This is a genomic window from Algoriphagus litoralis (genome assembly GCF_003259255.1).
GTDB classification, from domain to species: domain Bacteria; phylum Bacteroidota; class Bacteroidia; order Cytophagales; family Cyclobacteriaceae; genus Algoriphagus; species Algoriphagus litoralis.
Map to the genome: position 1 here is coordinate 346,029 of NZ_QGOL01000006.1, position 95,781 is coordinate 441,809.

The 95,781-nt window shown below is 44.5% G+C and carries 68 protein-coding genes (1 of these 68 cut by a window edge); 26 read left to right on the top strand and 42 right to left on the bottom strand.

What is annotated here, in order from left to right; genetic code table 11:
- The 7 genes from DK188_RS07235 to DK188_RS07265 all read left to right on the top strand — a co-directional run.
- Positions 1 to 379: the 3' portion of a nuclear transport factor 2 family protein gene (locus DK188_RS07235; protein WP_232825679.1), read on the top strand. Its footprint begins 143 nt before the window's first position; only the last 379 of its 522 coding nucleotides appear in the window; its start codon lies off the left edge, out of view; the stop codon is at positions 377 to 379.
- A gap of 126 nt (positions 380 to 505) precedes the next feature.
- A complete protein-coding gene (locus DK188_RS07240; protein ID WP_111670132.1) occupies positions 506 to 964 on the top strand; it encodes a (2Fe-2S)-binding protein in 459 nt (152 codons plus the stop codon).
- An 11-nt stretch (positions 965 to 975) separates the two neighbouring features.
- A complete protein-coding gene (locus tag DK188_RS07245) occupies positions 976 to 3,240 on the top strand; it encodes a xanthine dehydrogenase family protein molybdopterin-binding subunit (protein WP_111670133.1) in 2,265 nt (754 codons plus the stop codon).
- A 165-nt stretch (positions 3,241 to 3,405) separates the two neighbouring features.
- Positions 3,406 to 4,287 (top strand): M23 family metallopeptidase, encoded by an 882-nt coding sequence (locus tag DK188_RS07250; protein WP_111670134.1) that lies wholly within the window; start codon positions 3,406 to 3,408, stop codon positions 4,285 to 4,287.
- 259 nt (positions 4,288 to 4,546) lie between these two features.
- A complete protein-coding gene (locus DK188_RS07255; RefSeq protein ID WP_111670135.1) occupies positions 4,547 to 10,096 on the top strand; it encodes an alpha-2-macroglobulin family protein in 5,550 nt (1,849 codons plus the stop codon).
- Positions 10,097 to 12,466 (top strand): penicillin-binding protein 1C, encoded by a 2,370-nt coding sequence (gene pbpC, locus DK188_RS07260; RefSeq protein ID WP_111670136.1) that lies wholly within the window; start codon positions 10,097 to 10,099, stop codon positions 12,464 to 12,466. It begins immediately after the preceding gene.
- A gap of 294 nt (positions 12,467 to 12,760) precedes the next feature.
- Complete coding sequence (locus DK188_RS07265) at positions 12,761 to 15,754, top strand: AsmA family protein (protein WP_111670137.1); 2,994 nt, start codon at positions 12,761 to 12,763, stop codon at positions 15,752 to 15,754.
- A gap of 265 nt (positions 15,755 to 16,019) precedes the next feature.
- Here DK188_RS07265 and DK188_RS07270 read toward each other — a convergent pair whose 3' ends face one another.
- Positions 16,020 to 17,477, bottom strand: coding sequence for a pyruvate kinase (locus tag DK188_RS07270; RefSeq protein ID WP_111670223.1), 1,458 nt, complete (start codon positions 17,475 to 17,477; stop codon positions 16,020 to 16,022).
- Between the two features lie 242 nt (positions 17,478 to 17,719).
- Between DK188_RS07270 and DK188_RS07275 the strand changes: the two genes are divergently transcribed.
- The 4 genes from DK188_RS07275 to DK188_RS07290 all read left to right on the top strand — a co-directional run bounded on the left by DK188_RS07275 (position 17,720) and on the right by DK188_RS07290 (position 20,997).
- A complete protein-coding gene (locus DK188_RS07275; protein ID WP_111670138.1) occupies positions 17,720 to 18,130 on the top strand; it encodes a hypothetical protein in 411 nt (136 codons plus the stop codon).
- Positions 18,131 to 18,146: 16 nt separating this feature from the next.
- Positions 18,147 to 18,749: a hypothetical protein gene (locus DK188_RS07280; protein ID WP_111670139.1), complete on the top strand. Its 603-nt coding sequence runs from the start codon at positions 18,147 to 18,149 to the stop codon at positions 18,747 to 18,749.
- A 266-nt stretch (positions 18,750 to 19,015) separates the two neighbouring features.
- Positions 19,016 to 19,744: a DUF4397 domain-containing protein gene (locus DK188_RS07285; RefSeq protein ID WP_111670140.1), complete on the top strand. Its 729-nt coding sequence runs from the start codon at positions 19,016 to 19,018 to the stop codon at positions 19,742 to 19,744.
- 152 nt (positions 19,745 to 19,896) lie between these two features.
- Entirely contained in the window at positions 19,897 to 20,997 is a 1,101-nt protein-coding gene (locus tag DK188_RS07290; RefSeq protein WP_111670141.1) for a TIR domain-containing protein, read from the top strand.
- 53 nt (positions 20,998 to 21,050) lie between these two features.
- Here the strand turns inward: DK188_RS07290 and DK188_RS07295 are convergent, their stop codons facing one another.
- The 5 genes from DK188_RS07295 to DK188_RS07320 form a co-directional block, all read right to left on the bottom strand.
- Positions 21,051 to 22,430 carry a porin family protein gene (locus tag DK188_RS07295; protein ID WP_111670142.1) on the bottom strand — a complete coding sequence of 460 codons (1,380 nt, stop codon included), beginning with the start codon at positions 22,428 to 22,430 and terminating at the stop codon, positions 21,051 to 21,053.
- Entirely contained in the window at positions 22,417 to 22,965 is a 549-nt protein-coding gene (locus DK188_RS07300; RefSeq protein ID WP_394335839.1) for an RNA polymerase sigma factor, read from the bottom strand. Before DK188_RS07300 ends, DK188_RS07295 begins: the two co-directional genes overlap by 14 nt.
- Before the next feature lie 22 nt (positions 22,966 to 22,987).
- Complete coding sequence (locus DK188_RS07305) at positions 22,988 to 23,509, bottom strand: hypothetical protein (RefSeq protein ID WP_111670143.1); 522 nt, start codon at positions 23,507 to 23,509, stop codon at positions 22,988 to 22,990.
- A 238-nt stretch (positions 23,510 to 23,747) separates the two neighbouring features.
- On the bottom strand, positions 23,748 to 24,932 hold the full coding sequence (locus tag DK188_RS07310; RefSeq protein ID WP_111670144.1) for an ATP-binding protein: 1,185 nt from the start codon (positions 24,930 to 24,932) through the stop codon (positions 23,748 to 23,750).
- A 991-nt stretch (positions 24,933 to 25,923) separates the two neighbouring features.
- Positions 25,924 to 27,744 carry an alkaline phosphatase gene (locus DK188_RS07320; RefSeq protein WP_198672977.1) on the bottom strand — a complete coding sequence of 607 codons (1,821 nt, stop codon included), beginning with the start codon at positions 27,742 to 27,744 and terminating at the stop codon, positions 25,924 to 25,926.
- 172 nt (positions 27,745 to 27,916) lie between these two features.
- Between DK188_RS07320 and DK188_RS07325 the strand changes: the two genes are divergently transcribed.
- Both DK188_RS07325 and DK188_RS07330 read left to right on the top strand, forming a co-directional pair.
- The gene (locus tag DK188_RS07325; RefSeq protein ID WP_111670146.1) at positions 27,917 to 28,978 is read left to right on the top strand and encodes a phosphatidylinositol-specific phospholipase C1-like protein; all 1,062 of its coding nucleotides are present in this window, start codon (positions 27,917 to 27,919) and stop codon (positions 28,976 to 28,978) included.
- Positions 28,975 to 30,801 (top strand): metallophosphoesterase, encoded by a 1,827-nt coding sequence (locus DK188_RS07330; RefSeq protein WP_111670147.1) that lies wholly within the window; start codon positions 28,975 to 28,977, stop codon positions 30,799 to 30,801. The genes DK188_RS07325 and DK188_RS07330 overlap by 4 nt, the downstream gene beginning before the upstream one ends.
- A gap of 837 nt (positions 30,802 to 31,638) precedes the next feature.
- On the opposite strand, the gene DK188_RS07335 is transcribed toward DK188_RS07330, so the two are convergent.
- Positions 31,639 to 33,384 (bottom strand): RagB/SusD family nutrient uptake outer membrane protein, encoded by a 1,746-nt coding sequence (locus DK188_RS07335; RefSeq protein WP_111670148.1) that lies wholly within the window; start codon positions 33,382 to 33,384, stop codon positions 31,639 to 31,641.
- 45 nt (positions 33,385 to 33,429) lie between these two features.
- Positions 33,430 to 36,489 carry a SusC/RagA family TonB-linked outer membrane protein gene (locus tag DK188_RS07340; RefSeq protein WP_232825680.1) on the bottom strand — a complete coding sequence of 1,020 codons (3,060 nt, stop codon included), beginning with the start codon at positions 36,487 to 36,489 and terminating at the stop codon, positions 33,430 to 33,432.
- 529 nt (positions 36,490 to 37,018) lie between these two features.
- Here DK188_RS07340 and DK188_RS07345 point away from each other — a divergent pair.
- Together DK188_RS07345 and DK188_RS21685 are read left to right on the top strand one after the other, a co-directional pair.
- Positions 37,019 to 38,008, top strand: a complete 990-nt coding sequence (locus tag DK188_RS07345) for a polysaccharide deacetylase family protein (RefSeq protein WP_111670149.1) — start codon at positions 37,019 to 37,021, stop codon at positions 38,006 to 38,008.
- A gap of 62 nt (positions 38,009 to 38,070) precedes the next feature.
- A complete protein-coding gene (locus DK188_RS21685) occupies positions 38,071 to 39,489 on the top strand; it encodes a glycosyltransferase (RefSeq protein WP_232825681.1) in 1,419 nt (472 codons plus the stop codon).
- 579 nt (positions 39,490 to 40,068) lie between these two features.
- Here DK188_RS21685 and DK188_RS07355 read toward each other — a convergent pair.
- Complete coding sequence (locus DK188_RS07355) at positions 40,069 to 40,494, bottom strand: hypothetical protein (protein WP_111670150.1); 426 nt, start codon at positions 40,492 to 40,494, stop codon at positions 40,069 to 40,071.
- Between the two features lie 129 nt (positions 40,495 to 40,623).
- The gene (locus DK188_RS07360; RefSeq protein WP_111670151.1) at positions 40,624 to 42,039 is read right to left on the bottom strand and encodes a S41 family peptidase; all 1,416 of its coding nucleotides are present in this window, start codon (positions 42,037 to 42,039) and stop codon (positions 40,624 to 40,626) included.
- Positions 42,040 to 42,401: 362 nt separating this feature from the next.
- On the opposite strand from DK188_RS07360, the gene DK188_RS07365 reads away from it, so the two are divergent.
- From DK188_RS07365 to DK188_RS07405, 6 genes are all read left to right on the top strand, one after another.
- Entirely contained in the window at positions 42,402 to 44,897 is a 2,496-nt protein-coding gene (locus DK188_RS07365) for a hypothetical protein (RefSeq protein ID WP_111670152.1), read from the top strand.
- Positions 44,898 to 44,961: 64 nt separating this feature from the next.
- Positions 44,962 to 45,516 carry an RNA polymerase sigma factor gene (locus DK188_RS07370; protein ID WP_111670153.1) on the top strand — a complete coding sequence of 185 codons (555 nt, stop codon included), beginning with the start codon at positions 44,962 to 44,964 and terminating at the stop codon, positions 45,514 to 45,516.
- Positions 45,503 to 46,237, top strand: coding sequence for a tetratricopeptide repeat protein (locus DK188_RS07375; protein ID WP_111670154.1), 735 nt, complete (start codon positions 45,503 to 45,505; stop codon positions 46,235 to 46,237). Before DK188_RS07370 ends, DK188_RS07375 begins: the two co-directional genes overlap by 14 nt.
- Positions 46,234 to 49,449, top strand: coding sequence for a CHAT domain-containing protein (locus DK188_RS07380; protein ID WP_198672978.1), 3,216 nt, complete (start codon positions 46,234 to 46,236; stop codon positions 49,447 to 49,449). Before DK188_RS07375 ends, DK188_RS07380 begins: the two co-directional genes overlap by 4 nt.
- A gap of 612 nt (positions 49,450 to 50,061) precedes the next feature.
- Positions 50,062 to 51,147, top strand: coding sequence for a CehA/McbA family metallohydrolase (locus tag DK188_RS07390; RefSeq protein ID WP_198672979.1), 1,086 nt, complete (start codon positions 50,062 to 50,064; stop codon positions 51,145 to 51,147).
- A 693-nt stretch (positions 51,148 to 51,840) separates the two neighbouring features.
- Positions 51,841 to 53,037: a GAF domain-containing sensor histidine kinase gene (locus DK188_RS07405; RefSeq protein WP_111670160.1), complete on the top strand. Its 1,197-nt coding sequence runs from the start codon at positions 51,841 to 51,843 to the stop codon at positions 53,035 to 53,037.
- Positions 53,038 to 53,390: 353 nt separating this feature from the next.
- On the opposite strand, the gene DK188_RS07415 is transcribed toward DK188_RS07405, so the two are convergent.
- From DK188_RS07415 to DK188_RS07440, 6 genes are all read right to left on the bottom strand, one after another.
- Complete coding sequence (locus tag DK188_RS07415; protein WP_111670162.1) at positions 53,391 to 54,191, bottom strand: TapB family protein; 801 nt, start codon at positions 54,189 to 54,191, stop codon at positions 53,391 to 53,393.
- A gap of 13 nt (positions 54,192 to 54,204) precedes the next feature.
- On the bottom strand, positions 54,205 to 55,506 hold the full coding sequence (locus DK188_RS07420; RefSeq protein ID WP_111670163.1) for a hypothetical protein: 1,302 nt from the start codon (positions 55,504 to 55,506) through the stop codon (positions 54,205 to 54,207).
- A gap of 4 nt (positions 55,507 to 55,510) precedes the next feature.
- The gene (locus tag DK188_RS07425) at positions 55,511 to 56,554 is read right to left on the bottom strand and encodes a hypothetical protein (protein ID WP_111670164.1); all 1,044 of its coding nucleotides are present in this window, start codon (positions 56,552 to 56,554) and stop codon (positions 55,511 to 55,513) included.
- Between the two features lie 3 nt (positions 56,555 to 56,557).
- Complete coding sequence (locus DK188_RS07430; RefSeq protein ID WP_111670165.1) at positions 56,558 to 57,829, bottom strand: OmpA family protein; 1,272 nt, start codon at positions 57,827 to 57,829, stop codon at positions 56,558 to 56,560.
- Positions 57,830 to 57,925: 96 nt separating this feature from the next.
- Positions 57,926 to 58,564, bottom strand: a complete 639-nt coding sequence (locus DK188_RS07435; protein WP_111670166.1) for a response regulator — start codon at positions 58,562 to 58,564, stop codon at positions 57,926 to 57,928.
- 43 nt (positions 58,565 to 58,607) lie between these two features.
- Positions 58,608 to 60,830 carry a tetratricopeptide repeat-containing sensor histidine kinase gene (locus DK188_RS07440; RefSeq protein ID WP_111670167.1) on the bottom strand — a complete coding sequence of 741 codons (2,223 nt, stop codon included), beginning with the start codon at positions 60,828 to 60,830 and terminating at the stop codon, positions 58,608 to 58,610.
- Positions 60,831 to 61,715: 885 nt separating this feature from the next.
- On the opposite strand from DK188_RS07440, the gene DK188_RS07445 reads away from it, so the two are divergent.
- The 3 genes from DK188_RS07445 to DK188_RS07455 are packed head-to-tail and all read left to right on the top strand — an operon-like array spanning position 61,716 to position 64,315.
- Positions 61,716 to 62,462: a hypothetical protein gene (locus tag DK188_RS07445; protein WP_111670168.1), complete on the top strand. Its 747-nt coding sequence runs from the start codon at positions 61,716 to 61,718 to the stop codon at positions 62,460 to 62,462.
- 39 nt (positions 62,463 to 62,501) lie between these two features.
- On the top strand, positions 62,502 to 63,536 hold the full coding sequence (locus DK188_RS07450) for a sensor histidine kinase (RefSeq protein ID WP_111670169.1): 1,035 nt from the start codon (positions 62,502 to 62,504) through the stop codon (positions 63,534 to 63,536).
- A complete protein-coding gene (locus DK188_RS07455; RefSeq protein ID WP_111670170.1) occupies positions 63,533 to 64,315 on the top strand; it encodes a LytR/AlgR family response regulator transcription factor in 783 nt (260 codons plus the stop codon). The genes DK188_RS07450 and DK188_RS07455 overlap by 4 nt, the downstream gene beginning before the upstream one ends.
- Before the next feature lie 200 nt (positions 64,316 to 64,515).
- Here DK188_RS07455 and DK188_RS07460 read toward each other — a convergent pair whose 3' ends face one another.
- From DK188_RS07460 to DK188_RS07495, 7 genes are all read right to left on the bottom strand, one after another.
- Positions 64,516 to 65,100: a hypothetical protein gene (locus DK188_RS07460; RefSeq protein ID WP_111670171.1), complete on the bottom strand. Its 585-nt coding sequence runs from the start codon at positions 65,098 to 65,100 to the stop codon at positions 64,516 to 64,518.
- 731 nt (positions 65,101 to 65,831) lie between these two features.
- Positions 65,832 to 66,968: a BamA/TamA family outer membrane protein gene (locus tag DK188_RS07465; protein ID WP_111670172.1), complete on the bottom strand. Its 1,137-nt coding sequence runs from the start codon at positions 66,966 to 66,968 to the stop codon at positions 65,832 to 65,834.
- Positions 66,969 to 67,075: 107 nt separating this feature from the next.
- A complete protein-coding gene (locus DK188_RS07470) occupies positions 67,076 to 67,330 on the bottom strand; it encodes an acyl carrier protein (RefSeq protein WP_198672980.1) in 255 nt (84 codons plus the stop codon).
- Positions 67,331 to 67,663: 333 nt separating this feature from the next.
- Positions 67,664 to 68,527 carry a DUF2306 domain-containing protein gene (locus DK188_RS07480; protein ID WP_111670173.1) on the bottom strand — a complete coding sequence of 288 codons (864 nt, stop codon included), beginning with the start codon at positions 68,525 to 68,527 and terminating at the stop codon, positions 67,664 to 67,666.
- Positions 68,528 to 68,576: 49 nt separating this feature from the next.
- Positions 68,577 to 69,485 (bottom strand): helix-turn-helix domain-containing protein, encoded by a 909-nt coding sequence (locus DK188_RS07485; RefSeq protein WP_111670174.1) that lies wholly within the window; start codon positions 69,483 to 69,485, stop codon positions 68,577 to 68,579.
- 2 nt (positions 69,486 to 69,487) lie between these two features.
- The gene (locus DK188_RS07490) at positions 69,488 to 69,832 is read right to left on the bottom strand and encodes a hypothetical protein (RefSeq protein WP_111670175.1); all 345 of its coding nucleotides are present in this window, start codon (positions 69,830 to 69,832) and stop codon (positions 69,488 to 69,490) included.
- 226 nt (positions 69,833 to 70,058) lie between these two features.
- Positions 70,059 to 72,494, bottom strand: coding sequence for a TonB-dependent receptor (locus tag DK188_RS07495; protein ID WP_198672981.1), 2,436 nt, complete (start codon positions 72,492 to 72,494; stop codon positions 70,059 to 70,061).
- Positions 72,495 to 73,059: 565 nt separating this feature from the next.
- On the opposite strand from DK188_RS07495, the gene DK188_RS07500 reads away from it, so the two are divergent.
- Complete coding sequence (locus DK188_RS07500) at positions 73,060 to 74,085, top strand: sensor histidine kinase (protein WP_111670177.1); 1,026 nt, start codon at positions 73,060 to 73,062, stop codon at positions 74,083 to 74,085.
- Positions 74,082 to 74,810: a LytR/AlgR family response regulator transcription factor gene (locus tag DK188_RS07505; protein WP_111670178.1), complete on the top strand. Its 729-nt coding sequence runs from the start codon at positions 74,082 to 74,084 to the stop codon at positions 74,808 to 74,810. The genes DK188_RS07500 and DK188_RS07505 overlap by 4 nt, the downstream gene beginning before the upstream one ends.
- A gap of 121 nt (positions 74,811 to 74,931) precedes the next feature.
- Here DK188_RS07505 and DK188_RS07510 read toward each other — a convergent pair whose 3' ends face one another.
- From DK188_RS07510 to DK188_RS07605, 19 genes are all read right to left on the bottom strand, one after another.
- Complete coding sequence (locus tag DK188_RS07510; RefSeq protein ID WP_111670179.1) at positions 74,932 to 75,843, bottom strand: helix-turn-helix domain-containing protein; 912 nt, start codon at positions 75,841 to 75,843, stop codon at positions 74,932 to 74,934.
- Positions 75,843 to 76,685, bottom strand: coding sequence for an SDR family NAD(P)-dependent oxidoreductase (locus DK188_RS07515; protein ID WP_111670180.1), 843 nt, complete (start codon positions 76,683 to 76,685; stop codon positions 75,843 to 75,845). The genes DK188_RS07510 and DK188_RS07515 overlap by 1 nt, the downstream gene beginning before the upstream one ends.
- A 233-nt stretch (positions 76,686 to 76,918) precedes the next feature.
- Positions 76,919 to 79,543 carry an ABC transporter permease gene (locus DK188_RS07520; RefSeq protein WP_111670181.1) on the bottom strand — a complete coding sequence of 875 codons (2,625 nt, stop codon included), beginning with the start codon at positions 79,541 to 79,543 and terminating at the stop codon, positions 76,919 to 76,921.
- A gap of 2 nt (positions 79,544 to 79,545) precedes the next feature.
- Positions 79,546 to 79,890, bottom strand: coding sequence for a PadR family transcriptional regulator (locus tag DK188_RS07525; RefSeq protein WP_111670182.1), 345 nt, complete (start codon positions 79,888 to 79,890; stop codon positions 79,546 to 79,548).
- A 254-nt stretch (positions 79,891 to 80,144) separates the two neighbouring features.
- The gene (locus DK188_RS07530; RefSeq protein ID WP_111670183.1) at positions 80,145 to 81,059 is read right to left on the bottom strand and encodes a helix-turn-helix domain-containing protein; all 915 of its coding nucleotides are present in this window, start codon (positions 81,057 to 81,059) and stop codon (positions 80,145 to 80,147) included.
- 167 nt (positions 81,060 to 81,226) lie between these two features.
- Positions 81,227 to 82,066, bottom strand: a complete 840-nt coding sequence (locus DK188_RS07535; protein WP_111670184.1) for an SDR family NAD(P)-dependent oxidoreductase — start codon at positions 82,064 to 82,066, stop codon at positions 81,227 to 81,229.
- A 218-nt stretch (positions 82,067 to 82,284) separates the two neighbouring features.
- Positions 82,285 to 83,205 (bottom strand): helix-turn-helix domain-containing protein, encoded by a 921-nt coding sequence (locus DK188_RS07540; RefSeq protein WP_111670185.1) that lies wholly within the window; start codon positions 83,203 to 83,205, stop codon positions 82,285 to 82,287.
- Positions 83,206 to 83,275: 70 nt separating this feature from the next.
- The gene (locus tag DK188_RS07545) at positions 83,276 to 84,187 is read right to left on the bottom strand and encodes a helix-turn-helix domain-containing protein (RefSeq protein WP_111670186.1); all 912 of its coding nucleotides are present in this window, start codon (positions 84,185 to 84,187) and stop codon (positions 83,276 to 83,278) included.
- Between the two features lie 20 nt (positions 84,188 to 84,207).
- Positions 84,208 to 85,002: an SDR family NAD(P)-dependent oxidoreductase gene (locus tag DK188_RS07550; protein WP_157963189.1), complete on the bottom strand. Its 795-nt coding sequence runs from the start codon at positions 85,000 to 85,002 to the stop codon at positions 84,208 to 84,210.
- 297 nt (positions 85,003 to 85,299) lie between these two features.
- Positions 85,300 to 86,049, bottom strand: coding sequence for an SDR family NAD(P)-dependent oxidoreductase (locus DK188_RS07555; protein ID WP_111670188.1), 750 nt, complete (start codon positions 86,047 to 86,049; stop codon positions 85,300 to 85,302).
- Between the two features lie 216 nt (positions 86,050 to 86,265).
- Positions 86,266 to 87,171: an SDR family oxidoreductase gene (locus tag DK188_RS07560; protein ID WP_111670189.1), complete on the bottom strand. Its 906-nt coding sequence runs from the start codon at positions 87,169 to 87,171 to the stop codon at positions 86,266 to 86,268.
- Between the two features lie 296 nt (positions 87,172 to 87,467).
- Positions 87,468 to 89,066, bottom strand: a complete 1,599-nt coding sequence (locus tag DK188_RS07565) for a WG repeat-containing protein (protein ID WP_111670190.1) — start codon at positions 89,064 to 89,066, stop codon at positions 87,468 to 87,470.
- Between the two features lie 80 nt (positions 89,067 to 89,146).
- On the bottom strand, positions 89,147 to 89,917 hold the full coding sequence (locus tag DK188_RS07570; protein ID WP_111670191.1) for a hypothetical protein: 771 nt from the start codon (positions 89,915 to 89,917) through the stop codon (positions 89,147 to 89,149).
- Positions 89,918 to 89,999: 82 nt separating this feature from the next.
- Entirely contained in the window at positions 90,000 to 90,500 is a 501-nt protein-coding gene (locus DK188_RS07575) for a hypothetical protein (RefSeq protein ID WP_111670192.1), read from the bottom strand.
- A 227-nt stretch (positions 90,501 to 90,727) separates the two neighbouring features.
- Positions 90,728 to 90,919 carry a hypothetical protein gene (locus DK188_RS07580; protein ID WP_111670193.1) on the bottom strand — a complete coding sequence of 64 codons (192 nt, stop codon included), beginning with the start codon at positions 90,917 to 90,919 and terminating at the stop codon, positions 90,728 to 90,730.
- Positions 90,920 to 91,200: 281 nt separating this feature from the next.
- The gene (locus tag DK188_RS07585; protein ID WP_232825682.1) at positions 91,201 to 92,127 is read right to left on the bottom strand and encodes an SDR family oxidoreductase; all 927 of its coding nucleotides are present in this window, start codon (positions 92,125 to 92,127) and stop codon (positions 91,201 to 91,203) included.
- 323 nt (positions 92,128 to 92,450) lie between these two features.
- On the bottom strand, positions 92,451 to 92,894 hold the full coding sequence (locus DK188_RS07590; RefSeq protein WP_111670194.1) for a DUF6266 family protein: 444 nt from the start codon (positions 92,892 to 92,894) through the stop codon (positions 92,451 to 92,453).
- A gap of 879 nt (positions 92,895 to 93,773) precedes the next feature.
- Entirely contained in the window at positions 93,774 to 94,436 is a 663-nt protein-coding gene (locus tag DK188_RS07600) for a CPBP family intramembrane glutamic endopeptidase (RefSeq protein ID WP_111670196.1), read from the bottom strand.
- Positions 94,437 to 94,587: 151 nt separating this feature from the next.
- Positions 94,588 to 95,328 (bottom strand): LytTR family DNA-binding domain-containing protein, encoded by a 741-nt coding sequence (locus DK188_RS07605; RefSeq protein ID WP_111670197.1) that lies wholly within the window; start codon positions 95,326 to 95,328, stop codon positions 94,588 to 94,590.
- Positions 95,329 to 95,781 lie beyond the last annotated feature (453 nt).

Consider the following 95,781-nt stretch of genomic DNA (forward strand, 5'->3'; position numbering starts at 1 on the left):
CCTGGCAGACATCAAAGATATTGAGCAGCAAGTGTTACTCTTTACCGAAGACGGGATAGTCGAATCTATTTTCAAAGGTACGCCACCGATAAAACTGGTAGGTCGTCAGCAATTGAAAGATACGTTTTCGCAGTTTTTGTCTGGTTTTCACACGGTTTATCATCAAAACGGACAGCAAACCATTGAAGAGTTGACAGAAAATACTGCAAAGGCTACTTCCTATTGTCACGTGATTTTGGTGGGTGAGCAAAATGGAAAAACAATCAAGACCACACTTTACACCATCTACAAGGATGAATTTGTCAAGCAAAACGGTCAATGGCTTATTAAACATCGAACTTCTAATTTCATCTGGAGAGAGGTTCAAGAGGTTAACTAGGTCCATCAAATCACTTTTCGATCTGAATCCTTATGGCTACAGATTGATTCATAAAGCTTTCCGTTTGATTTCCGTAAGGTCGACCCTTCGGAAATCCCTAACTTCAAACATTTAATTTCAACAACTATGGCCATTTTCAATCTCAACATCAACGGAACTTCCAAGCAAGTCGATGTCGATCCGAGTACCCCCATGCTTTGGGTCCTCCGTGATCACCTGGATTTAGTAGGAACCAAATTTGGTTGCGGAGTCGCGCAATGTGGGGCCTGCACCATTCACCTCGACGGAAATGCAGTTCGCTCTTGTCAGCTACCTGTTTCGGCAGCAGAAGGGGCTTCGATTACCACCATCGAAGGATTGTCCGAAAGCGGGGATCATCCGGTTCAAAAAGCCTGGATGGAACACGATGTGCCACAATGCGGGTATTGCCAAGCCGGTCAAATCATGACTGCGGCAGCTTTGCTTCAGCAAAATCCAAATCCCAGTGATGAAGAAATCGAAAATGCCATGAACGGCAACATCTGTCGCTGTGGCACTTACCTCAGAATCAAAGCTGCTGTCAAAACCGCCGCTCAAAACCTTTAATCCGAAAACCTATGGCAACTTTAGATAAAAAATTGGACCGCAGGTCATTTTTGAAGGTCTCTGCCTTGGCAGGCGGAGGCATGATGCTCAGCTTCAGCTGGCTGGCAGGATGTAAGCCGACTCCAGAGCAGGTTTTGGAACTGCCCAAGGAGTGGTTTGAACTCAACAGTTATATCAAAATCGGGGAAAATGGCGCTGTAACCCTCTTCTCCCCTAATCCTGAGTTTGGCTCCAATATCAAAACCTCCATGCCGATGATCTTGGCGGAGGAACTGGATACGGATTGGAAAATGGTGATGGTAGAGCAAGCAGATTATTTCCCTACCCGATTTGAACGGCAATTTACCGGAGGCAGTCAGAGCATCCGTCAGGGCTGGACTCCCCTCCGAACCGCTGGTGCTACGGCCCGGGCCATGTTGATCGCTGCTGCAGCACAAACCTGGAAAGTACCCGCTTCCGAAATCACCACTTCCGCCGGTAATTTGGAACACAAAGGCAGCGGAAAGAAAGCCCACTATGGTGAGATGGCCTCCATCGCAGCTACTATTCCTGTACCTGAGGAAGTGACTTTGAAAGAAATTAAGGATTTCAAAATCGTCGGTAGCTCCAAAAAAAATGTGGATGCTCAGAAGATCGTCACAGGCAACCCGCTTTTCGGCATAGACCACAAAGTAGAAGGAATGAAGTACGCGGCCATCGTACATCCTCCTGCTTTTGGGATGAAGCTGAAGTCATTTGACAAAAGCTCAGTCAGTGGAATTTCCGGAATCTTGGATGTCTTTTCCATTTCCCTTTTCAAAGAGGGTTTCGAAAGAAACTTCTTTGATACGGCAACTTTCCCGGAGATCGTAGCCATCGTCGGAAACTCCACTTGGGAAGTCATGCAGGCAAAGAAAACGCTGACTGTGGAATGGGAAACCGCCCCAGAATCCAAGTTTAAAGTGGCGGGATTTGGTGGCCGCCCCAGCACGGAAATCACTGTGCCAAGGGGATTGGAAAACACCAACCGACACAAAGAGCGCATGGCTGAGTACATCCAAAAAACCGGTACTGTAGTCCGAAAAGACGGAGATCCGGAAGCAGCCTTCAAAAAGGCAGCAAAAATCCTCGAAAAAACGTATTCTGCACCTTTTTTGGCCCACAACACCATGGAGCCGATGAACTGCTTTGCAGACGTAAAAGGCGACAAGGCGGTGATCTATGGGCCTACTCAAGCTCCTGAATTCATCATTACCACCCTATCCAACAGTCTCGGAATCCCTAAAGAGAATATTCAGATCAATCTTGCCCGTATGGGAGGAGGCTTTGGACGTCGGGCTTACAGCCACCACATGACGGAGGCAGCCTTGATTTCTCAAAAAATCCAAGCACCCGTCAAAATGGTCTACACCCGTGAAGATGATATGAGCGCCGGGGTGTACCGACCAGCTTATTCAGCGACCTATCGTGCAGCTTTGGACGAAAACAATAACCTCCTTGCACTGCACGTAAAGGCAGGTGGAATTCCTGAAACTCCCCTTCATGCCAACCGATTCCCTGCCGGAGCGATTGACAACTACCTTGCAGAAAGTTGGCAGATCGAATCCAACATCACCATCGGGGCTTTCCGTGCTCCCCGATCCAACTTCATGGCAGCAGCCGAACAAAGCTTTCTGGATGAATTGGCTGAGGTGATGGGAAAAGATCCGATCGAATTCCGTTTGGAACTACTCAAGCGTGCCGAAACCAATCCTGTGGGGGAAAACAACGATTACGATGCCAAGCGCTATGCGGGAGTACTCGAACTCGTACGAGACAAGTCCAACTGGAAAACCCCGGCTCCTGGAGTAAGTCGTGGCGTTTCGGCGTACTTCTGTCACAACTCTTATGTAGCTGAGGTGGTGGATACCAAGATTGTAGATTCAAAACCGGTGGTCGAAAAAGTATATGCAGCTGTGGACTGCGGCATAGTGGTCAATCCAGACTCAGCGATCAACATGGGTGAAGGGGCCATTATTGATGGTATTGGAAACGCTTTCTTTGGTGAATTGGCCTTCGAAAATGGGGTTCCTGCCAAAACCAATTTTGACAAGTACCGCATGATCCGTCAAAAAGAAGCACCAAGAGCGATCGAAGTTCACTTTGTGGACAGCAAAGAAGACCCAACCGGATTGGGTGAACCCTTCTTCCCTCCTGTTTTCGCAGCCTTGGCCAACTCACTCTACAAAGCCACCGGCAAGCGCTACTACGAGCAGCCTTTTGCACCGCAGTTGGAGATGGAGAATCTGAAGATGTGATTATTAAATACTTAGGCTTGTGACTTTTCAGACTAGGGAAATAAAAACCAAACCGCCTTGGAGAAATCTCAGGCGGTTTTTTTGTTAAAAATAAGGCAGAGATCCCTTCGGGTATTTATATGATTTTAGTTTGAAAGTTCTATTTTTGGACCAAATTCATATTCTATGAAATTCTACGCTGCATTCCTTTTCCTCCTATTTAGCCAATCACTTTTTGCTCAGGTAGAAATTCTCGCAGAACAGGATCAAGACCGCAACTTGTCGCTGATGGCTTTCAACAAAGATGCAATCCCCTATACCATCCGAATAGAGTTTTCAAAACTCGAAAATCTAGAATCTAAAGAGGGGAATATTCTCTTTAAAGTCGCCAAACCTGGAAAAAGCAACCTACTCAAGCTGCAATCTATTTATGTAAACGAACCCACTGGATTCAATTACAAAACCCAACTTTTCAAAGGGGATTTTCAAAGCGTACCCGGGAGTTCGGCACCGTACCTTATCCCAGTTTCAGCCGGCACTCAGGTCGGAATGCGCCCGCTTACCGTTGAGAATTCATCCACTCAAAGTGGTAAAACTTACTCGGGAGTTGGGTTTTTCTTTGAAACTCCTTCCCCTATCTGCGCACCTAGGAAAGGAATCGTATCTTCAATAAAAATGGACGTAGAAGAAAGCGCCTCTGGACCGGCAAATTTCGAAACCGAAAACTACATCGAAATCTATCATACCGATGGCACCTTCAGTCGACTGAGTGGACTAAAGGCAAATTCTGCAAAAGTGAGTTTGGGTGAAACAGTGATTCCAGGACAGGAAATAGCCGCTTCCTCTCACCTTACAGGCCAGGAAACTTACCATGTCAAAATGATCCAAAGCAAATGGGAAATGACAGAAATGGGTATCCTCTGGATAAATTTTCCAGTAGAAATAGTTTCTAATCAAGGAAATTCACTTTCCAACCAATCCGTTTCTTCAAGTGAATCTATCCATCCAAAAGAGCTTATCGAGAAGGAATTGGACAAAAAAGAACTCAAAAAGATCCAAAGCAATTGAGCTTTTGGGAATCCCTAGAAGAAAATTTTTTTTCATTAGAAGACATCCGCTAATTCGCTCAACTAATTTTTAGAATAAATTAATCCGATCGTTTGAATTCCTTCTTTTGAACCCAAGCTACTGATCCGAGAAGTATTTTTTCTTCCACTAGCCCTATAAATCTTCACCTATTTTAACCTCAGAAAATCTTATTGGGGAACAAACCTGCTTGGCGATTTCCTATCTTTAACTGTCTTTGACTTTATCCATTTCCCTACCTATGAACGGCGCTAGAAAACTCCTGATTTACTTCTTTCTTCTTGCTTTATTTTCTGGTTGCCAGAATGACGCTACTCGGGAAGCCAGCAGTCTGTACCGATTCAAAGACTACATCCAGCATCATACTTCGGGATTGCAATCAGTGGCCGAGCCAATAATAGTGGAGCTGGTCATTCCGCTGGAGCAGTTTGACTTGACACAGGAATTGCCTACCGAATACCTGACGATAAATCCTTCTATTTCGGGTAAACTTTACATTGAGAACGGGAAAAAGCTTTCCTTTATTCCCGAAGAAAAACTGGATCCGGATACTGAATACACCGTTTCCCTGAAGCTGGACAAGCTTTACGACGACCTTAAGGAGGAATTCCACACTTTTACTTTTGGCTTCAAAACCCTGGCGCCCAATTTCAAAATACAGACCGGAGACCTGCAGTCTTACTCTCGGGACTGGCAATACCTGACGGCTTCCTTACAGTCCAATGACCTGATCAATGTGAAAGAAGCCAAAGCCTTGATTTCAGCCACTCAAAAAGACCAGTCACTCAAAGTTAAATTCATTGAGCCACTTCCCAGTTCGAGAAGCTATGAGTTTATCGTGGATAGCATCAGCCGAATGGAGGAGGACTCCCAACTCCAACTCGCTTGGGATGGAAAGCCAATCAAGTCCAAAAACAAGGGAGAAACGCTCTTCTCCATCCCGGGCAAAAACAACTTTTCTATCCTTTCTGTAAAGGCTTCCATGGTTCAGGGTGCCTCGCTACGAATCAATTTTTCTGATCCACTGGTAGAAGAGCAAGATTTCACTGGGCTCGTCAAGATTCAGGACAAGGACAACCTTCGCTTTGAAGTGGATGGCAGTGTCCTGATAGTCTATCCCGAAGATCGGATCTTCGGCGATGCCAGAGTGGAAATTTTCGAAGGGATAGCCAGTGAGTATGGATCGACTTTGAAAAAGTCTTTCTCAGAATTGATTGCTTTTGAGCAAATCAAGCCCGGCCTTCGGGCGGTGTCAACAGGAGTGATTTTACCTAGCGCTGAATCGACACCCTACTATTTTGAAGCAGTAAATCTGAATGCTGTCGAAGTTCGAATCATCAAAATCTTCCAGAACAACATCCTACAATACCTGCAATACAGCAATCTGGGCGATAATTCTACTTACAACCTAAACCAAGTGGGCAGGAGAATTGCCAAAAAAACCATCCAATTGGAAAATCCGGGATTGGAAAATGATGGAGTCTGGAAAGCCTATGGCCTGAACCTATCCGAATTTTTCAAAGCTGATCCCGGCGCTATCTATCGAGTCGAGTTGAGTTTTAAGAAAGAACACATCCGCTATGACTGTAGTCAAACGATAGATCCAGCCGAATCAGAAGAGGAGTCCGACTACTATTACGACGAATACGAATCCCAGCTGTCCGACCTAGAGGAAGAGGACCGGGAAGAACAGTATTGGAACAACCGCATCTACCGATGGAGGAACTACTCTTACAATTGGTCTCAGCGAGACAATCCCTGCCATGATGCCTATTACAACGAAGAGCGGGTTCTTTCCAGCAATGTGTTGGGCTCGGATCTGGGATTCATTGCCAAAAATGGAGGCAACGGAAGCTACCATTTCATCACAACAAATCTCCTGACAACCAATCCCGAAGGAGGGGTCACCATCTCACTGTATAATTACCAGAAGCAACTCATCGCGGAGCTTCGTACGGAGGCTTCAGGAATGGTGGCCTATGAATCCAAGCAGATGCCTGCATTCGCTATAGCCCACAAGGACAATAATTATGCTTACCTCAAACTGGAAGATGGCAACATGCTCTCCTTGAGTAATTTTGATATTTCCGGTAAAGAACTTCAAAAAGGCCTCAAAGGGTACATGTACAAAGATCGTGGAGTACATCGTCCAGGTGATACCATACACCTGACTTTCGCGCTGAATGATCAAGCAAACCCACTCCCAAGTGAGCATCCTGTCACTTTGGAAGTCACCGATGCCCAAGGCAAACTGGTTCAAAAAACAGTTGCGCAGGGCAATGAGGCCAATCTGTATTACTTCCCTATAGCCACCGATGCAGGAGCCCCTACTGGAAACTGGAGAGCAACAGTCCTAGTCGGTGGAGCCAAGTTTACCGAAACCCTTCGAGTAGCGACTGTCAAACCCAACCGGCTGAAAATCCAACTGGATTTCACTGACGAAGTGATACCTGCGGGCAAACCGATCAGAGGTACAGCCACGGTCAATTGGCTCCATGGAGCTGTGGCCAAAAATCTGAATATAGAAATGGATGCGACGATCCGAAGCACCTCCACCGCGTTCAAAAGTTACCCTAATTATGAGTTTACTGATCCTGTGCGGACATTTTCAGAGACAGAAGTCTCTTTGCTCAAAGGGAAAGTAAACGAAGCTGGAAAGATTGCTATCCTGAAAGACCTCGAAATCAACAAGACCGCACCCGGTATGCTTCGGGCTAGCATTGTGACCAAGGTTTTCGAGGGAGGTGGAGATATTTCCTTGGATGTGTTTTCCAAAGACATCGCTCCGTTCAGCTATTTTGCCGGGCTAAAATCCCCCAAAGCACAAGGCTATGGCTCCTACTTCACGGACGAAAACAATCGCTTTGAGGTGGTTTCAGTCAATGAAAAAGGAGAACCTGCAGCCCAGCGAGAACTTATAGTCAAAGTGTACCAAATCGAATGGCGCTGGTGGTGGAGCCGGGGCGGTGACAATCTTTCCAGCTATGAAAATGCGAGTTTGCACCGTCCTTTTAAAGAAATCGAACTTACCACGGATGCCTCGGGAAAAAGCAAGTTTGACCTGAACATACCCGAAGAGGAAAGTGGCAGGTACCTCATCCGTGTGATCGATCCCAACAGTGGACATGCCACCGGGAAGGTCACCTATTTCTACCGCAACTGGTGGGATAATGCAGGAAGCGGAGATTCGGAAAGTGCAAAAATGCTGATCTTCTCCGCAGACAAAGACAAGTACCAAGTTGGGGATCAGGCCGTAATCACCTTCCCTTCAGGTGCTGAGGGCCGTGCACTTTTAAGTATTGAAAACGGTACGTGTGTGCTGGAAACCAAATGGATAGAAACTCAAAAGGGAGAAACCAAAGCCACTGTTGATATCACTAGCGAGATGGCACCAAACGTCTATGTCAATATCTCGCTTCTTCAGCCTCATGAGCAAACTGGCAATGATTTGCCTATCCGGCTCTATGGAGTTATCCCTATTCTGGTGGAGGACCCGACGACTATCCTTACTCCTCAGCTTGAGCTACCGACAGTCCTGAAACCTGAGGAAAATTACGTGATCAAAGTCTCGGAGAAAAACAGCAAGGCTATGAGCTACACACTGGCCATAGTCGATGAAGGTTTGCTGGATCTGACCCGATTCCGTACGCCAGAGATACACGCTGCTTTCTATTCCAGAGAAGCATTGGGTGTGAAGACTTTTGACATGTACGATTACGTCATTGGAGCCTATTCCGGTAGCGTAGAAAACATTTATGCGATCGGAGGAAGTGACAATGCTGCCGCGGCTAAAAACCGAAAAGCAGACCGATTCAAGCCTGTGGTCACATTTTTGGGTCCCTTTTCACTCAAAGCTGGAGAGAAAGTGACCCACACAGTGAAAATGCCAAATTATGTAGGTTCCGTGCGAGCCATGATCGTGGCCGCTGACAATGACCGCGGAGCTTATGGTTCCGCTGACAAAACTGTTCCGGTCAGGAAACCACTGATGGTTTTGGCATCTTTGCCGAGAAAGCTTTCGCCAGGCGAAAAAATGACCCTTCCAGTGACGGTTTTCGCCATGGACAATAAAGTGAAGTCTGCAAAAGTGGAAGTCCGAACCTCGAAGGGTCTACAGGCAATCAACGGAACCAGCAAATCGCTGAGCTTTTCCAGTCCCGGTGAACAAATCGTGAACTTTGAATATACCGTAAAGGAAACAGGAATTCAGACCATAGAAGTCTTGGCATCAGGTGCAGGAGAAACTGCTTCCTACCAAGTAGAGATTCAGGTAGAAAATCCAAATCCGATCTCCCAGACAATAAAGGAGCTTTCTTTGGAGGCAAAAGCAGAACAAACACTTTCCTTCAGTACGTTTGGAGAGATAGGGAGTAATGCAGCATTTTTGGAATTTTCCACTTTGCCTGCCATGAATTTCACCGGCAGGGCAAATTACCTCATCCAATACCCGCATGGCTGTGTGGAGCAGACTACTTCAGCTGCTTTTCCTCAGCTATTCCTAGCAGACATCATGGATGTGACGCTGGACCGCAAACAGCAAATCCAAAAGAATGTAGAAGCTGCGATCCGCAAGTTGAACAGTTTCCAGAATACCGATGGTGGCTTAAGCTATTGGCCGGGAGATCGGGAAGCCGACGAGTGGAGTACCAACTATGTGGGTCACTTCATGCTGGAAGCCAAGCGAAAAGGGTATTCCCTACCGCTCACCTTCTTGAGCAACTGGCTACGATTCCAGCAAGGCGCAGCTCGACAGTGGAGAGCTACCATCAAGCCTTACAATACGGAGCTGATTCAAGCCTATAGACTGTATACCCTTGCCTTGGCCGGACAGCCCGAGTTACCGTCTATGAACAGACTTCGGGAAATGTCAAATTTGGGCAATGACACCAAATTGCGACTGGCTGCAGCCTATGCACTAGCAGGTCAAGATCGAGCAGCAAGGGAACTCGTGTCGGCGGCAGTACTTGAATTCAAACCAAAGGACTACGATCAATACAGCTATGGGTCTGAGTTTAGAAATCAAGCCCTCGCACTGGAGACTATGGTCCTACTCGGAGATCCCAAACAGCGGGAATTGGCAAATTCCTTGGCAAAAGAACTCTCATCTTCCCGCTGGCTCAGCACGCAGGAGACTGCCTATGCACTGATTGCCATGGCTAAGATGGTTGAGAAAAACGGTGGGAAAGCTCTGGAAGTTAGCTTTGTCCAAAATGGAAAAACCACCACAATCAAAACCCAGCAGGCAATTGCACAGCGGGAACTTTCCACAGGATCTGGAGAGCAAAAGATCAGCATCAAAAACCTTCAGGACAATCTAGTCTATGTCCGGCTGATCCAATCTGGAAAACTTCCGGTAGGGCAAGAACTGGCTGAGCGAAGGAACCTCAGTGTGGTGACAGCCTTCTTGGATGGTGAAGGAAATAAACTTAACCCGACGTCCATTCGTCAGGGCTCCGATATCACGGCCATGATCAAAGTTGAAAATACCTCGAACGATAAGGTGGACAACATTGCCCTGTCACAGCTTTTTCCTAGCGGTTGGGAGATCATCAATACTAGCTTTACCGAGATGGGAACGGCAGGAATGGGTGCTTCCGATTACACCGATATTCGAGATGATCGGGTGAATTTCTACTTTGATCTCCAAGGCAAGCAGAGCAAAGTCTTCACAGTGAAACTCAATGCATCCTATCTGGGCAGGTATTACCTCCCAGGTACTCAGGCTGAGGGAATGTATGATGCAGACTTCTTCGCCCGCACCAAGGGGCAATGGGTAGAGGTGATCAAGTAAATGAAGCAAAGAATAGAAAAAATCAAAGCAGCATTACTGAGACATAAGATTACTGTCTCTGCGGTGCTTTTGGTTTTCTTGGTCTGGCTGTTTTGCTTACCTTATCAGATTTTTGAAGAACCGAATTCTACCGTAGTTGAAAGCCGGGAAGGGGTCCTTTTAGGAGCGAGGATTGCCCAAGACGGTCAATGGAGATTTCCTGCTAAGGATGATGTCCCAATTCGCTTTGAAGAAGCAATCCTTCATTTTGAGGATGAGTATTTCTACCGGCATCCCGGATTCAATCCGATCTCCATGGCAAAAGCGGCTTGGGACAATCTCAGGGGCCGAAAACGAAGAGGTGCTAGTACCCTGACGCAGCAGGTGATTCGGCTTTCCCGAAAGAACCAACATAGAACCTATTTTGAAAAGCTGATCGAGCTGTTTTTGGCTACCCGACTGGAAGCAGGATACAGCAAAAAGGAGATTCTAAACCTGTACGTCAGCCATGCTCCATTTGGAGGAAATGTGGTAGGCTTAGAGACGGCATCCTGGCGATATTTTGGTGTACCAGTCGAGGAACTAAGTTGGGGCCAAAGTGCAGCCCTAGCCGTCCTGCCCAATGCCCCAGCTTTGATTTATCCTGGGAAAAATGAGGAAATCCTCCGACAAAAACGGGATCGCTTGCTCTTGAAGCTTTTGGAAAAAAAGGTAATCGATCAACTGACCTATGACCTGGCGATTTTGGAGTCCCTGCCAGGAAAACCGCTACCGCTACCAGATGCTGCGCTGCATTTCACCGAGCGGATGAGAAAAGAACGAGAAGGCGACCGCGTAAAATCCACCTTAAATGCTTCACTGCAAAGTCGGCTGAATCAGATTACGCAGGATCATTATTTCCGTCTGAAGCAAAACCAGATTCACAACCTTTCCATTTTGGTACTAGATGTGCATACCCGGGAGATCTTGGGCTATGTAGGCAACACGCCAACCGAAATCGAACATAGCAAATACGTGGATGTAGTAGATCGGTCCAGAAGTACTGGAAGCATCCTCAAGCCTCTCCTTTTTGCTTCGGCTATGCATGCTGGGGAATTGCTGCCCCATACCCTAGTAGCAGACATCCCCACCACGGTAAACGGCTACAGCCCGCAGAATTTTGAAAAGAAATTTAATGGAGCGGTCACTGCAGGAGCTGCTTTGAGCAGGTCTTTGAATGTGCCTGCAGTCAGACTTTTGAAGGAGTACGGATTGCAGCGCTTCTACAATCAAGTCCAAAAGATGGACATGAAACACATCGACCAACCTGCAGATCACTATGGCTTGACCCTGATTCTGGGAGGAGCAGAAAGCAGCCTGATGGAAGTGACCCAAGTCTATGCAGGCCTTGCGGCTACCTTAAACACCTTCACATCCAACTCCAGTCAGTACCGAAAGGACGAATTTCATGTCCCTGTGTACGAACTAGGCAAAACGCTGGATTTTGGAGAATTCCAGTTTGACCCACCAATCCTAGGTGCAGGGGCCATTTATAAAACCTTTGAAAGTCTCCGCGAGACCAACCGACCCAATGCCGATGAGTCTTGGAGTTTTTATCAGGATGCAAGACCTATTGCTTGGAAGACTGGAACAAGCTATGGGTTCAAGGATGCTTGGGCAGTAGGTGTGACACCTGACTATGCCATTGGAGTTTGGGTGGGCAATGCAGATGGGGAAGGCCGCCCAGGCTTGACCGGAATTTTGGCTGCTGCACCGATCCTCTTTGATGTATTCAAAGAGCTTCCAGTGAAGAAAGATTGGTTTGACATGCCCTATGATGACCTGATCGAGGCACAAGTCTGCACGCGAAGTGGACATCGAGCAGGACTTTACTGCGAAGAAAGTAGGGGGGAATGGATTCCTGCCCTAGGAAACCGTACCTCGGTCTGCCCCTTTCACCAGCCTGTTTTCTTGAATGCCTCAGGCACCTATAGGGTGAACTCCTCCTGTTACCCTTTGGAAGAAATGCGGTCACAAAACTGGTTTAGCCTCCCTACTGTGATGGCTTATTATTTTGCCCCATTGAATCCGGACTACCAGATGCTGCCACCCTTAGCTCCGGATTGTGTGGGTGAAGATGATCCCTTGATGGCCTTTATCTATCCCAGAAAAAACGAAAAGGTGATCCTTCCAAAGAATTTTGAAGAAAAGGTAAATGAGGTAGTCTTCCGACTGGCGCATCGAGATCCAGAGACGACCGTCTATTGGTATCTCGATGAAACCTATATCGGAGAAACCCAAACCTTTCATGAATTGGCGCTGGTCATCGCCCCGGGAAGCTATTGGCTATCTGCAACCGATCAGGATGGCAATTCTGTTCGGGAAAAGATTACTGTGGTCGAGCCGAAATAGAAATCAAACGCTGATCCAAATCAAACGCTTCAGCAATTTTTAGAGGGATTGGAATCCTTTTGGAAGAGTTAAAGCATATTAAATTCATCACTTTTTGTAACACGGAACAATTTGTAGACAGAATATTCAGAATGTACACCAGCTTGTATGAAAGCTTGTTTTTCCATGATATTTACTTGGTATGCCCCACAAGATCATTTCTAGTTAAGTTGGAAAATGGCGCCCAGAATTAAGTCTAGTTGAATCAATTCCAGCTTTGGTCCGTTGTCAAGTGTGTCATTTATAAAAAAACCAATGAAAAAGTTCATTCTTATATTTTTGGGAATCTTGGTATTTCTTATTTCCGCTGCGGTGGCAATACCCTTTTTGTTTAAAGACAAAATCATTGCCCGCGTCAATCAGGAATTGGATCAAGCCTTGAATGCGAAGATTTACTACGATCCGGATCAGGTTTCTTTGAGCCTATTTCGAAGTTTTCCTTCTGTGAGCGCCGGGCTTGGAGATTTTGGTATTGTTGGTTTGGAGCCATTTGAGAATGACACCTTGGTTCATGCCGAGGAACTAGCTCTGGACTTCAATCTGAAATCTGTGCTTTTTGACGATTATCCTACGCTTACTGGCCTCCACCTAAACGGAGGAGATCTCTATATCAAGGTTCTGGAAGACGGACGGGCAAACTATGACATCGTAAAGGAATCCACCGAACCCGAATCTGAGTCCGAAAGCAACTTTAAACTGGGCATCGACCTGATCGAAATCAATCAGGTCAACCTCATCTATGACGACCGATCTCTCCAATTTGTCATGGCTTTGGCAGAAATTGAGGCCAAAGGAAGCGGTGAATTCACGCTGGATGTGTACGATTTACCGCTTAAGGCTACTGCAACTATCGCCGATGTCAACTTCGAAGGTGTCCATTACCTAACAGACAAGAAGTTTACTGGAGAGACTTTGCTTCAAGTGGATATGGAGCAAATGAAGTTCACCATCGCTGATGGCCGATTTGGCTTGAATGATTTTCTCTTCGACCTAAGTGGTTCCATTGGACTTCCAGAAGATGGGATTGCACTTGATCTTACGTTTGGAAGTAAGGAAACTGATTTCAAAAATATCCTATCCCTCGTGCCGGGGATTTATACCGAGAGTTTTTCTACGATAAAAACTACGGGTACCCTCGCTTTTGGCGGTTTTGTAAAAGGACTCTACTCGGAGACTTCCTACCCTGATTTCGACATCAAGTTGGCCGTACAGGACGGAATGTTTCAATATCCTGATCTTCCACTTCCTGTGAAGGACATCAATATTGACTTTCAGGCAAAAAATGAAACCTCGCTAATCGAAAATACCAGCGTTTCCATCCCTGTTTTCTCTATGAATGTGGGTTCCAACCCGATTTCAGGCAATTTCCAACTGGCAAATCTTCGGGACTACGACATGGAAGGAAAACTAAATGGACGGCTCAACTTAAAGGAATTGACCTCAGTTTTCCCGATTGACAAAACTCAATTGGCCGGTATGCTGGACTTCAGCGCAAGCGCAAAAGGCCGCTATGATTCGACCATGAAAGTGCTTCCTAGCATGGACATTCGATTGAATCTGGAAAATGGTTTTGTGCAAAACACCGACTATCCGGTGCCCTTGGAGCAACTTCATGCCAAGGCAAGCATCGTAAATCAGGCAGGAACCATGCAGGACTTCTTGGTCGATGTTAGTTCGTTTGGATTTGATCTCGAGGGTGAAAAAATTGAAGGAAATCTGAAAATCAGTGATTTTGAAGCGCTAAACTGGAATGGCGCTGTAACCGGTGGCGTAGATTTGAAAAAGTTGACCGCCATCTTCCCGATTGAAGATACCAAGTTGGAAGGATTGATACAGGCCGATCTAAAAACTTCCGGTTCGTATGCTGATGTAGAAAGAGAAAGCTATGATCGACTTCAGGCCTCAGGCACTATTGACGTGAAGTATCTATACTATCAGTCAAGGGACTATCCACAAGGAGTTCGCGTCATTGAATCTCATGCAGACTTCAATCCTCAGCGGGCCACACTGACTAAATTTGATTCTCAGCTGGGCAAAAGCCCACTCCAAGCCAGCGGGTTCCTGTCCAATTACATGGATTACTTGCTTTCTGACAAGGGTGTCTTGAAAGGACAACTCAGCTTGAATAGCAGCAGATTTGATGTCAATGAATGGATGACAAACAGCACCGCTGACACGAGTAGCGCTGCTCTGGAAGTGATTCCTTTGCCAGAAAACATCGATTTCACGATGAATATGACAGCAAATGAAGTCATTTACGAAAATTTGAATCTGCAGGAAGTCAGTGGGAATATGACCTTAAGAAATGGGGTTTTGACTTTTTCCGAAACGGGCATGAAAGCCTTGGACGGTCGAATCAAACTAAACGGAAACTATGATCCTCGTGATCTTGCCGCTCCGGTTTTTGACTTTAATCTCGACATTTCTGAATTGAGCATCGCCAAGGCCTTCCAGAGTTTTGCGACGGTAAAAGCCTTTGCGCCTATCGCCAGCGATATCACCGGTCGAGTCAACACCAACATCAACTTCTCCGGATTGCTCGATCAAAATATGATGCCAGTCTTGTCATCGATCGATGTTCAGGGGATTTTGAAAATCGCAGAAGCAGCTTTGAAAGACAGTAAAATCCTGGAAACAGTGACTAGTTTGACACGACTGAAAGATGTAAATACTGTTGCGCTGAAAAACCTGAATATCCCGATCGTTATCCAAGATGGACGAATGGAAGTCAAACCCTTTGATCTGAGGCTTTGGGATTACGAAACCAACATTCAGGGAAGCGCAGGCTTTGACGGTTCGATCAATTATTTGCTCAATATGCAGGTGCCGGCAGGGCAATTTGGGGCCCAGGCGAATTCTATTTTGGCCACGATTTCAGGTACTGAAAGCAGTGAATCGACAATGATCCCTATTGCTATCAACCTCGGAGGTACTTACAATCAGCCAAAAATCAGTCTAGCAGGTGGAAACAGCATCGAGTCCTTATTGAGCAATGCGCTGAAGTCACGATTTGATTCCGAAAAGGAAAACTTGCAGGAAAAAGCCACTGCAGAATTTCAGGCCGCTCAAGACAGTATCAAACTAGGGCTGAAAATGAAAGCAGAAGTTTTCCAAGACAGTCTCAAAAAAGAGTTGGAGAAAAAAACCAATGAGACTGCAGGAAAGGCGGTCGATGAAGCCAAGAATTTGCTCAAAGGTCTCTTGACTAAACCAAAAGCAAAGGTGGATACGACAAAGGTGAATAATTAGAAAAAATGGAAGGCGCAGCGAAATAGGATTAAAAAATGCTTCGCGAAATACAATTGAGATAGGCTTCGCTAAATATGATGGGGATAGCCACCACTGCAACTAGAAAAGATAGTACTACAAATAAGAGTCTATCGCACAAATCGTCAACCTCTCGGAGCGTATTTCACGACTGCAGGGAGTAAAATTTCGAGAGGCGTATTTCGTGCAGCATAACTTGCATAGCCACCTCAGGACCATGGGGAGCGTATTTCGCGAAGCCTTTTTCCTATTTCTCAAAGAACTCCTTAGCAATAGTCAATGGGCGGAAAAGCAAGCGGTTTTTGATCCGAAGTGCGGAACTTCTGCGGGAGATATCCCGAAGGGTTTTCAGAACTTCGAGGGTATGCTCACCTTTATTGATCATGATGCATTCGGCCCGGGCGGCATGCCCTGCATCTGTCACTTCCGCTCGGGTGGCTACTCCTGATTTATGGAGATTTTCCAAGACCTGCGTTGCCCAAATCACAGGCACGTGAGCTGCTTCGCAAAGCCAGAGGATTTCATCCTGCACCTCCACCAATCGTTCAAAACCGATCTCAACTGCCAAATCACCACGTGCTATCATTACTCCAAAAACCTCATCCTTTTTTGCTTCCAGAATCAATTCCGGAAGATTTTTTACCGCTTCGTGGGTTTCTATTTTGAGTATGATAAAAGGAATGTCTTCAGCATATTCCAAAAGTGCTGCCCGAAGATCAGCAATATCCTGTGCTGATCGCACAAATGAAAAACCAACTGTATCTGCATTGGCACATACAAAGGAAAGGCACTCTCGGTCAAATTCAGTAAGAGTGGGTATCTGCAATGAACAGTCTGGAAAATTGATTCCTTTTTCGGATTTAATCACAGGCTTTTTGGAGGAGATGCGCACGATTTTCAGAGCGGCACTTTGCTTCTCAATCTTTTCGACCAAACCCAAAATCAAGCCATCATCGATGTAAACTCGATCTCCCTCCTTCAAGGCATCCAATACACCGGGTTCATTTGGGCTGATCACGATATCCTCATCTTTAAACCCTTTGGCTGATTCACTGAGCCAGATTTTTTGCCCGAGTTCGATTTTTACCTTTCCCTTTTTCTTGCCTTTGGCGAGGAGTTTGGTGCGGATTTTAGGGCCTGCCAAGTCCACATGGATCTTACAGGGAATCCCGGTTTCTTTGCTGGCGAGGCGGATTTTGTCTACCATCTCTTGCCAGACAGTCTCGTCATCATGTGCACAGTTGATGCGAGCAGTACCCATGCCTTTCTTCAGGAGCTTTGGTATGAGGTCTTTTTCCTTTAGAAACGAAGAATCAAAGGTCACCATGACCGATGAAGACCAATCTTCAGCTTTAGGTCCGAAAAGTCTTTTGCTGTTTTCTTCAATCTTTTTGCCTCCAAACTCAATCGTGCAGGTATCCAGCTGGTCAAAGTGCATCCCCAGATGCTCCAATGTTACCTGGATCTGACGTCGGGTGTGGCTTTCACAACTCGCCAGAGAAGATAGTCCATGATTGTGCAGCTGATACTGCAGTGCTTGGATGTCAGTCTTTCTCAGAATCAGGTAATTCAAAAAGTTGATTGCCGATTCCCGGTTTTCGGGATGGACGGATTGGATTTTTTCTGCGAATGCGTGTGGGGTCTGATCCATTTGTTCAAGTAATTGAAGCAATTGGACTTTGATCTCTTGAAGGGATTGGTTCATAGCTGAACTGTTCAGGGCTTGGAGTTTCACCTCTTATCGGGGAAAACGGAATAAGGTTGGCAATTTCCAGTGAAAATTCAGAATATTTTTTTGATGGGTAACATTAAGTTTGTTTCATTACTTTTTTGGCTTAATTCAGTATTTAATTTTGGTTTTACATAAATATTTTTAATATAATTTTTTTAAAGGAGACCAAACCTCCAAAAATTTTTACCGTGGAAGTGGCTTAAATCTCATAGCTTATGTTTCGCGCATTGCCTCTTCTTGTATTTCTTCCACTTGTCCTTGCCTGTTCAGAAACAGAGGCCCCACAAATTCCGCTTAGCCCCGAAACGCTTCAGGATGCTCGCTGGAAGATTGAATATTTTGAAGATGATGGAGTCGATGCTACCGACGATTTTGAAAACTGGCATCTGGAATTTTCCCCGGCTGGAAGTATCAATGCCTTTTTCAATGAAACCTTGGTGGCCACAGGCATCTGGAGAAGTGTCAGGGATGACGGAAAGGACGAGCTCTGGATCTCGCTGCCAAAAATAGGCGAATTGGAGGAGCTTAATGAGGACTGGTACCTGATCGAGCAAACCGAAACTCTGTTGAAATTGGAAGACAGAGGAGATGACTACCTCACCAAACTTCACTTAAAGAGAATTTAAACCAACACTACATACAATGAAAAAACTAGTGCTTTCGATTACTTCTTTATTTGTATTGACCTGCACATGGGCTCAAAGCACCGAAACCAAGGAGACGCTCTTGAATGGGGTCAATCTCTCCCAAACTGGATTTATGCTTGCTTCTACAGTCGGCGCAGCCAATTGGGATGGTGCAAATGTAGGTCTTTGGACCAATCGGGCGGGAGTCGTCTTTGCTGACAAATTTAGTCTGGGAGGCTTCTATTCGTTCTCAGTCAATGACTTTGTGCCGGATTCCGAAACTACCAGCAGCACCTACATGGACTTCAGATGGGTAGGAGGATTTTTGGAGTACACGCTCAAGGCTGGGAAAAAAGCACACCTTACTTTTCCGGTTTTGGTCGGTGGGGCCGAATTGGAACTTGATCAGGAAAGCGGATCTAGGAATCAATTTGGAGAGGCAAACTTTCTGATGGTAGAACCTGCCGTCCTGCTCGAACTCAACTTACTCAGCAATCTCAGGTTCCATATCGGCGGTGGTTATCGGATCGTGGGCGACTTCAGCTACCGAAACTTAGGTCCCACTGACCTTTCAGGCTTTACCGCTCAGGCGGGGATTAAGCTTGGAATATTCAACTAATGGACACTCCCAATTTTACCCCTAAGGCTAGGTTTTGGGTTTTACCGCGCAGATCTTCATGATGAACTCGCTTCAGGTAGATTGAGGAGCAGCCCATGTTTGGATTATCGGTTCAGACATGGGCATTGGTTTTATTCATTTTTCGAAAAGATACCGCTTGGAACCAAGCAATTGCACAAAAGTTAATGAAATCCTGCGGCTGAGTTGAAGCGAATCAGGCTACCATTGCGTTTTGGGAGAGTATTTGAAAACTTAACCCAACATTTATGCGCTTTTCATCACTAAGCAAAATGATTACCCATCGTGGCCTCTTGACAGCCACTTTCCTATTGGCAGGATCACTACTCCTAAGCAGCTGCCTCGATGATCTCGATTCTCCCGAATTGCCACCAGCTGCCTATGTGACCATCTTTCAGGGCGCACCTTCTGCACCTGCAATGGATATCTTTGCCAATCAAAACCGAGTCAATCAAAATCCTATCGAGTACTCCCAGATATTGCCTTACATTGCTTTTTTTCCGGGTGTTCGGGATTTTAGATTTTCCGCATTCAATTCTGCGACTTCCCTTTTGGAGAAGGACTTTGAACTGAAAGCTGATTCGGTTTACTCAGTGTTTGTCGCAGATAATGCAGCCGGAATTGATGCAATTTTGGTCAAAGACATCTGGGAGGAACCTACAGCAGACAAGGCCCAATTGCGATTTGTGCACCTTTCGCCTGATACCGAAGAAGTCTATCTGGAAATATCCGGCAGTACTAGCCCACTGGCAGAAGAATCAGTATTTAAGTCTGTATCTGGCTTCGAAGAATTGGCAAAAGGAAACTTCACCCTTACCGTGAAATCCGCTGAAACGAATGAAACGCTCATCCAAACCGGCACATTGGAGCTGAAAGGAAACCGGGTCTATACCCTTATCCTAAGAGGACTTCACGGAGAAGAAAGTGGAACAAAAAAACTTGACCTTCAGCTGATCACCAACTTTATCAACTACTAACCAGTAGAAAGACGCCTTATTTTTTTTTGGTTATTCCCGGAGCACAGGTGGGCTTCGGGAATTTTTTTTCTAACTTATTGACATCTAAGCTTTAATGACTTTTGAGTTTAGTTTAATCAATCATTTTTCCAACCATTTAAACTCACTATTCTATGTCAGAGGAAATCCCATCCGACCCTACATCCCTTCCGGTGGACTATCTCAGTCCGATGCTTGACCTGATCAATTCCTCACTCTTAACTTTAAACACACAGGATCTTCAGGAGATTACCATCATCCTGCAGAAAGGAAAGTCACTTTACAACAAAGCCTCAAAGGTCTACGAACCCAATGAATTTGAGCTGAGGATCATGGAAATGTGTCTTCTGAGCATCCAATCGACTTATTATTTTATCAAAGCGGCATATTCCAAACTGGAGGAGAAATATTCTCAGGCTCTGACTGAGTTTCAAAAAACCGTAGAAATCTGTACGGCTGGAAAAATTCTCATTGCGGGACTACTTCAGGAAGACGAGAAAGAATTTGAATATGCCTTATTTTTCTATCACTTTCTTTTCAGTTTCATTCAGTTCTCAGCGGAAGGTGAAGGCCTAGAGATAGCGCATGAAATTAAGATTGAAGCAGGTGAGTTTTCGGATTACTCGGCGGTATTGTTGGCTTCCGCTGCGAAATATCGTCAAATCAACGACCTAGATCTGGTCTTTGATGATACCAACCCCACTGTCCCTGCCCTGATTAAGTTACTCAATCGCCTGGCTGACATCAAGGAAGATAAAGCAGACAAAATCCACCTTAAAAAACATACGTTAAAGCATGTCCCCATCAGGTCTAAAAAGATCTTTCTTATCCATGGACATGCTGAAGGACTGCTTTTGGAACTTCAGGAAATCCTAGAGAAAAGGCTCGGAATGGAGTGTGTCATTCTCAAAAAGGAAAGCAACCAAGGGGATTCAGTTATAGAGAAGTTTGAGCGGAATGCCGGAGAATGCGGGTATGCATTTGCCATACTTTCTACAGATGATATCATTCAAAAGGATGGAGGAACATATTTTCAGGCCAGACCGAATGTGCTTTTTGAAATGGGCTGGTTTTACGGAAGATATGGGAGAAAAAATGTCTGTCTTTTAAAACAAAAGGATGTCGTGATGCCATCTGATTTGGGCGGCATAATCTGTTTGGAATTTTCTCAAAAAATCTCCGAAGTCTATCTCGAGATCGAAAAAGAACTAGACAACTTGTCCTTTTTAAAATAAAAAAACCACCCCAGATTGCTCCAGAGTGGATTTAGTTGGTTTAGCACTTCAATTTATTTCTGTTTGATATTTCTAAAGTTCACTTTGAAAGATGCTCCAACCATGCCGAGTTTTTCTCCATATCCGGAGAATTCCTGCAGCGGATAGTTGTAAAACGGCATAATCTCATAACTGGTTTTCTTGGATTCAAACAAGCGGAAATTGACCCCAAAATTAGCTGTCGCCAAAGGGAAAAAACGCTGGTTTGGTACGTTCAAAACCTGGGATTGATTTACTGATTCTGATCTCAGGGTAAAAGCACTCGAATTGGCCGAGAGCGCATCCAACACTGCAATCTGCCGGGTATAGGATGATTCCTGCTCTGCAGATTGGTTGAAAGTCAAAAGGTTAGAAAATCCCGCCTGGACTGAGATCGACTGATTGCGTGTGATCGGATATTTGAAGAAAACCGGAATATCCACTTGCACCTGCGCAATCTCCTGTGTCTGTGTGACTGGAGAAGAGAATCCAGCAACTTGCGCATAGCTTTGACTCTCACTTGCCTGATTGAGGTAGTTCACGGCCAAGCCAGAACCCATCACCAGCTTACCTGCGATATCCATGTCCACCATGACGCCAAGACCTAAGCTTGAGCCACTGGTGATCTGGGAGGAATTCTGAGAAGCACCAAAACCCGGATAAAGCCCAAGTGCAAGTCTGGCAAATGAAGGCGTATCCAAGATCTCCTCGATCTCCTCAGAAGTCAATTGGGGCTCTTTGGGCAATTCCTCTTTCAGCACCACTGTTTCTTCAAGTGCTTCTGAAGTCAGTTTTCCCTTATCTGGATCCATAGTTTCTTTGGTGGCTGCCAAAGATTGCATCAGATCTGGATTGCTGAGCTTTTCTGTTTTAGTTGCTTCTGGAGCCAGATTTTTTTGCTCCTTGGAAGGCTGGCTTTTGCTTGGAATGACCTCCTTGGGCTCTGCTTTGGGATCAATGAATGCGGTCTGCGATCGATTTACTTTTGGTTGTTCACTTTTGGTACTTTGCGACGGGGTAACCGACTGATTTTCAGTCTTAATTTCTGATTTGACTTCGGCTAGCTGGGCGGATTCGTCAGTGTCCTGAGTATTTTTTTCTTCCTTATTTTCAGGCATGATTGACTTACTGCCTTCTATCGTGGGCTTGCTTGTGCTCTCTTCCAAGGCAATTGGACCTGAGGGGTTAGCTGGTATGGTTTCCAGATTTTTGCTCAGCCAAAGCCCTCCTGCTACCAATAGCAAAGCCAAGGCAGCGGCAATTCCCGAGATCCAATAGGCGGTCTTCTTTCCGGTGCCGGCGGCACGTTTTTTGGAAAAGGCCTCCCAAGCCCCCAATTCATACGGAAGAGGGTTTTCTTCCTGCTGCTTACGCAGCATAGAGCCCAACCTCTTGGGTGTTTTATCTTCCTGCATATTCTTTCATGTGATGTTGAATTAACTGACGCAACTTATTTTTGGCCCGCGTCAGATAAACCCGGGAGGAGCTTTCGGTGATTTCCAGCCGATCAGCTACTTCCCTATGACTATATCCTTCTACCTCATAGAGGTTGAATACCAATTGCTGATCCTCGGGCAGCTGATGGAGCAGTTTGAGAATATCCTCAAATGCCAACTGATCCGGGGCATATATTTCATCAAATACCGGTGTTTCTCCATCCGCTTCGAGGTGATTTTGGAAGCGTTTGTCTTTCCGGTAATAATCTATCGCAGTGTTGACGGTGATTCTTCTGAGCCAGGACTTCAGCGAGGGGGCTTGATCCATTTTTTTGAATGAATCAAAACACTTCATAAAAGAGTCATTGGTAATCTCCTGTGCCAAATCCTTGCTTTTGGAATAGGACAGACTGATTCCCATGACGTAGCCATAGTATTTTTTAAAAAAGTACTCCTCATGTTTTTTTGACCGACGTTTGCAACCGTCAATCAACTCTTGGTCAGACCAGTTCAAATCAAAATACGCTACGTTAATTCTAAATACTCAGGTTGCAATTTCCCACACAATTGAAATCCCTAAAACTGCAATGCTCCCTTAGATAAATGGTAAACAGGTCCGTGGGTGGTTCCCGCAGAGCCTTTGCCAAGTCTATTTTGATCTCATCGATCTCCCGCTCGGAAGTAGGGGTACAGGAATTGAAATAACCCGTCAGGTAAACCTGCATCCTTCTGGGCGATGACTCTTGCCATTTACCGTCCCATACCAGTTCATAGCTTCCGTTACATCCTTTTGGACGCTCAATACGGATCGTAAGTTCATTTTGATTTCTGTTGATTCCCTTAATTTCAAAATTTACCTGGCAAAGGGATGGATCCTTCCTGTTGAAGTCCAGCTGTTGGTATTTGGCCAGATCAACGGCAAAGCGGTATCCCTGACCTATATTGAAATATGCCTCATCAAATGGATCTGAAGGATCTTCATCTGCCACAGAACAACTGAAGAGGAACACCAATAGAAGAAATCGGAAAACCGAGACCATGAATGATTTTTTACCCATGACGTAAGGGATTGAGGGATTCGCTACAAGGTTCGGAAAAAAAGTTTGCCTGGAAATATTCGGAATCGATAATTTATCGAATTGGGGGATTAGGATTTTTTTATTGTATCATTAGTTATTGGGTTATTTTATGAGCTAGGAACTCAAAATTCCTTGAATTGCATATCCTTTGATAGTACCTCGACAGTACAAATTTCGAAGAAGGGCGAGAGTAGTGGTAGGACTGTGGAGCAAAAGTTCAATAGAGGAATCCGAAAATCCAGAGTGGAATTTTGGAATTTAATCCAGTTTCGATCCCATCTGAAGCTACAAGGTGGTTTTCAGCCTTAGGCAGCTCTTTTCCTATGCCACCTACCTCTATATTCCATTTATGATCGATTAGGAAATCCCCGTTTTTAGGCAAAGTCAATTGATGCAAATATCCAACCTGATTTAGAAAAAAAGTTTCTCGGAGATTTCCTATATCCACATTTCTTCCCAAGGCAAACGCCAAGTTGGTGTTTTCAAGATATAACTTCTCCGGCTTTTGCAATAAAGAAATACCTTCATTTGACTGGTAAAGGTTTGTAGTCAACTTACTCTCATGGAGATAATGAAAGTACGTGAGCAGAGTCGTTCTATTGATTCCGATTTTGTGACTCAGCTTGGTGACATTGGGAATGAAAGGAACAGCATCGGCAATAATGGAAAGCAGCTGTTTAATTTTAGGCACATAGGCAAAATCAAATTTCCTTAATTGAGGCAGTTCTACCTCCAAAACCAAATTAACGATTGCCCGCAACTGCTGATTATAAAGCTCCCCGAACTCTCTTGAAAAAGGATAGTATCCCTGCTTGAGGTAAGCACCAAAGTATTGGTAGGGTTTGAATTGGCCAATCAAATCATGAGTCAACGCTTCGTGATTTGTGATTACCTCATCAAGGGTAAAGCTTTGGAGGTTTTTTCCCGTTTCCAGATTCACATATTCTCGAAAAGACATGCCATTGAGATGATACATCAGTGCTCTCCTACTCAAATCTGCGCTGGAATTTAAAATTTCCAAGAGGGACGAACCTGCAAAAACCACTTTCAATTCAGGATAGAAATCATAGATATTCTTCAGTTCTCTGGACCATCCAGGATATTTATGGACTTCGTCCAAAACCAAAACCTTCCCTCCCATTTTAGCAAACTGATCAGCAAGGTCAAGGACGCTATGGCTAGCAAACCAAATATGATCCAGCGAGGCAAACAGAGCACTTGTACCTGTTTCACTAAATTCTTTCTTGAGATACTGTAGCACGAGGGTGGTTTTGCCCACTCCTCGAGCACCGGTTATTCCTATCAGTCGGTTATTCCACTGTATTTTATGAATAAGACTTCGCTGAAATTGTAGGGAAGTTCCTTTCAACAGTTTTCTGTATAGTTCAAATAGATGCTCCATTTTGTTTATCTTAATGAACAAATTTAGTTTTTTTTGTTTATTTTGCTATACGTTCTTAATACAAAGTGAAGTTCTAAAGAATCAGAGACTAGACTGATGGGGAGTTTTCAAAGCCCAGCTTTTCAAAGCTGGGTCAAAAGAATAAGATGAACGTCTAAAGCGCCGGATCACCAAAATCATTTGGAAAAGAATGTCAATTCCAGCGCTATGGGCAGGATTCTTTGGGATTCCAAATCTTATGATAGGACCTAGACATTGAATCCCGATAAAAATCATGAGTCGAGGACCGGATCTATCGGGTGTGAATCGGTACAGAAATGACCTCAAAAGCAGTCTGAAGACTGTAAGTAAAAAGTCACTAGCTTCCCCAAACCAATATCCTTTGAAGGGTTATGAAACTACCCAAAGCTAAAATATCCAAGGGGGAGCTAGGGCGGAATGATTGGAAAAATGGAATTCCAAATGAATACAATTGGCATTTCATATCCAGCTTCCAGAGAAGCAAGATAACAGTACTAGGTTTTCTATCTTTTCCTCAAAGTTTTGTCCCTTTGATTACTAGTGCTGACTTTATGGACTGCTCTTTCAAATGGAGGAATTTTTTGCGCTCTTCATCTTTTAAAAAATCCTGGAAATCTTGGTCGCTGTCAAACTCTCCAAAGTGAATTTCAAACGGTTTTTCGATTTGGTGCTCAATAAAACTTTCCCCAGAGGGCCTTAACCGAAGCAGAAGCCGTCCATTATACTTTACTATTAGTGGAATAGCGACATCTTCAAATTCAAAAAAGACACTTTCTTGCCCCTCCTTGATATAGATTAACTGAGTAAAGTAAACCATTAGAATTCGATTAAGCCGATGATTGAAACCTGACCGAATTTATGAAATATGGTAATTCGGGATATGTCTCTTTTCAATAAAGTTTGAATTTAAATATTCCAATCCCTCATCTGGACAAGGTATTAGTCCCCAGAGCAGAAGAATAGCACAAGATCATTTTGAATGATATTTCCTCACCAATTCCATCACCTTATCAAATACTGCTGCATTTTCATAAATCCCTCTGAAATCCCCGGAATGCGGGCCATACGCAAAAATCGGAACCAAAATCCCCGTATGGTCATCGCTATGATACGCTAGCTCAACCTCACCCGTTTCTACATTTCCCTGCGGTAAAGATACTCCTCCGGTCTCATGATCCGCAGTAATGATCAGCAGCGTTCCTGGGTTTTCATCAGCAAAGCGGATCATTTCTCCGATCACTTGGTCAAAGTCAATCATCTCCTCTACGATGGTCGAGGTACTGTTTGAATGCCCCCCCGAGTCAATCATAGCGGATTCGATCATCAGGAAGAAAGGCTGATTCTTGGCTTTGAGAAAAGCTGTGCCTGCCAAAGCACTTTTGCTCAGAAAGTCTCCCCTACCCTTTTCCATAGTGGGATTTGAGCCTTCAGATGAGAAAAAACCAACTCTTTCTGCTTTTGAGTCCGCAATTTGGTCCAGCTCAGTCAGCAGTTCCACCCCAGTGGACTCCAGCTTGGACACCTGACTTCCGAAGGCTTTTTTTCCTCCTCCGATAAATAAGTCCAACTTACTCACAGGCAAATAGGATGCGATCTGCTCAGAATCGTCCCGCTCGGAATGATGCGCGTAGAAGGATGCCGGAGTTGCGCCTGTCAGCTGATCGGTAGTAATGATCCCGGAAGAAAACCCATACGAAGCCAAAATCTTCGGGAGATTGGGAAGACTGGTTCCATCCGGAGCCACACCCAGAGCGCGGTTATTGGTCTTTTTGCCAGTGGCATAGGCGGTAGCTCCAGCCGCAGAATCTGTGGTAAAATCATCTGCTGCCTGGGTTTTGACCAAGCCCATATTCTTCAACTGGGACAGATTCAACTCCCCTCCATTCGCAAAAAGTCCCGCAGAAATCTGTGCCAGCCCATTGCCATCACCAATGAGTAAGATGATATTTTTCACAGGAAGGGAGGTTCCATCTGAGGCGAAAGTAGGTTGGTAAATGTGCGATCTCGAAGCAGTAGCATAAACATTGCGGCTCAGCGTACTCAGGTAAATTTGCGCCACAGCCGGCTGATCAGTATTGATGTAGTCCACACCCATGTCGTAGAAGGCCTTCCAGGCAGACTTACTATCAGGAGCAGCCCAAAACCTCACCGGCTTTTCAAAGGAATGAACCAAGCCAATAAACTCGTCCAAACTCTTCTTTTGCTCTTCCACGATCCTTCCCTTCCCATTCCAGATGGAAAACTGGCGAAAGCTCAGGCTCACCATGCCGATCTTTTCCCAAGGTAGCGCATCGGTCAGTATTTTACTTTGGTAGTCAAAAAACACCCATTCCGGATACTTGGTATAATCTTCAGGCTTGGGACGGTTCCCGGAGATGATCAGCTTCAGTCCTGAGGGATTCTGGGCAGAATACAGCATTTCCTCAAAATCAGCGGCATCATTCACAATAGCTTCCAGAGTCGCATAGCCTTCCGTTTTGCAATCCACAAGCAGATGAAACCCAAACTCCTCGATCATGCCCAAGTCCACAGCTTTGCGAATCGGCTCAAGGTACAGGGAGCGCAGAGTCCGCTCAGGCTGGATACTTTCCTTCTCGTGAGCTACCATCAGGCTGCCATCCTGTAGGATCACATCCACCTCTATGCTTGCCGCACCAGCTCCGAATGCTTCCCAAAAAGGGACGTTCCGAAGGTAATCGTTGTGTGAATGGAGCTTGAAATCCTGCTGCGCAAAAAGCAGACTAGGAAGTAAAAAAAAGAGTACAAAAAGGCTTTTGCTGAGATTTTCCATAGCCAAAAATACAGGTAGAAAACCTAAAAAAAGTCCGGTTTTTATGATTTTGAAGGGAATTAACAAAAGGGTAAACCGGAGGAAACATCTCAAAAACGTTAACACAAACTTGACTTTGAATTAAATATTCCTGAAGCTGAAAGCTCCATCTTTCGGATTGAATCACCACAAAATGAATTGCATCAAACCTATTGTTTGTTCACTTGCCCTGAGCCTAGCTCTGGGACAAGCTTTCGCTCAGCGACTAAATGAAACCCAGGTCATTGGCAGTCACAACAGCTACAAAAGCTCCATGCCTGCACCGATTTTGGATTACCTGAAAAAAATCAACCCTGCCGCAGCGCAAAGTCTGGAATACGAACATCTGCTGCTGTCCGAGCAGTTGGATCTGGGACTTCGCAATCTTGAGCTCGATGTATTTCATGATCCAGTGGGAGGAAAATACAGCAATCCCAAGTCACTCAGCATGCTCCCAGCGGGAACTGTTTTTGATCCAAAAAAGGAACTGAATGAGCCGGGACTCAAACTTTTTCACGTGCAGGATCTGGATGTCCAATCCCATCACCTGCTGTTCAAAAATGCCCTCCTCGAACTGAAATCCTGGAGTGATCAGCATCCGGATCATCATCCGATTTTCATCCTGATCAATGCCAAAGATGGGCAGGTTCCCATGACTGTCAGCCCGCTGCCTTTCTCTGGTACTGCGCTGGATAGCATAGATCTGGAAGTGCGAACCTACCTGGGAATGGATAAATTGATTACCCCTGATCTGGTCCGAGGGAATTATGAATCACTGGAAAAAGCCGTTTTAGCTGGCAATTGGCCGGAATTGAGCGCTGCCAGGGGCAAATTTCTGTTTGTATTGGACGAAAGTGAAGCTAAAATCAGGCGCTACCTGAGCGAAAAACCCGAATTGAAAAACGCGGTCTTATTCGTAAACCTCAAAGAAGGAAATCCAGAAGCTGGATTCCGCATCATCAATGATCCAATCTCCAACGAAACCTACATTCAGGATCTGGTGAGAAAAGGCTACATCATCCGAACGCGTGCTGATTCTGATACCAAAGAAGCGCGGTCAGGAGATTACACAAAATTTGATAAAGCCAAAGCCTCCGGAGCACAGGTGATTTCGACAGATTATTACCTTCCGTCACGGCTCTTTCCATCCGAATATTCGGTGAGTTTTGGAAATAATACCTTTGAAAGATCCAACCCAATTCTAAACCAAAAGTGAAATTCACCAAACTGATCCCTGCCGTAGTCAGTGCAGGGATGCTTTATAGTTGGCCACAGGCACCGCTTTTCGCTCAGCATGGACTGGATGCAAAAGTGGCTTTTCTCTCCGACATCCACTTGCAGGATGTCTACGGTGACTTCCACTCTGAGGGATTCGACGGAGTCCTCAATCCCCGAAACGGCAAATCAGCGACGATCCGCACCATGGAAAGTCAGCTCAATTCCACTCGCTTATTCAATGAGAATTACTTCGCCCTGCTGGCAGCTTTGGACGAACTCAAGGAAAAGGGCATCAAACTCGTCGCTCTGCCCGGAGACTATACCGATGATGGTCAGCCGATGAATATTCTGGGTTTGAAAAAGATCCTTCAGCAGTATTCCGAGCAATATGGCATGCGGTTTTTCATCACTACCGGCAATCATGATCCAGTATCGCCTTTTGGTTCACCTGGAGGAAAATCAGACTTTATGGGTGAAAATGGGCGAAAACAGGCCGTTTTCAGTCTTCCGAGAGTTGATGACCCATCTGCAGCCATCAGTCAGGAAGTCAGCCACTGGGGTTATTTTGAGATCTGCGAGGCATTGAAAGACTTTGGCTTTTCCCCCGGCCCGCAAGATCTCTTTTGGACTCATCCTTTTATGGCTTTGGATTACGAAGGCTATGATTTCAATCAAGTGAGCGCAGCTTCCTCGATCCGTGACCGGATGTATATTGATCTAAAATCAGGGGCAAAGCTTCCCGATGCCAGTTATTTGGTTGAGCCTGTTGAAGGCCTTTGGCTATTGGCCCTAGACGGCAATGTGTACAGTTATTCCGGTGATCCTGCTTCAATGGACTCCACAGCATGGAGCGGCTCCAGCATAGGATTCAATTTGGCTTCCCAGACCAAAGCCCACCAACTGGACTGGATCAAAAAAGTCAGTGAAGAAGCAGCAAAACGGGGAAAAACACTGGTATCATTCAGCCATTATCCTTTGGCAGATTTTCACGAAGGAGCTTCTGAAGAAATGAAAGCACTCTTCGGTGCAGGCAAATTCCAGCTCAGCAGAGTCCCTCAGGAGGAAGTCTCACAGAAATACGCAGATGCAGGCATCCGAGTCCACTTTGCAGGGCATATGCATTTCAACGATACGGGAAAATTGGAAGGAGTCCAAGACCAGGACCTGCTCAATATTCAAGTGCCTTCATTGGCGGCTTTTCCACCAGCTTATAAACTTATGAGCCTAGAATCAAAAAAAACTATGAACGTACAGACTCAGCTTTTGCAAAAAGTAGATCGTTTTGATGAGTTTTTCGATCTCTATAAAATGGAACACAAGTGGCTCAGCCAAAAGGCGAGTTCCGCCCATTGGAATCTGGGGATTTTGGATGCAGTCGACTACCTCGATTTTACCCAGCAACACCTGCAGGAATTGATCAGAATGCGGTTTCTAAAGTCTGATTGGCCTGCGGATTTGGGGGTTTTAGTGAATGGCATAAGCCAATCCCAACTTGAGGAATGGCTAGAAAGCTCCCCACTCGAACGGGAAAAGGTAGTGGACTCCATTTTTCAATCCATCCAAAAATCAACTCAGAAAGGGACACTGATGGAAGATTTTTATCTGATCAAAAACGGTGGAGACCTCAGCGCCGGACTGGTTCCCAACTCCCGAATGGAGCTCTATCGCAGCTTGGAAATTAAACAGCTGGAAGGAAGAAAAGGTACCTTGAATGGTCAGTTTGCGGATTTCCTCAGAATATTCGGCAAACTATGCAATGGACTGCCATCGGATGACTTTTTTGTGGATTTGGTTGATTTGAGCGTGAAAAGGGTGGATTAATCTCCTCTATTGATTCAAAATTACAGAAATTAAATTTCCTTTAATGATTATCCGCAGTGATGCCAGTTGATCAAAATGCCCTCAACTTTTCAATAAGCTCGGCATCCGGATTCGCCGTTCATGACAGGAGAGGCTATTTCATAAGTACCAATTGATACATTGAGGTTAGTCAAAATATTACCCCATTTATAGAAAAAGGCCTTCGACTTCGGGACTCCAGACTCTCAGGTGCTACCAATGACAGGTTGTAATTTTGATTGAAATTTTTAAAAATTTAGAATTTTAATTCGAGTCCTTTTTAATTGTAATTGTTTATTTAGTTTAGACTCTTTCTTTTTTCATTCTTTTGGCTTGACCCAAAAGAACCAAAAGGTCAAGATTTGCCAAAGCTCCCACCCTGCCTTTGCCGGCAGACAGGGGCAAATCCTCCCAACGCGCCTATCCGATTAATATTTTTGCGCTAGCAGGTCAGCACTCAATCGTATTCTCAAACCTTCGATGCCAACCAATGACAATTTCCTGTCATACTCTTTTTGTTTGCATAAGAGTTATTTGGACACAGCCTGACACCGATGAACCTTTTGAGACAGCCTCTCTAGTTAAAAATTAAACGGTCCCTTCAATAATGTTGGTGAGCTGTTCGAACCAAACCGAGGTGAACATAATTAAAATTTGGCTTCTGGTAATAAAGCGGATATACACATTTTCATTAAAGAGAATTTAATCCCGATTGGGCTTATCAAAATTTGATTCAATTTTTGCTTAAACCACTGGAAATCAAAAAAAGCCGAACGGAACCCGCTCGGCTTTTTGGCTTTTTAACCACTTGAGAAATGTTTAATATCCTTGATTCTGAACCAAAAATCCAGAAATGTTAGAGGCACCGTCTATGGCTCGCTGCGGGATTGGGAAGAGTCTTTTATTGACATCGCTGTCAGTTTTCTCAGTCCAGCTGTCCTCATATTTGCCAAATCGAATCTGATAGGTTCTTCTCAAACCTTCCCAGTACAATTCAAATCCTGACTCTCTGAACAGAATATCCAAATCGATGGAATTCAATGGAGCAGGTGTCTGCGCAGGACGTGCGTTTCTTGACGTTCTGAGTGTATTGATATCAGCCAATGCTCCGGCATTGTCACCTTTTCTCAATTTGGCTTCAGCACGCATCAAATACACTTCACCTAAACGGATCAGTACAATATCCACGCTGCTGTTGCTGCAGCAATTAGGGGCGGTACGGCTAAACTGATACTTGGAGAATCTGTGACCGGTATTGTGAAGGCTTCCTTCGTTGCTGAAGTCTACCTGAAACGTATGATCTACATAGCGGATGTTGGCTCCACTGCTTCTTCTGTTGATGACTGGGTAAACTCTCACCTTGCCATCTTCGCATCTGATAATGTTACCGTTTGCGTCTTTTCTAGGACCCCAAATGATCCCACGCAAAATTCCACGGTCCATCTCAAAGTCATTCTCATCTACACAGTAGTAATGGTCTTCGTCATTGGTGGGATTCACGCCGGAGAGGTCCCTCAAGTTTTCTGGGATGATTGTGTTTTCTTGGAAAAAACGAGCATCTGCGTCAGCCGGATCTACATCTCCGTAGGCATCATACCAAGTCTGGATAAAATCAGGAGTAGCGGCTACGGCATCCGTACCACGAGTGCTTGGGAACTCAGGTCTTGGAACCTGATCACCAGAAATAGACCAGTACTGCCATCTGCTGTGTTCGGTCTGAAGTACGCCACGCTGATCCAGAGAGAAGATGATTTCTGGATTGGTGTTGTTGTTATCATTGAACAGATCAAAGTATTCGGGAGACAAGGAGTACCCGGAATTGATGATGCTGTTGGTGTATTGAATCACTTTGTCCATGTCTTCAGCAAGGAAGTTTGGTGTACCGTATGGATCCCGATAAACAGCCGCATTCAGATAAAGGCGTGCAAGAAGAGCCTCCACAGCATGCTTGTTCATTCTACCCGGACCGCTGGTGCTGCTGATCAAATTGACAACAGAAAGCAACTCAGTCTCCAAATAGTCCACAGCTTCCTGACCTCTGAGAATCTCAGACTGCTGATCTGAGCGGTCTTTTCTGAATACCAGACCCCAGTTATCCAAAGCCAGCATATTCAGGTAAGCTTTCATAGCGACCATCTCGTAAAGTGGATTTTGGGCGCTGGAATTTCCATTTTCCACTTCCAAACCCAACTGCTCCTCAGCAGCCACAGCCCGGGACAAAGTCAGTGTAATGAAAGTCCAGGAATCTGCCACCAAGCTATTGCTTGGCGTCATCAGATGTTGGTGTACCGCGATGAATTTACCGCCGTCAAACCAGTCTGTACCACCACGATACGGTAAGATACCTTCGTCAGAAGCAACTTCCTGCAGTCCAAAGTTGACAGTGTGAAGCCATACCTGACGGAGCATTCCATACACAGGAGCGATTGATCCGCTCACGATTTCCGCTTGACCTGTACCAGTCAGTGACTCATCGAGCACCTCTTCTTCTAAGGTGGTACAGCTTAGAAATGCCAGAAAGAAGGCAGCTGCGGGGATTAATTTTCTAAAACTGATCGTCTTCATAATTTTAATTTTATCTGAAAGATGAATAAGCATCTGTCTTTTTTTTTAGAATGTTAGGTTCAGATTGACCATGAATGTCCTTGCTTTAGGATAGGTAAATCGGTCGATGCCGAAAGTCTGGATTCCACCAGAGCTTGTTCCGGTATTGATCTCCGGATCAAATCCTGAATAGTCTGTGATCACGAACAGGTTTTGGCCAGTGACAGATAGACGGATGTTCTGGAAGGCATTACCCGCTCCTATGAGGTCTGGTCTTAGATTGTATCCCAGTGTCGCATTGTTCAATCTGAAGAAAGAGCCGCTTTCCAAGTATCGGGTAGAAACCGTGTTTGAATTGTTGAAGGATTCAGACGGGAACTGGACTGCAAAATCCGTGGTATTGTTGGATCGTGACAGTTGCGCTTTAGTGAAAAGCGACATGGTGGTATGGTTGTAGATTTTGTTTCCTGAAACTCCATTGAAATTAAGTCCCAAATCAAAATTCTTGTAGCTCATATTGGCGTTGATTCCATAGATAAGCTTTGGAATCGCACTTCCCACCACACTTCGGTCATTGTCAAGGATTTCGCCGTCTCCGTTGATATCCACAAAACGGTTCAGCCCATTTTCTGCAATGCCATCAAACTGCAGCATGTAGAATGCACCGATTGGCTGGTTGTTGATGTACCCGTTGATTGTTGCGCCGGTCTGACCTGCACCTTGCGCTGCACCTGTAGTCAAGACGGAATAAGGGGAATCACGAACTTCATTTTGGATATAAGTGATATTGCCGCCGATGGTATAGGAGAAAGCAGACTGTGCGTTGTTGCTGTAGTTCAAAGCCAATTCCACTCCACTGTTGTGGATTTTCATGTCTTCGATATTATCCCAATAGGTAGAAGTAGGCTGAACTGGATCCGCAGGAACTACCTCAAGCAAAATATTGGATGACACCTTGTTGAAATAATCCAAAGTACCAGTCAAGCGATAATCCAGGAAGGCAAAATCCAACCCAAAGTCAAACTGGGTAGATACTTCCCACTGCAAATCCGGATTTGCCAAACGGGTGAATACAATTCCGTATGGATAATCATCCAGTGAGTTGCCATCGGTATCGATTGGATAGGTATTTAAGCTTCCTGATCCAGTCGCCAAACGATCTTCTGAGAAGCTAGCCTTGGTGATTTTGGAAGGGATTTCCTGATTTCCGGTTTGTCCCCAGCTGGTTCGAAGTTTCAGGTTGTCAATACCTGAATTTGCCATGAAAGCTTCTTTGCTCAGGTTCCATCCTAGGGCAAAAGAAGGGAAGTAACCGTACTTGTTGTTGTCACCAAACTTGGATGAACCATCAGCTCTGATTGTCGCAGTGAACAGATACTTATCGCTGTACACGTAATTTAATCTACCAAAGAAGGATTGCAGTTCATTTTTCACAGCTGAAGCACTGACCGTAGTTGGAAATTCGCTGGTGCTGTTATGATCCTGATATCTTGGTTCGATATTGTTTGCAGCGAAACCGGTGGCAGAAGTACTTCTGAATTCCTCCAGAAAAGACTGATACGAGTGACCTGCCAAGGCAGTAAAATTGTGCTTGTAATTGTTCCAATTGTAGGTCAGGGTATTTTCTACCAAGCTATTGGTATTGGAAGCAATCAATTCATCAAGCGTACCCAGTGAAATGTTGGATTCATTTACTACATCTGTGAAAGGGATATACTGCTGGAATCTGTTGGTATTGGAGAAATCCACACCAAGATTTAGCTTGTAGGTAAGCCCGTCAAAGATTTCAAAAGAGGGAGAGATTGTTCCCAAAATCCTGTTGTTTACCGCATCGTCTGAGTACAGCTCATATCTTTTCAGCGGATTCAGGTTGTTGGTATTTAGGAGCGTAGGTTCGCCGTTAGTATATGCAGGAATCGTAGGATTCAGGTAAAGCATATCACTAATCGTAGATCCGATGCTTGGTCTCAAATTTTTCGTGTAGGAAGCTGTCAGGTTGTAATCTACAATCAGCCGTCCCTCAAATGCCTTCTGGTTCATATTCAACTTACCGGAATAGCGGGACAGGTTGCTGTTTTTCAGAATACCTTCCTGATCTTGATATCCTAAGGAGGCGAAGTAGGAAAACTTCTCAGAATTAGCTCCACTCATGGAAAGGCTGTAATCCTGGGAAAGTCCTACCTGAGTCAATTCATCCTGCCAGTTGGTGTTTCCATTAAAATCTTCCAAAGCACCTCCTACTGCAACTACCTGACGACGAAACTCATCCGCGCTGAACACATCGATTTGATTTGACATTTTAGACCAGGCAGTGGATGCGGAGACATTGACTTGGGAGGTTCCGGACTTGCCTTTTTTGGTGGTGATGACGATCACACCATTTGATGCCCTTGATCCATACAGTGCAGTTGCACTAGCATCTTTCAACACATCGATGCTCTCGATGTCGTTTGGATTAAGGAAGGTGAGTGGATTGGAGGAAATCCCAGTGCTGGTGTTGTCCAAAAGAAAACCATCCAATACATAGAGTGGCTGGGTTCCAGATCGCAAACTTCCGATACCCCGGATGATCACATTTTGATTGGCACCCGGCTCGCCGCTTGTTGAGGTAATGTTAACACCAGCTACTTTACCCTGCAGGAGATCCACAGGATTGGTGATGACTCCACGGTTGAAGTTTTCACTTTTCACAGAGCCAATAGCTCCAGTCACGTCGGAACGCTTTTGCGTACCATAACCCACCACAACCATTTCATCCAGCTGTCTTGCATCTGGCTCCAATTGGATAGCCAGTGTAGAAAGTCCGGCTACTGGGACTTCTTTTGGTGTGTATCCAAGGTAAGAAATCACCAACACCGCATCTGAAGGCACATCGATGGAGAATTTGCCATCGAGATCAGAAATGGTCCCATTGGTTGTTCCCTTCACCAGAATCGCTGCTCCTGGCAATGGAGCACCTGTCTCATCAACGACAGTACCTGTGACTACTTCGAATGCACTTTTTGTTTCGATGGGTAAAACTGGTGCAGCGACTGCAGCTGCTAAGCCCATCATTGAAAAGGACAAACCAAATAACAAACCCGATCGGAGCGATCTGCCTGTTTTGGAGATTGTAAAGTTTCCCATGTTCAATAGGTTTAGAATGATTGATTAAGCCACGAAATTAGACATGGGAAATGCAGGAAGATGGATTTTAAGATCAAGTGATTGTGAACTTACTTCGAGAAAAATTTTAAAAAAGACCCCCGTATTTGACAAAAGTTTGATTTTTAGATTAGGAAAATGTTAAGTCGGATTTTTAAGCCTGGAATGGGGTTAAGGGTTGAGGGTTAAGCGTTAAAGGTTCAGGGTTAAAGGTTAAGGGTTGTGGAGGTGGTTATTTTCGCCTGGCCTTCGATCCGAAAGGATCTGATCGCCTACTTTGAAGATCGTTTTAACCAAACTGACACAGTTTAATGAACACTCCCGAGGAGGAAAAAGGGGAAATTCAATAAAAACCCCAATTCTTAATTCTTAATTCATCATTCTCAATTCAACACTCCCAATTCCTTATTCCTTTTTTGAAAACTTGCGGATCGGCAGGGGAATTGCTAAACTTCGCACTGCATGTTTTCAGCACCCTTTTCTATCCCCGCTTAAATTCCTTTCAGCCAAAATGCAATCCGGAATCTTTACTATCAGCCTCGACTTCGAACTCCTCTGGGGAATTTTTGACAAGGTCGGCACAGCCTATAAGCCTGCCTATTTCTCAAATACCCGGGCCATTATCCCAAGAATGCTGGAGCTTTTTGGCCAAAACAAAATCTCGGTCACCTGGGCAACTGTAGGAATGCTTTTCGCAGAAAATGAAGAGGAGTGGAAATCCTATTCCCCTGAGTTTCTACCCTCCTATCGGGACAAGAAACTGTCAGCCTACGAATGGGCTAAAGTTCACGGGATCCGTCCAGAGGTTCATTTTGCACCGGAACTGATCCGGGAGATCATCAACACACCTTTTCAGGAACTTGGCTCACATAGTTTTGCACATTATTATACCCTCATGCGGGGTCAGAGTCCGGAACAATTCCGACAGGATCTTCAATCCACTCAACGGATCGCTCAAGAAAAATTCGGAGTACAGCTCCAGTCCCTGGTATTCCCAAGAAATCATGTAAATGAACTCTATCTCGGCATCTGCTTGGAAGAGGGATATGAGTACGTCAGAGGAAATCCTAAAAACTGGTATTGGCAGGAAACTCAGCACGAAAGCTGGAGCAAAAAGTGGTTTCGCTCAGCGGATTGCTTCTTTGAAATGGGTGGAAAGACAAGTTATTCCATTGATGAGGTCCGCATTTTTGACCATGAACCCATTATCCTGCCTGCTTCGCGTATCCTGCGGCCACATGCCGTAGGCAACCCACTTTTCAACCAAGTGCGACTCCGAAGAATCTTAAGTGAAATGGAATATGCGGCCAAAAAAAGAGAAGTTTACCATCTCTGGTGGCATCCGCATAATTTTGGACACTCCCCGGAGGCTTCCTTTCAGGAATTAATCCAGATTTTGGATCACTTTGGAGAATTGAAATCAAAGTATGGCATGATCAGTATGCACATGGAACGATTGGGCGAGCAGGTGAAGCAAATCATGGTTCCCCAGACAGTTTAATTCCCATACAGTCAAAAGACTTTCCTAGATCCAGCTGAAAGCATTCCGATCCTGAGTAGTTTATGAAGCCTGCGCAAGGATACTTTAATGAAAAATCCCCAATTTCGCCCCACCATACTTCAGTCAACTTGTCCGATAAACGAATTAAAGTCCTCCACCTGATTAAAAGCCTTGGCCGTGGAGGTGCAGAGAAACTCATTCCTGAAACAGCCTTGATTCATGACAGGGAAAAGTTTGAATTTCACTGCCTCTATTTTTATCAACAGAAGCAAAACATCGTCGACGAGCTCGAGGCTGCGGGGATTCAGGTTCATTTGATTCCTTCCGGCAACTTAGGCTTGTTTTTTCAGGTAAAAAAGGTGAAGGAATTTGTCGAATCTCAACAATTTGACATCCTGCATGCACATTTACCTTGGGCAGGAATATTGGCAAGGTTTGTTGGCCAAAGGCTGGCTATCCCTATTGTTTACACCGAACACAACACCTGGGAGCGATACAATAGACTTTCCTACTGGGGAAATCGACTCACCTTCAAGCACCAGGATGTAGCCATCGCCGTATCCAATGAGGTAGCGCTCTCCATGCAACTCAACTCTATTTTTGACCCCTACAAGCGGGGAGGAAGGCTCCATGTCAAAGTGGTTCAGAACGGGGTAAACACAGAGGAGTTTAGACGAGAAGTACGAGGTACGAGGTACGAAGGTGGAGATGCGAGGGACGAAGGGCGAGAGACGAAGGGCGAGGGACGAGATTGGAATTCAGAGGTAGAGGAGATCCAAGACCCGACACTGAGATCCGAGAATCGAGCCGATACAACTGGAACCAGGGAAGTCCAAAAATCCGAGAACCGAAATGGTGCCTTCTCCCGATCATCTTCAGTCCACAAAATTCAGCATGAAGATCTCCGTCGAAAGCTGGGTATTCCAGATTCCGCACCTGTGATAGGCAAAGTTGCTGTTTTCCGAACCCAAAAACGGCTTTGGCTTTGGATAGATGTTGCCTTGCGAATTTTGGAAAAACATCCTCATGTCCACTTTTTGCTTGTAGGAGATGGAGAATGGAAAGCCCGAATCGAAAAACAAATTCAGGAATCCGGCAAAGGGGAGCATTTTCATTTGGTGGGAGTACAAAAGCATGTCATTCCTTACCTGAGCCTGATGGACATTTACTTGAGCAGTTCCGAATTTGAAGGATTACCCATCGCGATGCTGGAGGCAATGTCCTGCGAGGTGCCGGTGGTTTCCACCCGTGCAGGAGGTATCGGAGAAGTGGTGCAGCATGGAGTACAGGGATATCTTACAGAGATTGAAGATTGGGAAAAACTGGAGGAGTATTGCCTCCGACTACTTACAAATCAAGAACTTCATCAAGAGATGGCATTGGCAGCACGGGAGCGTGTGATTGAGAAGTTTTCTATGGTCAGGATGGTCCGTGAGTTGGAGGGGATTTACAGGGAAGTAAGCAGATTGGGGAAAAAGTAATTAATAACCATGCTAAGTCCAGCTTCTGGAGAAGCAGGACAGGTGAAAGCGTAGCGTAAGTGCGCCAGATCGGGAAGGTAAAAAATGACCAGAAGTTTCCAACCTCGGCCCAGAAACAAGGTGAGGACATAATGGTCCACGCCGAGTAGTGATTTAAAAATAGTCGAAGAAAATCCTTTTAACCTTGTAGTAAAATCCACCGAAATTCTTTGCGACAGGCTCCTCTCCACTTTGATTTAACTGTTTATACTGCATAAACACCCCGGTTAAAACGAAGGTTGTGGAAGAAAATCACCGATACGAGAACTTTACCCATGGAACCCTACCAAGCAAGAATTAACTTGAAATTAGGTATTTACAAAGTGCAGAAATAGTTGATACCAAGAGTCAATTTGAAATGAGGAAATTCAAAAAGCTGCAAATCCGAAAATATGTAAATGACAATTCAACTGTTAAATGACCGACTTTTAAGGGAGCCTACAGACAAGTAGACAATCAGATCGTGACTCCATTTTCAAGTTCCCAACAATTTCCATAAACATCCGAATAGATGACTTTAAGCTTGAGCTCTGCACTTTCTCACTTTGAAATATATTCCTGAATCAACGAATCCGGCAGGTCGATCGTCAAGGTGGCTATGCTTTCTCCGGATTTAAAGACGTAATCTTTGGCTATCGCACTGTACCCTACCCCTTTGGTCCCAGCTCCAAAAATAGCCGTGAAAGCTTCCCGAGTACTTTTGAAGCTTTTCCCTTGATAGGTGTAGGAAAAGTCCTTGATGATGGCAGGTCCTACCCCTTTATTTTCAAGTCCATAACTATAGCTATCGCCAGAAAAAAAAGTGGTCAATTGCATGTATGGCCAAACCGTTGCCCTTTGCTGCTCCTTGAAAATAGTCGTCTGAATGATCGACACGATCAAGGCCGAAGCACTTAGAAATACCGCTGAAAGCCCCAAAAGGACATTGACGTCAATCTTGAATTTTTTCTTGCCAACTTTTTTCATCCTAATTCCAGTTGATTTATTAAGTGTTCCTGAAAAGTTTCGAATGGTTACCGGGTTTTATTATTTCCATGAAAATTTTACGTCATTCCGTCACGAGTACGTTCGTTTTCTTTTCTAGCGCATTGTTTTTTATCTTCTTCGCAGGTCTTTTAAAATAAACTCCATCCACTCTCCCTGAGGTAGATCGATGAGGACATCCGGGGTGAAGCCTGTCTCATCTATGGGTTCTCGATCCGTCCAGCTCGATTTTGCGATCGGAATGGTCAGGTAATAGGCTTCGTAGGGAAGTGGCGTGGGATTTGACATGCCTTCGTAATCCATCATTCCAAAAGTGCGCATTCCATAGCTGGTCGTCTTTTGGCTTTGCTTGGCCAACTGAAAGAAGTATTCGGCCGAACTTCCAGAAAAGTCATCCACGACCAGTGCCACCTTTCTCGGATACTTCATCACCGAATCCAAAGGGAAAGTGACACCTGGCACGGGATAAAACTCCTCTTGGGTAATAGGAAGTTCTTGATAGGCTTTCCTGTATTGCGACAGGACTTCCTCAGGGAAATATTTTTGGTAATCCTCCGGAATGGGATTGGTGACGAAAGGCTCCAAATCTTGGAGTTTCAGCTGCACATTTTCAGGTGTCACTCGGAGGAAGGACGGATGCTGCACCACAGGCTGGGTCATCAGGTAGGGCAAGAAAAACACCCAACCGGTATTTCCTCCAAGATTGCCAGTAAGATCTACCACCAGGTATTCCGTCGCACGGATCGTTGAATCATGCAATGCCACCAACTGTTGGATGGCGCTGTCGTTATTTTTGAAAGTGGGAATTTTAAGATAACTAACATCCGGGGCCAATTTTCGAAAAGTCAACCCATTATTATTTTCAAGCCAGGTAGCAAGCTCAGATTTTTCAGCCAGATTCATTTCCTGAGGGTATACTTTGCCCCAAAGTGCCTGATTTCCCAATCGGAGTAAGTTTCCGATTTGCTTAGCAGGCAGCGTGGTAGTCATGAAAGAATCATAGGATTTGAGCAGGTACTTTTCTCCATCAGGAGTCAGCGTGAAATAGACAAACCCTACCGGAAAAGGATCGGAAGACTCAATTTTGATCCCCTGAAAATTACCCTCATTGCCTTGAATGATTGCAATCTTAGATAATCCGTCCGGGCTTACCCAAAAGCCCTCCAAGGCAGAGTTGGATTTGATTTCAAACCTTTCAGGAGTAAACTCAACCACGGTACTATCGTAGTCTTGCTCTTCATAGTAGGACAGGATAAAGTGTTTGTCCCGGAAGAAATCGACATATTCCTTCAGGAGATAAAAGCATTTTTTGGGATCGAATTCAGTCCGAGCTTTATTCTGTAGTTGATCTTTAAGGAGTTGGTAAGTAGGTTTGCTTGCATCAGTTACCTTGGCGGGGTATCCGGCATAGTTTACCTCAGTTTTTTCAATCGTTATCTCCAAATTTTCAAGACAATTGCAGGAGTTTTCTTGGGAAAACGCAGTAAGTGTAATCCAGAAGAAAAGGAAGGCTAAAATTGGTTTCATTGAGTGAATCAAAGGGTTTAATTGAAAAGATTCAGACACTTCGAAAATAGAAAAAGCGATGGATTCAAACCATCATGCCAAAAATAAACTGCCAATAAAATAGGAGTTACACTGGATCAATTTCTAGTACCGACAATCTTTCTCCAAAGATGAATCCAGCCACCTAAAGCGCCTAATCCTCGCAAATGAAAGGCAAACTGGATTGACTTGAATCTTGATCACCTCCTTGTTCGGAAATCCAAAAAAATCATTTTTTTCTGTTTTCCCTGTTCACCTTTTTGATTTTTTCAGATATGAAGATGGATCGGCCTTCTTTGGATGAATGCTGAATACCTTTTTCCCACCTTCCAAACTCAACCGCCATGAGCAAGAAAATTTTACCTCTCTTAATTATCCTGTTTTTTACACTCATTTCTTCCTGCCAAGAAGACCCGGAGCCCATTGACCCCGGCACTGATCCATCCCTCTCAGATGTGGAAACACGAAGTGTTCAGGTTAATTTGCCAACCGGAGCCAATTTAGACCTCAGCGGCGCCAAACTACTTTCCTTTGGGATCCCCTTTCCCGTAGCAGCTGACGGAAAAACCCAAGCGGTGAATACACCAGATGGAGGAAATCTGGCATACCTGTTTAGCAAGGATGACCAACTGCTTTTGATGGGATTCCTATCCCAAACCCAGAATGAGCTAACTCCAAAAACTACAGCGGAGGTTTTGCTTTATATGGGATCGACCCTTTGGCTTAATCCCCAGGATAATACCCAAGAGTTTTTTGAGCAAATCACCCAAGTGGAGGCTGCGGCCAGCTACATCGAGTCTTTTGAGGAAGCCTGGAAGGCCGATCCTTACCTTTTGGACAATGGCAATTTCATCAACAGTTTGGAGGAATCCTTGAAAACCTTATTCCCTCCAGGCAAGGAAGTAGATATTCGTTCCCGCCTGTCGGATATCAATGTAGATGAAGGAAATGTACAAAGTGGAATCCAGGTATTTGAAAGCGATCTGGGCAGAATCTCCGTCAACAATTACTATCGCCGACGGGCCCATGCTTTTGCCTATAAGATGTCCACCAAGCTTGAAAACGGAACGGTCAATACCTTGATCTCCAACTTCGGACCGGGACTGGTTGCCACCAAGGATTTTGCTGTTCCGGCCACACCGGCTGTCACGAATCTCACAGGAGCCCTCGGACAAATCATAGAAAGTGGTGGTGAAGCTCTTGGCAAAAGCACAGTGGACAATCCGCTGGACATGAACTTGGCAGAAAATGAGGTGGAGTCCACCTACAAAATCAGAGTGGTTGGAGCTGGCTCAGCAAACCCGGCCATTCAGATGACCGATGCGGAGCGCCTAACTCGGATCAGACTGGGAACAGAAACCTTGGTTCTGGATTTTATCTATCCAGCTGTACAGCTTTTAGTGGGATGGAAAGACGATATTCCGGTCGGTGGCATCGTGAGTCAGGAAGCTGCGGATTTTCTGGAAAAATACACCCCTGTGATAAACGCCATTCCCGGAGCCTATGACAAGATGATGGAAGGAGATATGCCTGGGGCTTTAGAGTCGGTATTATTTTACATTTATGAAGCCTCACTTACAGGGGCTATGGAGGACCTACTCAAATCGCCTTATGAGTTTTTGGCCAAAAGATATGTGGACAAAGGGAAGATTCCATCCAGTATTAGTGAGATTGATGCTTCTCAATTACAGCGGTTTGCGAAGATTCTCAAAGTAATAGACGCTGTGATAGGCAGCACAGACCTGATATTGGTCAGCACACAAATCAATCTTTCCCAAGGTATCAATGAATGGAATCTGACTGCGAGAGCTTCCAAGGTCAGTTTGAGTCCTGGCGAGTCCTCTGTGTCCAGCTATGGAAGTAAGGAAATCACCGCAGAGATTAAAAATCTGCAGGAAGAAGGCGGAGATAATTTTCCCTATTTCAAATGGACCACTACTGGCAAATACGGAATCATTCAGGACAGACGAGGCAATCGAGGAACTACCTTTGAGAGTTCGGACAACAAAGTCACCTACTACTCTCAGACTGGCGCTGGACAGCTTCCGGAGGAAAATAACTTGGACTACATCTATGTGGAGGCTTTTTACAAAAACCAATCCATAGGTAAAGACACCGTAGTCATCAACAACAAAAAGAGCACCTATGTATTGAAGCCCAAGGGGATGATTCTGTCTGGGAAAGAGGGGAATGTCAACCGGGTCAGTCTGTATATCGAACCGGTCCGTGAACGAGATTCAGATTTCACCGGAAAAAAAATCGTCTGGTCAGTGGAAGGAAAGCACGGCAAACTCAAAGATCAGAGCTTCTCCACAGTCATCACTACATATGACACCAACAGGGTCTGGTACGAATGCCTCGATGCAGAGACTGCCAAAGGAGTAGAAAAGGTAACCGCCCGCATATACCAACGCTCAGCCGTGGATGGAGAATATTTTCTCTTTGAAGAGTTGAATGTGGATATACAAATCAACAATGAAGAGCGGATAAAAATCGTAGAAGCCAAGATCCAAACTGATTCATGGGGCCCCAATCGGGAGGATATTTGGGTAAGTTGCGGAGCAGACACCAGATTCTTGATTGAGGCAGATCCAGATGCAATCTCCTATACCGCTACGGTGGTGGATTTTGGACCTGAGACCATCCCAGCCCTGACAGGACATACACGCACTTGGTCAGCTGAAGTGGCTCCGACAGTGGGTAATTCCTATGAATTTGCCCGATGGTTCAGCAGCTCGAGCAGTTACCCCTATTACATTCCGATCGACTGCCCGGCTCATACCGCACAGGCCAATGCCCGGTGGGGTACGGCTGTGGTGGTCATCAGGTTAAAAAACTAAAAATGACCAATTGTTAATCAGTATATCTTTCAGACCTGTATCTTGAAGTTCTGAAACATTTTATGTGAATCCGAAAGCAAGCTCCTCACTTTCATCTATCAAGTCATGGCTGGAAAATGCCTATGAACGAAATCTCCCTTGGTGTATTTCATTCATTCTTCAAAACAATGGCACGGAGCAGGAGGCTAAAGATCTATTTCAGGACAGTCTAAGTATTGCTTGGATGAAGCTACACAGTGGGACATTTGAGGGAGGAGAGAATGAATTTCATGCCTACCTCAAGCAGATTTGCAGGTTCAAATGGATGGATCAGATCAAATTAAAAAAGAAAGTTCATCTGCAGGACATCACTAGTGAGCTAGCTGACATCAGCCAATCTTCTCATGAAGAATGGAAAGAAACCGAGGCCGCTGCCATCAAAATCAAAAAATCTCTGGATACTCTCCAAGGAAGATGTAAACAGGTACTCTTTGGTTTTTATTATGAAAAAAAATCTCTTGAAGGAATCGCCTCCCTCCTGGGAGTGACTCCTCAAAGTATCAAAACCATAAAATACAGATGCATGCTTCGGCTCCGCCAAGCCTACCTTGACCTCCTCGAATCTGATGAAGAAGTATAACCCTGACTTAAGCCAAGAAACATTTGAAAAGATCGAAAGGTACTTGTTCCAATCGATGCATGGAGAGGAATTGAAGAGCTTTGAGAAAGAAATGGAGCAAAGCAAGCCTCTTCAAGAGGAAGTAAAGCTACAATCACAGCTCATCGCCATGTTGGAGTTACAGGCTTTTTCAGAGGAAAAGAAGGGGCAGAAACACCGGATTGGGATAGACTTTTCTAGAATTATTGGGATTGCCGCGGTGGGAGTTCTTGGGATTGCCGTAGTTATCTGGATATTTTCCAGACAGACCAACTCCGCTGACAGTTTGTTCGAGGCCTATTTTTATCCAGATCCAGGTCTGCCTGTGACCATGGATGCAGGAGACACCCCAGAATTCGAGGAAGGTATGGTGAGCTACAAAGAGGAAAACTATGCCCGAGCAATTCAACTTTGGCAAAGTTTGGAAGTCGGGCAGGTAAGCAGCGATACTATCACTTATTACTTGGCAATGGCCCAGCTCAACCAAGGAAATTTGGAAGGGGCTGCTACCCTCTTGGAACAAATCCTTTCTGATCCTGAGTCGGAATTTCACCAAAAAGCCGCTTGGTATCTGGCCCTAATCTGGATCAAAAACAAGGAATTGGAGCAGGCCAGAAAGCTTTTGCAAGATTACAGAGAGGATAGCCGAATCGATGAGTTATGCCAGAAATTGGATTCCCTGATCAAAACCGGGCAGCCGTGAACAAATTTTTAGTGTCAATAAGTTGGTTCTGTTATGTTTTCTTGCTCGCAGCGCCACTCAATGCACAGGTGTATTTTTTCCAAGAAGCGGAAAAATCGTTTAAAAGCGGAGAGTATGCCGATGCACTGGTTCAAAATGCCAATGCGCTTCGAAAATTTCGCGCCTCAGCAGAGGAAGACAGCCTGGTCGTAGGCTATGTGCAGCGGGCACAGATTAGCTGGGATGCAATCGGGATCAAACAGGCCTTACTCTTGAGTGACAGTGCGATCTATTTATCCAGATCTGATCAGGTGGATATCGAAAACAAGATCAAAGCCCTAAACCTCAAAGGCCAACTTCTAGTACATTCAACCCGCTATGACCAGGCAAGGGGTTTTTTCCAACAAGCCGAAAATTTGATTACCACTGCCCTCATGGAGTCACCTACTGTGGCGGCACTTTACAACAATATTTCCTGGCTTCATCTCAATCGGCAAGACCTCGAAAATGCCTATGGATATGCCCAAAAATCCTTGAGTATTCAAAAGAAAAATTATGGGGAAGACGACAGGAGGCTCATGGGAGTATACCAGTCCTTGGGACTTATTGCCAATGATTTGGCACGATATGCTGAAGCAGAGTCCTACAGCCAATCTTTGCTTACACTTGCCCAGAAGCACTTGGATCCTGACCATCCGACCATGGCCTTGGTGCATAATCAACTCAGCATCGTCTATGAGACCCAATTCAAATTCCAACAGGCGCTTCAGGAAATGCTCGTGATGGAAGCCATTAGCCACAAAGCCTATAAGAAAACCGGGAACCCCCAGTATCTGGCCATTGCCTACAATAATATCGGTAACCTCTACAATAAAATCCATGAATTCACCCTAGCAGAGCCATACTTTGAAAAAGCACTGGAACTTCATACACACAATTTTGGGGAGGATGATCTGGGGATTGTGCAAGCATTGACCCATGTAGCCAGCAACAAACTGTTTCTGAAAAAATTCGCCGAAGCGGACTCCCTTTTCCAGAGGGCTTATGCTATTCAAAAGTCTCTGGAAAAAGAAAATATCAGGGGTTTGGCAGATTTGGAGTCGCAACTAGGCGATCTCTATGCCTTTCAGGATAGGCAGGAGGAATCAAAAACCTGGTATCGCTTAGCCTTGGGACATTACAAGGAGGCAGGAATCAAGGACAGTTACCTTTACATTGAGACGCTCAATTCTCTTGGCAATTCCCTGATAGCTACCGGCGATTATTCCCAAGGGATTGCCCTTCATCAAGAAGCACTTGAACTGTTCAGATGGCGGTATCCTGAAGAGAAAATAGCCATAGCAGGCAAACTCAACAGAGTAGCTGAGGCGTATCTGCTAGCCGGAAAGATCGATCAGGGCTTGATGTACTCCGACAGTGTTTTTCTGGAAATTGTCCCAAAGGCACCACTGCACCACATAGCTACTTGGACAGCCCAATTGCCCCCACATGCGTGGATTGCTGATTATATTCTGACGCGGATCCGGTTGATTTCTCAGGCTGAATCTAAAAATTTGGCCAATTATCAGCAGATCCTTCAATTGGTGAAAGGATACTTGGACAATTTTGAAAAAAGCGTCTTGGGGATGCGCACCCAAGCTTCCCTTATCGAGCTGGCAAAAAAGCAAAAAGACATTTTGGAAGAGGGAACCCATGCCGCATGGATACTGGCCAATCATTTTGACCAAAAAGAGGAATTAGAAACTGCATTTTCATTTGCAGAGCGAGGCAAGGCTGTCCTTCTCCGACTTGCTGCCAATAATGCCAGCCTAGATGCCGAACAAGAAAACTGGTCTCCCCTGATGAAAGAGGATCATCGCCATCGAGTAGAACTCAACGCCCTCACCACGGTCTATCTCAACGCAGATACTACCAAGCAGGAACAGCTCGTGAATCTCACCCAAAAACTTGAAGAATACCAACTTTTCCAGGATAGTGCAAAGAAACTGGGCCTGCCAGAATGGAGTCGGAAGACAGCCATGGATCCAAAATCACTGGCAGAAATCCAAAATCAACTCCGAAACCTTGGGCATGATCTGCTGGAATTTGTGGTCACGGAGGAGCAAGTATATGGATTCTTAGTTACTCCGGACAACTACCAGGTTTACCAAGTACCCCGCGAATCAATTGATACGGAAATAAAGGCCCTAAGTCAGCTGGATCGCATAAATCCCATGGTATTCCGAGACGCAGCCCACACACTTTACATGAGTCTACTGGCTCCTATCCGTACTAAATTAAAAGCAGAGAAGCTCTTGATTGTACCGGATGGAGAACTCTTTGGGATCAACTTTGAGATTCTGGTTACTAGCCAGAAAGGGAACAAATTCAGTGAGTTTGACTACCTGATCCGGGAAATAGAAATAAGTTACCTGCTCTCCGCATCCTCAGCAGGCATTGGTGCTACCTTAAAGTCCAAGTCGGGTAAACCTCTGTTTTTTGCTCCCGGATTTACGGAAGAAATGAAAGCATCCTATCAAGCGACGGCGAATTCCAGATCCGACCCCACTCCCATCCAGGCAAGACTGGTACGGCAGCCTTTTTCCCTCCAAACAGCATCGAAAGCCTCCCAGCTTTTTGGCGGGCTACTCTTTGCAGAGCATTCCGCTCAGGAGTCGGAGTTTTACAAAAAAGCTAGCTCAGCTAGCATTCTCCATTTATCGACCCACGGTCAGGCCGATCACCAATCCCCCATCCATTCGAGACTTTATCTGGCTTATCCCGATACCACCCAAGACGAATCTGCCACAGATGGGATCCTTCATGCCTACGAGATCTATGGAATGGACATCCAAGCCGAACTGGCCATTTTATCTGCATGCAATACCGGCACAGGTGTATATAGCGGAGGCGAGGGCGTAATTTCTCTGGCCCATAGCTTCCTTTTTGCGGGTGCCACATCTGTAGTCATGAGCATGTGGTCTATCGATGAGAAAACAAACGCCCAAATTCTTTCTGCTTTTTTTGAAAAACTCAAGGATGGAAAATCAAAAAGTCAGGCACTTCGGGAGGCCAAACTGGAATTTATAAACGAAGTGCCGGAGGAATTAGCCAATCCCTACTACTGGGCTGGACTAGGATTAATCGGAGATCCTAGACCCATTGATTCCCAGCGTCCTGTTTGGATATATCTGCTACTACTGCTAATCGCAGGTGCAATCATCTATTTCCGAATTAGAAGGTCCCGGAGTTAAGCACAAGGATGTCCAAATTGTCAAGTACCGGCGTTTTCATCGTTTCCTTTCCCTAAATCTTTCTATTTGAAACTGTACCAGTCATGACCTGCGACTTTTCTCCGTGTTTTTTGTTGCAAATACAGATTGAAGAATGAGAAAGATTATGGTTGGTTTACAAGAGGTCTATCCTTAAGTTATTTCCCAATCCTAATCAACACAGGCAACAGCTTTTTGATAAGATAAACTTAATGTCTCTGTAAAATTCCGCTGGTTGAATTTCCTTTTCTTTGACCACCGAAAAATCAATGTGGAATCCAAAACACCAAGGGCAGGATAGTTCCCCGCAAGTTTTTCGGTTTTAAAATGGATTAGGCATCTACTATCCCAGATTTTTCCAATCCCATTCAACCAAGTCCATTTACTCTTATCAAGTCAAATCAAAAAGCCATGCATTCCCCATCAAAATTTACCTGTATCAGCAAGACAACCCAAGTTACAAGCCTTCCCCAGATAAGAATACCCCGCTTTATCCGGGTCCTAACTTGTAGCTTCTTGTTTTTTGGCCTGTTCGGTATAGCCAAGGGGCAATCACATTCAGAGAATGCTTCAGGCTCTTTAAAATCTGAAAGTTTGACTTTAGCTCCTGAAATTTCCAAAGGAGTATGGTTGTCGGGTGATTTGCATGTGCATTCCCGGCACAGCACAGAATCTACTAACAATTCCATTCCAAAGATTCTAGCATTTGCGGAATCGATGGGAATGGGTTTTATCTGTGTAACCGATCATGATAACCATGTAAAGGGCGATGTAGCCAATCACACCTGGGCGGATTATGCCTATCATTCAGATTCACTGGTGCTATTATATGGTGCAGAATGGACGACCACCCGAGGCCATGGAAATACCTTTTCTGCTCAACCGTACGACCATCAGCTCTTTTATGATGTGCGTGACCAGCGTGACACGCTAATCGGAAGAGTGAAGAATGATTTGGGAATTCATCTTTCGGCCAATCACCCGAGTGGAAAGGATAATTTTGGTTTTTCCTATGATCTGGTCAGTTCCATAGAAGTATGGAATTCGGCTCTTTGGGAGAAAAACCTGAATGCCATCATGATATGGGACGACATGCTTTCTTCTGGACGAATGATCACAGGACGGGGCGGCAGCGATGCCCATCATGGCTATCCTGACAGCACCGAACAAGCTACCAAAAACACTCCTGAGCGCAATTTTAACTATATCGGGACACCAACGACCTGGGTTTTTGCAAAGGAAAAAACAGGAGAAGCTGTAATAGAGGCCCTGGACAAAGGGCGAGTTTCTATAAGCGTGAATCCAAAATCTCCAAGAGTGGAGTTTTATGCAGATACCGATGGAGACGGAGAAATGGATATGATGATGGGCGATAATGCCAAAGCCCCTACCCGTCCGGTGAAGTTTACCATCAAACTTGCTGGAACTACCTTGCCTGATTCGACTTACACCATTAAAATCATTAAGAATGGCAGGAATGTCGAGACCCTAGCGGCATCAGGAGATCAAATCCTGCTCGAGTTTGTGGATACTCCAGAAGAAAACGGACGCACCTATTATCGGGTTGTTATAGAAGGAACGGCGACTCCTTTTCCAGAGGTACCGAATTCGATGGGCATTAGCAAAAATATGCTTGGCTTATCCAACCCCATTTACTTCAATTTTGATCCTAATTTTTGATACAATTACCCTTTGTCTAGGTTTTGGCAGATCAGTAAAAATAAAACCTCGGTAGTTATAGAAAGGCATTTGGCTTTTTTCACAAGTATGTTGAAATCAGAAAGCTCCTGACGAGGAAAAAATTCAAAATATCTGGAAAAGTAACCCCGCCGACCCATCTGAAGAATTACTTTGGAGCACACTTGCTGAATCGAAGGATGCAGGAAATTGACTAATGAAGGTTTGAAGATTAAAGAATAGGTAATGCTGAATTCCGACAATCAAATAAGTGGTTTACAGGACACTGAAGCCGAAGTCTCAAAGTCCATGGAAAAGCGTTTCATGAAAATCAACCCTAGGTGAGAATCCTGAAATTCTAATTGGAATTCAAGCCTCTGGATCGACAGTCCCGATGAGCGAAGCAATTCAGGAAGTGGTAAATTATTGAAATCCTTGTTTTGAACATGGGGCAAAAAACAAACCAAAAATCAGGGCTTCTACTTGAATACCACGCTGAACTGTTCAAGATCAAAGTTCCTAGTTTGAAGATTCCTCCTCGATTAGGTTAAAACGCTGGAATTGGATATACTTTTAGTTTTTGATATTGGTCAAGTTTCACTTGGATGGCAAGGTTAAGCGATTACTTTTGTAATGCTTACTACCCTATATTCTTCCCCTTTTTCTAGCGATTAGAATCAGATCTTTTCGAGTACTATGAGTAAACCAACTATCACTGAACTCCAACGCCTGTTGGCATTGAGCAGTTTGGGCGTAGACTATTTTGAACCCAACAGAGGTTTGGACAATTTAGTCATTCTGGCTGCCAAAATCTCCGGTTCCGAAGTCTCCATGATTAATCTTCTGGATGCCCACACCCAATGGACTATCGCTTCCCAAGGAATAGAGGGAGGTCAGATGCCATTGGAAGAATCGGTCTGCCAATTTACCATTCAACAGGAAGTAGACCAATATTTTGAAGTAGAGGACCTTAGCCAGGATGATCGGTTTAAGGATCGAAACTATGTCACCGAAAATTTGAAGCTACGCTATTATCTGGGAGTACCCCTGACCACTCGGGAAGGATATGCCATCGGCTCCCTCTGTGTCCTTGATCCAAAAACCATCAAACTTACCGAATCCCAAAAGGACCTATTGAGCCACGTAGCAAAGCAAATTGTGGATCGTTTGAAAATCAATCAGTTTATTATTGAACTCAACGAAAAGCTGATTCACAAACAAAAAACCACCAATAAAATTGCGCATGATGTCCGAGGACCGATCAGTGGTATCGTAGGATTGGCGGAAATAATTGCAGAAGATGAGCAGAACCCTGCAGAAACCAGGGAAATAATGGGGCTGATGATCAATGGCGGTAATGGAGTGATGGATATGGTCAGCAGTCTACTGAGAGAGGAGTTTAATCAAAAAGGGGAACTGGAAAAGTCGATGGTGGAATTTACCCTGGGACAACTCCAGGAAAGACTTATCCAGCTGTATATTCCTCAAGCTGTCATCAAAGAAATCAGTCTTCAGATCAAGTTGAACTCCTCCCCGGATTTTTCAGTTTCCAAAAATCTCGTTTTACAGATTCTGGGAAATCTGATTTCCAATGCGATCAAATTTACCCCAAGAAAAGGCTTGATTCAGGTGGAAATCTCTGTCGAGGAGCGTGAGGAGAAATGGATTTTTATTGGAAAAGTAAAAGACAATGGTGTTGGCATGACTCAGGAAAAAATTGCTGAGATTTTAAGTTTCAATAATTCTAGTGAGGAAGGCTCGGAAGGAGAAGAAGGCTTTGGCTTGGGGCTGAGGTTGGTTCAAAATCTTGTCCATCAACTAGACGGACAATTTCACATTCAATCTGTTCCCGGAAAGGGAAGTGACTTTAAGGTAGAGTTTCAAGTCAATTAAGGGAGAATTTTTTCCCGTTTGGTATTTTGAGTAGACCTGAAGCTCAGGGAAAAAGAGAAATATAGAAATAGAAATTGACCTTGGGAGAATGATGAAAATGTTGCTCCACAAGGATGCCAAAGACCAAAATTAATCGATCTCAGAAGGAGATAATTTTTTTTGAAAGCAAGAGGAAATGATCGCAAAGCGATTACAAGCTGCAGATGGCCAAAAAGATCAGTAAGCCTATACGTCGCAAATAGGTTCCTGGACAGGTTGTACTCGAAATTTCAATAAACCCGGCTAAGGAGGCGCGATGAAACCGGGGAATGAAAAATGAAGTCAAATCAACATTTTCATTGAGACCGGATACCTTAAGGCTTAATGCTACGAATACTCACAATCCGGTTGCCTGACTCCAATTCACCGTTTTTGTAGGTTTCTGATTTGACTATCCCGATTTCCGGTGCAAACCAGGTAATGGAAGTCAATTTGTTCTCTGCCTGCATTTTTGCAATCATCTCTTTCATCTTCGCATCCATGCCGGGAAGTTCCATATCGATCTGGAGATCGTTGGTGATTTTAAATGAATCCCAAGTGCCCGCCTCCGTGGTGACAGACTCCTGCGCGGTGACTTTCCGATTGGAAAGGGTAATCGTCATCGAACTGGGCCGGCCTCCCTGTTCTGAACGAACAGTAGAGACGATATCCGGCAGACTCTCCCCTACTTTCAGTTGAAGCGGAAGAACAAATTCGGATGACTGAAAGGTCGAATCCTGAGCTTTTGCCTGAGTTCGATACATTGATGCGATGTCAAAGTAAAGCTTACTGCCATCACATCGGTAGCTGAACTTTACCTGCGTTTCCGGTCCATTGGGAAGTGATCGAACGGTCCCCTGCACCTCCGCAATGGAAAAACCATTTTCCTGGCGAACATTCAGGACCTGTATGGTCTGAGCCGAGGTTTCCTTTCCAGTTTTAGAGAAATCTTTGGAAACTATCTCGGTGCCGGGCTGGAAAAATGGGATATCTCCGCAGGGTATCGCTCCGGACGTAGGTGATTCAAGTGCAGGTGTATCCAAAACCTGTTCGGAGGAGACAGCGGTCGACACTCCTTCGGGTCGTCCACAGGCAAGAAGGGCAAAAGCCCACAAAATCATGATTTTACAGTTCATTGCTTCATTTCGTTTAGTTGCAGCGGGATCTTTGTAAGGAAGACAGCTGCTGGAGTTTCTTGTACGGAAGCTGGGGATCGTTGCTATTGGCAGCGTCCATTTGGGCAAACTGCTCCTTCATGTTTATCTGTCCCTGCTTTTCCTGCTCGAGACATTCGATTTTGGCTCGGATTCGCTGAACCGTCGAAGGACTGTTGGCATTTCCCTGAAAAGTAAGCATGCGCTCCTGCTCACATATTCGGAGTTCTATATCGTAGATGCTTTCTTGAATCATGTCATCAAAGTTGAACATGGTCTGGGAAAAACCCTGGTAGGTGGCTGCAGACTGCTGATTTGGTTGACCTAGCCGGGACTGAGCGGAACTCTGCCCTGCTCTCAACTGGCCATCTTTACGCTCCGCCACTTCCCGCTTAAATTGTAAATTCCGTTCCTTGATCCCGGCGCAATAGTCTTCGGAGTTGATCTTCTGGGCTTGCCGCTCTATCTTTTGCTTTTCCCGCTCATTACTTTCCAGCGCTCGTTCGAAGATCTCCGTTTCCATCGGTTTGAAAGGACGGCTATCGAAACAGTTTTGCACGTCCCGGATGTCCACGATTTGCGCATCGTAGGGAGAGCCCTCCACTTCCAAGATCAGAAAAAGGCCTCCCTCGGCTTGCTGATAACCAATTCCAAAATTGCCCAGATACTTTTTAGGAGCAAAGTTGACTTTGTCCGGCAACTCTTTTCCAAACAGATACCAAAGCTCGGTGCGGTCGGTGACTTTGTAGGCGAAAGCTTTCACTTTGCCCCCAAGAAACTCTTTGGTCATTTCGGTCCTGCGAAGCTCTATGGGTTCCGGACTGTGTGTATAGGAAATTTGCGTGGTCTCTATCCCTGAATTGGTGACACCATGATATAGAGTTCCGTTGTTTCGATAGTTGAAATAATGATAGGAATTTCCCGCCAAGCCCATGACGGTAAGGTCAAAATCTTCATCCTCCGGCTTAATCGTACAATCAGGCGACTCACCCGGTTTGGGAGGTATGAATGACATAAATCCGCCTTCCGTATCGATAAAAAGACAGCCCTGAGATTCACCAGAGGGTGTAGTTACTTTGAATGTGATCGTCTTGTCATAGCAGAGCAGCTGGACATTTGGCAAAATAATCCTTGGTTCGCTCATTCCCTCCAGCACCGGGGCTTCCAAAATAGAAAGCAAAAAGGGTCTGTGGGGATGGTCTGTAAATACCAGACTATCTCTTCGCTCCCGATCTTGGGCCGTAAGTTCTCCCAGACCAAAACCAACTAACAGAAAGGCTAAAACCAGTTTTTTCATCTTTTCAATAGTAAATGATCAGTACCCCAGATGCTCCAGAACTACTATTGATTTCCGTGGCGTTGGGATCATATTGCTCATAGCCTGCACCTCCACCGCCTCCTGGAAAATTTCCGGGCTGTGCAGCTTTAGACAATTCCGGAAAGCCGGTAACCTTGAAAATCCCATTGCCACCCGATCCTCCTCTTGGCGCATCCCCGCCTTTTCCTCCGATGATTTGATAGGTATATACATTGGAGGCAATTTCACGCAAAGGTGTTGCCTTGACCGGGTGACCCGCTTCTCCACGAATGCTGAAAGTATTTCTCTCAAAAACTCCAGAGGTCCGTTCCAAAAAACCACCTTTAGAAGCCTCCGGGGTCAAATCTCTCATCTCCACGGCGGGATGCTTGCCACTGGTCATCGTCAGGGAACCCAAATCCGATTGGATGACCAAGGGATACAGATTTCTCCCACTCGCGGGAATGCGAATCCGAAATACGGTACCCGGGACCACCTGAATTACCGAAAGGAAATACCCTCCTGCTCCTCCCCCTGTACCCGTGCCATAGCCGTCTGCTCCAGCACTCCAACCCTCCATCCGAACAGACGTCACACCTGCTGGCACAGTCCAGGAATGCTCTGTAAACTGCTGACTGGCAGTGGGTGAAATCATTCCCGCATATCCAAAAACAACCATGTGGGATTGAACTGCAGCCTGAGATGGGGAGCTCATAGCACCCAGATCCTGTGGAATTACCTGTGCTTGACCGGAGGTATTGAGTCCCTGATTGGAAAAAAGGGGACCGCTTGGTGGAGCAGTCGCTGACACAGGAGTCGAAGTCTCGAATCTTAACCGGATCTCTGGATCCGTGATCAGGCCACTGTACATCAGTTTGTACTGCGCAGTATCTGCATTGCTGGGCACTTTCACAATCAGGTTATTCCCTTCCCGGCGTATCATTCCCGACTGAATCATGGCATCAAGTGCTTTTTCTTTATCCGACTTTTGCGCTTGCGCATCCCAGATCAAAAGCACCATAAAAAACAGAATCAGGGCACTTTTCATCTCTCAGTTTTTTGTGAATTGCACTCTTCTGTTTTTGGCTTTGCCCTCGGCAGAGGTATTCGGAGCCACAGGCATCGTCTCCCCTTTTCCATCAATAGTCAACCTTCCTGCCTCTATGCCTTTTTTGGTGATCAAATAGGTCTTGACCGAATTAGCCCGGTTGATCGACAGGGCCAGGTTACTGGAATCGTCTCCATCGCTATCAGTGTGGCCTGTAATTTTAAGATTCATTCCCGGATTACTCAGCAATGCCTGACCAACTTGATCCAGGATGGGAAAGGAGGAAGGCTCAATGATATCACTATTTACTGCAAAAAGGATTTCGGAGGTAGAGGCAGTTCCTTCTTCCATCAGTTGCTTGATCAACAGACTTCTGGCATCAGTTTCGGCGGAGGCTATGCGGACATTTCCAAGATACATGGGTGTCTCGGAGGCAGGAATGACGTAGTTGTTGTTGAAAAAGAAATTGTTGAGTAGATCAGGACTTAGGGCACGGGGTAGATCGATCAGTTTTTGCCCGTCAAAATAAATTCTGACCCTCGTTTTATTAATGGCAATGTCCACATGAAGTACCTCGTTGACATAGCGGGTCAGTGGAAAATCACTCTTATTGCCCAACACATCTGCTTTGAGTCCATACTCCAGCGTTTTTGTATCATTTCCAGCAAAACCATGAATATTCACAAAAAATTTATTCCCGTAGTTGACATCTTCCCTGAGAATATCCCGGACGTTGGTCAGACCAAACTGCACAAATGGCGTGGATCCGTCCTCCAATAACAGCAAATCAAACTGGACAGTGGCATTTTCCGGAAGAGCCTGATCCATCACGGGGTTGACGATACTGTTGTGGATTACCTCCAGCCAGCGCTGACCATCTATGGCTACCACCTGCCCACTGCCATTGGTATTCCATTTGGCAGGAAAATCCCCCAAGGCATCTTGGCTAAAATCATCACTGAACAACACTTCCACTCCCGGCACAAAATCAGAAGCCTGAGCGGGTGACTTGGATGAAGTGGATTTGGCACTGCCAGAATCGCTCACTTCCTCTTCTTCATTCGGTTCCTCTTTCGACTTCTTTGTCTTCTTTTTAAAAAGGCTGTTGATTCCCTCTTCCACTTTATTGAGGCCCTCGTCTATGCCCTGATCAATTTTTTGATCCGTCCGCTGAATGACCTTTTGTTCAGTCTTCTCTTTGGTTTTCTCTGGTATACTTTGGCATAGGGCCCATTCCCCCAGAAGAATAAACGGAAGTAAAAGCAGCTGTCTCATGATTCTGATTTTTCGATAAAAATAGAACCTAAGCCAATGCCTCTCAACTACATAATCATGTGGAAATCACCACCACATCCCAAAATATCCGCTCAATTATTCAACGAGACGATTTTTGAGGGCTTTGGATACTGCTTCGGTGGCGGAGTGAACGTGCAGCTTTTCGTAAATCTTTTTGATATGAAACCGGACGGTATCGATGCTGATAAAAATCTCTGAAGCGATCATCTTGTAGCTAAATCCATGGACCAAAAGCTCCAGAATTTTCGTTTCTTTTTCCGTGAGGTTACTTTTTTCCTGCTCCTGGCTCTTGGCCTGAGGTAGCATTTTGAGTACTTTTTTTGCCACTGAGCCAGTCATTGGCGCTCCTCCCTGTAATACTGTGCGGATCGCACCTGCAATCTCCTCACTGAGATGTCTTTTGAGGATGTATCCGGAGGCACCAGCATAGATGGCATTGAAGATGTTTTCGTTGTCCTCAAATACCGTCAACATGATCACGGGCAAGTCTTCCTCTATTTTTCGGATACGTGCTACGGCCTGAACCCCATTGACCAAAGGCATGTCAATATCCATCAGGATGACATCCGGTTGGTATTGGACGATATCGGTTTCGACGGATTGCGCATTGGGAAGGGAAGCAACCAGCTCCATTTCAGGTTCAGATTCCACCAAAAAACGAATGCTGCTCCGGAGCATTTCGTTGTCATCATATACCAGCACTTTTGCTTTCATACACTAAAAATAGGCAACCGCTAAGGCAAATAGAACTACATAATCATGCGGGGGGCAGCAGAATCTGCACCTCAGTCCCAGATCCAATCACACTGGATATCGTACAAGTGCCACCCATTGCTTTGGCTCTACTGTAAAGATTTTTGAGTCCGCTGGAAGATCGGCTTGCAGATAAGTCAAACCCTATCCCATCATCCTTGGTCGAAAAAAGCAGGTCCTGCCCTTTAGCAAGCAGCTGAATCGACACTTTTTTGGCTTCGGCATGCTTGGCGATATTGTTGATTACCTCCTTGAACATCATTAGGAAGTCTCGACGCTGATTCATTGTCAGTTTTTTTTGAACCACCTGCTCCTCGACTAGGAGTTGGATCTGAATATCTTTAGGTTCCAGCGTTTTGACCAAATATTCCCTCATCCTAACCACCAGATCTCCTATTTTGTCATTTTCAGGGTTGACGGCCCAGACTATATCGCTCATCCCTTGTTGGGCTTCCACGGATTGTGCTGTGATTTGATGAAGGTAGGGCCGAATGGGCTCTTGCGTTCCGGCCATTTTCTTGGCAGACACCTCTGAAAGAATCTTGATACTCGTCAGGATAGAGCCAATTTCATCATGAAGATCTTTGGCAATGTCTCCCCGGATGGCAAGTAAGGCCTCCTGTTCCTTTAATTTTCGTTGAAGTTTGTACCGGTTGAAGAGGAAATACCCGATCAAAACCAAGATGCCAAAGGCCAGAAAACTGAGGTTTCGGAAAAGTCGGGATTCCTGTAGCTGCCTTTCCTGGATCTCACTTTCCTTTGCAGCAAGTGCCAACTCCTGTTCTTTCGTAGTGGCTAAGAGACCTTGCTTTAGCAATTCTTCATTTTGTTGTTGGATCCTCAACTGATTGAGTTCCTGATTTTGGGTCAACAGGGTAATCGCCTGCTCTTTTCGCCCTACTTCCAACAAGTTTTGAGACAACAGGGCTTTTTGTTTTTCAATTTCCAGTTCCTTGAGTTGGTCTTGATTCAGCAGCCTTAGAATTTCATTGTCTTTCTTTTCGGTTTCAAACTTTTTTTCCAGTTCGGCAATATTGCTCAATGTGTTTTCCTGGATGATGCTATCCCGGTAGAGCGTATGCAAGTTGATGTAATCATAGGCTTGTCGATACCTACCCTGGCTCCTAAAATAGAAGGCCAATTGCTGATAGAGATCCCTGAAATTGGCCTTGTTGAGGTTTCGCTGGTTATAGGCCAAGGATTGGTTGAAATAATTCATGACCGTAAGGGAGTCTTTTTCCAAAGCCACCGCATGCATCGCCATGGAAAGAAACCTTCTGGAAATCATAGCCGGATCCTGTCCTTTTTTTTGAAGGATGACCATGGCTTTCTGCTCATATTCCAGCGCTTTCTCCCGATCTCCCTGATCGCTATAAAGCAAGGCTGAAGTAATGTAGGCTTGAGACATGCGATCTTGGTCTCCTGCCTCTTCTGCCAATTGGGCACAAAGGCTTAGGTATTCTTCCACCTTTCCTTGGTCTATTCCCCGATAAAATTGGCTGATGTTGCAATATCCAAGCGCCATTTTTGCTTTATCTCCAGCCTTTTCCCGATACCCGATGGACTGAAGTGCATAGGCAATCGCTTTGGGCATATCCCGCAGGGAATAGTATGCGATGGAAATATTGTTGAGGGTCACTCCCAACTCGGCAAAGTTTTCAGGGTTGACTTGCTCGAGGATTTCTTTGGAAATGATCAGGTTATTGATCTGCTTTTCTGGTTCTCCATTGAGCCCAAGGGCATACCCATAGTCATTGTAGGCCAAGGCTGCTTCCTCTGAGGGATGGGATTTGAAATACTTTTCTATCGCCTGCTCAAAAACGGGAAGGGATTCTTTGACCTGCCCCCCATACATCAGGGCTTGGGCATGCAGCAATTCCGCCTTTGCCATCAGCTCGGCGTTAGCCATTTCCTGACCAAGAGAATGGGCTTCTTTGGCAAGGGTTTCAACCTGATCCAGTTGATCCTCCTCCAAAAAAATCTCTCCCTTTTTCAATAATGCAGCAGCATGGTGAAAGGTCAATCCTTTTTGTCTGGCAAAAGCAACTGCCTCATCCGCAAAAGAATGTGCCTGGATAAAATCTCCTGAAATCATGAATTGATCCGCTTTTTGGAGAAGGGAACTCAGCCGCAGGGAATCGGATTGGGTCAATGATTGGGAATACGCCTTCCCTGCAAGGCCTAATCCCAGCCCACAAAACCAGCAGAAAAGAAAAACACGACCCATATTTGAAAAATTTTTGAATTCATGTAATATCCCGCGAGACAATCATGGGTTAAGATAAATAAATCTGACTGGAAATAATCCAAGCAAATAATTGGCATCGAAAAATCACTAGATCCCGGTGGGATGGAAGGTTAAAGGTTAAATGTTGAGTGAGGAATTAGGAATGGGGGAAGTTTAAAGGGTAAAGTTTAAAGTGAAGAGTTTAAAGTGGGTTAAGTGTAAAGTGAGAAATGTGGAATGGGGAAGTTTAAAGTGTGGAGTTTAAAGTGTGGAGTTTAAAGTGAGGAATGAGGAATATTGAATGATGGATGTTGAATGTTGAATGTTGAATGTTGAATTATTAATGACCCTGTAGCGAAAGTCCCGATGAGCAAAGCGATTTCGGGAGGGTCAAATCTTGGTAGACCGGGGCTTAAGCCCCGGGTAAAAATGACCAAAGTGTTTCGACCTCGGCGCAGAGATATTGTGAGGAAAAGGATGTTGATGCCGAGGAGGAGCAGGAAGTTGGTAGGATGGTAGTTGACAGGTATTTGAATTTCTCGCAAAGTCGATAAGTCGCAAAAAATAAAAGTTCTTCTGCATGTGAAGGACAATGGAAAAGTCATGATTGGGGACCTGCTTTAGACATGTACGCACTCAATGCGACGGAAAGAGTGCCATAGGCCTGCCTTCTGCAGGTAAACCTGCCTCCGGCAAAGGCAGGTCTTGCCCCAGTCGATCCTCAAAACTGCCAGACCTCATCTTTCGAATTAGACAGTTTTGATAATTGACTTATTCCATTTATTCTTGGCTGAATCGATTTTTTCCCTGGTTCATTGGTTTTTGGTCGGATCTGATCTATGATGCTGACACTTTTGGGTCATCATTTACCAAAAACCAATTCACATGAACAAGGAACTGATCTTTCTCCGGACTTTTGCTGCTTCTGCCGCTGTAGCCTCAAGCCTTTTGTTTTTCTCCTCATTCAAAGGCTCTGGATATCAGCAATTCGAAACAATCGATGTGCAGCGAATCAATGTCGTCGAAGCCGATGGCACTACCAAAATGATCATTACTAACGCCGGGCTTTTCCCCAACGGAAACGAAAAAATCAATGGACGCCCAACCAATGTGGATCGAAAAAAGCGGGCTGGAATGCTTTTCTTCAACGAAGACGGCATCGAAGCTGGTGGATTGATCTATGATGGATCCAAAAGCGAAAATGGTCACAATGCGGGGCTATCACTGACTTTTGATCAGTATGATGGAGATCAGGTCATGCAATTGTTGACTACCGATACACAGCGAGGCGAGGATAGGTTTGTAAGCTCCACTTTGGTATTCAATGACCGTCCTGCAAAGGAATCTCAGCAAAAAACTGCTGAAATCATGAATGAACTTACCACGCTCAGAAAATCTGATCCTGAGGCATTTAAAGCAAAATACGCAGAATATCAAGCGCAGGAATTGATTGGTGGTGCTCCGAGAATCATGCTTGGCAAATCAAGAAGTCAAAACAACGGGCTATTTTTATTCGATGATCAGGGAAGACCGAGGGCTATGTTTTACCTCGATAAAGATAACCAACCCAAACTTGAAGCCTTTGATGAGAATGGAAATATCACCAGTTCTTGGCCAGCTACATCAAATTAACCTCAGGGGGGAGCAATCCCCCTCTTGCCGTTTATTCCTATGAAAAAATTGCTCAGTTTGCTGCAGATCAGTCCGGTTTATTTGGGAGGAATTTTCATTTTTGCCTATTTGGAGTCAATCCGGGGAAGGGTCACTCCAGGACAAACAATCAACTGGTACATCCTGACACCAGAGGCAGCAGTAGGCACACTCATCAAAGCCATCTTAATTACGTTTATTCTTCGGTTTACTTTCAAAAGATTTCATGGATTGCTGGAGTTTCCAATCCAAAAAGGTACTGCCTTGGCTGCTTTTGGGCTAGGATTGACGGCATATCTCCTTCTCAGCAACGGGGCCGCAATGATCATCTCACTTCTATTTGACACCTGGGACCGCAACTTCACCGATCAGATTCTGCTTTCGGTGAATGTTTCCTATCTTCTGGATTTTATCGTGTATGGAGGCTTTTATCTGAGCTACCTCCTTTTTCAGGAATACAAAAATCATCAACATAAGCTGGCTGCCTATGAATTGGCGCTCTCAGACTCCAGATTTTCACAGCTGAAGCAACAGCTCAATCCACATTTCCTCTTCAATAATCTAAATATCCTGGATCAACTGATCGAGGAAAACCCTAAATCTGCCTCCCGATTTCTTCAAAATTTTGCAGCGCTCTATCGGTATCCTTTAGAAAAGTCGAACAGCAAACTGGTTCGAATAGCTGAGGAAATCGAATTTGCCAAGGCCTACTTTTCCCTGATGAGCGAAAAATTCGGAGAGTCCTATCTGATGGATATTGATCCTGAAATCCCTTCTGGAAAGATACCGCCTTTGACCCTTCAACTGCTGATCGAAAATGCCGTCTTGCATAATTTTGGCACCCTAGAACGTCCGGTTGTCCTCAGCATAAAAATGACCGACAAAATTGAAGTCAGTAATAATCGAGTTCCTTTTGCCAAACCGAAACATAAGGGAGGGAAAGGGCTGCAGAATCTTCGCGAACAATACGAGCTTTTAGCTGATGAACCTATTGAAATCATCCAATCCGAAGACCTGTTTACCGTAATTCTCCCACTAATTCCCGACAATCAATGATCCAGGTAATCATCTTAGAAGACGAAATCCCCGCGCAGAAGAAAATCCTGAAAATCATCCAAGATTTAGCGTTGGCCGTGAACGTAGTGGCGACTCTGGACTCCGTTCAGTCTGGCAAAGCTTTTTTTTCTTCTTCAAGAAAAATTGACCTCATTATCTCTGATATTGAGCTCAGGGATGGAAATGCATTTGAGATTTTTGAAGAAATAGCGATTCCATGCCCGATTATATTCACCACGGCGTACAATCAATTTTGGATGCAGGCTTTTGAGACCAATGGGATAGCGTACCTGCTCAAGCCGTTTGGCGTGGAAAAATTCAAGCTGGCCTGGGATAAATTTATTCGGCTGACCCAGCAACCCGAGGATCAAGTTATTCTTTTACAGCAATTGAGGCAACTGGTTTCGGGGTACCAATCTGACCAAGTCAGTGCAAAAACCTTCAAAACCCGACTCAGCGTACCCAACTCCCGAGGCAATTACTTTCTTGAAATTGCTGATATGGTGTATTTCTATGCCGATCAGGGAGTGATCTTTGGGGTAGATCATGCCGGGAAAAAACACCTACTGAAAGAAGAAACCCTAAAAGAGCTTGAGGATCAACTTGACCCAAGCCATTTTTTCAGAATTAACCGTTCCCAGCTTATCCAAAAAAGCTATGTCCTAACTACTGAGCGGTATTCAAAAAGTTCGGTAGCCCTTAAACTAAAAGGAATACAGGAGCACCTGATCTGCAGCCAAAGTCAGACTCCCGTATTTCTCGCATGGATCGAGCAATGAGCAAAATTTCATAGACTTCTTTACCAAATTTCACCTACGCTATTCCATTTTCCAGAATCCCAAGTCCTAAAAAATGCCTAGGATCAGGCAAAGAAGTTAAAGTTGACGTCCAATTTCATTTTCCAAACAAACATAAAAATAGAAAGAGCTGAAATGGGCAATACCCACTCATGCTATAGGAAAAAATTAGACCTCATAGTTTATTGGAGTTTTGTTGGCGAAAGGGAGCGTTCAGTGATCACCCACTGCTCCCCATACACCGATGAATAGGTGATTTTCCAAGTCAGACCTTCCTCCAATAAGCGGTCTATTTCAGCGCGGAGTATAGCAGATTCGTCAAAAGAGTCATTCACTTCAAAAATTGAAAATATCTCCCCTGCGGGCACCAATCTTCCTGGGTAGATATTAGAATGCAGCAAATTGTTCAGTGAGGAGACCTCAGTGCTGTGATCTAAAACAAAAGAGACAATATCCTGGTATGGAGTGGGACTGCCCTTGAAACTTATTTCAATTTTTTCCAGTATGGCTGGTCCAATACCTTGATTGTTCATGACAAACCTGTAGTTGGAGGTTTGAGAGCCCTGATTAAATATAGTGAGGTACGGAAAAACCGATAAAAGCTGCTGTTCTCTGATGATGGAAGTCTGATAGATCAACACCAAAAAAGTCATAAATGAAACCAGGATGGCAGAAATACTCATCACTTTATTGGAATCCAAGACAAACTTTTTCTTCAGGATGTTTTCTTTCTTTTCCGTTGAAGGATCGTTATCGAGCTCGCTCATTTGAAGAAGATTAATCTCAAACAAATAGGATATAGAAAAGGCTGTAGGCTCAAAATACCTTGGCTTCCTAAACTTGTCAAAAAATAATCAAAAGTGAAAAGATATCTTTTGACTAGCTCAATTTTCGGGGGCGCTTATAGAGTGAAGAGTGTAAAGTGAAGAGTTTAAAGTGGGTTGAGTGAAGAGTTTAAAGTGTGGAGTTTAAAGTGAAGAGTTTAAAGTGTGGAGTTTAAAGTGAAGAGTGTAAAGTGGGTTGAGTGAAGAGTTTAAAGTGAAGAGTTTAAAGTGGAGAGTGTAAAGTGGGTTGAGTGAAGAGTTTAAAGTGTGGAGTTTAAAGTGGGTTGAGTGAAGAGTTTAAAGTGGGGAGTGAGGAATATCGAATGTTGAATGTTGAAGCAGTCTCAGTTGGCAGTAGGCAGTAATCAAAGTCTGAAAGCAGAAGTCTGAAAGCTGAAAAAAGTAGGCAGTCTCAGTTGGCAGTTGGCAGTAATCAAAGTCTGAAAGCAGAAGTCTGAAAACTGAAAAAAGAAGGCAGTCTCAATTGGCAGTAGGCAGCAATCAAAGTCTGAAAGCAGAAGTCTGAAAGCTGAAAAAAGTAGGCAGTCTCAGTTGGCAGTAGGCAGCAAACAAAGTCTGAAAGCAGAAAAAAGTAGGCAGTCTCAGTTGGCAGTAGGCAGTAATCAAAGTCTGCTGACCTATCAAAAAGTTATAAAATTCATAACTGAAAACCTTTAAAAAGCTTCGCCGATATACAGGTAAAACCCATTCCCCTCGCGGGTAAGAGCAAAATCAGCCCGTACAAAAATATCCTTCTTGGGAAAAAGAAGAAACCGAAGCCCTCCGCCTATCGCTCCCCTAAAATCCCTTAGCTCAATCCGCTCCGAGGAAGAAAATACCGTTCCCGTAGAGGCAAAAACTGCGGCACCTATGCGCTTGCTAAACCCCAAAGGCAGTGGTAAAAATCGGTATTCAATCTGGGCGGCTAGGTGATTGTTATCCCTAAACCGCCCTTGATAATAGCCCCGCATAAGATTAGGTCCACCCATCTGCGGCAACTGATTGAAAGGTACATTTCCAAAAGAAAACTGACCCAAGGCCTGCATGGCCAAAACCTGATTTTTCCTGACTGTTTTGAAATACCGGGAATCACTGACCAGGTAGGTGAAATTAAAATCGCTGCCCAAAGATCGGGAATAGTTGAGCACGGCAAATTCTGAAAAATACCCATCCCTGACATTCAGCACATTATGCCGGGTATCCACCAAAAGGCCGAAGCCTAAGCCTAAATTGGTCGAGCCTTCTGTACCATATAAGTTCGATTCCTGCTGAAGTAAATCTGGATCGGAAAAAATCACCTCATCAGTTCTATTGAGCTCAAATTCAAGGCCTGCATAGAAATTACGGGTTACCTTCCTAAGCACCCGTTCTTTGAGTAAAAACTGAACCGCTTCAACCTTCTGTTCATCCTGGAGGCTGGCATCCATACCCGTCCCATAAAAAGATACCGGGAAACTTTGAAACTTCACATTGCCCAGAAAAAACCACTTATCCTTATCTGAATAAAGTGCGTGCTCCAAAAAACCTCCGTATTGATTTTCTATAGTATAGAATCCCTGAGCGACTATTTCACTCAGGCGATTCAGCGTATCCCGTTTGGAATAGAAAAGTAGAAGACCACTGGCACCAAATTCCCAATTCGTCTCTGGAGTGTATGCAATAATGGGATACGCAATAAACTGCGGACGTGACACATCTGAGGTATCTTGAATAAAGCTGTTGATATACCTTTTGATCCACGAGGGTCGCTGTGCAAAAGCTGCTTCTTGGCCCAGTACCAAAAAAAACAAAAGCAACAAAATTTTTCGCATAGACTTAGACCTTAAGGACAGAGGCTCATGACACATGTCTTAGGTGGAAAGCAAATTGAGAGGGCAAAAGTTCAGTTTATCAATCACTTAGTTTGATCTAGGTGAAATCACCTCCATGAGGCGAGAAGTTCGTTTTTTAAAAACTTGGCTATCAACAGTATCGGAGAAATCCTTTCCAACGGAATCTCATTCTCCACCTCTACCTGAAGAGCCAATTCCAACTCGAAAATAAGACCATTGATAAACACCGGATCCATCTGAAGATCCTTAAAAAGGTTCTTTTTCTTTTGGTTGCCGATCAGGCTGATCCCATAAAGCTGAAATACTCCAACCGCTTTTCGAAGTTTTGAAAAGTCATTCATTTGTATAATCCATTACGCTGGTAGTTTACTTTAGGCCTGCTGAAATACATCATCTGGAGAATAAATCCTTTAAATTTTGAGTATTACATCATTTTCTAGGTTTTGCCTTTTAAGCAAATTCAAGCTTATTCCATGGTCTAACTGGTTTTGCGAGCATCTGAAAATTTCAAAACTTGAAATTTTTAGCCTAGTCTCAGTCATACCAACTTCTTCATTGAGCTCATTCGAAGTATAGGCTGACATATTCATTCGCCCGTTTTGAATCTGGAATACCTGAGACTTTTTCATCAAGCCCTACATACGACAGATTTAGCATTTCCAGCTTACCTGCCACTAATTCCATGTAGAAATCCAGTGCAAAATCGCCGGGCCCCAGGAGCGAATCGTGATATAGTAAGTGCCCAAAAGAATAAAGCCGATCGCTCCAAGGAAAGCGAGTGCAGTTGCCAGTTTGACTAGTAGGCCGGCTTTATAGTTTTTGCTGCGAATGTAAAGCTCGACGATGATCAGGTTAGGGACATAAAAGAAAAAATCCATCACCTGATCAAAAGGGCCACTAAAATTGGCACCCCTTCCCAGCCCTCCTGTCAGTATGGTCCAAAACCCATAATCCATCCGGTAAATCCAAGAACCAATCGCCAAAGCATAGAGCCGCAATGCCCAATGCCGGTGTTTGGCAAATCGACCTTTGGAGGCATGCAGATACGTGAATACTGCCGCCAATCCCATCAGAAATCCATAAAGAGCAAACCCGATATCCATGGTTAGCCCACCGACTGTGCCTCGTACAAAAATGAATACCAAGCCGCCCAGTGCTGCCAAAAGACTGGAACCGATGTAAATTTTACCCAGTAATCGATGTAAGAAAGGGAAGGTGACCCGGACTTTGTCGATAAGCTGGATGCTCCCCAGTACCAACAGGATTCCTCCAGCAGCAAAATGAATTCCGATTCCGGTGGTAGCTGCCGGGGAATTTTCCTGATACAGATTGGGGAGGGTATTGTTCCACCTAGTCATATCCCCTTCGTATCCTGCGGCAGCATAAAAAGCCAAAATATACAATCCGAAAAGCGCCGCACTGATCCAGACTGTGGTCACCAAGCCTATACTCGACCAGCGAAGCACTGCCGAACCAAATTTAGAGGCACGGGACTCCCCCAGAATTTCAGCACTGATTGGATAATTTGAATTATTCATACGTTTTGCTTAATCTATAATTGAGAAAAAGAAATTGGAGGAACAAAGGTCAGTTGAAGGACTGCCTAAACTCCAGAGGAGACACCTTCGTCTTTGCCTTGAACAGCTTACTGAAAGACTGCGGATGCTCAAAACCCAATTCATAGGCAATTTCACTAACTGTGAGTCGCGAGGTGGAAAGCTTTTCTTTTGCCTTCTCGATTAATTTCTCGTGAATGTGTTGCTGGGCAGTCTGTCCTGTCAGTGATTTGAGCAGACTACTCAAATAACTCGGAGATACGTGCAAGGAATCAGCTAGGAATTGAACTGTGGGCAAGCCCTTGGTCACGAGGTCATCATCGGCAAAATAAGCGGAAAGAACCTGCTCCATTTCCTCAAGTAGTTGATGACTGGCTTTTTTACGGGTGATAAACTGCCGGTTGTAAAATCGCTCTGCATAGCTCAGCAGCGTCTCAAGATGTGCTACAATGATTCCCTGACTGAACCCATCGATATTGGAATCATATTCTTGCCGAATGTTTTCGATAATATCATTGATGATGAGCTCTTCTTTTTCAGAAAGAAAAAGTGCTTCATTGGCTGCATACCCGAAATAGTCGTACTGCTTGATTTTTTTCGCCAAAGCGGTGTTCCACAACAAGTCGGGATGAAAGAAAAGCATCCATCCCCGAAGCTGTGTAGGGACACCTCCGGCCTCCCCGCGCAGGATCTGTCCCGGTGACATAAACGCCATGAGCCCCTCATCAAAATCATACTTTTGCTGACCATAGAGCAGATTATCACAGCCCCGCTTGAGGGATATCGCATAGAATTCAAAAATTACAGCATGGATCTCTGATTGGTTTTTGAATTGGGACACATCCACGATACTGATCAAGGGATGCTTAGGTCTATTTAAGCCAATGATGCGATGGCCTTCAGCAATGGTCTTAATTCGGTAAGGTTCTGATTTTTTCATGGTCAAGATTTAAATGGGTATTTCAGCCAAATCATTATCAAAGGCATGGCAAGAAATGGGATTTCAATTAAAGCCATTTTGTAATTACCTGAATTAAGGGACAGCGCCATGATCAGAACAATGGTCACTGCATGGAGAATATTACTCACTAGGAAGGTCTGTGGAAAAAACAGCATCAATCCAATAAGTATGGAATAAACACCAAAATAAGGCATTATCTCCTTGGTGACACCCAAATCGGCCATCATCTGTGCCTGCTGCGCATTTGCTGGTTGGAATGCATCCCAGCCATGTTTGAAACTGAGGAATGCAGAAATTAGTAAGAGTGCTATACTGATGATTTTCATAAAATGAAATTTTGATCGTTTTGTTGAATGAAAGTTAGGATCGAGCCTGACCAAGCTGTCAGGCTCGATTTTCCAGATAACTCTTTTACCTGAACCAGACAGATAATTAGAAATTAAATGGGCAATTGGGGACAAACAAACTTCTACACTTCTCTTTTATAGGCCTTGGACTGGACATTTCCAGCTTCATCCCAAACCAGGAAAAACATTTCAGGTGTGCGGATGATTAAAATTCAACTTTTACACCAAACGTAGGAAACATGCCCAGCCCTGATTGGGAAACCTGTCCCGTAAGCGGAATAAACTGCTCGAAGTTGACATTGAAGGTATTTTGGATATCGGTGATATCCAGAAACAAGGTCAAATCACTTCGCTTTCTCTGGATCGTATAATCTGCCCGGATGTCGAAGCTTACAAAGTCATTCAACAGTCTGCCATTTCTGGAAGTCAATTCCTGGGAATACCGCAAGAAATTCAGGTCGTTAAACACATTGTCATGGACGATATAGTCGTCAATCGGCCGCCCTGTGGAGTACCTGAACTTTGCCGAAAGCACCCATTTGTCATTGGGCTTATAGCTCCCGAGAAGGCTGAACACATGAGGAATATGAAACGTGTAGTCATATTCTCCCTGGCCATCGTTATCATCCCGGACACTCTGCATGTAGGAGTAGCTGACTTGCCCATAGTACTTTTTGGACAGACGCTTGATCAGGCTGAAATCAGCCCCATAAGCATACCCCGTCCCATCGTTGGTCAGGAGGCTCTCGGTTCTGTTTGGCTGCACGACCAGATCATCAAATTGCTTATGCCATACTTCGGCTACAAACTTCAGGTCCGGTGAAAACTGCATTTTGTAACCCAGAATATTTTGAATGGTCCGCTCATTTTTGATCAGGTTGCCGAAGCTTTGCGCAGCCACATTGTAATAGGCCACATCCTGGTAATAGAGCCCTGTGGCAAAATTGATACTCTGGCGCTCACCCAGCAGGAGGCTTCCGCTCAGCCTTGGAGAGAGAGTATGCTGCTCCGCAAATCCCGTATAGTCATACCGCAATCCTGGATTGAGGGTCAGCCTATTGGTCACATTCCAAGACAAGCTCGCATAGGCAGAGCCATTGAAGGCTGTATTTTCAAAACTGGTATTGAATCGGGCGGGGTCCACTATTCGGTAGTATTGGTTGGGATCCGGCCGAAAGTCGGTAGAACGAAACGTGTATAGGGTATCGGGTCTGGTCAGATTTCGTGCATAATCCAAGTTGATCGCAATGGCATCCACACCTGCGGTCAGGGTGACTTTTTCATAATTTTTAGTGTAGATCGATCTGTAGCCAAACTCCTGCTGGTTGTTTTGGATGGTGCGAAGCTCCTCTTCATGATGCCCAAATGCCGGATCGAGTATCTCTCCATCTTCGGTAAGGGATGGAGTATAGTAGCCAAAAGTATTATCCACGGTGGACGCTCTGAAGTATAGGACGTTTTTCCAATAGCTCGAAGTGCTGGTCAGCGTTCGCAAGTTGAACCCCACTAATGCACTGCTTCCCCGGTGGTTCCATAGCGCCAATCCTGAACTATTGTCGTCATTGATATTGGTGCCGGGATCGATGTCCTCAAGGGTCCTGCTGGGACGCTCCGGATTGTACATGGCTATAAATGACAGCTTATTTTTTGAATTGATTTCTGTGGTCGTTTTTACCAGATAATCCCCTAGCGAAATCGACCCCATATTTTGTATTCCGGTAAGATTGGCCACTCCTGCAAAATTCTGGTAACGGGCCGAAGTAAAGAGACTAGTTTTTTTGGTCAGTGGCCCATCGTAAATCAGCGTCACTCCCAATAATTCCACCTGAGCGCTGAATGTGCTACTTTCTCTATTGCCCTCTTTGATTCCGAGTCCCAAAAAAGAGGAAGATCTCCTGCCAAACGTAGCATCAAAACCACCATTTTGAAACTGCACATTATCCACTACCCGGGGAGCGAAAATGCTGAATCTTCCCCCATTGGGATCATTAAAGCCTGAAGCAATTCCTTCTGCTTCCAAATGCGAAAGATTGAATACCGGCATGTCATCCACCATGTACACATTGTCTTGGGTGCCCTGTCCCCTAGCGGCTATCGCTGAAAACTGCGCACCTGCACTCACTACTCCTGGAAGTACAGCCAATGCTCTCATGATATCTCCCTGTGATCCGGCATTTCTGAATATCTCTTCTCTGGAATAAGAGAAAGCAGATACTGGCATCGTGGGATTGCTTTCTCCCTTAAATGCCATGACTGTTACCTCTCCCAGGTCTCCCACTTCATCCAGCAATTCAAACTCTGCATAGTAGGTTTTACCGCTGGAGATGATCACATCCGTGACTTTTTTGGTCTGAAATCCCACAAAGGAGATCGACAATGCATACGATCCTATAGGAACATTTTCAATGGAGAAATTCCCTCCTTCATCTGTAATCGCTCCTTTTTCTGAGTTTTCAACTTGTACCGTCACTCCAATCATCGGTTGTTTGGTAGCCTGTTCGATGACTTTACCTTTAATATTCCCCTGAGTTTGGGCGAGGGAGAGTACGCTCATCATCGAGAGCATCAGGGTCATGACAAAAATTCTGCATGAACTGCCTGCTTTCATTTTGTTTGGTAAATAGTGATTTGATTCATTCATGGTTTTTGTGGTAGGTACATGTTCTTGAGGATTCAAAATTGGCAGGTCTATCAGGAGTAGTTTTAGCCAATTCCACTCTTGTTGTAGCCATTTTATTGCTGGGTTTAAATCAAGTTCTGGAATGGCCTTACTTTGGGATGTTTCTCCGGAATTACTATTTGAATGGTGTGGGTAGTTAGCTTTAGATTGGTCATTGCTCATAGGATAAAATAATTTCTATCGGTAGATAATTACCGATGACGCTAAAGTAGAGAGCAGTGCAAAGCGGATTTTTGAAACTATACCAAATGAGCTCAGTCCTATAGAAAATGGAGTTTTTCCCGCGAAAAAATTAACTAAGCATTCCAAATAAGCTTCTTTAAGGCTGATTTTGAGCAGCATCGGCTCTTAGGAAATCAAAATTGGCAACTCTTTCAGGGGGACGTTGGATTTGGTTGTGGAAGTGCCTGCGATTTGGTATAGAAAAAAGGGAGGTTGGTATAATATAAGCTCTAGAAGGACGGAACCGCTATACCTTTATGCATTTCAACATAAAAATTACCTCAAATAACTGAGAACTCACTCCATGGAAAACGATTGGATCTATCAATTTTTTGTCTCTACCAGATACAGACTAGCTCGACATATTTCCCTGATCATTCTTATTACCCTGGTGCTTTTCAATAGTCAGCCCCAATTCATCGAGCCGGTTCAGACGATCATCAACTTTGGACTTGTCGTCGTCTTTGTGCTCTTATTTTACCTGAATATGTATTGGTATGTGCCGCGGTATTTCTTCACGGACAATTACTTTGCTTATGCCCTATCGGTGGTATTCACCATCGCCCTGATCGCTTTTATCTACTTTTTCAGTTGGGATTTGCTGGTAGCATATAGGCGGGAAGATGCCTATCGGGAAGCTGCGGGATTGCTTTCGGTATCCTTTGTGGTGCTGGTGCTGACTATGGCCTCTACCGCCATCAAACTTTTCCAACGCTCCCTTCGGGATAGCTTGCGGATCAATGAACTTGAAAAAGTATCGCTTCGGTCAGAAATGGAGCAGTTAAAAAACCAGATTAATCCTCACTTCCTGTTTAATATGCTGAATAATGCCAATGTGCTGACTCAGCGAGACCCCGCAAAAGCCTCTCAAGTTCTGATGAAACTGAGCGATCTACTGAGGTACCAGCTCTATGACAGTTCGAGGGCCAGTGTGCTTCTGACTGCCGATATCCAGTTTTTGGAAGATTTACTGAGTCTTGAGCAAATTCGCCGGGACAACTTCGACTTTCAGATCCACAAAAAAGGCGACCTAAGCGGGGTACAGATTGCTCCCTTACTTCTGGTCACCTTTGTCGAAAATGCCATTAAACACAGCTTAGACCAGGAAAAGAACTCCTTCATTTATATATTTTTTGAGGTAGAAAATAATGTCCTGAAATTTAAATGCATGAATTCTATACCGGAAAAAGATCCCGAGAAGATAGCATCCGGAGGCTTAGGTCTGGCAAATGTCAGGCGGAGATTAGCGCTGATCTATCCACAGCAGCATTTCCTACAGGTAGTCTATACTGCAAGTAGCTATACAGTACTGTTAACCGTCAACTTATGAACTGCATTATCGTCGATGACGAACCCTTGGCACGGGAGGCTATTCAATTATTGATTCCAAAAATCAAAGGTCTGAACCTGATCGGCACCTTTAATGGAGCCAAATCCACTGCCCATTTTTTGGCTGAACAGGAAGTTGATCTGGTTTTTCTCGATATCCAAATGCCGGGAGTTAATGGAGTTGAATTTGCCAGAAGTCTACCTCGCAAAACTTTGGTGATATTCACGACAGCTTACAGTGAGTTTGCCTTGGATAGTTACGAAGTGGATGCGATCGATTACCTGATCAAGCCAGTCCGTTTCGAGCGTTTCGAAAAAGCCGTGGAAAAGGCCAAATCCTATTATCAATTGCTGCAAGGAAATCAACCGAACAAACAGATAGAGACGGTTGTCGCAGAGGATTTTGTATTTGTTAAAGCGGATAGAAAGACGGTCAAAATATACTTCAAAGACCTGCTCTACATCGAAGGTTTGAAAGACTATGTAGTTCTTCACACGACCGGAAAGAAGATCATTACCTGGATGAATATCAAGACTATCCACCAGCAATTGCCCCAAAGTCTATTTGTACGGACAAGTAAATCGTACCTGATCAATGTCCAGCACATTGACTCGTTTGATAACAACTCAGTATTCATTCAGGAAAATGAAATACCAATCGGTGATGTTTACAGGAATTATTTTTTTGAGGAATATGTCGCCAAAAAGCTGATTGGGAGAGGCTAGACACTAGTTCTCTGATCTCAATGATGGGAAGTGCCTTGTTGAATTTAGGAAATCTCCTAGCCAAAAGTGAGGATTGGACCATGAAGTATTACCATCTCCTTTTCTCCTGATCCAATCCTTTTCAATTAAACGATTGCCTGAATTCCAGGGGAGAAAGGCTCGTCTTGGCCTTGAACAGTTTACTGAAGGATTGAGGATATTCAAATCCCAACAGAAAGGCTACTTCTTTGACACTCAAATCTGTGGTAGACAAGAGTTCTTTCGCTTTGTCAATGAGCACGCTTTGGATATACTTTTGAGCGGATAGGCCCGTGCATTTACGAAGTAAATCACTCAGGTAAGGCGCAGAAACATGGAGTTCGTCTGCCAGATACTGAACTGTCGGCAAGCCCAGTGTATCTGATTTATGCAGTAAATACTGATCAAGCAAATGCTCTACCTTAGCCATCAGATCATGATTGACAGCACTGCGGGTATGAAATTGCCTAGCATAGAATCGGTTGGAATAGCTGAGCAGCAAGCTCAATTGAGACACGATCACATCCTGGCTATACGAATCAATATTTTGCTTCAACTCCTGCTGCATCTGGTGTAGGTGAGACAGGATTACTTCCTTTTCTTTCTCCGAGAGGTGTAAAGCTTCAGCTAGGGAATATCCAAAAAAACCATACTGGCTGATCTGCCTGCCCAACTCGTAATGCCGAATCAATTCGGGCTTAAATACAAGCATGTATCCATCCGCCCGATCTTCAGTCACCTCTGTCACAGAAAACACCTGTCCAGGCTTGGTGAAACTCATCATTCCCTCATCGAAATCAAAGTCCTGCTGCCCATATTTCATTTTACCGGAGGTCCCAAGTTTACAGGCCACGCAATAGAAATCATGGCAGAAATTCTTCCAGACCTCCCCTTTTCCAAAATCCAACAAGCTGAAATCAATCACACTGATCAGCGGATGATCCGGCTTGGGCAGGTCAAATAAGCGATGGAGCTCCGAAATGGACTTGATTCGATAAGGTGCGGCTTTTTTCATCACGATGCTTCGGATATATCGGTAGCTAAGGAAAATGACTTCCAGTTTTCCAATTCCAGTTTTTCTTGCGCTCTGAGGTGCAGAATGGCGGCAAAACTGTCAGAGCCCAGGGGTAAATGCAGCGGAGCATGGGCTAGATTCACCAGATCAATCAGCAGAGTAGCGAGCTTTTTTGGATCACCCAATTGCTTTCCATCTATACTTTTAAAGAGTTCGATCTGGTCTTTTAACTTGTACACGTCAATTTGATTCTTTGCCACGCTCAGACTGCTTTCACTCATAAAACTCGTTCGGAAAGTTCCCGGTGCTAGAATGGTCACTTTGATTCCAAACGCTGATACTTCCTGTGCAAGTGCTTCGGACAGTCCAATTACGGCAAATTTGGAGGCACTATAGCTGCCGTTACCCGGATAACTTAAATAGCCCATGACCGAGGATATGTTAAGGATATGTCCAGACTTTTGTCGGCGCAGATGAGGGAGCACGTGTCTGATCACATTGACCATTCCAAAGAAATTCACATCCATAGTTTCTCTGAACTCAGCATCACTCAACTCCTCCACATTGCCGAGCAGATTATACCCTGCATTGTTTACCACGACATCAATTCGGCCAAACTTCTTGATGCTGTCTGATATGGCTCTTGCCACGTCCTCGTCACTGGTGATATCCAAAGGCAATGCAAGAAGATTTACCGAATGCTGTCCTACATTTTGAAGTAAAAGTTCTGTACTTCGGGAGGTGGCGATCACCTTATCCCCATTTTCCAAAACTGCCTTGGTCAATTCTAGCCCCATACCTTTGGAAGCCCCTGTGATAAACCAAATTTTTTGTGTTTTCATGATTTGACTATTTATTTTCTACAAATCACGGAGATCCCAGAGACAAAAAAGTGTTCAAATCGGGATAAGGCGTGTTCAGATTTTTGAACTCGAGGAGGAGATTAGAAATGGAGAATTTGCCGGTATTTCATGTAGCGACTTTTAGTTTACTCTTGTTTGATGATGGACATCTGTGTCTTGGCAAATAACATTTGAAGGAAGGATTTACAAAGTTCTAGTTTCACAGACTTTCCCTATTCTGTTTTTAAACTTATCACAGGATTGATCCAGGCAACTTTAATTACCTGATACCCCACAGTCAGCGCAGCGATCATCAAGGAACATCCGATGGCCACCACAAAGGTCCATGCATCCAGTGTAATCTTGAATTCAAAATCCTGCAACCATCCGTTCATAAACCACCAACCGATCGGTGCAGCGATGCCAAAAGCAATGACGATCAGCCGGACAAACTCCTGCCCAAACAGCCAGACAATATGGCTTACTCCTCCTCCCAATACTTTGCGAATGCCAACTTCCTTGGCCTTTTGAGAAATCATAAAAGAGATAAGCCCATACAGTCCAAGACAACCAATGAAAATGGCAATCAAGGAAAAGAACTGGATGCCTTTGAGTAAGGTATCCTCAGCTTCGTAAAACTTGGCGATATCTTCATCCAAAAAAGAATATTCAAACATCTTGTCAGGATACTGCTCTTCCCAAAGCGCCTGAATCTCATTTAGCGTATTCTTGACCAAATTTCCATTGATTTTGATCGCAAAATTAGAATACATGGAACTTGCAGTCGTGATCAAGGCAGCATTGATCCGCTCGTGCATGGATCTGTCATGAAAATTGCGTACCACACCGACGACTTGCCCCCTCATCGTCCCTCCATTGGCATACACCATCTCGCCCAAAGCCTCCTCGTATGAACTGATACCAAGACTTTCAAGCATTGCTTCGTTGACTACCACTTCCCGAACGGTATCAGAAGGGGTGAAATTCCGTCCCGCCAGCAGCTCCAGATCAAAAGTGGAGATGTAATCCGCATCTGCAAGCTTCATATTGGTGAGAAAATTCACCTCCTCTGGATCTGTCCCAAATCGGATGGAATTGTTCCAAGAATTATCAGAAGCAGGAGCTTGGTAGCAGAGCGAAACCTTTTCAATTCCAGGCAACCGCAAAAACTCGTTCTTCAACACATTCATTGTGCTTAGCGAGTCAGTCCCCAACTTGACCATGACAATGGATGATTTGTCAAATCCAAGATCTGCCTGCTTGGCAAAGCGCATCTGGTTCATGATTACAATCACACCGATGATCAATACCTGAGAGATGGCAAACTGGGCAACGATCAGAGAACGTCGGGTATTAAAGCCACCCAACTGTTGGAATGAAAGCTTCCCCTTCAGCGCAGCCACTGGCTTGAAGCCGGTAAGGATAAATGCCGGATAGCAACCCGCCAATAGCGTAATGAGGATATCCAATCCTAGGATAAAGAGCATTAAAGTGCCGTCTGCAAAGAAATTGACAGGGATTTGAGTATGGAAGAAGTTATTTACATAAGGAACCAATGCGTATGCCGCAATCAAGGCGATCAAAATACTGAACGTCGCGATAATCGCTGTTTCGAAAATAAACTGCCAGAAAAGCTGACTCCTGAAGCTCCCTAACACTTTCCTAACTCCCACTTCCTTGGATCTTTTCAGGGCTTGGGCAGTGGCGAGGTTGATAAAATTCACACAGGCTGTAATCATTAAAAAGATCCCGATTGCAATCAGAATTCCGATGTCGGACTTCTCCATAGCTCCTCCGTATCTTCCATTGAAATGAACATCGGAAAGTTCCTGGAGTTTGTAGTGATGCACATTTTTGCTGTTTGGCCGATGTTGCTTGACGTAAGGGGCCAGGGCTTCCTCTACTTCGGCCGCGCTCACACCCTGGCGGAGTTTTGTAAAGCAATACATCCCAGAGTTAATTCCTCCCCAGGCATTATCACTTGCCAGCCAAGGATTAAAATCTTTCATCGTGACATACGAGACAAAGATCTCCGGCTTGATATCCGTATTGGGAGGCAAATCCTCCAACACTCCGGTAATGGTGAAAGGCAGAAAATTATCGTAGGTAATAACCTGGCCGATGGGATTTTCCTCGCCAAAATATTTCTTGGCCAATCGTTCGGTAAGGATGGCCGTATTGGGTTCTGTCAAGGCCGATTCCATATTTCCCTTGGAAAGAGGAAAATTGAAAATATCAAAAAACTCCACCTCGGTAAAAGCAAACCCATTGGGTTCCTTGATCAGCTGCTTTTCCCCATTCCGCTCAAAGGAAATCACGGCATTTGATTCATGAAACATCCTCGCGACCTTTTCCCCATAGGTATGGTTGTCTCTCAATACCATTCCTAGAGGAGAGGGAACGCTATTCACGTAAGAGATAGTTTCCCGATGCTGCTCGGTGACCACTCTATAAATTCGATCCTTGTCCGGGTGGAAATTATCAAAGCTTAGATGGTGTTTCACTAGCACGAAAATCAAAATACAACAAGTGATGCTGAGCGCCAGTCCGGCGATGTTGATCAGGGTATATTCCTTGTTTCTAAGGAGCGTTCTCCACCCGATTTTGAAATAACTTTTGTACATGGGAAAGTTGGTTAAGTTTTGATAGGGGTTTCTGGGTTTGATAATCCCCGGTCGAAAGAGCAGCAATACATCGAGGATAAACTTCCAATCTGCCTTCCGCTTGCCCGATTTTTTGACTCTTCGGTCATACACCTCCAGCAGGTCGCCTTCGATATAGTCGCGCATCCGAGGGTGGCAATACCAGCGGAAGAAGCGGAGGAATATTCCCGGGGGAGAAATTTGCTTCTTGCCCATGACTAAATACCCGCTAGATTGGATTGCCAGATTGCCTTGGGAATGGCATTCCAAAGTTGCTCACGCGTTTCTTTGGCGTGAAGGATTGCCTTTTTCCCCAGATTGGTGATCTCAAAATACCGCCTAGGTCGACCAGCCCGTTCTTCGGTACTTTCACCAGCAAATGATTTCAAATATCCTTTGTCTTCCATCCGGTTCAGTGCTGTATGAAGCGCCCCCATACTCACCGTCCGCTTAAGTCTGGATTCGATCTCATCTTTGATCGCCACACTGTAGGCAGCATTGTTCAGAATCCCGACGGTTAGGATGACGATTTCTTCAAACTCCCCCAGTTGATAATCTTTCATAGGCTTGGTAGTATTATCTAAATGTAGAAATAATAATAGTGCCAGTTTTGAATGGGCTCCATTAGCATATTTTTGGGAGGTTTTTAGGAATCCGGCTGTACGAAATTGACCAAAACCGGGCGATGACGGACTATTCGAAAAAAGTTACTTCCGACCTGATGAAAGAATTATCACTTTAGGGTTTGTCCATATCTTTTTCCCAAGTGCAAAAATAGTTTGAAGAAATTTAGATCTTAGGAATTCCTGATGTGGGTTTAATTAAAACTATTCCGAAACGCCAAAGGGCTCAGGGCTGTCTTCATCTTAAAAAACTTGCTAAAACTTTGTGAGTGTTCGAATCCCAACTCAAAAGCAATTTCACTGACTGTAAGACTACTGCTGGAAAGTTTTTCCTTGGCCTTTTCCAGGAGCTTTTCCTGAATATGGTACTGGGTGGATTTGCCAGTGAGTGATTTTAACAAACTCCCCAAGTAATTGGTGGAGATATGGAGTTCATTGGCTATAAAATTGGCTGTGGGCAGGCCTTTATCCAGGAGGTTTCCGGTGAAATATTCCTCCAAAACCAACTCAAATTTCTCCAATATATGGTGATTGCTTTTTTTACGGCTGACGAATTGGCGTTGGTAAAATCGCTCGCAATAGTTTAAAATAACCGCTATCTGGGAAACGATTATCGGCTGGGTAAACTGATCGATTCCGGCTTGGTATTCTTTTTCGATTCCCTTAAACAGTTCCAACATCGTCTCTTCTTCTCTTTGCGAAAGAAATAAGGCTTCATTTACTTCATACCCGAAAAAATCATACTCCTGGATTGTTTTGGCCAAGGGAGTCTTCCATATAAAATCCGGATGAAATGCCAGTAAAAAGCCGGATGGTTTGACATCCTGCTTGCTTATGATCATTTTCACCACTTGTCGGGGAGCGATAAAAGACATCAAGCCTTCATCAAAATCATAGGGACTTTGACCATAATGCAGTTTGCCTTGGATATCCCGTTTGAACCCTATAAAATACAGGTTTTGAACCCAGCTGATCTCTGACTCTTCAATCTGATAGTCCACCAAACTATAATCGACCAAACTGACAAGCGGATGCTGAGGCTTGGGTAAGCCACAGATTTTATGAAATTCAGCGACTGTATTGATGGTATATAATTTCCGATTATTCATGAATTCTAAATTATAGTTTAGAGGCTGTCTCATAACTGCTGTTTGTCACATTGAGCGTAGTCGAAATGCGGCTGTATTCACTGCAAATGGCCTTCGACTTCGAGACTCTCGTCTCTCAGGTGCTCAGGCTGACACAATCAGGCCTTTTGAGACAACCTCTTGGAAATTTAATAGTCAGTGGATGTACTCAACTCCCTAAATTCGGAATATTCTTTCTCCAGAGCGGCTAATTTCCCATTGGCCATCTGGAATGCATCAGAGCCCAAAGCCAAATGAACCGGCGGGTTTTCCATCTGTGCCAATGCCATCAATGCCACCGCGGCTTTTTCAGGATCTCCCGGCTGATTTCCATTGATCGCTTCTTCGTGTGCTACCTGAAGTTCTCTAGCCACGGTGTAAGCCTCCATTTCATTACTTGGTGTGCGAAGAGAGCTGCCTTTCAAGAAATCAGTTCTAAAATACCCTGGCATGACCACCGTGGCATATAGTCCAAATTCCTTTATTTCTGCTGCCAAAGCTTCTGTGAAACCTACCATGGCAAATTTGGTCGCACAATAAATCCCCCAGCCTGCAAAATCTCCGATGAATCCGCCAATAGAGGCAATGTTAATTACCATCCCGCTTTGTTGCGCTCTTAAATGGGGCATCGCTTTTCGGATGACATTCAGTGACCCGAACACATTGGTGTCAAAGTTCTGACGGCTTTCCCCGTCCGTCAATTCTTCAATCGTTCCCAATTGCCCATAGCCAGCATTATTTACGACCACATCCAATCTGCCAAATTTCTCCATCGACTTAGCGATGGCCAAGGCTACCGAGTTTTCATCCACCAGATCCATTTCCAGCGGAAGAAAATCAGCAGTTTCTTCACTAATGGTCTTTTTTAAATCGGCTAGATTTCTTGAGGTTGCCACCACTTGATCGCCTTCACTCAACACTCTTTTTACCAAGGCCAAGCCCAAACCCTTGGATGCTCCAGTGACGAACCATACTTTTTTAATACCCATTTTTTTGCTGTTTTTATTGGTTATCTAATACCGTGCAAAGTTGGGGAGCAGATCTTGTTTGCCTGTAGCTGGATCAAAGGTTGTTGTAGGTCAATCCACGATACCGGGTGGGTACTATTTACCTGTAAGGTAAAGTTTATCATCTTTAGAGAATCAGCCGGCCTGCGAAAAGGGTATTCCCTATGATCGAAGATGCACCTGTAGGTCCCCAATTCTCTTTATTGGAAGGACTGCCTGTATTCCAGCGGAGTCTGATTGGTTTTTTGCTTGAAAAGCTTGGTAAAGGATTGGGGATGTTTGAATCCCAAACTGTAAGCGATTTCACTGACGGATAAGGAGGTTGTTGTCAGTTTCTCTTTCGCTTTGTCCAATATTTTTTCCTGAATGTACCACTGGGTGCTGTTCCCGGTTTGGGTCTTCAGCAGATTGCTGAGGTAATTTGGCGAAATATTCAATTTTTCAGACACATAGGCCACGGTAGGCAAACTTTCCGACATGAGGTCTTCATTGCTTATAAATTCATCAAGAATTTTTTCCAATTGGGTAAGCACCTGATAGTTGTTGATCTTCCGGGTTATAAACTGTCGCTGGTAAAAACGCTCCGCATAGGTGAGCAGCGTCTCCAGATGAGAAACGATGATCCGTTGCGTGAAAGCATCAATATTTTCATGGTACTCCTGTTCGATATTTTTCAGGATATCCAGGACGATTTTTTCTTCTTTTTCCGACAAAAACAGCGATTCATTGACCTGATAGCCAAAGAACTCAAATTTCTTCATGTTCCCGGCAAGTGGGGTATTCCAGAGAAAGTCAGGATGGACAAACAAAAGCCAACCCGAAGGTGGCGGTGCATCTTGGTAATCGAACATCTCCACCCCAAACACTTGATTGGGCGCTATAAAAGACATCAGACCTTCATCAAAGTCGTAGGCCTGCTGCCCATACCGAAACTTGCCCAGCACGTTTCTTTTCAGCCCGATGGTATAAAAATCCTGAATCCAATTCACATGATTATCTTCCGTAGAATGCTTGATCAAGCTATAGTCAACCAAACTGATCAAGGGATGCAGCGGCTTGGGCAAGTCACGAAATCGGTGGTATTCCGTGATGGTTTTAATGCGTTGGATTTTTCTGGTCATACGATTTAGGAAACTTGATTAGCCATCCAAATAAACACCTGATCCTATAGTACAGAACGATAACTTGCTGTCAATTAAATGAATGTCTAAATTTTAAGGGTGACAATTTAGTTTTTGTCATAAAAAACTTGCTGAACGATTGCGGATAGTCAAAGCCCAGCCGATAGGCAATTTCCGCTACTGAAAGCTCCGTGCCTGTCAAGATTTCCTTTGCCTTTTCAATCAATTTTTCGTGGATGTGTTGTTTGACTGTCAGACCGGTGAGTTGCTTTAGACAATCACTCAAATACTTAGAAGATATATTCAGGTTAGAGGCAAAATCAGTCACCTTCGGTAAGTTGATTTCTTGTTGGGAAAAATATTCCTCCAATAAATTTTCAAATCTGACTAGCAGCTCACTACTGTGGTGCTTTCGAACAATGAATTGCCTGTGATAATACCGATTACAGTAGGTTAGCAACAAGTCAATGTTTGAAATAATCACGTCCTGACTAAATCGGTCTATAGGCAAGTTTGCCTCCTTTTCAATCTGTCCAAAAATTAGTTCAATAGCCATTTGTTCTTCCTCTGACAAAATCAAAGCTTCATTTACCGCATATTGAAAAAAACCAAAGTTTTTTATTTTTTGAGCTATTGAATACCCTCTAAAAAAGTCCGGATGAATGGACAATAACCATCCCGATTGTGGAACAAAGTTGCCTGCTTCTAAGACACTCACTTGTTTGGGAGAAAAGAAAGACATGACTCCTTCATCGAAATCGTACGCCGTCTGCCCGTAAAGAGTCTTGCAGGGACAATCTTTTTTAAGAGTGATTTGATACAAGTCTGAAATGATTTTCGTGGGATTCTCCACTTCAATTTTGGGGAAATTCTCAAATCGAAACAAGTGAAACAAGGGATGTTTCGGCTTCTCCAGACCCAACAACTGATGTTGTTGGGTAATGGAATAGACAGGTATGGTCTGAATGCTTTGTCTTTTCATTTTCTTTCAAAAGTTAGAGGTTACAGTCCCATTTCCTTTCTTTTTCGCTGGGCAAAAACCCGCGCAAGGGTTGTGGATGGAATTAGGCTACCCAATTTGGCTGACATGGCATTTTGAAACCCTGAAACGTGAATTGATTTTCTCCTTTCCAAAGCTTTGATCACTTGCACTGCCACTTGTTCAGGTGTTTGTTCGATCGCACCTTGTGTAAGTATTTTTCCCCATGCATTATTGTTGGCGGAAGTATTCATGAAATTAGTGCTTGTAAAACCGGGGCAAAACAACATGACCTTTATGCCATAAGGCTTGCATTCTTCTGTCAATGCCTGAGTAAATGATCGCACAAACATTTTTGATGCTGCATATACACTCATATAGGGAATTGGAAAAAAAGAGGCCATTGATCCCACGTTAATGATGGTACCGCTTCCGGTACTTTTCATGTCTGCAAGGAAAAGACTGCAAAGTGCCACTAAGGATGAATTGTTAAGTTGCAATAATTCCAATTCTGATTGTAAGTTATTGGTCACAAACTCACCACTTGATCCAATTCCTGCATTGTTAACCAGAATATTTACATTCAAATTTTTCTTTTTTGCCTGCTCATATACATAAAAGGCGCCTCCGGGTTTGCCAAGGTCAGCTACAATAAAATCTGCTACTATCCCAAATTGACTTGACAGGTATTGAGATTGCTCCTTTAATTTTTTCTCGGTGCGGGCGACCAATAGCAAGTTGTGTTTTTTTGCGGCTAATTGATGTGCCAGAGCTTCGCCAATCCCACTTGTTGTTCCTGTGATTAATGTTACGTTCATTTTTTTCAAATTTTTATTTGGCAAAGTTGCCCCAACCTGAAAAAATAAAAGTGTTTAAAAATCGGAAACTTGTATTTGGTTGACGGATGGTACCCTTTTTTTTCCTGTTTTGATCTGTCGATTGTGTCCATCAGAAATTCTCGGTTTAGCCTTGCATCCCAACATTGGAGATAACCAGACTATTTCAAATTTAAAGAATCCTCAACTCTAAGATACCAAACCCAAGAAATAGGGGTATAGACTCCATACCCCTTTTTTCATTTTCCGTATCAACGGACATACATCAATTCCATCCCATCAGAGAGCCTGACCACCTGACACTTCGATTCGCTGCCCATTGATCCAATAGGCTTCCTCACTACACAGGAAGGCCACTACCCCTCCGATATCACCGGGTAATCCTACTCTTCCCAAGGCAGTGAAGCTCGCTATTTGCGCATTGATGGCCTGATTGTCCCGCACGTGTCCCCCGCCAAAATCCGTTTCTATTGCCCCCGGAGCGACTACATTCACCCGGATTTTCCTAGCACCCAATTCCTTGGCCCAGTAGCGGGTGAGCGTCTCTACCGCAGCCTTAATCGACCCGTATACACCGTATCCCGGCAAGGTGATTCTGGTCAAACCCGAAGAAATATTCACTACTCCTCCTCCCTCGCTGATCCAGGGCAGGAGTTTTTGGGTTAGCATGAATGGACCTTTGTAATGAATCTGGTAGATTTCATCCACTTGATTTGCATCTACTTCAGCGAGCGCTGAATAGAGCCCGATACCGGCATTGTTGATCAGGAAATCTAGGGTTTGTGTACCCTCCCCCTCTAGGATCCTTCTGACTTGATCCACGAATGGATCAAAGGAGCTGATATCCCGAATATCCAATTGAAGCGCATAAGCTTTTTGTCCCAGTGCCTGAATCTCTTCCACCACCGCCTCGGCCTGTGTTTGGTTTCCTTGATAGGTGAGAATACTATTTATCCCACGTTTTGCCAGAGCAAGGGCCATATTTTTACCCAAGCCCCTACTTCCTCCTGTGATAAGTGCTGTTTTCATGTGTTTATAATTTGATTTTTAAAGGTCATTTGGAATCTTCGCAAGCATTAGTATCATCCCAGTGTGTGGTGATCTTCGTCATGCTCGATTGCAGGTGTGTATAATTTGATTTTTAAAGGTCAGATCGCCTGTCACGATCTTTCATCGGGAGAATGCCCTAGGTAATCATCCTCCACCTGGGTGGGAAGCCATTCTTATGAATATTCCTCTTGCGAATTAGGATTTGTATTTGGTGGCAAACTCTTCTGCGAAATCAATCAATTTGACCCTTCCAAAAGTGGGTCGGTGTCTGAAGTAATCCTCGTACAGCCTTCCGTTGACCCTACTTGCATTCATTTCAGTAATTCCCTTTGCTACTTGTGGACTGAGTCCCGCTTTGACTAATTCTTCATAAAAGACATTATCCGGAACGACGAGCCATTGTAAATCCGGCTTTCCAATGGCTTCCCCGAGTACTTTGGCCACCTCATTTGGAGACGCTTCATCGCTGGCTACATAGCGGACGGATCTACCCACAAAGGGTCCTTCCATCTCTTCAGCGATTGCTGCCGCAATGTCTTCGGGCGCTACCCAAGGTTCCTTTTCATCACCTCCATAGTTTTGGATGATTGCTCCTGCGCCTTTGATTACCGGAATGAATGCGAGCATGTTGTAATAAAACCCTACAGGTCGGATCATTTTTATACCCACCTTGTCTGGAAGCTGGTTCAAAATGGCTTCTACTTCATGGTGGGGATTTAAAAGGCCCACCCCTTCACCCGTGTGCGCTCCAATGGTACTCAGGTGTACCACTTTACTTACACCAGAATTTTGGATAGCAGCGGCATAATTGCGTGCGATTTCTATGTGCTTGGCCTCCACATCCAGGGATTGGTCTGAATAGGCACCGGAATGCGCATTGAAAGGCATCATGGTATATACCACATCAGCACCTGCAAATGCCGAGGTCAAAAAGTCCCTATCTTCCAAATTTCCGATATGTGCCGTTGCACCCAGTGCTAAAATCTCGCTTTTCCGTGCAGGGGAACTGCTGATGACGGTTACGGAATGTCCTTTTTCCAGCAGTATCCTGACCAGCGGCCTGCTGATATGTCCCAATGAACCTGTTACAACGATTTGCATCTGATTTTTTGTTTTTGTTGATGCAAATCTGGCTCAAATAGAGCCGCTAAAACGCACTCAATCTACGGGTGTTGTAGCCAAATCTGCTGAAGGCTCAGTTTGTACTATCCAGCTACCAAGGATTACCCAGTACCAAATAGCATCAGGTGAAAAAATGGGATTCAAGGAATCCTACTCATGTAAACCCGAATGAGGAATTAAGCTTTCGATTCGAAACCTTACACTTTTACTTTGGAGACTTATTTATCATCCATAATCATCTGATCGAACGCAGAAAAAGCCATACTTTCTGCCTATCACTCATTGTAACCCGTGTACCCGATCACTTCACCTCCAGCCTCACGGATTTTGCCATCAATTAATTTCTTCAACTGCAGGTTGTCTCTTTTAACCTGCTCCAAGAGTTCCCGTTGCTCATAGGTCATCACGAAGCTATACTCCTTGAGGTCGAAATCAAGCAGTTGGTTGATTTTATAAAAACCATTCAGGCTATATTCTCTATAGTCAGGATAAAAGCTTTCCAGAAAAGCTTCTTTGGTGGTTAGATTCTCTACGGATGATCTGAAACTTTGATTCACCACGTCAAATATCTCTTTTACAGCCTTACCTGTTTGGGCGATCCTGGACTCGAAGGCATTGACTCGTTCTTCTTTTCGGGCGCCCCAGGCGATGAATTGATCTTCGCCACTTACCGTTCGGATAGTAGCCATGTCATTTTGCACCGGTCCGGCCATTTCAAGAACAAACTCTTCCTCCATCGCCTGCTCCTTGGTGTCATAGTAACCATAGAGCTTTCCATCGCTGACCGGGATATAGCGATGTAGCGGGTAGGATGTGATCTGGTAGTTTACCGTCGCAAATTCAAAGGGCAGAATGACTTTTCCGGAGGAATCGATGATTCCTGTCTTCTGATTGGCATCGACGCAGACAAAGAAACTTCCGTCATTGGACCCTTGGATGGCGGTGTATTTTGGTGCGACGATGACCTTGCCCTTGTAATCCATCAGTCCGATGAGCTTGTTTCGTTCGATTCGAAGCCTTCCTTCATTTGAGAAAATACCATCGTAGCGGTCAGACAGTTGGGCACCGGTGAAGTCATACAAGGCCTCCAACTTGTCTTCCGTTGTGCCTAAAATGATGCCTTTTTCCAGAAAGCCAAAGGGATTCACACGGGTAAATACAGGTTCGGCAATTTCGGTATTCGTTGCCAGATCAAGCAATCCATGAAGGATCGTTCCATCGGGGCTGGTCTGCGTCACCTCATATACCTCCATGGGACTGGATTTTCCATACAGCTCCCACACTTTGTTGAGGTTGACTTCATTGTTGTAATAGCTCCGCTGGGCGGAGGCATAGCGGCTGCCGGGTACCGGCTGGAGATCACTGTCCACGAGGTAGCAGAAGGATTTGAGCCACAGGAAGTGATAGGGCTTTTCAGGATTGCTGATCAGCGTGGAGGTTTCAAAAGGTTCCTCTGTCAGTGAATTTCCCTTGGAATCGATGTACCAATACGATTCGTGACCCGAATTAAAGATCATGGCGTAGTCTTGGTGTACGCCAACCAAACTGTAAGAATACCGGTCGAGCTCCTTGACCAAATTCCCATTGTGGTAAAGGCTGCTGCTGTTCTTTTTTGGTTCTAGGAGAAAATAGTTGCCCGCTGTGTCCACCGTGGCATAGAATCCATCGCCATTGCTCATGACTAAGTATTCGTTTCGGACAAAGTCTAGGTGCAGTTCTTTGGCGGGTAAAGTTTGAATGGGTTTTCCCTTGTATAAGACTATGGTTTTGCTTTTCTGGAAATCATTGGAAAAGTCGCTTGGATCAATTGGTTTCTGGCCTTTTGTCAAAAAAGGAAGAAGTAAAAGAAGGACGAGAGGGAAAAGGGTTTTCATGATTTTTTTCTGGAAAATTGCCGAATTATAATCTTGAAGTGCTTGATTACCTGATCCAAAGTAAAGGGACGGAATTCATCCTAAAACTTATACAAGTACTCCTCAATGGTGTAAATCAAGGTGTCATTGGTCAGGATATTGATTTGGATCAAGTGCCCGGCTTCGTTGTATTTGTTGACAAATTTGACGATTGGTTCCCGCATCTCAAGTAGGTTTCTTTTGTCATCGTAGGTCTTTACGATTTCATAGGATTCTCGGGTGACGTTGGTCTTGGAACCAATTTCCAGCCCGTTTTCGAAGTAATATTCGTCCACATTAGGTTCTTCTGCATCGATATAGAAAGTGACCCGCTTGGTGTAGATTCCTTCTGCTTGGTAGGAAAATTTCTCCGTGCTTGCCAGGTAGCCATCCATTTCTCGGATGGTTTTCTCCTTGATTCTTCCCTTGTTGTCGTAGTCAAAATCCACGGTGAAGGTAGGCTGCCCCAAATCCAAACCGGTGATTTTAGCCAGTTGGCCGGTGGAATTGTATTCCAACTGCTCGGCATAGCGGTAGTCTTCGTCATCTTTGACGTACCCGGTCAGGCGTCCATCCGTGTAGGTGAAAGTCTCAGTGGTAAGAGGATACCCATCGTATTGGGTAGTTTTGGTCTGAAGCATCCCATCTTGGAATGTGTAAATCTGGGTATTAATTAGGGTTTTATCCCCAGTTACACGGTTGATTTCGAAGGATTGGATTTGGACTTCTTTGACCTCCAGCGGAAAATTGAGCTGTGTAACTGTGTGCGGCTCCTGAGCAAAGGCAATCCAGGCAAAAAACGCCAAAAGCAGCGTTAAGCTTGATTTTTTCATGGAAAAGATAGAATGAGGAAGAAGTAAATCGGATGGAAAAGAAAGCGAAATGCTCCACAGGAGGACCGAGATGTTTCAGGTTTTACTGATTTGTAACTGAGCTAGCTGGCTGAGAATACAGCGCATCGGAGATCAGGAGCATGACCTTGCCCTCGGTCTGTGCAATGGTGAAGCAGGGGAGTTGCTCATCGCCCTGCGTGGCAAAAAAGCTGTAGGTACCCCATTCGCCAAACTCCACTACTTTGAGCTGGTGCTTGGTTGCGATGAGCTTCAGTTCGGTCACGCAGCGCTCGAGCTCTTCGCGGATTTCAGTCTCAGTACTGGCATTTGGGGAAAATTCCAGGTACACCGATTTGGCTTTCAGGGCTTTGTTGTGGATGACTTTGGCCTCGGCAAACTTCCAATTTTGCTTGGCCGCATAGACATCCACTTCCTCGTTGGAGTCCAACAGATCTCCCCTAAATTTGGAAAACCCACCCTGGGCATTGTCCCATACTTTTTTGACGGAGGAAGAGAAGAGTTGTTGAGCATGGATCGCTGAACTGCACAGCATCACGATCACAAAGAGAATTTTAATTTTCATGCGAGAAGAATAAGAGTATAAATGCGTGTTCAAGTACTAATAAAAATGGAATTCCAGATTAAAAATCGACTGTATTGAACGATAGCATAGGAGCGGCCTGATAAGTGAGTTATTTCTCTGAAAAGTTATTTATACTTTTTGTCCAAAAAAATAGGCAAGTATCCCAAAAACAAAAAAAACTGTTCAAAAAACAGTTTTTCATTAGGGTTTGCTGTATCAATCTATCACTACCGCAAGAAATACCAAGCGATCAGCCCAAGGGGAATCCCGATCAGCGCATTGATTAAGGCGGTGCGGGCTTTATTGGGAGAAATTTTCCGGTATTTAAAGGCGAGGTAGAAGCCTACAGGCGGTAAGGCGTTTGACAGCATTTGCAAACCAAATGGCAGTTTATCGGGAATAGTGATTTGCTTATTCATGTGAGTATCTAGAATAAATAATATGATTATCCGCTTCTTTGCCAGTAGTTCAAAATGGCCTCGACTTCGCTCGGCCACCGGATTTCAGGTTATTATAGGCAGGGGAGGAAAATGCGGCTGCGCCGCATTTTCCTCCCCTGCCCAAAAACCAATACTATCGGACACCGAACGAAGTCGAGGTGAAACATAATAAAATTTGGCTACTGGCAGAATTGCGGATATCCATAATAAATAAATAAAGATTGGTAAGAAAACTTGGGGGCAGGGATTTGAGCACAGACCTAAAGTTCAACCTGTGTCAATTTTTTGGAAACTTCCCATAACTTCCGTGAAGCGTCAATATCCAGTGCTTGAGCAGGAATAGCCGCAATGGCAGGGAATCCTCTGGTTTCCTGCAGTTTGTTTGGACCGTAATAAACTCCTCCAACTGCTTCGGAAGCCGTAGCGGCATATAAAGTTGGTAGGGCTCCCTGAGCGATCGGCTGAAACAAAAAAGGCAAAAAGGTTCGCATGATCCCAGGCCCACTCCATCGCCCGGCACCATTAATCAGAAGCCTAGTCCGCGAGACTCCCGGATGCGATGCCATACTGGATATTCCCCATCCGAACTGCTCACTCTGCCGCTGAAGTTCAAACGCAAACATCAGGTTAGCCAGCTTGGATTGACTGTAAGCTTCCATTGGAACATAGGAAGATTCCGATTGAAGATCCTCAAAATTGATTTTACCTGCGCGGTTTGCCACGCTGGACACCGTAACCACCCGAGCTTTAGAAGCTTTTCGAAGCAGGGGCAACAGACCTGCGGTCAGGGCAAAATGTCCGAGATGGTTGGTGCCGAATTGAAGCTCAAATCCATCTGCGGTTTCGAGTCGTTTAGGAGGGGTCATTACGCCTGCATTATTTATCAGGAGGTCAATGGGCTGGCCTCTTACGATCATTTTGGCAGTAAAGGCCTTGATTGAAGACAGATCTGCGAGGTCAATTTTCTCAAAGCTCACTTTTGCCTGGGGATTTTTATCCCGAATCTTACTGATCGATTCGGCTCCTTTTTGAGGATTTCGTCCCATGATGACCACACTCCATCCAGCCGAAGAAAGTGCCAGAGCATCTTCAAACCCAACCCCTTCAGTACTTCCTGTTATGACGGCCAGTCCATCTTTTTTCTGCGGAATTTGCGCAGTTGTCCATTTTTTAATCTCGTTTTGCATGCTTTCTGATTTTTTTATGTAGCAAAGTTGTGTTGCCTCTAAAAAACTGATGTAGCCAAAACTGAGATTGATGTAGCCAAAATAGCTTATTGGGTGTTTAGGGGATTGGGTGGACTAGTCGCAAGGATTGGAATTAGGATACTGAGGAGTAATCCAATGATCAATGGGCAATTATCAATTAGACTATGTTCAGTAAAGGCGTAGCAGTCCAACTTCTGGAAAAGCACGACAAGGGGTAATGCACAAAGAATTAAAAGTCCTACTTCTGGAGAAGCAGGACAACGGAAGGTTCACTGGGAACCCTGCCTTTTTTCTGTATCAAATTACCCAATAGGAATACAGACAGAATCTGAAAATCTCCTTTTATTCCTGGGAAGTTGACGGTAAAAGGACATGTAGAGGTAGCTGCCAGAAAGATTAATTCTCGGAGCAAGTTCAAGGATATGGGATTGGCTTTTGCGAAAGGCTTCTCCCATAACCTCTTCTGCAATCCCCTCTTCGGGATTATAGATGACAATCCAGCTGAAATCGGATTCCCTGGAGTTTCCCTGATTCCCTTGGGATTCCCAGTTGAGCTTAAGTTGTCTTGCACCGATCCATTCCGGCTGAAGGTTATGCACTGGACTAACAAGCCCTGATGACAGCAAAATGGATTCATACTGTACAGTGACAGTTCCCTGGATTTCAAGCATCGCTGATTTTAGCTTTTGGGAAAGTGCAAGGTGAAATCCCTTTTTGGTTGGGGTTGGAATTGCGTGTAATGTCAAGGATTAGGCAGTTGAAGGATGAACTGGGTTTGGCAAGGAAATATAGCGTTGGGATCTATCAGGGTCGGATAATTCATGGAGAGATTCAAATTGCTATTCAGGATTTAAAAGCAGGTAAGCAGGAAAAGGCACTGGACCAGGTGTGGAAGTTGACTCAGAAGAATTTAAAATCAAGACTATAACTTTCCCAAAGGATCATAAGGCCTTTAGTCAGATGCGGAAGGAAAGTATCCGAAAAAATCCAGAGCAATTGATCAAGCGATCAAAGTCGCATGGAGGGGGGTATCGGAGTTGAAGTATGAAAGCTGAAAAAAGTATGCAGTGGCAGTTTTCAGTTGGCAGTGATGGAAGTGTGAAAGATGTAGTCTGCAAGCTGAAATCAGAAAGTTGAAAAAAGTAGGCAGTCTCAGATGGCAGTAAGCAACTACGATATCTAGGGGAAGGATAAATTCAACTATAAAGAAACCCCATGGCGCTGAAAAATTAGAACAAAAAAACCCGAGCACGACTCCTGCCCGGGTTTTTAGGTAATTAAATCAATGGTTTACTTCACCTTACTGAGCAGCCGTTCTTCCAGCCTGCTTTCACCCCTTGGAGGAAACTAATTTTGATCCTTGCCATAGTAAGTTGTGTTTGTTTTTAATGGCCAAACCTGCCGGAAGGCAGGTGGAATCTTGGATCCAGAATTTTCTGCACTTTTCTGAATGACGCTTTTCATGATCGATTTTTTGACGGTTTTCCGCAGCACCCAAAACCGTAAATCCTGTTGGGCCCTGCCCTCGCCTAATAGGTAGAATATTTTCCTTCAATTTGTTGAAAAGGTGTTGGAGCGTTCAAGGGGGAAGGAGTTTCATCTTAAACTGTGGTTGGGAGATATTTTTACGCCAAACCAAAATAAATACAAATGATGGCGATAGTGTCAAAGAACCCATGAACAGCAACGACAAACCATAAATCGTATTTTCGCAAATAGAAGATCAAGGCCAAGAGTCCTCCGACAATCCCTGTAACAAGTTGCCCTGTAATTCCTTGCTGACTATGCATAAAGCCAAAAAAACAAGCAAGTAGGACAATATTAAGCACAATACTGATTCTGCTTTCTCCAAAAAATTTGACGAATTGTCTCATAAAATAACCGCGAAAGATAATTTCCTCCCCAAACCCTGAAGTGGCCCATACTAGCACCACTGCAATTAAACAGGCTGGAAGATTTCCTCTCAGTTGGTCAAAACTTGAATAGTCGATGGGAGCTCCCGTGAGTTTTGTGATTCCAGGCACTAATATGAAGGCATAAAAAGCAAAGAGCCCTAAGGCAACTAATGACGCAAGTACTAAGATATTTTTGACTGTGAATTTTTCCCGTTGAAAGCCAAGTGCTGAAAACGGTTTTCCATGATATTCTATGTAATTGGCTATAATGATTAGTATAGAAATAATAATATTTTCTACATAACTAATACGGACGGGCCCAAACCACATCAAGCAGATGATTGCAATGGTAATTGAGGGAGTTAAGATTTGCTTTAGGCTGAATTTGATCATTTTTTTGTTCTTTGTTTTGAACCAAAAGTGAATCAAAAACCCCTTCCATTTGCATTTTAAAGGTCATTAGGTACGAAAATGCTTCTTTTAGGTATAAACATTTTAGCAAAAAATCGACAGGTACGAAAGACCCTATTTCAGGTATTAAATATTATGCAGACAGAAGTTCCTTTTTAAAAGTTTTGGATACGGGAAGCTCCATTTCAGTTAGGTATATGGTGTTTGAATCTTTCCATGACTTAAAATGAGATGGGTTGATCAGGTGTGATCGGTGTATTTGAAGGAGGAAATCAAATTGCTCTTTCATGTTTTTTAATGAGGTGCGAATGAGTTTGGAATGAAGCGTATTGTTTTGGGTGTAAAAAATCTCCACGTAGTTATGCGCATTGGAGATGGAAATCAACTCTGACTTCTTTAATTTCAAAATATCTAGTTTATTATCTCCCTTTATGGTCAGGATATCTTCCTTAAAAGGGATTAATTTGGTGAGATAGCTTCTGGCAATAGCTAAAGCGGTAAAGTTTACAATTGCCGCTTTCATCATGATTTCAGTGTTCCATTGAAAAAAATTATAGCCTCCACCAATGAATGGACTCTTATACAGTGCAAATGTACCTGTGGTATGAAGGATATAAAATAAAAAGAGGGTACAAAGCTCCAAGCCAAATGACCACTTGTGAAGCCTATCAAAAATTGCTTTTTGGGTCACAGCTATGATCGCATATCCCATGAAGGAGATCAGGTTGAATCCAATGCTGGATCTGATCCAAAATGGGAAACCTGTAGTGTCGTCAGTAAAGGGCCTGACTAAAAACATAAAAAGAAAACCCCATAGTGCGAATAACACTCCCAAAAGCAAATGGTGTCTGATGGAAGGATTCAGTTTATTCATTTGGGTTGATTAATTTCTCGAAACTTTGATATGGATAAAAGTATTCAGTTTATAAAAATGGTCAAAATAAATAGACGATCCTGTTAGTTTTTATGTTCAGGCACCTTTCTTCTTTGTGAGTCTTTTTCACGTCCAGCCCTGATGGCTATGTCGGGGGAGAAGCAGGGAAAAAATAGGCAGTTAAGATTTTTTGTTAGAATGGCAGGAAGTGTGAAGACTGAATTGTTGAAATGATTAACCGTGGAATTGTTGAATTGGTTAATTGTTGCAGGGATCAAGGTTCAAATGCTTATACCATTCGGCGGATGCTAATGGTATTTTCAAACGACCCAGAATGGGTCTAACTTTTCAATAACCCCGAGTAAGGAGGTACAACTCAACCCGTGGTAAAAGCGAACTCGAGAGTAAGCGCTTGGACAATAAGTTTGTTTGGAAAAGGAGGTTGATGCCAGC

Excerpts from the sequence above, each read along its gene's own strand:
- DK188_RS07295 (WP_111670142.1), bottom strand. The coding sequence starts at position 22,430 with ATGCAGGAAGATAAAACACCCAAGAGGTTGGGCTCTATGCTGCGTAAG.
- DK188_RS07335 (WP_111670148.1), bottom strand. The coding sequence starts at position 33,384 with ATGAAGACGATCAGTTTTAGAAAATTAATCCCCGCAGCTGCCTTCTTT.
- DK188_RS07270 (WP_111670223.1), bottom strand. The coding sequence starts at position 17,477 with ATGAACCAATCCCTTCAAGAGATCAAAGTCCAATTGCTTCAATTACTT.
- DK188_RS07560 (WP_111670189.1), bottom strand. The coding sequence starts at position 87,171 with ATGCAAATCGTTGTAACAGGTTCATTGGGACATATCAGCAGGCCGCTG.
- DK188_RS07310 (WP_111670144.1), bottom strand. The coding sequence starts at position 24,932 with ATGGAGCATCTATTTGAACTATACAGAAAACTGTTGAAAGGAACTTCC.
- DK188_RS07550 (WP_157963189.1), bottom strand. The coding sequence starts at position 85,002 with ATGAACGTAACATTAATCACAGGAACAACAAGTGGGATTGGCGAAGCT.
- DK188_RS07495 (WP_198672981.1), bottom strand. The coding sequence starts at position 72,494 with ATGAATGAATCAAATCACTATTTACCAAACAAAATGAAAGCAGGCAGT.
- DK188_RS07585 (WP_232825682.1), bottom strand. The coding sequence starts at position 92,127 with ATGCAAAACGAGATTAAAAAATGGACAACTGCGCAAATTCCGCAGAAA.
- DK188_RS07490 (WP_111670175.1), bottom strand. The coding sequence starts at position 69,832 with ATGAAAATCATCAGTATAGCACTCTTACTAATTTCTGCATTCCTCAGT.
- DK188_RS07555 (WP_111670188.1), bottom strand. The coding sequence starts at position 86,049 with ATGAAAACAGCACTTATCACAGGAGGAAGTAGGGGCTTGGGTAAAAAT.
- DK188_RS07275 (WP_111670138.1), top strand. The coding sequence starts at position 17,720 with ATGTTTCGCGCATTGCCTCTTCTTGTATTTCTTCCACTTGTCCTTGCC.
- DK188_RS07530 (WP_111670183.1), bottom strand. The coding sequence starts at position 81,059 with ATGAATAATCGGAAATTATATACCATCAATACAGTCGCTGAATTTCAT.
- DK188_RS07505 (WP_111670178.1), top strand. The coding sequence starts at position 74,082 with ATGAACTGCATTATCGTCGATGACGAACCCTTGGCACGGGAGGCTATT.
- DK188_RS07570 (WP_111670191.1), bottom strand. The coding sequence starts at position 89,917 with ATGAAAAAATCAAGCTTAACGCTGCTTTTGGCGTTTTTTGCCTGGATT.
- DK188_RS07525 (WP_111670182.1), bottom strand. The coding sequence starts at position 79,890 with ATGAAAGATTATCAACTGGGGGAGTTTGAAGAAATCGTCATCCTAACC.
- DK188_RS07565 (WP_111670190.1), bottom strand. The coding sequence starts at position 89,066 with ATGAAAACCCTTTTCCCTCTCGTCCTTCTTTTACTTCTTCCTTTTTTG.
- DK188_RS07405 (WP_111670160.1), top strand. The coding sequence starts at position 51,841 with ATGAGTAAACCAACTATCACTGAACTCCAACGCCTGTTGGCATTGAGC.
- DK188_RS07280 (WP_111670139.1), top strand. The coding sequence starts at position 18,147 with ATGAAAAAACTAGTGCTTTCGATTACTTCTTTATTTGTATTGACCTGC.
- DK188_RS07420 (WP_111670163.1), bottom strand. The coding sequence starts at position 55,506 with ATGAAAAAACTGGTTTTAGCCTTTCTGTTAGTTGGTTTTGGTCTGGGA.
- DK188_RS07575 (WP_111670192.1), bottom strand. The coding sequence starts at position 90,500 with ATGAAAATTAAAATTCTCTTTGTGATCGTGATGCTGTGCAGTTCAGCG.
- DK188_RS07440 (WP_111670167.1), bottom strand. The coding sequence starts at position 60,830 with ATGGGTCGTGTTTTTCTTTTCTGCTGGTTTTGTGGGCTGGGATTAGGC.
- DK188_RS07250 (WP_111670134.1), top strand. The coding sequence starts at position 3,406 with ATGAAATTCTACGCTGCATTCCTTTTCCTCCTATTTAGCCAATCACTT.
- DK188_RS07515 (WP_111670180.1), bottom strand. The coding sequence starts at position 76,685 with ATGAAAACACAAAAAATTTGGTTTATCACAGGGGCTTCCAAAGGTATG.
- DK188_RS07520 (WP_111670181.1), bottom strand. The coding sequence starts at position 79,543 with ATGGGCAAGAAGCAAATTTCTCCCCCGGGAATATTCCTCCGCTTCTTC.
- DK188_RS07460 (WP_111670171.1), bottom strand. The coding sequence starts at position 65,100 with ATGAGCGAGCTCGATAACGATCCTTCAACGGAAAAGAAAGAAAACATC.
- DK188_RS07415 (WP_111670162.1), bottom strand. The coding sequence starts at position 54,191 with ATGAACTGTAAAATCATGATTTTGTGGGCTTTTGCCCTTCTTGCCTGT.
- DK188_RS07355 (WP_111670150.1), bottom strand. The coding sequence starts at position 40,494 with ATGAAAAAAGTTGGCAAGAAAAAATTCAAGATTGACGTCAATGTCCTT.
- DK188_RS07430 (WP_111670165.1), bottom strand. The coding sequence starts at position 57,829 with ATGAGACAGCTGCTTTTACTTCCGTTTATTCTTCTGGGGGAATGGGCC.
- DK188_RS07510 (WP_111670179.1), bottom strand. The coding sequence starts at position 75,843 with ATGAAAAAAGCCGCACCTTATCGAATCAAGTCCATTTCGGAGCTCCAT.
- DK188_RS07580 (WP_111670193.1), bottom strand. The coding sequence starts at position 90,919 with ATGAATAAGCAAATCACTATTCCCGATAAACTGCCATTTGGTTTGCAA.
- DK188_RS07545 (WP_111670186.1), bottom strand. The coding sequence starts at position 84,187 with ATGAAAAGACAAAGCATTCAGACCATACCTGTCTATTCCATTACCCAA.
- DK188_RS07345 (WP_111670149.1), top strand. The coding sequence starts at position 37,019 with ATGCAATCCGGAATCTTTACTATCAGCCTCGACTTCGAACTCCTCTGG.
- DK188_RS07500 (WP_111670177.1), top strand. The coding sequence starts at position 73,060 with ATGGAAAACGATTGGATCTATCAATTTTTTGTCTCTACCAGATACAGA.
- DK188_RS07255 (WP_111670135.1), top strand. The coding sequence starts at position 4,547 with ATGAACGGCGCTAGAAAACTCCTGATTTACTTCTTTCTTCTTGCTTTA.
- DK188_RS07435 (WP_111670166.1), bottom strand. The coding sequence starts at position 58,564 with ATGAAAGCAAAAGTGCTGGTATATGATGACAACGAAATGCTCCGGAGC.
- DK188_RS07450 (WP_111670169.1), top strand. The coding sequence starts at position 62,502 with ATGAAAAAATTGCTCAGTTTGCTGCAGATCAGTCCGGTTTATTTGGGA.
- DK188_RS07325 (WP_111670146.1), top strand. The coding sequence starts at position 27,917 with ATGAATTGCATCAAACCTATTGTTTGTTCACTTGCCCTGAGCCTAGCT.
- DK188_RS07600 (WP_111670196.1), bottom strand. The coding sequence starts at position 94,436 with ATGATCAAATTCAGCCTAAAGCAAATCTTAACTCCCTCAATTACCATT.
- DK188_RS07285 (WP_111670140.1), top strand. The coding sequence starts at position 19,016 with ATGCGCTTTTCATCACTAAGCAAAATGATTACCCATCGTGGCCTCTTG.
- DK188_RS07605 (WP_111670197.1), bottom strand. The coding sequence starts at position 95,328 with ATGAATAAACTGAATCCTTCCATCAGACACCATTTGCTTTTGGGAGTG.
- DK188_RS07455 (WP_111670170.1), top strand. The coding sequence starts at position 63,533 with ATGATCCAGGTAATCATCTTAGAAGACGAAATCCCCGCGCAGAAGAAA.
- DK188_RS07340 (WP_232825680.1), bottom strand. The coding sequence starts at position 36,489 with ATGGGAAACTTTACAATCTCCAAAACAGGCAGATCGCTCCGATCGGGT.
- pbpC (WP_111670136.1), top strand. The coding sequence starts at position 10,097 with ATGAAGCAAAGAATAGAAAAAATCAAAGCAGCATTACTGAGACATAAG.
- DK188_RS21685 (WP_232825681.1), top strand. The coding sequence starts at position 38,071 with ATGAAGCCTGCGCAAGGATACTTTAATGAAAAATCCCCAATTTCGCCC.
- DK188_RS07305 (WP_111670143.1), bottom strand. The coding sequence starts at position 23,509 with ATGGGTAAAAAATCATTCATGGTCTCGGTTTTCCGATTTCTTCTATTG.
- DK188_RS07240 (WP_111670132.1), top strand. The coding sequence starts at position 506 with ATGGCCATTTTCAATCTCAACATCAACGGAACTTCCAAGCAAGTCGAT.
- DK188_RS07245 (WP_111670133.1), top strand. The coding sequence starts at position 976 with ATGGCAACTTTAGATAAAAAATTGGACCGCAGGTCATTTTTGAAGGTC.
- DK188_RS07445 (WP_111670168.1), top strand. The coding sequence starts at position 61,716 with ATGAACAAGGAACTGATCTTTCTCCGGACTTTTGCTGCTTCTGCCGCT.
- DK188_RS07290 (WP_111670141.1), top strand. The coding sequence starts at position 19,897 with ATGTCAGAGGAAATCCCATCCGACCCTACATCCCTTCCGGTGGACTAT.
- DK188_RS07535 (WP_111670184.1), bottom strand. The coding sequence starts at position 82,066 with ATGGGTATTAAAAAAGTATGGTTCGTCACTGGAGCATCCAAGGGTTTG.
- DK188_RS07320 (WP_198672977.1), bottom strand. The coding sequence starts at position 27,744 with ATGGAAAATCTCAGCAAAAGCCTTTTTGTACTCTTTTTTTTACTTCCT.
- DK188_RS07365 (WP_111670152.1), top strand. The coding sequence starts at position 42,402 with ATGAGCAAGAAAATTTTACCTCTCTTAATTATCCTGTTTTTTACACTC.
- DK188_RS07465 (WP_111670172.1), bottom strand. The coding sequence starts at position 66,968 with ATGCGAAAAATTTTGTTGCTTTTGTTTTTTTTGGTACTGGGCCAAGAA.
- DK188_RS07540 (WP_111670185.1), bottom strand. The coding sequence starts at position 83,205 with ATGACCAGAAAAATCCAACGCATTAAAACCATCACGGAATACCACCGA.
- DK188_RS07470 (WP_198672980.1), bottom strand. The coding sequence starts at position 67,330 with ATGAATGACTTTTCAAAACTTCGAAAAGCGGTTGGAGTATTTCAGCTT.
- DK188_RS07425 (WP_111670164.1), bottom strand. The coding sequence starts at position 56,554 with ATGAAAAGTGCCCTGATTCTGTTTTTTATGGTGCTTTTGATCTGGGAT.
- DK188_RS07265 (WP_111670137.1), top strand. The coding sequence starts at position 12,761 with ATGAAAAAGTTCATTCTTATATTTTTGGGAATCTTGGTATTTCTTATT.
- DK188_RS07375 (WP_111670154.1), top strand. The coding sequence starts at position 45,503 with ATGAAGAAGTATAACCCTGACTTAAGCCAAGAAACATTTGAAAAGATC.
- DK188_RS07485 (WP_111670174.1), bottom strand. The coding sequence starts at position 69,485 with ATGAAAAAATCAGAACCTTACCGAATTAAGACCATTGCTGAAGGCCAT.
- DK188_RS07480 (WP_111670173.1), bottom strand. The coding sequence starts at position 68,527 with ATGAATAATTCAAATTATCCAATCAGTGCTGAAATTCTGGGGGAGTCC.
- DK188_RS07360 (WP_111670151.1), bottom strand. The coding sequence starts at position 42,039 with ATGAAACCAATTTTAGCCTTCCTTTTCTTCTGGATTACACTTACTGCG.